This is a genomic window from Clostridium chromiireducens, from assembly GCF_003575225.1.
GTDB lineage: Bacteria > Bacillota > Clostridia > Clostridiales > Clostridiaceae > Clostridium > Clostridium chromiireducens.
In genome coordinates this window covers 1,159,100-1,274,442 of sequence record NZ_QXDJ01000002.1, presented here as the reverse complement: position 1 = coordinate 1,274,442, position 115,343 = coordinate 1,159,100, and the positions used below count along the sequence as shown (strand labels likewise).

The 115,343-nt window shown below is 30.2% G+C and carries 100 protein-coding genes, 2 pseudogenes and 1 riboswitch (2 of these 103 running past the window's edge); of the genes and pseudogenes, 22 read left to right on the top strand and 80 right to left on the bottom strand.

Going from position 1 to position 115,343, the window contains the following annotated elements:
* The 5 genes from D2A34_RS11135 to D2A34_RS11115 all read right to left on the bottom strand — a co-directional run.
* A protein-coding gene (locus D2A34_RS11135; RefSeq protein ID WP_119366625.1) for a PAS domain-containing hybrid sensor histidine kinase/response regulator crosses the window boundary here: on the bottom strand, positions 1 to 785 show its beginning. Its footprint begins 1,189 nt before the window's first position; the window shows 785 of its 1,974 coding nt (coding positions 1–785); its start codon is at positions 783 to 785; its stop codon lies beyond the left edge, outside the window.
* A gap of 355 nt (positions 786 to 1,140) precedes the next feature.
* On the bottom strand, positions 1,141 to 2,229 hold the full coding sequence (locus D2A34_RS11130) for a phospholipase D-like domain-containing protein (protein ID WP_119366624.1): 1,089 nt from the start codon (positions 2,227 to 2,229) through the stop codon (positions 1,141 to 1,143).
* Positions 2,230 to 2,407: 178 nt separating this feature from the next.
* Positions 2,408 to 2,815, bottom strand: a complete 408-nt coding sequence (locus tag D2A34_RS11125) for a bacteriohemerythrin (protein ID WP_079438995.1) — start codon at positions 2,813 to 2,815, stop codon at positions 2,408 to 2,410.
* A gap of 308 nt (positions 2,816 to 3,123) precedes the next feature.
* A complete protein-coding gene (locus tag D2A34_RS11120; RefSeq protein WP_079439021.1) occupies positions 3,124 to 3,351 on the bottom strand; it encodes a hypothetical protein in 228 nt (75 codons plus the stop codon).
* Positions 3,352 to 3,861: 510 nt separating this feature from the next.
* On the bottom strand, positions 3,862 to 4,227 hold the full coding sequence (locus tag D2A34_RS11115; protein ID WP_079438994.1) for an arsenate reductase family protein: 366 nt from the start codon (positions 4,225 to 4,227) through the stop codon (positions 3,862 to 3,864).
* 291 nt (positions 4,228 to 4,518) lie between these two features.
* Here D2A34_RS11115 and D2A34_RS11110 point away from each other — a divergent pair, with 291 nt between their 5' ends.
* The 3 genes from D2A34_RS11110 to D2A34_RS11100 all read left to right on the top strand — a co-directional run bounded on the left by D2A34_RS11110 (position 4,519) and on the right by D2A34_RS11100 (position 7,817).
* Entirely contained in the window at positions 4,519 to 5,559 is a 1,041-nt protein-coding gene (locus D2A34_RS11110; RefSeq protein WP_079438993.1) for a galactose ABC transporter substrate-binding protein, read from the top strand.
* Between the two features lie 380 nt (positions 5,560 to 5,939).
* On the top strand, positions 5,940 to 6,764 hold the full coding sequence (gene larE, locus D2A34_RS11105) for an ATP-dependent sacrificial sulfur transferase LarE (RefSeq protein WP_119366623.1): 825 nt from the start codon (positions 5,940 to 5,942) through the stop codon (positions 6,762 to 6,764).
* Between the two features lie 129 nt (positions 6,765 to 6,893).
* On the top strand, positions 6,894 to 7,817 hold the full coding sequence (locus D2A34_RS11100; protein ID WP_079438991.1) for an AEC family transporter: 924 nt from the start codon (positions 6,894 to 6,896) through the stop codon (positions 7,815 to 7,817).
* Positions 7,818 to 7,903: 86 nt separating this feature from the next.
* Here D2A34_RS11100 and D2A34_RS11095 read toward each other — a convergent pair whose 3' ends face one another.
* The 6 genes and pseudogenes from D2A34_RS11095 to D2A34_RS11070 form a co-directional block, all read right to left on the bottom strand.
* Positions 7,904 to 8,908 carry a BMP family protein gene (locus D2A34_RS11095; protein ID WP_119366622.1) on the bottom strand — a complete coding sequence of 335 codons (1,005 nt, stop codon included), beginning with the start codon at positions 8,906 to 8,908 and terminating at the stop codon, positions 7,904 to 7,906.
* Positions 8,909 to 8,987: 79 nt separating this feature from the next.
* Positions 8,988 to 9,929 carry an ABC transporter permease gene (locus D2A34_RS11090; RefSeq protein WP_079438989.1) on the bottom strand — a complete coding sequence of 314 codons (942 nt, stop codon included), beginning with the start codon at positions 9,927 to 9,929 and terminating at the stop codon, positions 8,988 to 8,990.
* Positions 9,929 to 10,954, bottom strand: a pseudogene (locus D2A34_RS11085) (ABC transporter permease). Before D2A34_RS11085 ends, D2A34_RS11090 begins: the two are co-directional and overlap by 1 nt.
* Before the next feature lie 44 nt (positions 10,955 to 10,998).
* Positions 10,999 to 12,534, bottom strand: coding sequence for an ABC transporter ATP-binding protein (locus tag D2A34_RS11080; RefSeq protein WP_243128319.1), 1,536 nt, complete (start codon positions 12,532 to 12,534; stop codon positions 10,999 to 11,001).
* Between the two features lie 299 nt (positions 12,535 to 12,833).
* A complete protein-coding gene (locus D2A34_RS11075; RefSeq protein WP_079438987.1) occupies positions 12,834 to 13,856 on the bottom strand; it encodes a 5'-3' exonuclease in 1,023 nt (340 codons plus the stop codon).
* 152 nt (positions 13,857 to 14,008) lie between these two features.
* Positions 14,009 to 14,230 (bottom strand): hypothetical protein, encoded by a 222-nt coding sequence (locus D2A34_RS11070; RefSeq protein ID WP_079438986.1) that lies wholly within the window; start codon positions 14,228 to 14,230, stop codon positions 14,009 to 14,011.
* A 160-nt stretch (positions 14,231 to 14,390) separates the two neighbouring features.
* Here D2A34_RS11070 and D2A34_RS11065 point away from each other — a divergent pair, with 160 nt between their 5' ends.
* Entirely contained in the window at positions 14,391 to 14,759 is a 369-nt protein-coding gene (locus D2A34_RS11065) for an HsmA family protein (RefSeq protein ID WP_079438985.1), read from the top strand.
* 59 nt (positions 14,760 to 14,818) lie between these two features.
* On the opposite strand, the gene D2A34_RS11060 is transcribed toward D2A34_RS11065, so the two are convergent.
* From D2A34_RS11060 to D2A34_RS11040, 5 genes are all read right to left on the bottom strand, one after another.
* Positions 14,819 to 15,178, bottom strand: a complete 360-nt coding sequence (locus tag D2A34_RS11060) for a hypothetical protein (protein ID WP_119366621.1) — start codon at positions 15,176 to 15,178, stop codon at positions 14,819 to 14,821.
* 279 nt (positions 15,179 to 15,457) lie between these two features.
* The gene (locus D2A34_RS11055) at positions 15,458 to 15,664 is read right to left on the bottom strand and encodes an alpha/beta-type small acid-soluble spore protein (RefSeq protein ID WP_079438983.1); all 207 of its coding nucleotides are present in this window, start codon (positions 15,662 to 15,664) and stop codon (positions 15,458 to 15,460) included.
* A gap of 231 nt (positions 15,665 to 15,895) precedes the next feature.
* Positions 15,896 to 16,075, bottom strand: a complete 180-nt coding sequence (locus D2A34_RS11050) for a hypothetical protein (protein WP_079438982.1) — start codon at positions 16,073 to 16,075, stop codon at positions 15,896 to 15,898.
* 283 nt (positions 16,076 to 16,358) lie between these two features.
* Entirely contained in the window at positions 16,359 to 16,913 is a 555-nt protein-coding gene (locus tag D2A34_RS11045) for a GNAT family N-acetyltransferase (RefSeq protein ID WP_119366620.1), read from the bottom strand.
* A gap of 133 nt (positions 16,914 to 17,046) precedes the next feature.
* The gene (locus D2A34_RS11040; protein WP_079438980.1) at positions 17,047 to 17,700 is read right to left on the bottom strand and encodes an HAD family hydrolase; all 654 of its coding nucleotides are present in this window, start codon (positions 17,698 to 17,700) and stop codon (positions 17,047 to 17,049) included.
* 409 nt (positions 17,701 to 18,109) lie between these two features.
* Between D2A34_RS11040 and D2A34_RS11035 the strand changes: the two genes are divergently transcribed.
* Positions 18,110 to 18,697 (top strand): 3D domain-containing protein, encoded by a 588-nt coding sequence (locus D2A34_RS11035; protein WP_119366619.1) that lies wholly within the window; start codon positions 18,110 to 18,112, stop codon positions 18,695 to 18,697.
* Between the two features lie 100 nt (positions 18,698 to 18,797).
* Here D2A34_RS11035 and D2A34_RS11030 read toward each other — a convergent pair whose 3' ends face one another.
* The 9 genes from D2A34_RS11030 to D2A34_RS10990 all read right to left on the bottom strand — a co-directional run bounded on the left by D2A34_RS11030 (position 18,798) and on the right by D2A34_RS10990 (position 28,140).
* Positions 18,798 to 19,133, bottom strand: a complete 336-nt coding sequence (locus D2A34_RS11030; protein WP_119366618.1) for a YnfA family protein — start codon at positions 19,131 to 19,133, stop codon at positions 18,798 to 18,800.
* A gap of 95 nt (positions 19,134 to 19,228) precedes the next feature.
* Complete coding sequence (locus tag D2A34_RS11025; RefSeq protein WP_119366617.1) at positions 19,229 to 20,416, bottom strand: M20 metallopeptidase family protein; 1,188 nt, start codon at positions 20,414 to 20,416, stop codon at positions 19,229 to 19,231.
* Between the two features lie 557 nt (positions 20,417 to 20,973).
* Positions 20,974 to 21,957: a methyl-accepting chemotaxis protein gene (locus tag D2A34_RS11020; protein ID WP_079438976.1), complete on the bottom strand. Its 984-nt coding sequence runs from the start codon at positions 21,955 to 21,957 to the stop codon at positions 20,974 to 20,976.
* 15 nt (positions 21,958 to 21,972) lie between these two features.
* A complete protein-coding gene (locus D2A34_RS11015) occupies positions 21,973 to 23,073 on the bottom strand; it encodes an FIST signal transduction protein (RefSeq protein ID WP_079438975.1) in 1,101 nt (366 codons plus the stop codon).
* A 306-nt stretch (positions 23,074 to 23,379) separates the two neighbouring features.
* Positions 23,380 to 24,804, bottom strand: a complete 1,425-nt coding sequence (locus tag D2A34_RS11010; RefSeq protein ID WP_119366616.1) for an MFS transporter — start codon at positions 24,802 to 24,804, stop codon at positions 23,380 to 23,382.
* Positions 24,805 to 24,887: 83 nt separating this feature from the next.
* Positions 24,888 to 25,052 carry a 4Fe-4S binding protein gene (locus D2A34_RS11005; RefSeq protein WP_119366615.1) on the bottom strand — a complete coding sequence of 55 codons (165 nt, stop codon included), beginning with the start codon at positions 25,050 to 25,052 and terminating at the stop codon, positions 24,888 to 24,890.
* A gap of 38 nt (positions 25,053 to 25,090) precedes the next feature.
* Complete coding sequence (locus D2A34_RS11000) at positions 25,091 to 26,119, bottom strand: epoxyqueuosine reductase (protein ID WP_119366614.1); 1,029 nt, start codon at positions 26,117 to 26,119, stop codon at positions 25,091 to 25,093.
* 311 nt (positions 26,120 to 26,430) lie between these two features.
* The gene (locus D2A34_RS10995; protein WP_119366613.1) at positions 26,431 to 26,886 is read right to left on the bottom strand and encodes a MarR family winged helix-turn-helix transcriptional regulator; all 456 of its coding nucleotides are present in this window, start codon (positions 26,884 to 26,886) and stop codon (positions 26,431 to 26,433) included.
* Positions 26,887 to 27,060: 174 nt separating this feature from the next.
* Positions 27,061 to 28,140 carry an NADH:flavin oxidoreductase gene (locus tag D2A34_RS10990; protein WP_079438971.1) on the bottom strand — a complete coding sequence of 360 codons (1,080 nt, stop codon included), beginning with the start codon at positions 28,138 to 28,140 and terminating at the stop codon, positions 27,061 to 27,063.
* 646 nt (positions 28,141 to 28,786) lie between these two features.
* On the opposite strand from D2A34_RS10990, the gene D2A34_RS10985 reads away from it, so the two are divergent.
* The 4 genes from D2A34_RS10985 (at position 28,787) to D2A34_RS10970 (ending at position 36,897) form a co-directional block, all read left to right on the top strand.
* Positions 28,787 to 29,248, top strand: coding sequence for a response regulator (locus D2A34_RS10985; RefSeq protein ID WP_119366612.1), 462 nt, complete (start codon positions 28,787 to 28,789; stop codon positions 29,246 to 29,248).
* Positions 29,249 to 29,412: 164 nt separating this feature from the next.
* Entirely contained in the window at positions 29,413 to 30,348 is a 936-nt protein-coding gene (locus D2A34_RS10980) for a DUF2804 family protein (RefSeq protein WP_119366611.1), read from the top strand.
* A gap of 45 nt (positions 30,349 to 30,393) precedes the next feature.
* Positions 30,394 to 36,342, top strand: coding sequence for a protein kinase domain-containing protein (locus D2A34_RS10975; RefSeq protein WP_119366610.1), 5,949 nt, complete (start codon positions 30,394 to 30,396; stop codon positions 36,340 to 36,342).
* Positions 36,343 to 36,897, top strand: a complete 555-nt coding sequence (locus tag D2A34_RS10970) for a chemotaxis protein CheX (RefSeq protein ID WP_079438968.1) — start codon at positions 36,343 to 36,345, stop codon at positions 36,895 to 36,897.
* Positions 36,898 to 37,177: 280 nt separating this feature from the next.
* On the opposite strand, the gene D2A34_RS26675 is transcribed toward D2A34_RS10970, so the two are convergent.
* The 4 genes from D2A34_RS26675 to D2A34_RS10955 form a co-directional block, all read right to left on the bottom strand.
* A complete protein-coding gene (locus D2A34_RS26675; RefSeq protein ID WP_169896772.1) occupies positions 37,178 to 37,348 on the bottom strand; it encodes a hypothetical protein in 171 nt (56 codons plus the stop codon).
* Positions 37,349 to 37,647: 299 nt separating this feature from the next.
* On the bottom strand, positions 37,648 to 38,715 hold the full coding sequence (locus D2A34_RS10965; protein ID WP_119366609.1) for a galactose ABC transporter substrate-binding protein: 1,068 nt from the start codon (positions 38,713 to 38,715) through the stop codon (positions 37,648 to 37,650).
* 361 nt (positions 38,716 to 39,076) lie between these two features.
* Positions 39,077 to 40,639, bottom strand: a complete 1,563-nt coding sequence (locus tag D2A34_RS10960) for a hypothetical protein (protein WP_079438966.1) — start codon at positions 40,637 to 40,639, stop codon at positions 39,077 to 39,079.
* A 385-nt stretch (positions 40,640 to 41,024) separates the two neighbouring features.
* Complete coding sequence (locus D2A34_RS10955) at positions 41,025 to 42,479, bottom strand: MDR family MFS transporter (RefSeq protein ID WP_079438965.1); 1,455 nt, start codon at positions 42,477 to 42,479, stop codon at positions 41,025 to 41,027.
* Between the two features lie 134 nt (positions 42,480 to 42,613).
* Here D2A34_RS10955 and D2A34_RS10950 point away from each other — a divergent pair, with 134 nt between their 5' ends.
* A complete protein-coding gene (locus D2A34_RS10950) occupies positions 42,614 to 43,189 on the top strand; it encodes a PadR family transcriptional regulator (RefSeq protein ID WP_119366608.1) in 576 nt (191 codons plus the stop codon).
* A gap of 105 nt (positions 43,190 to 43,294) precedes the next feature.
* Here the strand turns inward: D2A34_RS10950 and D2A34_RS10945 are convergent, their stop codons facing one another.
* The 23 genes and pseudogenes from D2A34_RS10945 to D2A34_RS10840 form a co-directional block, all read right to left on the bottom strand.
* A complete protein-coding gene (locus D2A34_RS10945) occupies positions 43,295 to 44,335 on the bottom strand; it encodes an N-acetylmuramoyl-L-alanine amidase family protein (RefSeq protein ID WP_119366607.1) in 1,041 nt (346 codons plus the stop codon).
* A gap of 350 nt (positions 44,336 to 44,685) precedes the next feature.
* Positions 44,686 to 45,318 carry a plasmid pRiA4b ORF-3 family protein gene (locus tag D2A34_RS10940; protein ID WP_119366606.1) on the bottom strand — a complete coding sequence of 211 codons (633 nt, stop codon included), beginning with the start codon at positions 45,316 to 45,318 and terminating at the stop codon, positions 44,686 to 44,688.
* Positions 45,319 to 45,434: 116 nt separating this feature from the next.
* A pseudogene (locus D2A34_RS10935) lies at positions 45,435 to 45,671 on the bottom strand (nitrogenase component 1); the annotation flags it as partial.
* Positions 45,672 to 45,898: 227 nt separating this feature from the next.
* Positions 45,899 to 46,813: a cysteine synthase A gene (cysK, locus tag D2A34_RS10930; protein WP_079438961.1), complete on the bottom strand. Its 915-nt coding sequence runs from the start codon at positions 46,811 to 46,813 to the stop codon at positions 45,899 to 45,901.
* The gene (locus tag D2A34_RS10925) at positions 46,810 to 47,970 is read right to left on the bottom strand and encodes a trans-sulfuration enzyme family protein (protein ID WP_079438960.1); all 1,161 of its coding nucleotides are present in this window, start codon (positions 47,968 to 47,970) and stop codon (positions 46,810 to 46,812) included. Before D2A34_RS10925 ends, cysK begins: the two co-directional genes overlap by 4 nt.
* A gap of 232 nt (positions 47,971 to 48,202) precedes the next feature.
* Positions 48,203 to 49,075 carry a radical SAM protein gene (locus D2A34_RS10920; RefSeq protein ID WP_119366605.1) on the bottom strand — a complete coding sequence of 291 codons (873 nt, stop codon included), beginning with the start codon at positions 49,073 to 49,075 and terminating at the stop codon, positions 48,203 to 48,205.
* 135 nt (positions 49,076 to 49,210) lie between these two features.
* Positions 49,211 to 49,558, bottom strand: a complete 348-nt coding sequence (locus D2A34_RS10915) for a NifB/NifX family molybdenum-iron cluster-binding protein (protein WP_119366604.1) — start codon at positions 49,556 to 49,558, stop codon at positions 49,211 to 49,213.
* Between the two features lie 14 nt (positions 49,559 to 49,572).
* On the bottom strand, positions 49,573 to 50,418 hold the full coding sequence (locus D2A34_RS10910; protein ID WP_079439018.1) for a MetQ/NlpA family ABC transporter substrate-binding protein: 846 nt from the start codon (positions 50,416 to 50,418) through the stop codon (positions 49,573 to 49,575).
* Positions 50,419 to 50,662: 244 nt separating this feature from the next.
* On the bottom strand, positions 50,663 to 51,331 hold the full coding sequence (locus tag D2A34_RS10905; RefSeq protein ID WP_079438957.1) for a methionine ABC transporter permease: 669 nt from the start codon (positions 51,329 to 51,331) through the stop codon (positions 50,663 to 50,665).
* Positions 51,328 to 52,107, bottom strand: a complete 780-nt coding sequence (locus tag D2A34_RS10900) for a methionine ABC transporter ATP-binding protein (RefSeq protein ID WP_119366603.1) — start codon at positions 52,105 to 52,107, stop codon at positions 51,328 to 51,330. The genes D2A34_RS10905 and D2A34_RS10900 overlap by 4 nt, the downstream gene beginning before the upstream one ends.
* A 29-nt stretch (positions 52,108 to 52,136) precedes the next feature.
* Positions 52,137 to 52,970, bottom strand: a complete 834-nt coding sequence (nifH, locus tag D2A34_RS10895; RefSeq protein WP_079438955.1) for a nitrogenase iron protein — start codon at positions 52,968 to 52,970, stop codon at positions 52,137 to 52,139.
* A 270-nt stretch (positions 52,971 to 53,240) separates the two neighbouring features.
* The gene (locus D2A34_RS10890; RefSeq protein WP_119366602.1) at positions 53,241 to 54,539 is read right to left on the bottom strand and encodes an O-acetylhomoserine aminocarboxypropyltransferase/cysteine synthase family protein; all 1,299 of its coding nucleotides are present in this window, start codon (positions 54,537 to 54,539) and stop codon (positions 53,241 to 53,243) included.
* Between the two features lie 201 nt (positions 54,540 to 54,740).
* Entirely contained in the window at positions 54,741 to 56,069 is a 1,329-nt protein-coding gene (locus D2A34_RS10885) for a nitrogenase component 1 (protein WP_119366601.1), read from the bottom strand.
* Positions 56,053 to 57,534: a nitrogenase component 1 gene (locus D2A34_RS10880; RefSeq protein WP_079438952.1), complete on the bottom strand. Its 1,482-nt coding sequence runs from the start codon at positions 57,532 to 57,534 to the stop codon at positions 56,053 to 56,055. The genes D2A34_RS10885 and D2A34_RS10880 overlap by 17 nt, the downstream gene beginning before the upstream one ends.
* A gap of 428 nt (positions 57,535 to 57,962) precedes the next feature.
* Positions 57,963 to 58,115: a YezD family protein gene (locus tag D2A34_RS10875; RefSeq protein WP_079438951.1), complete on the bottom strand. Its 153-nt coding sequence runs from the start codon at positions 58,113 to 58,115 to the stop codon at positions 57,963 to 57,965.
* 302 nt (positions 58,116 to 58,417) lie between these two features.
* Positions 58,418 to 58,573 carry a hypothetical protein gene (locus D2A34_RS26670; RefSeq protein ID WP_160359402.1) on the bottom strand — a complete coding sequence of 52 codons (156 nt, stop codon included), beginning with the start codon at positions 58,571 to 58,573 and terminating at the stop codon, positions 58,418 to 58,420.
* A gap of 60 nt (positions 58,574 to 58,633) precedes the next feature.
* Complete coding sequence (locus D2A34_RS10870) at positions 58,634 to 59,692, bottom strand: sulfite exporter TauE/SafE family protein (RefSeq protein ID WP_119366600.1); 1,059 nt, start codon at positions 59,690 to 59,692, stop codon at positions 58,634 to 58,636.
* 26 nt (positions 59,693 to 59,718) lie between these two features.
* A complete protein-coding gene (locus D2A34_RS10865) occupies positions 59,719 to 62,013 on the bottom strand; it encodes a heavy metal translocating P-type ATPase (RefSeq protein ID WP_243128318.1) in 2,295 nt (764 codons plus the stop codon).
* A 12-nt stretch (positions 62,014 to 62,025) separates the two neighbouring features.
* Positions 62,026 to 62,826, bottom strand: a complete 801-nt coding sequence (locus D2A34_RS10860) for an ABC transporter ATP-binding protein (protein WP_079442364.1) — start codon at positions 62,824 to 62,826, stop codon at positions 62,026 to 62,028.
* The gene (locus D2A34_RS10855; protein ID WP_119366598.1) at positions 62,823 to 63,881 is read right to left on the bottom strand and encodes an ABC transporter permease; all 1,059 of its coding nucleotides are present in this window, start codon (positions 63,879 to 63,881) and stop codon (positions 62,823 to 62,825) included. Before D2A34_RS10855 ends, D2A34_RS10860 begins: the two co-directional genes overlap by 4 nt.
* A 20-nt stretch (positions 63,882 to 63,901) precedes the next feature.
* Entirely contained in the window at positions 63,902 to 64,900 is a 999-nt protein-coding gene (locus D2A34_RS10850; RefSeq protein ID WP_119366597.1) for an ABC transporter substrate-binding protein, read from the bottom strand.
* 774 nt (positions 64,901 to 65,674) lie between these two features.
* Positions 65,675 to 66,613, bottom strand: a complete 939-nt coding sequence (locus D2A34_RS10845) for a TIGR03943 family putative permease subunit (protein WP_079441477.1) — start codon at positions 66,611 to 66,613, stop codon at positions 65,675 to 65,677.
* Between the two features lie 92 nt (positions 66,614 to 66,705).
* A complete protein-coding gene (locus tag D2A34_RS10840; RefSeq protein ID WP_119366596.1) occupies positions 66,706 to 67,809 on the bottom strand; it encodes a CobW family GTP-binding protein in 1,104 nt (367 codons plus the stop codon).
* Positions 67,810 to 68,014: 205 nt separating this feature from the next.
* Here D2A34_RS10840 and D2A34_RS10835 point away from each other — a divergent pair, with 205 nt between their 5' ends.
* On the top strand, positions 68,015 to 68,980 hold the full coding sequence (locus D2A34_RS10835) for a YbgA family protein (RefSeq protein ID WP_119366595.1): 966 nt from the start codon (positions 68,015 to 68,017) through the stop codon (positions 68,978 to 68,980).
* A gap of 229 nt (positions 68,981 to 69,209) precedes the next feature.
* Entirely contained in the window at positions 69,210 to 71,390 is a 2,181-nt protein-coding gene (gene glgX, locus D2A34_RS10830) for a glycogen debranching protein GlgX (protein WP_119366594.1), read from the top strand.
* Positions 71,391 to 71,469: 79 nt separating this feature from the next.
* Here the strand turns inward: glgX and msrB are convergent, their stop codons facing one another.
* Both msrB and D2A34_RS10820 read right to left on the bottom strand, forming a co-directional pair.
* The gene (msrB, locus tag D2A34_RS10825; RefSeq protein ID WP_119366593.1) at positions 71,470 to 71,919 is read right to left on the bottom strand and encodes a peptide-methionine (R)-S-oxide reductase MsrB; all 450 of its coding nucleotides are present in this window, start codon (positions 71,917 to 71,919) and stop codon (positions 71,470 to 71,472) included.
* Positions 71,920 to 72,255: 336 nt separating this feature from the next.
* A complete protein-coding gene (locus D2A34_RS10820; RefSeq protein WP_079441472.1) occupies positions 72,256 to 75,222 on the bottom strand; it encodes a bifunctional diguanylate cyclase/phosphodiesterase in 2,967 nt (988 codons plus the stop codon).
* A 414-nt stretch (positions 75,223 to 75,636) separates the two neighbouring features.
* Between D2A34_RS10820 and D2A34_RS10815 the strand changes: the two genes are divergently transcribed.
* Both D2A34_RS10815 and D2A34_RS10810 read left to right on the top strand, forming a co-directional pair.
* Positions 75,637 to 76,017 (top strand): NusG domain II-containing protein, encoded by a 381-nt coding sequence (locus tag D2A34_RS10815; protein ID WP_079441471.1) that lies wholly within the window; start codon positions 75,637 to 75,639, stop codon positions 76,015 to 76,017.
* 1 nt (position 76,018) lies between these two features.
* Positions 76,019 to 76,555 carry a Gx transporter family protein gene (locus D2A34_RS10810; RefSeq protein ID WP_079441470.1) on the top strand — a complete coding sequence of 179 codons (537 nt, stop codon included), beginning with the start codon at positions 76,019 to 76,021 and terminating at the stop codon, positions 76,553 to 76,555.
* Positions 76,556 to 76,893: 338 nt separating this feature from the next.
* Here D2A34_RS10810 and D2A34_RS10805 read toward each other — a convergent pair whose 3' ends face one another.
* The 8 genes from D2A34_RS10805 to D2A34_RS10770 form a co-directional block, all read right to left on the bottom strand.
* The gene (locus D2A34_RS10805) at positions 76,894 to 77,973 is read right to left on the bottom strand and encodes an FAD:protein FMN transferase (protein ID WP_119366592.1); all 1,080 of its coding nucleotides are present in this window, start codon (positions 77,971 to 77,973) and stop codon (positions 76,894 to 76,896) included.
* 14 nt (positions 77,974 to 77,987) lie between these two features.
* The gene (rnfB, locus tag D2A34_RS10800) at positions 77,988 to 78,836 is read right to left on the bottom strand and encodes an RnfABCDGE type electron transport complex subunit B (RefSeq protein WP_079441469.1); all 849 of its coding nucleotides are present in this window, start codon (positions 78,834 to 78,836) and stop codon (positions 77,988 to 77,990) included.
* A gap of 18 nt (positions 78,837 to 78,854) precedes the next feature.
* Entirely contained in the window at positions 78,855 to 79,430 is a 576-nt protein-coding gene (locus tag D2A34_RS10795; RefSeq protein ID WP_079441468.1) for an electron transport complex protein RnfA, read from the bottom strand.
* The gene (gene rsxE / locus D2A34_RS10790; RefSeq protein ID WP_079441467.1) at positions 79,430 to 80,053 is read right to left on the bottom strand and encodes an electron transport complex subunit RsxE; all 624 of its coding nucleotides are present in this window, start codon (positions 80,051 to 80,053) and stop codon (positions 79,430 to 79,432) included. The genes D2A34_RS10795 and rsxE overlap by 1 nt, the downstream gene beginning before the upstream one ends.
* A gap of 1 nt (position 80,054) precedes the next feature.
* Positions 80,055 to 80,618 (bottom strand): RnfABCDGE type electron transport complex subunit G, encoded by a 564-nt coding sequence (locus D2A34_RS10785; RefSeq protein ID WP_079441466.1) that lies wholly within the window; start codon positions 80,616 to 80,618, stop codon positions 80,055 to 80,057.
* Positions 80,619 to 80,622: 4 nt separating this feature from the next.
* Positions 80,623 to 81,579 carry an RnfABCDGE type electron transport complex subunit D gene (locus D2A34_RS10780; protein WP_079441478.1) on the bottom strand — a complete coding sequence of 319 codons (957 nt, stop codon included), beginning with the start codon at positions 81,577 to 81,579 and terminating at the stop codon, positions 80,623 to 80,625.
* Positions 81,580 to 81,839: 260 nt separating this feature from the next.
* The gene (gene rsxC, locus D2A34_RS10775; protein ID WP_079441465.1) at positions 81,840 to 83,159 is read right to left on the bottom strand and encodes an electron transport complex subunit RsxC; all 1,320 of its coding nucleotides are present in this window, start codon (positions 83,157 to 83,159) and stop codon (positions 81,840 to 81,842) included.
* A 106-nt stretch (positions 83,160 to 83,265) separates the two neighbouring features.
* Entirely contained in the window at positions 83,266 to 83,679 is a 414-nt protein-coding gene (locus tag D2A34_RS10770; RefSeq protein WP_079441464.1) for a SoxR reducing system RseC family protein, read from the bottom strand.
* A gap of 258 nt (positions 83,680 to 83,937) precedes the next feature.
* Between D2A34_RS10770 and D2A34_RS10765 the strand changes: the two genes are divergently transcribed.
* Together D2A34_RS10765 and D2A34_RS10760 are read left to right on the top strand one after the other, a co-directional pair.
* Positions 83,938 to 85,107 (top strand): aminotransferase class I/II-fold pyridoxal phosphate-dependent enzyme, encoded by a 1,170-nt coding sequence (locus tag D2A34_RS10765; protein WP_079441463.1) that lies wholly within the window; start codon positions 83,938 to 83,940, stop codon positions 85,105 to 85,107.
* Between the two features lie 191 nt (positions 85,108 to 85,298).
* Entirely contained in the window at positions 85,299 to 85,577 is a 279-nt protein-coding gene (locus tag D2A34_RS10760) for a GNAT family N-acetyltransferase (RefSeq protein WP_079441462.1), read from the top strand.
* Between the two features lie 338 nt (positions 85,578 to 85,915).
* Here D2A34_RS10760 and D2A34_RS10755 read toward each other — a convergent pair whose 3' ends face one another.
* The 3 genes from D2A34_RS10755 to D2A34_RS10745 form a co-directional block, all read right to left on the bottom strand.
* Positions 85,916 to 87,292 (bottom strand): MATE family efflux transporter, encoded by a 1,377-nt coding sequence (locus D2A34_RS10755; protein WP_079441461.1) that lies wholly within the window; start codon positions 87,290 to 87,292, stop codon positions 85,916 to 85,918.
* A gap of 223 nt (positions 87,293 to 87,515) precedes the next feature.
* Positions 87,516 to 88,511 carry an ornithine carbamoyltransferase gene (gene argF, locus D2A34_RS10750; protein WP_079441460.1) on the bottom strand — a complete coding sequence of 332 codons (996 nt, stop codon included), beginning with the start codon at positions 88,509 to 88,511 and terminating at the stop codon, positions 87,516 to 87,518.
* A 380-nt stretch (positions 88,512 to 88,891) separates the two neighbouring features.
* The gene (locus D2A34_RS10745) at positions 88,892 to 89,926 is read right to left on the bottom strand and encodes a hypothetical protein (RefSeq protein ID WP_119366591.1); all 1,035 of its coding nucleotides are present in this window, start codon (positions 89,924 to 89,926) and stop codon (positions 88,892 to 88,894) included.
* A 260-nt stretch (positions 89,927 to 90,186) separates the two neighbouring features.
* Between D2A34_RS10745 and D2A34_RS10740 the strand changes: the two genes are divergently transcribed.
* Together D2A34_RS10740 and D2A34_RS10735 are read left to right on the top strand one after the other, a co-directional pair.
* Positions 90,187 to 91,341: a YibE/F family protein gene (locus tag D2A34_RS10740; protein WP_079441458.1), complete on the top strand. Its 1,155-nt coding sequence runs from the start codon at positions 90,187 to 90,189 to the stop codon at positions 91,339 to 91,341.
* Positions 91,338 to 92,132 carry a YibE/F family protein gene (locus D2A34_RS10735; protein WP_079441457.1) on the top strand — a complete coding sequence of 265 codons (795 nt, stop codon included), beginning with the start codon at positions 91,338 to 91,340 and terminating at the stop codon, positions 92,130 to 92,132. The genes D2A34_RS10740 and D2A34_RS10735 overlap by 4 nt, the downstream gene beginning before the upstream one ends.
* Positions 92,133 to 92,201: 69 nt before the next feature.
* On the opposite strand, the gene D2A34_RS10730 is transcribed toward D2A34_RS10735, so the two are convergent.
* The 3 genes from D2A34_RS10730 to D2A34_RS10720 all read right to left on the bottom strand — a co-directional run bounded on the left by D2A34_RS10730 (position 92,202) and on the right by D2A34_RS10720 (position 95,017).
* Positions 92,202 to 92,735, bottom strand: a complete 534-nt coding sequence (locus D2A34_RS10730; protein WP_079441456.1) for a 2'-5' RNA ligase family protein — start codon at positions 92,733 to 92,735, stop codon at positions 92,202 to 92,204.
* 517 nt (positions 92,736 to 93,252) lie between these two features.
* Entirely contained in the window at positions 93,253 to 93,819 is a 567-nt protein-coding gene (locus D2A34_RS10725) for an NUDIX hydrolase (protein ID WP_119366590.1), read from the bottom strand.
* A 223-nt stretch (positions 93,820 to 94,042) separates the two neighbouring features.
* Complete coding sequence (locus D2A34_RS10720) at positions 94,043 to 95,017, bottom strand: cytochrome b5 domain-containing protein (protein ID WP_079442480.1); 975 nt, start codon at positions 95,015 to 95,017, stop codon at positions 94,043 to 94,045.
* A gap of 299 nt (positions 95,018 to 95,316) precedes the next feature.
* Between D2A34_RS10720 and D2A34_RS10715 the strand changes: the two genes are divergently transcribed.
* Positions 95,317 to 96,345 (top strand): 3-deoxy-7-phosphoheptulonate synthase, encoded by a 1,029-nt coding sequence (locus tag D2A34_RS10715; protein ID WP_079442397.1) that lies wholly within the window; start codon positions 95,317 to 95,319, stop codon positions 96,343 to 96,345.
* Between the two features lie 106 nt (positions 96,346 to 96,451).
* Positions 96,452 to 97,240: a histidinol-phosphatase HisJ family protein gene (locus tag D2A34_RS10710; protein ID WP_079442398.1), complete on the top strand. Its 789-nt coding sequence runs from the start codon at positions 96,452 to 96,454 to the stop codon at positions 97,238 to 97,240.
* A gap of 522 nt (positions 97,241 to 97,762) precedes the next feature.
* Here the strand turns inward: D2A34_RS10710 and D2A34_RS10705 are convergent.
* From D2A34_RS10705 to D2A34_RS10695, 3 genes are all read right to left on the bottom strand, one after another.
* Entirely contained in the window at positions 97,763 to 98,050 is a 288-nt protein-coding gene (locus tag D2A34_RS10705) for a DUF503 domain-containing protein (protein WP_079442399.1), read from the bottom strand.
* Positions 98,051 to 98,155: 105 nt separating this feature from the next.
* Positions 98,156 to 99,058 (bottom strand): 3'-5' exoribonuclease YhaM family protein, encoded by a 903-nt coding sequence (locus D2A34_RS10700; protein WP_079442400.1) that lies wholly within the window; start codon positions 99,056 to 99,058, stop codon positions 98,156 to 98,158.
* 156 nt (positions 99,059 to 99,214) lie between these two features.
* Positions 99,215 to 100,210, bottom strand: a complete 996-nt coding sequence (locus tag D2A34_RS10695; protein WP_079442401.1) for a C40 family peptidase — start codon at positions 100,208 to 100,210, stop codon at positions 99,215 to 99,217.
* Between the two features lie 654 nt (positions 100,211 to 100,864).
* Here D2A34_RS10695 and D2A34_RS10690 point away from each other — a divergent pair.
* Positions 100,865 to 101,113 (top strand): hypothetical protein, encoded by a 249-nt coding sequence (locus tag D2A34_RS10690; protein ID WP_079439667.1) that lies wholly within the window; start codon positions 100,865 to 100,867, stop codon positions 101,111 to 101,113.
* A gap of 208 nt (positions 101,114 to 101,321) precedes the next feature.
* Here the strand turns inward: D2A34_RS10690 and D2A34_RS10685 are convergent, their stop codons facing one another.
* From D2A34_RS10685 to D2A34_RS10675, 3 genes are all read right to left on the bottom strand, one after another.
* Positions 101,322 to 102,413 carry a ribose-phosphate pyrophosphokinase gene (locus D2A34_RS10685; RefSeq protein WP_079439668.1) on the bottom strand — a complete coding sequence of 364 codons (1,092 nt, stop codon included), beginning with the start codon at positions 102,411 to 102,413 and terminating at the stop codon, positions 101,322 to 101,324.
* A 290-nt stretch (positions 102,414 to 102,703) separates the two neighbouring features.
* Positions 102,704 to 103,408 carry an ABC transporter ATP-binding protein gene (locus tag D2A34_RS10680; RefSeq protein ID WP_079439669.1) on the bottom strand — a complete coding sequence of 235 codons (705 nt, stop codon included), beginning with the start codon at positions 103,406 to 103,408 and terminating at the stop codon, positions 102,704 to 102,706.
* Positions 103,409 to 103,568: 160 nt separating this feature from the next.
* Complete coding sequence (locus D2A34_RS10675; protein ID WP_079439670.1) at positions 103,569 to 105,326, bottom strand: helicase-related protein; 1,758 nt, start codon at positions 105,324 to 105,326, stop codon at positions 103,569 to 103,571.
* A gap of 251 nt (positions 105,327 to 105,577) precedes the next feature.
* On the opposite strand from D2A34_RS10675, the gene D2A34_RS10670 reads away from it, so the two are divergent.
* Positions 105,578 to 105,853, top strand: a complete 276-nt coding sequence (locus D2A34_RS10670; protein WP_079439671.1) for a hypothetical protein — start codon at positions 105,578 to 105,580, stop codon at positions 105,851 to 105,853.
* Between the two features lie 289 nt (positions 105,854 to 106,142).
* Here D2A34_RS10670 and pepT read toward each other — a convergent pair whose 3' ends face one another.
* From pepT to D2A34_RS10640, 6 genes are all read right to left on the bottom strand, one after another.
* Positions 106,143 to 107,360 carry a peptidase T gene (pepT, locus tag D2A34_RS10665; RefSeq protein WP_079439672.1) on the bottom strand — a complete coding sequence of 406 codons (1,218 nt, stop codon included), beginning with the start codon at positions 107,358 to 107,360 and terminating at the stop codon, positions 106,143 to 106,145.
* Positions 107,361 to 107,801: 441 nt separating this feature from the next.
* Positions 107,802 to 108,374: a xanthine phosphoribosyltransferase gene (locus D2A34_RS10660; RefSeq protein ID WP_079439673.1), complete on the bottom strand. Its 573-nt coding sequence runs from the start codon at positions 108,372 to 108,374 to the stop codon at positions 107,802 to 107,804.
* The gene (locus D2A34_RS10655) at positions 108,374 to 109,726 is read right to left on the bottom strand and encodes a uracil-xanthine permease family protein (RefSeq protein WP_079439674.1); all 1,353 of its coding nucleotides are present in this window, start codon (positions 109,724 to 109,726) and stop codon (positions 108,374 to 108,376) included. The genes D2A34_RS10660 and D2A34_RS10655 overlap by 1 nt, the downstream gene beginning before the upstream one ends.
* 150 nt (positions 109,727 to 109,876) lie before the next feature.
* Positions 109,877 to 109,978, bottom strand: a riboswitch (purine riboswitch).
* 268 nt (positions 109,979 to 110,246) lie between these two features.
* Positions 110,247 to 111,986: a DUF342 domain-containing protein gene (locus tag D2A34_RS10650; protein WP_079439675.1), complete on the bottom strand. Its 1,740-nt coding sequence runs from the start codon at positions 111,984 to 111,986 to the stop codon at positions 110,247 to 110,249.
* Positions 111,987 to 112,018: 32 nt separating this feature from the next.
* The gene (locus D2A34_RS10645; protein ID WP_079439676.1) at positions 112,019 to 114,988 is read right to left on the bottom strand and encodes an EAL domain-containing protein; all 2,970 of its coding nucleotides are present in this window, start codon (positions 114,986 to 114,988) and stop codon (positions 112,019 to 112,021) included.
* A gap of 58 nt (positions 114,989 to 115,046) precedes the next feature.
* Positions 115,047 to 115,343, bottom strand: the final stretch of a protein-coding gene (locus D2A34_RS10640) for an extracellular solute-binding protein (RefSeq protein WP_242966014.1). The gene runs 1,203 nt beyond the window's last position; 297 of the gene's 1,500 nt are visible here — the last part of the coding sequence; its start codon lies off the right edge, out of view; its stop codon occupies positions 115,047 to 115,049.

The following is a 115,343-nucleotide window of genomic DNA, read 5'->3' as shown; positions in this document are numbered from 1 at the left end:
AGTTTCTTCTCTATTAATTTTCTATCAGTAATATCTCTATATATCGCAGTTACTCCTGAAAAAGCCCCATTTTCATCATAAATCGGTGACGCTGAAATCGAAAGATTTACTATAGTACCATCCTTAGCAAATCTTACAGTTTCATAATCCTTAACTATTTTACCTTGAGAAAGCATGTCTATTAATTTTCGTGATTCTTCTAATATCTCTTCTGAAAGTAATTCACTCATATTTTTTCCTATAACTTCTTCCTTTTTGAAGCCAAATGTGGTTTCTGCACCCTTACTCCAATAAGAAATATCCATATCTTTATTAAAAATGATAAATGGATCATCAATTATATCTAAAGATATTGAAAATATTCTTGCATCTTTATATACCTTCTCCATATCAGAAATATCTCTTATAATACTCACTACCATATCTTTAGATTTCTTATTGCTATATATAGATCTTACTTCAACTGGAAACTTAGATCCATCTTTTCTGTAGTGGTATGTTTTAAATCTTATTCCTCTATCTAATGCTTTATTTAATTGCTTTTGAGTAAATTCCCTGGTATCTTCATTTCTGAGAGTAAAGACATCTAAATTAGTTAATTCATCAAATGAATATCCATATATTTCAATCGCTTTCTTATTTCCATAAAGAATCCTGCCATCTTTATCAACCACAAGAATAATATCTAATGTATTTTCAATAAGTTCCTTGCTTCTTGAAAACATCTTACTATCTCTAAGAAATATATTATTATATGACAGATCTTCTAATATTGATCTACTCATACTTTACACCATCCTTTTATTGTTTATTTTTCTAGTATACCATCTATTGTACTATTAAGAAAATAATGTCCATATAATTAAATTATTGTAAATATAACACAAAAAGTTAATAAAATTAAATTCAAAGCAAAAGAAACTTTAAATAATAAACAATTACAAAAAAAAAGTGCTATTAACACTTTCTTTTTAGGCACATGAAAATAAATAACAAGTCCAAAGTTGCCATGATTATTTTTCATCAGGCAAGGAGGTAAATTGCCCTCATAGCGGGCCTATTAGGTCAATTTGGTGACGAAGGATGATGGAAAATAGGCTGGCAAATGGACTTGTTATTTTTTTGAATGTGCCTTAACAATTAGAAATTAAAATACCTGCTCCTTAAATCTTTTATTACTTCGGTGTTTGTGCTAAACGTTGCTCCTTCGTCTCTAGTATCCTTTGAATCGCTATCATATTCTCCTGAAAAAGATAATAAATTAAAACTTGTTTCTATATAATAGCTTTCATCACAGATTAAAAGCTTATTATGAGAATTAACTTTTCTTATCTTAAATCTATTCCCATAATGTTTAAATTTTTCTTCTAATTTTTTAGCTATTCTATCACTATTTTTATTCTTATTACTATTTTCTCTTTTAAAGTGATACGATGAACTATTCTCCCCTATGCCATAGATAATTTTGATAGCTCCTCCTCTTGTAAGTAAACCTTCCATCATCTCTATTAAATTTTCATTAACAACATAATTATTCATCCAAGGGCTTGCAATATTCAGCTCATGCTTTGCATCTGAAAAAGCTTTAATAAAATGATCTCTGATTTCCCTATTCTGTAAATGATATTCTTCATACTTACTAGCAATTTCATTTAATGTTCCCAATATTTCTTTATTCAAAGGCTCTATATTTTTTATTATATACTTTTCATCCTCATAACATATATATAAATCACATATTTTTTCAACACTAAATTTATGTATTTCATATGTTTTTTCAATAGTTATTTCGTCTTTATCTAATTTATCTATAATTGCTTCTATCTCGGCAAGACTTTCCTTGTCAAAAAATATTAATCCATTTATAGCTTTTATATCAATGTGTATATTTTTATATTCAAAAAATCTTTGGTATAAACTATTCTTTTTGCAATTAATAACTGAGTTTAGATCATTAGATGTTATTAAGCAATAATCCATATCCTTTATTTCATCATCATATTTTAATAACTCAGTTTCATATCTTTCAAGTTCAAGTTTTTTAGCCTTAAATTCTTCAAATTGCTTTTTTGCTGATTCTAAATTAAGATCTTCTTTATTTTCCGATTTTACATTTTTTATTCTATGTTTAATTATATTTTTAATTCCAGATAATTTTTCACTCAAAAAAGTTCTTGAAAATTTATTATTTTCTTTATTTCCTTCGGAGTATAGTAAATTATTCTTCATATAAATTCACCTCATTTGTTTACTATTCTGGATTTTGTTTTTTTATTTACCCTAATTTTACATACTCCAATTACATACGTCAATCAATATTTTAGCAATGTTAAAGGGCTGAAAGTTAAACTTATATATATAACTTTCAGCTCAAATATAATTAATATTTCTTATTAAATTTTCTTGTTTATTTAGTATTTTTCATTAGAAAGTTACCTAATTCTTTATCAGAACTCATAATATGATCTTTGCACCATTTAACCATCTTTTGTTGTGTATTTATTACAAATAATGATGATACTCCAGTACTTTCAAAAGTTCTTCTCAATTCTTTCAGCTCATTTTTAAATTCTTCATGTTGTTTATGTTGTATATTCAATTTGGGATAATTATTCTTCCTTTGAATTTCCTCTTCATCAGTAAAATGTTTAACCACATATTCCTCAAGAAAATCTAAAGTTGTAATTACTTCTCCTTTACCTTTTCCTTCCTTCATAGCTTCTAATAATTTATTCAATCGATAAAATAATTCTTTATGCTGTTCATCAATATTATTATTCCCTACTGCGAATGTATTGTTCCAATTTAATATCATAATGTCCCCTCCTTCATCGATAAAACTAGTATCTAGTATTTATTTCTTTTTTTAATTTGCTATTATTAATAATTTGTACTTTACAGCCTTACAAAATAAATACTGACAATAGATTCCCAATTGATGCATTAATACTAATTATAACTTTCTCTAATATTTTTACGAACTTTTAAGTTTTTTCTAAATATTCTGAAAATATATGCCAAAAAAATTATAAGTATATCTAATTATAAGCTGGACACATACTTTTTATAATACTTAGAATATCGTTTACTTTTAAATTCGATTTATATAAATAACAGATATAATTAATCTACAAAAACATATTCTTTAACAATATCTTCTGGTAATTCTTTATAATCAAATGGAGTTATATCATCTATATGAAAATTAGTTAACTCCTTTACTTTTATTAATACCCTGTCCATTTTACATAGAAAATCTTCTTTTTCATCCGCTTTAATAACAAAACTATTAAATGGTATATCATATTTTTCAACAAATTCTAAATTTAAATTAACAATCCAACTTTTCATATATATCATCCTTCCACCTATAATTTAAGCTGTTTCGTGTAATATTTAAATCTTATATAATAAGCTAACTAAATTTAATACTACAAAAATCACCTTTCATTATAATAATTATTTTTATACAGTAAGTAATTCTACATTTTTTCACCAAATCCTTTATTTTTTTCACTTTTTATTCACTTTATATATTTTTTTACTACATTTCCAAATTAAAATGCAGTCATATTATGACTGCATCTTAAACTTGAGAGAGTTAAGGTAATGGGGTTCATTGAATGTTCTGTATTTTGAATAATTTTATCTTTTGTTCATAACTGTATGTCCTATGCGATTTTTAACTTCTTTTGTATACTCATATAATAACATAATATTACAAAATAATCTATACTTATTAATAATAATTATCCTGTATTTTTTCGACATTTATATAAATAAGAGCCTATTCTCCATAAGCTCTTATAAAAATGAAATTTAATTTTTATAGCCTTTTAATAAAAAACTCCCCGAACTATTTTAACGTTTTAGAAGCGCTTCATTCCATAAACTTTCATCTCTAAATCCTACAAGAACAGAATTTTCTCCTACTACAATTGGTCGTTTAACTAACATTCCATTTGTTGAAAGAAGTTTTAATTGATCTTCTTCAGAAAGTTCCTTAAGCTTTTGGCTTAAATTCATTTCCTTATACAAAGTTCCACTCGTGTTGAAAAATTTCTTAATTGGGAGCCCACTCTTTTTTATCCATTCTTGAAGCTCTTCCATGGTTGGATTATTATCCGCTATATGTCTATCCTCATAATCAACTTTATTCTCATCTAACCATTTTTTTGCACGCCTGCAAGTTGTGCACTTTGGGTATTCTACAAATAAGTAACTCATCACTTTTCCTCCATCTCTTACTAATACTAAATTTCAAATAAATATTTAACTAATTATATTCTATTTTTTTTAACAATTCTATACATTTTTTAATTATTTATTCCTTCTCGCGTACTCATATTTCCATATCTTTTCTTGAGGAATTAATGTAAATTTAAAATAATATCTAGAATCCTTTTCAGCTAATATACTAATATAATTACCAAATGATTTATTAAATAAAATTCAACTTAAAAGTTAAACTAAATATTAATAAAAAATATATTTATTAAATATGCTTGGAGGATTTAAATGAAAATATTAAATAAATTATTACTATTATTAACGGTATTCATATTATTTTTTCGTAACATTGAAAACACATCATATGCTTATAATTTCTCAATTCAGAAGCCAATACGAGCTGCTGTATTTTTAGATAATTTTAATGATTTATTTATCTCAGCTGCAAAAGAAAGCTTAGAAAATATTCAAAAAGAAAATCAAAATTCAATCGAATTTACTTTTTTTGATTCAAAAGGAAACCAAGTTACTGAGAATGAAAATATTGATATTGCACTTAATGAGAGCTTCGATCTTTTTGTTGTTAATCCAATCACTACTAAAGTTGAAGAAATTGAAAATACACTAAATAAAATTATGAAATCTAATATTCCGTTAATTATCTATCTCCCTGCTGTTTCATCTATTATGAACGTTATTCGACCTTATCAAAGAGCTGTTATTATAACTGGAGATGTTGAACAAGGTGGTATTTTAGAAGGAAAAGTTTTAGCAGATGCATGGAATTCTAACAGAGAAATTATGGACAAAAACAGTGATAATGTGATGCAATATGTGATGCTTCAAGGAAAGTCAAATAATATATCTACCATTGCCAAAACTAAATACTCTATACGGGCACTTAATGAAGATGAAATTAAAACGCAAGAACTTTTATCAACTGTTTGCAATTGGAGTAAAGACTGTGCGAAAACTACAATAGAATCTTCATTTCTAGCTCTTGGTAATAAAATAGAAGCAATAATATCTAATAATGATGATATGGCCATAGGAGCAATTGAAGCACTCCAAAAATATGGTTTTAATAAAGGCGGTAATTCAAAATTTATTCCAGTTGTAGGCATTGGTGCTTCATTAAAAGCTAAAGAACTAGTTGATAAGGGCTTTATGACCGGTCTTATAGTTGAGGATCTGCAAACTCAGGCAAAAGCTATTTATGAGGTTGGAATGAATCTAGTTTATGGTAAAAATCCTATTAGCGGCACAAACTTTAAATTTGATGAAACAGGAATTACAATAAAAATACCTTATTACAAATATACAAAATAATAATATATTGAATTAGTATATAGTATGAACTTAATTTTTTAGAACATATAAAATTTAAGAATTCTATTTCGCGATTATAAATTTGTTAAAAGAGTAATATCCATGACTATTTAAATAAATGGTTAATATATAATAGACATTTATTTTATTAAAATCCATTACTTGACATAAAATAATACATATTATATGCTATTATCATAGTATACCCGTAGGAATATTCGTTTTGTCATTTCAAAATATCACTTCTCATAAACACTAATATTGAAAAAATAATTGTGCTTTTTACCTAGAAAACCAAGTAAATATATATGTAAAGTCTAATAGTATTTCGATATTTATTTACTATTATTAATATTTAAAATAAAATAGGAGGAATGAATATGTTACTTAAAGAAAAATATAAATTACTTAAGGATATTATTAAGAAAAGAGAAAGTGCTGCTATAGCTTTTTCCGGAGGTGTAGATAGTACTTTTCTTTTAAAAGTGGCAAAAGAAGTTTTAGGTGATAATGTAATTGCTGTTACAGCAACCTCTTCAACTTATCCAAAAAGAGAATTAAATGAAGCAATAAAATATGCTAAGGATGTTAATGCTAAACATCTTGTAATTTCCTCTGAAGAATTAGAGATTGAAGGCTTTGCTATGAATCCAAAGAATAGATGTTATTATTGTAAAAAAGAACTCTTTACAAAAATAAATAATCTCGCATTGGAAAATGGAGTTAGATATGTGTTCGATGGTTCAAACCTTGATGATACTGGAGATTACAGACCTGGTATGGTGGCCGCCAAGGAGCTTAATGTTATAAGTCCACTTAAAGAAGCTGGATTAACTAAAAATGATATACGCGAATTATCTAAGGAACTTGGACTCCCGACTTGGGATAAGCCTTCGTTTGCTTGTTTATCTTCTAGGTTTCCTTATGGTAACAAAATTACTTTACCAAAACTAACTATGGTCGATAAAGCTGAACAGTTTCTATTGGATTTAGGTATAACTCAAGTTAGAGTAAGGCATCATGGAGAAATTGCAAGAATTGAGGTAGCCCCAACTGAAAGAGAGAAATTTTATAATCAAAAATTTATGGATCGTATAGGTAACGAATTTAAAAAACTAGGTTTCACATATGTTACTTTAGACTTACTTGGATATAGAACTGGAAGCATGAATGAAACTCTATCCGAAGAGGACAAACTATTGTAAAAGTTTATCTATCTATACTAACCATTATAACTGTATACCTCTACTATTCTAATTTCCAGTATAACTCTTGCACAATATTTTAAACTTATGAATAATATGAATAATACGTAATTAGGAGGTATCATAATAATGGAAATACCAACTATTATGAATAGTATTATTTCTTTGTTCTTAATAATTTTAGTGGGCGTATATGGAAGTAAAAAGGGAATTATAAATAGTAAGGTAACCAAAAGCTTAACAGATATACTATTAGATATTACACTTCCCTGCATGATTATTTCATCCTTTAGCTTTCAATATGATCCTGGTGTTAAAATTAATATTCTTAAGACCTTTTACTATAGCTTTTCAGCATATGCTATAATTGGAATTTCGTCCTTTATGTTAATGTTTCCAGTAAAAAATGAAAAAAGGATTATATTACACTTTGCAAATATATTTACTAATACTGGTTACATCGGTTTTCCTGTACTAAATGCAGTATATGGGCCTGAGGCTGTTATGTATGGTTCAATTTTCAATATCTTTTTCACGATTCTTCTTTGGACCTATGGAGTTATGATATTTAAAGGAAATATAGAGAAAATGAATCTAGCAAAGGAAATGTTAAAAGCACTTAAAAATCCCTCACTTATTGCTGTTTACATTGGAGTATTCATAATGATCTTCGATCTAAAACTGCCAGAGGTAATTTCAGCAAGTGCTAATTCTATCGGTAACATGACAGGACCTTTATCCATGATAATAGTTGGTGCACTGTCTTATAAAATAAAATTAAAGGAATATTTACGAGACTGGACCCTATACTATGGCCTAACTGCTAAACTAATCATAATCCCAATAATTTTATATTTCATATCCCAATTAATAAATGACAGAACTATAGTTTCAAATTCTGTTATCATTCTTGCTTCAATGCCTGCTGCAGCAATGACTTCCATATTTGCAGACAGCTTTAACATAAAGAGAGAATATGCATCTGTATTTGTAGTTGCTACTACTTTATTTTCTATATTTACCTTGCCTGTACTTTTGAAAATAATCATGTAAAGTATCCTAATCATGAAACAAAAAGTATATATAAAAGAGAATTCACCTAAGCGAATTCTCTTTCTGCAATAATACTTAATTTCAATTTATTTCTTAACGAATGTACCTGCTTTAATTTTATCTACTATTTCTAAATATTTAGCTTGAACATCTTTTGGTACTTTATCACTAAATGACCCAACACTTAAACACCCATTTTCAATATTTCCATAAATAGTTTTCTTACCAAACTTACCATTTACAATATCATCCATACATAATTTTATCATTGTAGCATTATCTGTTAATACACTAGAAATAACCACTCCTGATTTATCATCTTTTGCTAGATCACTTGGTTGACCGATATCAAACGTATTTGGATGACCAGCTAATGCTTGACGCGCACCTGAGTCAACTGCACTTGCATCACCAAACATTACATCTACATTGTTTGTTGTTACCATAGAATTTGCGATTTCCATTCCCTTTGCAGTATCACTAAATGAACCAGCATAAGCTGCTGAAACTTTGATGTTAGGATTAACAACTTTTGCTGCCGCTTCATAACTTGCAAGTTTTGCTTTAGTAGTATCTAATTCCATACCACCAATAAAACCAATATTGTTTGTTTTACTCATAAGCCCTGCAAGAGCACCTGCCATTTGCCCTATTTGATCGGCATCTGGTAAAAGAGATACTATGTTGTCTGTTTCAATTGTACCATTTAATAATGCAAAGTGCACATCAGGATAATCTTTTGCTACTTCTTTTACTGCATCCGAGTATTGATTACCAGGTGCAAAAATTAAGTCATATCCCAAATCTGCATAAGATCTTATACTTTGAGCAAAATCTGCTGTTTTAAGACCATCAGTATATTGAGTTTCAAACCCCTTTTCTTTTGCAGCTGCTACCATAGCATTGTAACATGCTGCACCCCATCCACCATCTGAAATTGTTGAATCTGCAATCATAGCAACTTTATAAGTTTTCTTTTTTGCATCATTTGATTCCTTAGCTGATGTATCAGCAGTTTTCGAGGCACCACACCCAGTTAATAATGCAACTAATGTGCACATTGCTAAAAATAATGATAATAATTTTTTCATATTTGTCCCCTCCATTTGTTTATTGATTACTTTTTATCTATATTATTGTAGGTAAAACCCATAATTTAGACATCTCATATTAACGTTCTTCTCTGAAATATGGTTTTCCATTTGCTTTTGGACCTGCTTTTTTGATTCCAAAGAATGCTAAAGCAAATAATGTACATAAATATGGAATCATTGCCAGAAGCTGATAAGGTGTCCCCGAACTAGCTATCTGCATACGTAACTGAAGAGCATCGGCAAATCCGAATAATAATGCAGCAAGCAGCACTCCACCTGGCATCCATCTTCCAAAGATTACTGCAGATAATGCTATAAATCCTCTCCCTGAAACTACCCCATCTGAATATGTGTTAATGTAGCATGTTGTAAGGTATGCGCCTCCAATACCTGCCAAAGCTCCACATATGATGCATGCAATATATTTCTGTCTAATTACATGGATTCCTAAGGACTCTGCCGCTTTAGGAAATTCACCAACAGCTTTAAAATTTAATCCTGCTTTTGTCTTATTTAAAAATATTGCAGTTATAGGAACCATTAAGTATGTAAAATAAACTATCGGTGTATGATTAAAGAATACTTTCCCTAGTATTGGTATACTTGATAATAAAGGAATAGTTAATGGATCCATCAATGCACCTTGTATTAATGTCGAATTAACACCAAAATAAATTTTATAAATAAATGACGCTATTGCAGGTGCAAATATATTAATTGCCATACCATATACTATCTGTTCTGCACAAAGATGGATTACACAAAAAGCATAAATCATATTCACAACTACGCCTCCAACTGCTCCTGCTAAAATTCCAAGGTAAGGATTCCCAGTGGTATAACCTACTAAAAATCCAATCAAAGCGCCGAAGGCCATTATGCCATCAAGACCAATATTTACAAGTCCAGCACGTTCTGAATAAAGTTCAGCAAGTGCAACTATAAGAATAGGTGTTGCCATACGAACTGTTGATAAAAGCAATTCCTGAATAAATCCTACATTAAATATATAACCCATTATCCTTCCACCACCTTTGCTTGTTTCTTTGATGTTATATTAATAAAAAATTGTTTAACCCTAGGAAGGTTAACAAGTGCACTTCCTGCTACTGCAAAAACAATAACTAATGCTTGAATAATGTCTATTACCGATGTTGGCATTCCTGTCCCTACCTGCATTGTATTTGCTCCAGTACGCAGTACTGCAAAAAGATATGCTACGAGAACAGTTCCTATTGGGTTTAGCTGACCAATAAGGGCTATTGCTACACCATCAAAACCATATCCAGTTCCAAAACCAGCCATTAAACGATATTGAACACCGTGAAGTTCAACGCTTCCACCAAGTCCAGCTATCGCTCCTGAAACAATAAATGCTAAAAGCATGTACCTTTTAACTGAAAAGCCATTGTACATTTAAGCTGTGTCATTTAAACCTACTGCACGAAGTTTAAATCCTTTTGACGTATAAAATAGGAAGTAATATATTATAATAGCTAAAACTATGGCTATTATAAACCCTGCATGGACATTTGATCCCTCAAATATTCGTCCTAATTTCAAATTATCATCAACTGCTTGTGTTTGTGGAACACTACCTTCTCTTAATGGCCCAGAATAAAGATATCCCATAAAAAGTATTGCTACATAATTAAGCATAATGCTTACTATCATTTCATTTAGACCTCTTGTGATCCTTAAGATTCCTGGAATAGCTCCCCATATTCCACCTACTATGATTCCAAGTATCAAGCTTAATATTATAAGTGGAACTCCTGATATTCCTTTTACAGTTATTGAAACCCATATACTAGTTACAGCTCCCATAACAAACTGGCCTTCTGCTCCTAAGTTAAAAACTCCACATCTATATGCAAAGGTTGCTGCAAGACCTGTGAAAATTAATGGAGTAGCTTTAACTAACGTCTTTCCAATGTTTGCAGAATTCCCAAGGGCTCCTTTAAATAAATAAGTAAATGCTTCACTAGGATTTCCTCCAATACCAGCAATCAATATTGCACCAACTATAAAAGCAAATATCATGGCTATAATTGGTATTAAGATTTTTATTAAAATATTCTTTAATTTCATACTAATGCTTCCTCCAAGCTCTCTTTAGTTCTTCCAGCTATAGCAAGTGAAATTTCATTAATCAGAGGATTTTCACCTGAAAATGTGCCTACAATCTTTCCTTCAAACATTACTATAATTCTATCTGACAATTTTAATACTTCATCAAAATCAGCACTTATAAGTAATACCCCACAGCCTTTATCTCTAGAATCTATCATCTTATCATGAACATACCTTGTAGCACCTATATCAAGTCCTCTTGTAGGGTGAACTGCTACTAATAAATCCGGATTTTCTTCCATTTCTCGTGCAAGGATAACCTTTTGCTGATTTCCACCTGAAAGATTTCTTGTTTCTTGTTCTACTGAGTCACATCTGATGTCATATTTCTCTTTCATTTTATTTGCATACTCAGTTATTGCTTTCTTCTTTAAAAATAATCCCTTACCTAAGGAGAATTGTGCTTTTTCAGTGGCTTTAAGGACAATATTTTCCTTTATACTCATATTTCCTACTAGGCCCATCTTATTTCTATCTTCAGGCACATGGGAAACATTTGAGTTAATAAAATTCTCTGGTAAGAATTTTGAAATCTTCTTTGACTTCAAAAAAACTTGTCCATTATCTGGTGAAATAACTCCTGTTATCAGTTGAGCCAACTGAGATTGACCATTCCCATCAACGCCTGCAATACCAACTATTTCTCCTTTACCAACAGTGAGTGAGATATCGCATAACCCATTATGTTTTGATTTCTTATTATAATCTACATGTTCTATAGCGATAACATCTTCTGTTGTTTTTTTAACTTTTTTATATTCGCTTTGAACCAATTCTCGTCCTATCATAAGACTTGCAAGTTCTTCTGAATTTGTTTTGCTTTTATCCAAAGTTTTGATTGTCTGACCCGCTCTAAGAATAGTAATTCTATCACTAATTTCTAGAACTTCTCTCATCTTATGAGATATAAAAATGACAGATTTCCTTTCACTTGTAAGTTTTCTGATAATTTTAAATAGTCCGTCAACTTCTATGTCTGTTAAAGCTGCTGTAGGTTCATCTAAAACCAAAAGCTCTGCTCCTCTATATAAAGCCTTAAGTATTTCTACTCTCTGCTGCTCACCTACTGAAATTTCAGTTATTTGTTTATCTAGCTCTACATTCAATTCATATTTTTCAGCTAATTCCATAATTTCTTTCTTAATAGTATCTTTTTTAATAAAAATAGATTTGTCTTTTGTAGTTCCTAAAATTATGTTTTCAAAGACTGTCATAGCCTCAATAAGCATAAAATGTTGATGAACCATTCCAATTCCCATATTAACTGCCTTTGCAGGAGAATCTATTTTCACTTTATTTCCGTGAAGATATAAATTTCCTTTAGTTGGCTGGTATAGGCCAACAAGAATATTCATGAGTGTGCTCTTTCCTGCGCCATTTTCACCTAAAAGAGTATGAACCTCACCTTCATTTACTATTAAATTGATGTCCTTATTTGCAAAGACATCACCGAACCTCTTCGTTATATTTTCCATCCTAAGAAATTCCACTCTATTGCCCCCCAATTTAATACTTTATTAAAATAAAAAAAGCCTTACTCCATAAATTATGGAATAAGACGCCCTTGTCTAATTTAAACTGTATTAATTTTTTTTACTCTCACTAAACTATATTGACATTATATCTTGCCAATCTTTTCTTGTCAATCTTTTTTATGACCAAACTTATTTATACGATAATTTGTACTTTATAAACTATTTAATTCAGAATATATTTAACAAAACCCAGAAAAATCTTTAACCGAGAGTAGTTTAATGGAAAATCCGCTCTTTTAAGTCAAATGAGCTTATTATTTTAATAAGCTCTGAAATCCCAATTCCTCGAATGTACTTTTCATAACATCTTCATTTATTTCAAGATTCAATTCATCTGCAATAACACATTCGAGTTCCTCAATATCACATTTTATAGTCGCTAGCTTTTTAGAAAGAAAAGCAGCTTTTTTTCCTACTAGTTTTGTATCCGATTCTTCAATTAATCTTGATAAAGGTGAACGAGAAATTCCTAGTTCTTTAAATGTTTCTTTAATTTCTTTTTCAGAGGAATTTTCAATAAAATCATATATTCCTTCCACTGTCTCAAATTCTTGAAGCAATGGAATAACTGATTTTTCGCCTACTCCACTTATTCCCGGAATATTATCCGAAGGATCCCCCTCAATTGCTTTTCTATCTATTATTTGAATTGGATCTACACCATAGAAGTGTTTTACATAATACGGCGTATATTCAAATATACCGCTAGGTATATTTAACTGTTTATTATCTACTCCTAGCTGACTATACATATCAGAACATTTTGAAGTTATGAGCCAAACCCTTATGTTATCATCAGCAAGCTGCAGACAATCCTGATCTTTTGTCCAAATAGTAACTCTCATATCCTTTTGAAATTTCTTTGATAATGTACCGATTATATCATCAGCTTCATATTCATCAAATAAAAACTGTGCTATTCCCATGTCTTTTAAAACTTTCTGAGCTAAAGCAAACTGGTTGCCAAGCTCACTTCTAAATTCTTTTCTATGTCCTTTGTAGTCGGGAAATAATTCTTTTCTAAATGTAAATTCCTTAGTACGATCCCAAGCCACAACCATATGGGTAGGCCTTTGATTCCTAATTACTTTAAGCATTGCTGCCATCATTGTAAAAACACCATTTGTAAATTCCCCTTGAGGAGACTGGCGTATTTTATTTAAATATTTATCCTTTTCTTCATCAGTTTTAGCAAATTTATATTCCTTTGGAAGATTCCCAAAGAAACAGCAAGATAAAAGGGATGACCCATCTATCAAAAGTAAATGTTTATTCATAATAACGCTCCTCATTTTTCTTAAGCTATAGATAACCAAAGTATAGCTTAAAGTTATAGACAAATCAACTGATATTAGGCGCATGAAAAAATCCTCGATAATAAATTACTTATCAAGGATTTTAACGATACTATAGAATTTCAATTTATTTGCTACTTTTGAAAATCACCATACTTAGCCGCGTTCTTCCACGTCTTATGATGCAAAGAATTATGTTTCCCGTCTGTCTTAATATTTCTTGCTTCTTCTCTAATCATTGCTCTCGCAATAATTCTAAACTTTTTAAAATCTTCTTCTGTTACATCCTGACCAAGTAAATTTTTTGTTATTAAGTCGCTAGTTTTTTTATTAACAGCTCTATCAAATCTATTCATTTTATCTGCTCCTATACTTAATTTTAAATTATAAGAATATTATTAACTTTATAACTATAATTTATCCTTAAATAGTTTAGAATATTAAGTATAGAACTAAGTAACAATATTATTATGGTAGTTTAATTATTAAAATTCATATACATTTGGAGGTATTTATATGTTAGTTTATGCAATTGTATCTATTACATCAGCTCTAATATTTTACACAGTAGGTGTGTGGAGCGAAAAAGTGCAAGGCGGATTAAAAAGATGGCACTTATTTATATTCTATCTAGGATTAATATTTGATACTTTAGGTACAACATTAATGGGCAAAATCGCTAAAGGTGGTTTTGAATTTAATTTTCATGGTATAACAGGCTTACTAGCAATAATTCTTATGCTCTTTCATGCACTTTGGGCTACTATTGTTTTAATTAAGAATGATAAAAAAGCAAAATTAAATTTTCATAAATTTAGTATTCTGGTTTGGACTATTTGGTTAATTCCTTTTATTTCAGGTGCAATCCTAGGAATGTCCCAATAATAGAGTTTAATTCAATGTTTCTTTTATCATAATTAATGCATTTTTCTGTTTTCACAAGATCAATGTGAACTAGATTTTTCTTCAATAGGTATTCTCTTGTATGCCTCACCATTTACGTAAATAGTTACTGTATCATGGCCTGAATCTTGTATCTCTTCACCAATGAAAAACGGTATTAATGTCTGTATGCAAAATAAATCTTCATATCCAGGTTTACGGCCTATTTCAATAAAAAGTTCCGCAGAACCTGGATCTCTCACATAGGTTCTAGTGCCCGGATATTTATCAACTACCTTTGCTTCATCGCATGGTGTAGGAAGTTCACCAATTATAAGTACATATATTATTCCGTCTTTTCTATATGCTAGCGCCTCATCTAGTGATCTCATCATTCGATAATATGACTGACTTCTAAACATTCTTTACTCTCCTAAATTTATTAATAATTCATATTATGAGTGTGAAATTCAATAGTTACTTAAAATGGTTAGAACAGCATAAATAAACCTGTTGAAGCAACTTTAAATTATTGTACTTGGAGGGGTTCAATTGAACTTAACTTGCTTCAACAGGTTTATATTATATAAAAATGCCATATATAATTAATTATTTTGTATATAGGACATTTTATACATAATTAATTATAAATGTGAATGCACTAAGAATTTTCTTAGTGCATTCTTATTAGTTATTTATTTTTATAATCCTTGTTCGTAACTTTCTATCATTCTTTTTACCATTTCTCCACCAACGCTACCATTTTGTCTTGAAGATAGGTTTCCTTTGTCAATACTTTGATAGTCTGAGAATCCAATTTCTGAAGCTACTTCAGTTTTTAATCTGGTTAACCCTTGTTTTGCTTCTGGTACTAAAACTCTGTTTGTTCCACTATTACTTGATGCCATTTGAATCTACCTCCTCAATTTTATTTTGCTTGGCAGTAATATATTAACCACTATACAAAAATATAATCTATTAAATTATTAGTAAAAATAGCATTGATAGCTTGCATTAGTTAACTTTAGCAAATCTTCCTTTCATAGAAGAGTTTTTTGAATTTTGTAGATTGATAATATATCTTAGCTAAGCAAAATTACAATTAGCTTAGTTTTTTCAATAATATATTCCTTTTATAATTAATCTATTTTTTTCTTTATGAATTCATTTAAAACCTCACTAAATTTCTCATCAAGTTGCTTATTTTTATAAATAGATTCCTTATATTTGCTAACTCCTTTAAGCATTACAGCTATAACTATGAACAACAAAAAAAAATTAATGCATGTCAAAATAATTCCGTTATAATCAAATCCCATATTGTCCTCCACGATTTAATCATATTAATCCTATAATATTTCTCAACTAATATAAATGTATATGATAATTATTTGATTATATTCATAAATCGAGAAATATTTCCGGAGTAGGTATTACCAAAAATAAAATATCATATAATAGAAATGTACCCTTAATAATAATTATCTCTCTTCAACACTGCCCCTTTTGTGGGGCTTTTTTTTAAATAATATGCTTTCCCTTATAACTCAAACTTTATTACTGAATAGTTTTCAAATCTAGTAAATGAATTAATAATTAATTTTACCTACTCTCAAAACTTACAAAATAATCATCATATGTCATAACTTTTCTATTGACTGACTCATATCCCATTTTACTTAAAGCTGCAATTCGTTCAATATTTTCCGGAATAGCCTTTATAAGAATAACCTTAACATCAAAGGCTTTGTAGAAATATTCATTAACAATTTCTAATATCTCACCTATAATTTGTTGACGTTCGTAATCACTTTGTAAGTCAATTCTTAATATACCATAGTGATTAAATTCGTCATCTGCAATTCTATGAAACATTTCAATTGTGCCAATTTTTTCTTTTGTATTATTTAGAATCACTGTCCATCTTACAAAATACTTGTTTTCATAAGAAAAATTCCAGAAATCAATTGCTTTTTTCATTCTTTCAAGAGTTTTGTAGTTAAAATTATCTCCATGACAGTTATCAGAATTAAAAAATGGGACAGCTTTTTCATCGGAATAACATTTTAATAATTCCTCTGCATCTTCCATTGTTGTTTGTCTTAATGTAATAAGATCCTTTGTATATATAGGACATTCTTCATAAATATCTTTCATTAATATACCCCTTCGAAAAATTTCATTGATATATTCCCTGTAATTTTATTATATTTTTCATAAAAAAGATGCGTCATTAAATAGCCCCTCCTGAATTAATAATAGGGTTTAATAAATATTATTTCGCACATTTCTAACAAGCAATTATTTCCAACAATTCTTGTGGTCTATCTATTATATGATCTGCACCTTTCGCCTCTAATATTTCTCTATCTCTAAATCCCCATGTTACACCTACACACAAAACTCCAGAATTTTTAGCAGTTTTAACATCAACTTCTGAATCCCCTACATATATAGCTTTATCTGCAGTAGATTTCAATTCATCTAAAGCTTTAAATACTGTATCAGGAGATGGTTTTTTAGATACACCTTCTGATTCTCCAATTGCTACTTTTATATATTTTTCAAAATAAACCTTGTTAAGTTCCTTAACTGCATTATCAAATTTATTTGATACTATTGCGATTTTATAATTTTCTTCTGATAGTTGTCCCAAAAGTTCCATAATTCCTTCATATGTATCAGTCTTATTTTGCATATTAATAGAATAGTGACTCCGAAAATCTTCAAGGCATTTTTCATACTTGGGATTATTAATTCCATCTGGTATTGAAAGCTCCATTAAACGTGCAACCCCATTACCCACAAAGCTCCTAATCTCTTCAACTTTTCTACATGGAAATCCATACATTCTTAATGCAGCATTAACGCTATCAGCTAGATCCTCAAGTGTATTAAGCAAAGTTCCATCTAAATCAAATATAATAGTATCATACTTTTTCATCCCTAATACCTCCCCTTAAACTATATTAATTTTCTTATCTTTTAATCAAATACAAATTTAACTCTATTATCATTCTTCCATATCTTTCTTAATTCATCAATACAATTATTTGTATGGCTAAATTTAATTTAATTATAACATATTTTGTAAGCCCATCTCATAAAATTCTTTTCTAATATTTTTCAATTCAGCCACTGTATCCTTTATCTTTATATGTTTACAACATATCTATTAGTTTTAGCGAGAACTAATGAATTAATCTTATGTATTTCAATATAGTTTAATTTAAGCACATCTTATGCGGAATAATTTTGCCAAAGTTATTTGTTAATATTTTACATATATGCTATAATCTATAAACATAATCCATTATGTTACTTATATAGTACTGATAAAGGGGAGTGGACAAATGCTAAGAGTAAAGATGCTAATGTGCTCATTAAGTTTTATAATCTTATTTAATACATACAGCATGAGTACGATAACACCATTTAACGCTTTAGCAACAGATGTTGTAGATGAAAAAAATATAAAACCGCTGAATAACGATGAAATTCAAGAAAATGAAAGCCCACTTAAAAATCTGCAAACTGAAAAAATGGAGCTGAGTAAATTAATAACTCAAAAAGAGAGTGAGAATGAAATAAATAAGAAACCAGAGGAAGCGGAAAAAAACGAACCTGAATGGAAGGAATTTATACTAACTTTCTATACCTCACTTAACTCGGAAAATAGCAGTGCTGGGCCTGTTACTTGTCAGAACAAACCGCTGACACATGGAGGCGTTGCTAATAACGTAATTCCTCAGAACACTAATATCTATTTGGAAGGTTATGGACAAGTTACTGTTAATGATAGAGGTTCTGATAAATATTTTGGTGTAGATAACAGGTTGGATGTATTTATCGAAAGAGAACCTGGCGAAAGTGATAGACAGTACTACCAAAGAGTAAACAGCTATGGAGTACAAAAAGTTAACGGTTATATAGTTAAATAATCTCTGAAGTTTTAATATTGAACACTAAAAATACCGCAAATTCAATTTTGAATAATACGGCATTTTATATAATTCTGTTATTTGATTTGGCTTCACCTTTTTAACTTCTAGGGGCATACATTATTATAAGAACTCCGATTAATGCTATAAATCCACCGATTAGGTCAAATTTATCAGGTGTTATATTATCAATTTTCCATCCCCATAAAATTGATAGAACAATAAATATTCCTCCATAAGCCGCATATACCTTCCCAAAGTTTGCACTTGAAGGTTGAAGCGTTGGAATTATTCCATATAAAATCAATATGACTCCACCAACAATTCCATACCAAAAACTCTTCCCATCACGTATCCATATCCATATAAGATATCCACCTCCAATTTCAAACACTCCCGCCAGTATGAAATAAAACAATGATTTTATAATCTCCATATGGATCTCCTTTGTATAAATGTATTTTGCTTAATACTTATAATCTATTAATTATAAAGCGATTATATCATAACAATAGTTCTGTGACTTTGAAATTAACCTTCTAAATAATCCAATGCAGCTTGTAGCATTACAGCAGCGCCTCTATATAATACCGAATCATCCATCATATATTTAGAATTATGAGCTGGATATACAACTCCATCTTCAAAAGCAGCTGGATTATATAATCTGAAATAACATCCTGGAATCTTTTCGAAGAAAAATCCTGCATCTTCTGCACCCATATTATAATCACTTAAAATATGAACATGATCTTCTCCTAAAATTTTTCTTGATGATTTTAATAACATATCTACCATATTGTTATCATTAATAACAGCTGGACATCCTCCATAAAAGTCTAGTTCGAAATCTGCTCTCATTATTTTTGTTAAACCCGCTACGATTTCCTCTATTCTCTGTAATACAAATTTTCTTATTTCATTATCTGAATTTCTAACAGTTCCTTTTATTTCAACTATATCTGGGATAATATTGTTTGAATTTCTTCCACCTTGAATACTTCCAAAACTTATAACTGTAGGTATAGTTTGATTTACTTCTCTAGTTAAGATATATTGGATATTATTAATAAGTAAGGTTGCTACGGAAATAGGATCAATGCAAAAATTCGGCGTTGATGCATGACCACCTTTGCCTATAATTTTTATATTAATCGGATCTTCTGCTGCAGACATACTTCCGTATCTGACTAGTATATCTCCATTTTTATATTCATCAAGCTTGCTATCAACATGCAATGCTAACATTGCATCCACTTTTGGATTTTCTAGAACCCCATCTTCAATCATGGCCAATGCTCCACCTGGGCCTATCTCCTCACTTGGTTGAAAAACTAATTTCACCTTCCCATTTAATTTTTCTTCATTCTCCTTTAGTATTTTAGCTACCCCAAGAAGTATTGCTGTATGACCATCATGACCACAAGCATGCATATTATCATTTTCTGATTTAAATTCTAAATTTGTTTCTTCCTTAATAGCTAATGCATCCATATCTGCTCTTATTGCGATTATCTTTCCTTCTTTCTTTCCAAGTACAGCACTTATTCCAGAATGATTTTCATATGTAGTATACTCTATATTAAATTCTTCAAGTTTCCCTTTTACATATTCAAAGGTTTTAGGTAAAATCATACCTATTTCAGGCACCTTATGTAGATCTCTTCTCCATTTTACTATTTCATCACTGAGTGCATGAGCTTGTGCAAGTATATCCATACTTTTTATCCCTCCAAAAACTTTAATTTATATTTATTTTACTGCTAGTGAAAAACTTAGCTAAGTACTGAGCATAAAATTTAATCAACATTCTCAAACGCTTATATTTCCTATAAATATTTATATATTTTACTATTTTTATAGTTATATATAAATACTTTTTCATATATAACTATAAAAATATTTTCACAGAAGATTCTTTGTAGTTCCTTAGGATATAAGTAAATTAAACAAAATTAAAATAGATTATATAAAAAATACTGTTACCATCCACGGAGGAGTTAACAATACTACACTTTATAATTTCATTTCTTAGAAAGGGTACCCATTCCCTGGAGGGGCATGCACAGCGGTAGATGTCAGCGGATATGTTTCAGATGAAGGCTGGGGGTATTCTTCTAGATATTTAGGACTTGGCTGCCATAGCTAATGTAATTAATTTATACTATAGAGAATTTAGTTAATCTATTGGATGATATATCTTAAGACTAGTTACTTTGTGATAGAGTAACTAGTCTTTTATTAACTTAATTTCCGCTTTACTGAATAAAGACATATTATTTTTTACTTAGTGAATCAGCCAATAAGTTTTCAATCTGATTTAAGAAGTTAATAATATCACAAATAATAATTGATCTTGAACTCATTCTTAGATTTAATTTATCTAACTTGTTACCAAAGGAAGTAACAAGTTCAGCTACAGAACCTACTCCTGTTGCTGCTTCATTAATTTCAGAGCTTGATCGTTCAATTCCTGTAATTATATGTTTAGTAAAGTCTTTTACTTCATCTGTACAATCAGTTACTTGTTTAAAATCTTTCTTAACATTTTGTGCATATTCAAAATTTTCATTAATTGCCGCCTTAGAATTTCTGATTTCTTCTCTTAATGAATCTATACTTTCATATAATTCACTTACACTTTTATCAATTCCACTTACTAATTCGGTTGTTGACGATGATAATTTTCTTATTTCGTCTGCAACTACAGCAAATCCTCTACCAGCCTCTCCTGCTCTGGCTGCTTCAATTGATGCATTTAGTGCCAAAAGATTCGTACTGCTTGCTATGTCAGTTATACTTTTTGACATATCTTGAATACTTCTCGAATTATTTTCCAACGTATGGAATGATTGAGTAATTAAATCAAGCTGATTGCATGTCCCATTTATTTTATCTGCTAATGATTCCATCTTATCATCTGCTTGTTTAACAGCTACTTCAGAACGATTAATAACCCCATCAATCTTATTAGCATATTGGCTAAAATCATTAAAATTTGAATCTATGTTATTAATCATATCTTGTATATTGTTTATCTTTAGATATGTATTGTTAATATCGTCAATAGATTGAGTTACTTTAACCTCCTCATCCATAAACTCTCCAAATTTTTTTTCTATATGTAAAACTCCAAAGTTGATATACTTATCATAATCAACAGCTTGTTCTGTTTCTACTATTTTGCCTTGCTCTACTTTTAAATTTACTTGTCCATCTGAATTAACATCTTTATTTTTCCTTAATTTAAACCACTTCATATCTTTTTACCTCATCTATTCAAATACAGCAAGAACCATAGTTTGATTAAAATGCTGTTCATTAAGCTGTTCTCCGTAACCTGCAAATCCAATATAATTACCTAGGGCATTGCTCATTTTTTTAGCAAATTCATTTAAATACCCATCATTTTCAAAAAGCATAGATCTTGCTAAACAATTTATCATAATGGCTAACGATGGATTTGGTACATCTTTTTTTACTTTTTCTATTGTTTCACTAATTACATTCTTGTAATCATCAGGTTCTAAAAGCACCATTTTTGAATTATTATAAACTCTTGCATGATATGACATTCCATTTCCCTCAGTGACCATTTGATTTGCAGTAATATACATATCGCTTCCAATAATTCTTCCGAGAGGATAACTATCTAAATATTTAGGAAGATTTTCAAGCGTTGTATTTAAAGCTTCAGCCGTTACTTTTGCAGCTGGCTTATTATCATATTCATATACTATACGATTTCTTACGTCAACTTTTGTTGCAGTAAAATAATGTTTAGTCGGCTTATAGATATTTTCTCTATATAACTTAATTTTGCCATTCAAATTTTTTATTATTACAAAAGCACATGCATTTTCATATATTGTACCATTAAAAGAAATTATTGTTCTTTCAGCTTTACCCTGATCCCCTGCAGAACCTCCAAATAATGGAATATTCTTTTCTGATAGTACGGAATTCAATGTAGATAAAACTAATTCTTCGCAGCTAATCAAAGCTGTAGATATTTCAAAACACACTGTATTAGTTATATTATTAAATTTATCAATACAGTTATTTACCCTATCAATATATTTTAGTGGGTATTTATCTACCTCTTCTAAAACATCCGCATAGCATTCAATTCCATCTTCGATTCCCATTACAAGCAACGTATCTTTAAAAGCTCCATCCCTGCAAAATCCTGCAAATGTTGTTGAACCAAGAATGATACTGTTTTCAAATTTATCCCTTATTTTTATTGTGTAAGTTTCAAAATTCTTGACATCAGAAAAAAATAATATTAACTTAGGGGATTTAAGTCCAGCTGTAGCCTCTGATACTGCATCACTTAAATCTCTTTTTGAACTTTTGCCCACTTTATAATTCATACTTATCACCTTCTACAATATAATATATGTTTTTGCATATATTTAACGTTTTCTATTTTTTATTTAATCACTCGACAACTTTATAAATCTGGTATTCGAAGTTAATTGTAGTTAATATTACATTAAAAGTCAATTAAAAATAAATTCATTTTAAGTTAAATTAATATTGCGTAAAAATTTTTGTGGAAAAATCTAATTAGTTCAATTGCTATCAATACAATATGAGACTTAAATACCTCTGAAAACTCCCTAAAAAAAAGAGCAGATTCTCTTGTAGCACATGCTAAAAAATCTGCTCACTTTTATCTATTTCTGAAACTTTTTATTTTTTAATCTTATGGCCGTTACTATAACTCCAATAAAACATATAACTGCTGCACTTATATAAACATATTTCATTCCAAACATAAAAACATCATTTCTGCCTTCTACATAACCAAATACCTTCTCTCCCATTTTCACACTCATGAAAGAATATAAAAGCATTGTCGCCATTGCGACTCCAGATGATTGTCCTAAATTTCTAACAAAAGCATTTATACTTCCAGCAATACCCAATTTATCACTAGGAGCTGAAGACATTACTAAAGAATTATTAGGCGGTAAAAATAATCCATTTCCTACAGCTATAAAAATTATATAGACAATTAATTCTTGAATAGTTGATGTTTCGCTTAAGGTAGCCATTAGACTCATTCCAATTCCTATTAGTATTAATCCTAAAAATGTTAAAAATTCTGAACCTATTTTATCTGATAGATAACCACTAAAAGGTGATATTATTGTTATCATTATAGGAGATATCATCATAATTATTCCCGCAAAGCTGGGAGTCATTTTCAAAACATTTTCAAGATAAAAAGGTTGGACAATATTATTACTATTTATTGATGCATAGCATATGAACGTACATAGTATACCTACTGAAAAAAGAGAGTTTTTAAACAAAGATAGATCTAAAAGTGGGTATTTTAATTTCCTTTCTTTACGTACAAAAATAATAAATAAAATGATTGTTGCAATAAAGCAAGCGATAACCTTATTATTTTCATATCCAACGGTTTGTCCAGCTATAAGAGCGTAAAACAATAATACAACACTTAACCCCAAAATTATTGCTCCAGTAAAATCAATATCTTCATCCACTTCATTTATCTTACGTGGCAATACTTTAAATCCGATTACTACTGCAATTATCCCAACCGGAATATTTATTAGAAATATATAATGCCAGCTTAAATAAGAAATTATAACTCCCCCAAGTGGCGGTCCAATCATTGTACCAAGAGCCAAAAAGGTTCCCGAAATACCGAGGGCTCTTCCCCTCTCATTCGGTGGAAAAACTTGAGTTATTATCCCTTGATTATTTGCCATAGCTGCCGAAGCTCCTATTGCTTGAATTATTCTAAATAACACTAAGTAAGTAAAATTTTCCGATAAAGCACATAATAATGAGCCTAAAGTAAATACTAATAATCCAAAATTAAATACTATAGATTTTCCCTTTATATCTCCTAATCTTCCAAACAATAAGATTGTGCTGACTATTGTTATAAGATAACAAATTACTATTAACTGAATTGAAGACATATTTACACAAAATATATTAACCATTACCGGAAGTGCTACATTTACTATAGTACTATCAAGGGTCCCCATAAACGGAAGTAACACTACAACGGCTAATATTATCCATCTGTTTTTATATACACCTTTATTGCACTTTTCCATTATAAAAAATCACATCCCCCACTTGCTATGTTTAATTATTTCATATGTTTATATTATTAAATAATTCACCATAAGTTTACTGATTATCTAATCGGATTTTTAAATTCACAAGGCACTTTTGTCTGACACAAGCTGCACTGTGAAACACCAAATTCATTGTGCGCATCTACTTTCACCTTATCATGCCCATTTTCAGAAATAGCATTTACAGGACATCTTTTGATGCAAGCTCCGCAAGATACCTCCATATTTTATTGGATAAATGCTTCTTTTCCTAAAACCTCTTTTATATATTTAATTTACTAATTGCCCACTCAGCCATTTCCCTAACTTTTTCATGACTATCTTTACAAGCTTCATAAATGCTTTCTTTATATTGTTCTTTGTAATTATTCACCATTGCATTTATAGTATTAACTTTCCATTTCCAAACATCTTGTTTTGGTATGTACCAAAACTTTGGCTGCATTACATTTTCTAAAAAGTCATAATCCATTTTAATTATTTTTTCTAATGATATTTGCTGACTTAACTCCGCTAAATTAGGAAATTCTTCTGTTTCACTCCAGCGCTTTATATTCATAGGACAAACATCTTGACACACATCACATCCATAGACCCAATCCCCAACTTCTTCTCTATATTTTTCATTAGGCATGTCTCTTCCCGTAAATGTAGTTATGCAGGATACACATGCAATCGGGCTCATAGTGTATGGCTGTGATAATGAAGCTGAAGGGCAAGCTTTAGTGCATAAATTACATTTATCAGAACAAGGTCTTAAATTTGGTGTTTCAATTAACTCTAATTCCTCATCAATTAACCAGGCCTCTAAGTATAACCATGAACCATTTTCAGTATAGAAGAAATTATTTCTACGAACCATTCCAAGTCCTGCTTTCATTGCTGCCCAACGTAACGCAGTCAAACCAAATTTTCGTTCAGTTTCTGCTCTAAGTCCAAGTTCTTGCATGTACTTTTCAAATTTCAAGCTATCTTGAAAATCTTTTGAATTTTCATCAGTTCTACTATCAACTAAATAATACTTTGCAATTACTCCCTTTAGATGCTCTGGAATATCATATTTCCCATACCTTCTTATGCAAATAACAATAGATTTTGCCCATGGGAATGTCTCTTGCGCATTTACAAAACGGTATTGACTCTGATAAAAACCTTTAGCCTCTGGTGTTCTCTCTATTCGTTCTTCAAGTTTTTCCTTATATCCATATATATCTGACATTTTAATAATTCCGCATTTCTCATATCCCAACTCTAGTGCTGCATTTTTTATTTGTAATGCTAGTGTATTCATTTGTTTAACAACCCTTTCCTATATTATTAATTTTTATTTTTTTGATTTATAACTAAACCGCTATTAACAACTGATTTATCTATTTTATTTACATAGTTGTTTTAATACATATGTTCGTAATATTGCTTAATAAACATGTATATACATGTTTATTTTTATAAAAGCCTTAATTCTTTGATAAATTTGAATTCAAGAGACACATATACTAATTATTCTATACTTAAGTTATTAATTTCACATTATGAAAGACATTTATGAATTGCAAGTTAGAATTTAATTAAAGTTTCTACTAGCCATAAATAGGCTATAGATTATGGTGTAGAAACTTTATTAATAAATTTTTGTATTTGCGCTAGTGTTTTTAAAAATTCTTCAAGTTTTTCTGTTCCAATTTCTTGCTCAATCAAGGTTTGCACTTCATTCCATTTTGGCATTGCTTCATTAAGCTTCTGCAATCCGGTATCACTTATAGAGATACATTTCCTTCTTGAATCATTATCGTCTGTTCTAACAAGTACATATCCTTTTTTTCTAAGTATTTCAATGTTTCGTGTTACAGTAGTTTGATCCATTAATAATATCTCTGCTAACTCAGTTATAGTAACGCTCTTACGAGACGCTATATCTGATAATAACGAAAACTGGGCTGCTGGTATTCCAACAGTTTGAAAAATTTGATCAAAATATTGAGTAGTGATTCTTGTTGTCATACGCAGATTTCTACAAACACAACTTTTTACATTTTCAATTTTTTTTAAATCAGACATAAATGATATACCTCCGTCAAAATCTCTGAATAAACATATAGTAATCTATCGCAATTCTTATTGTCAAGGCTATTACAAATTACTCACAATAATCTAATTCTCTGTAAAACAAGTGATATCTTAATTACATGATCTTTATAATATATGCACTATAAAATCATCCTTATATCTATATCATCTTTTATTAAAAATACATATAGTTTTACCAAATCCTGAACACTTGCCACAAGATATACATTTTGCTGGTTCTATTTCTCCCTCATACCAACGATTTATAAGATTGCTTTCACATATAAGCGGTCTGCTTAGTGCATAATAATCAATTGAATTTTCGTTTAAAGTCTTTGTTAATGCCGTAAAATCACGAATTCCACCAACAGAAATAATTGGAATTCTCACTTGAGCTTTTATCTTTTCAGCATAAGTGATATAATAAGGATCTTCACCCTTTGCTATTTTTCTAGAATAGCTTTCATTTGGACGTGATGACAAGCTGCCCCCACTAATTTCTATAGCGTCTATTCCTAATTCTTCAAGTTTTCTACATACATATTTACATTCCTCAAAAGTCATGCCTTGTTCCATAAAATCTTCACTATTGATTTTAATTAATATAGGATATTCATCTCCAACTATATCACGCATTCTTTGATAAGTTTCTAAAATCATTCTAGCTCTATTCTCAATATCTCCACCGTATTCATCAGTTCTCGTATTATAATAAGGTGTTAAAAATTTACTAAGCAAATATCCATGTGCCGCATGTATTTGAATACCATCAAATCCAGCCTTTTTAGCTCTAAGTGCTGCATCTGCAAAAGCTTTCTGTACATAATTAATTTCTTCTAAAGTCATTTCTTGTGGAGTATTTTTATATCCTAAATCTATCTCATTACCTGGCCCCCACATGATTTTTTCTTCATTTTTAATAGTCTGCGTACCAGCTGCTCCAGCCTGAAGAATAATATTTGTATTATATTTGTGAGCTACTCCAATAATTCTTTTATACTCATCAATAAATGAATCGTCATAAATCCCCATTTGACCTGGAATAAATTCTTCTAAATCAGTTACAGCTGTTATGCCTGTAATTATAGTACCAACACCTCCTTTAGCTAAATTCTCATATACTTTAAATAATTCCTCTGTAACATGCCCTTTTTCATCTGCCATGCCTTCATAAGTAGCGGATCGAAAAAATCTGTTTTTTAATTTAAGCGTTCCAAATTGTGTTCCATCAAATAATGATTTCATAAATATCAACTCCCATTTTTTATGTATATACATATAATATATTGAAAATTTTTATTTGAAACAAAAAAGATACTTCAATAAATTTTATATGTATATGCATATATTATCATATTCAATTTTTATTTGTCAATCCAGTCGGTGAATTAGATTCGCAATTATTATATTTCCTCGCAATCTATATGATCATCAATATTAATTGAAAAATTATCACTTAAAAGTACTTCTAAAGCAACTATATTAAAAGACTTTGTAAACACTTTATAAGAATAATAAGTTATATCTAGAAATCATGCTTTTCTTTCTTCATCTTAACATCCCCCGATTACAATCCATATTTAAACCTTATTCATATCATAAAGCACAAGTAACTAATAAGCATATTTGATGTACTTAAATAATATGAGTTACCTAGTATAATAAAAAAGTTTTCTGTTCTCCGTAATTCTTTATATTAATCATGGTTTATAAATTATTTTTGATTAAAATTCTTAAGAAATAATTACCTATAAAGTAATTAATTTAATTGACATGAATACTTATCCAACTGTAAAATTACTTGTAAGTATATCTATAATAATGTATATATTGGTAGAATTAAGTAGAACTCTGGAAATAAGTTTCTAATACTTAGAAAGGTTTGATTACATTGAATAAATTAAAAATAATGGTAGTTGATGATTCTTTAATTATGATTTCCAATCTAACCCATACACTGACAGAAATGGGACATGAGGTGGTTGGTACTGCTAGGTCCGGAAGTGAAGCAGTTTCTAAATCTAAAAAATTAAATCCTGATATTATAACAATGGATATAACTATGGGTGATATTAATGGAATCGAAGCCGTAGAAAAAATTATGAAGACGGATCCCGATATGATAATAATAATGATTACTTCTCATGGACAAGAGAAAATGGTCATAGATGCTGTAAGTGTTGGCGCAAAAGGATATTTATTAAAACCAATAAAATATGATAATCTAAATAAAGTAATTACAGATGTATATAAAAAATACGGAAAAACACAAGAAGAAAAGATACAGGAAGAAAAAATACAAGACATCAAGATACAAAGTCGTAATCCAGATTTAGATCTACGATTAGATTAGCTAAATTTAATAATATTTATAAATCTTATCTTGCTTTTTACATATTTATAATTTGGAGGAAGTGCTTTTTTTAGCAGCTCTCCTCTTTTATTATTCAAATTTAAAATTATAGCTATTCAAATTTTCTTCTACTTATCTGAATTATTTACTAAAGGAGTGGAGTTATGAATTTAGAAGAAAAGAAAGTCCTTTTATCAAGATGGGATATCATAAGGCAATGGAAAGATAAAGAATGGTGGTACAGTGGCTTTTATGATACGAAAAATGACATATATTTTAATTTCTTCTTTGTTAGAGTTAATTTCATAGACCAGTTTACTCTCACCTTATTTGAGGTTAAGGAACAAAAAATATATGAATTTTCTAAAAAGCTTTTTCTCGATAAAGAACAGAAGAAAAATAAATTATGTTTAAATTATCATTCAAAGAATATATCTATTGAATATAATGGCGATGAAATAGAGGGATGGACTTTTAAGTTCAAGAATAATACCTTTGATATAGATCTTTATTTAAAACCCACTATTCCATACTTTACTAAGTTTGAAAATCAATACGTATATAAATACGGTTTAATGCATTATTTTAATAATTTAACAAACGGACTTATTAAAATATCTAATAAAACTTATAAAATTGAAAATGCGCTATGCTATTACGACCATTGCTTCGGGACCATTCCTTCAGAATCAGCATGGCATTGGATTGCCGTACAAAACAAAGATGTCTCTTTAGCTTCTCTTGTTAATTATGGCCCATATGCACAAAAATATTCTGAAATTTACTTTAAGAAAAATGATAGAAATTGGAAGCTTAATGAGTGGATTAGACTTAACCAAGATGTATCCTTTGAGCATTATGAATTAGATGATAAGCTCATGAACACTTGGAAGATTACCTCAACTGATATAGACGTTATTGTTACACCTATCATGTATATATTGGATAGAACTAAAGTCCCAAAACCACTTCCTTTTCTTGATAATATAAAACATTATGAATTCTTCATAAAACTCTCTGGTAATGTTAGAATTGACGGGCAATGGATTGAAATTAAAGACTTATACGGTATTATGGAACAACATAATGGAAAATGGTAACTTTTCAGATAGATAAATTAACAATATTTTATGGAGGTATAATTCATGCCTGAGATTTCAAAATATATTATAACTGAAAAAATATATAATAACGATAAAACTCTTGTGTATCGAGGTAGACGCAAAAAAGATAACCTTCCGGTAATCATAAAACAAGTAAACGATGAAACTTCAGACTTTACACATATTTTTAGTATAAGACATGAATATGAAATAAACCAGAAGATTAATAGTGACTCTATTGTTAGGATATATGAAATAATAGAAAAAGAAGGTTCTCCTTTTTTAGTTATGGAAGATTTCGGCGGGGAATCTCTTAAATCAATACTAAGGAGTAAAAAATTCACAATCAATGAATTCCTAAATATATCTCTTAAAATTGTTCAAGCCTTATGCGACATTCATAACTCTAATATTGTGCATAACGACCTTAACCCAGGTAATATAATTATAAATACTCAAACTGGGGTTGTTAAAGTTACTGATTTTGGAATGTCTTCTATATTAGAAGTTGATAATAGGAGCATAGGAAATTTTGAACATGTTCGCGGAACCATACCATATATATCCCCTGAACAAACCGGCCGAATGAATCGTCCCATTGATTATAGGACAGATTTCTACTCTCTTGGAATAACTCTATATGAATTATTGATAGGTCATTTACCTTTTACATCCAATGATGAATTAGAATTAATTTACTGCCATTTAGCTAAGGAGCCTATTTCTCCATTTAAAGCACTAAGTAGAATTCCTAAAATTATATCAGACATAATTATGAAACTTATGGAAAAGATGGCTGAAAACAGATATCAAAGTGCTGAAGAATTAAAAAATGACCTAAAAAAATGTTTAAATGACTTTGAGAATAATGGTCAAATTAATAGTTTTGTTTTAGGGAAAAATGATATTTCCAATAGATTTATAGTATCTCAAAAACTATATGGACGCGAGTTAGAGATAAAAAAACTTGTGAACACCTTAGAATGTTCCGACTCAAATTCCCCGAAACTTATTACAGTATCTGGATATTCAGGAGTTGGTAAATCATCACTTGTTAATGAATTACGAAAATTTATTGTAAATCAAAATGGCTTTTATGCAGTTGGAAAATTCGATCAATTAAAACATTCCCTTTCTTATTCAGCATTAATACAAGCATTTGAGGAAGTTATTAAACAAATTCTTTCCAGCAGCAAATCTGAATTAGAGTATTGGAAGAATCTTTTTCTTAAAAATATAGGTTCAAACAGCAAAATTATAATAGATATTATACCATCTTTTGAATTAATTGTCGGGAATCATCCTAATGTTCCTAGCCTTAATCCAACTGAAGCTTCTAATAGATTTAACTTTGTATTTCAAACTTTTGTGAGGATTTGCTGCTCTAAGGAACATCCACTCACTATTTTTCTAGATGATATTCAATGGTGTGATTTAGCCTCTCTAAAACTAATTGAGAAACTGCTCCTTGACAGCGAATTAAAAAACCTAACCCTGTTATTGAGTTATAGAGATAATGAAGTATTTGGAGCTCATCCTTTAGTGTTATTTCTTGATAATCTTGGAAAATCAAATGTTGAGCTTATTAAAGTAAAGTTAAAGAATCTAGAATTACCTCATGTTTGCAATTTGCTAAAAGATACTTTACATATTGATTCAGATGAAATTATTCCACTGGGGGAATTGTGCTTAAATAAGACTGAGGGGAACCCATTTTTTCTAAATCAGTTTTTACAGGTCCTCCATAAGGAAAATTTAATTTCCTTTGATTCTATCACTAGACTTTGGATCTGGGATCTCAAATTGATAACTAATGCTGATATTACAGATAATGTTGTTCATTTTATGATACGTAAAATAAGTAAGCTCAATCCAGAAGTAAAAGAGCTGCTGACTCTAGCTTCTTGTATAGGAAACAGCTTTGATATTAGGACACTTTCCATCATTGCTGAGAAGCCTAAAGAAAAAATATATAATTTATTAAATGAAGCCTTATTAGACGGATTAATTGCACTTCAAGATAATAAGAATAATATACAATGGCACTTTATACATGATAGAATTCAACAGGCAGCCTATAATTTTGTAGAAAGTACCAATAAAAAAGAACTCCATCTAAAACTCGGACGACTACTGCTTTCGAATTCCGATGAGCATTATCTTAATGAGAAATTGTTTGAGATTTTAGATCATTACAACCAAGGAGTAGATTTAATAAATACTTTAGGAGAGAGAATACAAATAGCCGAATTAGAATTAGCAGCAGGAATAAAATCTAAAAATTCTATAGCTTATGATTTTGCAGCTAACTATTTGAAGTGTGGAATTTCTTTACTAGACGATAATAGTTGGATTGATCAATATGATTTAACACTAAATCTCCATATTGAAGCTGCTGAAGCCTTTTATTTAAGTGGCAATTTTGAAAGCATGATGAGCATAATTCCAATTGTTGAGGTAAATGTGAAAACCGCATTAGATAAAGTTAGCATACACAGGATTTTAATGCAGGCTTATGCTGCCCAAGGGAATATTCCTAAAGCAATTGATACTGGTATAAATTGCTTTAAATTGCTGGGATTCAATTTTAATAGAAATCCTAGTAAAGTGGAGATAATCACAAAGCTACTTCAAGCGCGACTTTACTTGAAATCAAAAACCTTAGAATCAATTCCTGATTCTCCTGTAATTAAAGATAAAACTCTTTTATCAGTATTATCAATTATTTCTTCAGTAGGATTTATGTACTACAGAGCAGATCCTTTGCTTCTATCTTATATAGTTTCTGAAGCAGTATTAATCCTGATAAAATCTGGTAATTCTCCTGAGGCACCCTTTTTATATGGGGCTTATGGATTGATTCTTTGTTCTATTGGTGACATTGATACTGGTTATTCACTTAGCAAACTAGCTTTGCGTCTACTTGATATTTTAGATGCGAAGGAGCAGAAATCGAAAGTTTACTTTATGAACAATGCCTTTATATCTCATTGGAAGGAACCTCTAAAAGATCTTCTTCCTCTATTTAAAGAAGGGTATGAAGCTGGTCTTGAAGTTGGTGATTTAGAGTTTGCATCTTGTAACGGATTTTACTACTGCAATAAAGCTTTCTATGCTGGTAAAAGTTTAGCAGTACTAGAAACAGAAATGCCTTATTTTATTGAGAGTATAAAAAGTTTTAATCAAGACCTTCAGCTTTATCTTACTCAAATGATGTGTCAGCTTGTTTATAACCTTAGAGGAAAAAATGAAAATCCTACACTTCTTATTGGAGATGTATATGACGAGGCTAAAATGCTTCCACTACATATAAAAACTGCCGATACCACATCAGTATGTTCTGTTTATATGATAAAATTAATTTTATGCTATTTATTTGACGATCACGAAGCAGCAGCATTAAATGCGGAACTTACTAAGAAATATATTGACAGCTTAAAATCGACAGTTGCTGTTCCAACATTCTATTTCTATGCGTCACTTAATGCACTTGAAAGATGCAAAGAATTGCCTTCCATAGAACAAAAGTCGGCTTTAAGGGCAGTAATATCAAATCAGCACAAGATGAAAAAATGGGCAAAACATGCTCCTATGAACTTTTTAAATAAATATTATCTTGTAGAAGCCGAAAAAAATAGAATCCAAAAGAAAGTTACAAAAGCTATTGATTACTATAATAAGGCAATTGAATTTTCAAATAAGAATAATTTAATACAAGATGAAGCTCTTTCAAATGAACTTAAAGCAAAACTATTTATTGAAAAAGGAGATCTTAAGCTTGGCAGGTTCTACATTGAGGAAGCACACTACCTATATATGCGATGGGGTGCAAACGCAAAAGCAAAACAACTAAAAAAGAAATATAGGAATATATTCTTTACAGATTCCGAAGCAAACAGATTAAATTATATGAATAAACTTTATTTTGATTCTACTTCAAGTTCTAGTGATAAAACAATTTCTATGGATGCTGCAACTATTATTAAAGCTACTCAGGCTATTTCAGGTGAAATTATTCTTGAAGATTTATTAAAAAAGCTTACTTATATCTTAGTCGAAAACGCTGGAGCTCAAAAGGCAGTTTACTTAATAAACGAAAATAATAAATATTTTATTAAGGCTATTGGTTTAGCTGAGACAAATAAAATAGAGGTTTTACAAGGATGTCCAATTGATGATTATGAATATATTCCTAAAAGTTTAGTGAATTATGTCATCAATTCTGCAGAAACAGTTATTTTAGACAGAATTTCTCTAGATGAAAAATTTATAAACGATCCCTATATTTTAGAATATAATCCGAAATCTATCTTATGTATGCCCATATTAATAAAAGGAGACGTTAGTGGCTTAATTTACTTAGAAAATAATCTTATAGATGGAGCTTTTAGTAAAGATAGAATTGAAATATTAAAAATAATTTCTTCACAAATCGCAATTTCTATGGAAAATGCACATATTTATAAAAACTTAGAAAACTTAAATAACACTCTTGAAAGAAAAGTTGAAGAAAGAACTTTGGAACTTAATGAATCTATGAATAAAGTATACTCTCTTTTAGATAATTCAGGGGAAGGCTTTCTAATTTTTGACGATAATTTTATCATAGATTCGGAATACAGCAGTGAGTGCTTAAATATTTTCTCAAGAGATATTTCTGGCCTTAATGTTTTGAATCTTTTATTCTCTGATAGTATTGATGCAGTCACTACTTTTTCAATGAGTATCAAAATGATAATAGAGACTGATGATGAATTTAGAAAAGAAATGTTACTTTCATTACTCCCCTCTAATATTTATATTAATAAAAGATATATTAAAATGAAATGTAAGATACTTAGCAAATTAAAATTCATGCTTATTCTTACGGATATTACTCATGAAAAAGAACTTGAAGAAATGGTTAAAGATGAGCAGAAAAGACTTAAACTCGTTGTTGCAGGCTTCACTAATAAAAATGATATCTCTGAATTAGTTGATTCCTTTATATTTTTTATAGAAAGCGGCTATAACGAAATTTTAGAAATGAATTTAAGTCCTCATGAAAAATTATCTGAAATCTATCGCACAATTCATACTTACAAAGGTTCATTTTCGCAATTTAACTTTATAAGCTTACCTAAAGAGCTTCATAAAATTGAAAGTAAATTGTCTGAGCTAAAGAAAGAAGATTCTACTTTTGAAAATATAATAATGAGTATTTTTGAGAGTAGTTGTTGTTATTCCGCATTTAAAAGCGATATAAAAATTATTACTGACGTACTTGGAGAGCATTTTTTTGCTGAGGAAACTAAAATATTTATAGATGAAGCTTTAGCTATAAAGCTAGAAAAGATAGCTAAACTTGTAGGCCAAAACTCAATGTATAAAGAGAACAAATCACTTTTAGAGGCTATTGAAATCATGAGAACTATTAGATTCAAAAATATTAAAGAAATGCTTATTCCTTATATTGATTATACATATAAACTTGCACAAAGCTTAGATAAAAAGCTCTGCACATTAAATATTAATGGCGATGACATTAAAGTAAATCCAAACATATTTTCTCCTTTTATTAAAAGCTTAATCCATGTTTTTAGAAACGCTGTCGATCATGGCATAGAAACTCCTGACGAAAGGCTAGAAAATGGAAAAAACGAACTAGGTAATATTAGATGTACTGTACAAGATCATAATTCTTGCATCTCATTGATTATCGAAGATGATGGAATAGGTATCGATACTCAAAGAATTAAAGAAAAAGCCATTGATAAAAACTTAGTTTCAAATGTTCAGGCTACTTCCCTAACCCGTGAACAATTGATAACTTTAATATTTTCGGATAATTTCTCAACTAGAGATTCAATTAATGAGTTATCAGGCAGAGGTTATGGCTTAAGTGCTGTTAAAACGGAAATCGAAAAGCTTGGAGGATCAATAAACGTAGAGACATCTTTAGGTCACGGCACCAAATTCACCTTCACCTTTTTTAATAAGGAGGAATCTTAAATGTCTCATGCAAAAAAAAACACTAAAAGTTGCATTATAAGAACTGACGTAGATATAAATGAATTTTTGCTTGCTGTGGTTAGACGAACTATTTCTGTTTTAGATCAAGTTACCAAAATTAGTGTAATTCAAATGGATTTTGAATTTTTAGAGAGGGATAATACTTCTCTTACCGGATTAACTTCAATTATCTGCATTGAAGATTGCAGAAAGTTAGTCGTAGGTTTTAATTATGATAATTCACTTATAAAAGAGATATTTAGACGCTATACCAAAAGTATGGATATCAAAGAGGAAGAAACTGAATTATATATTAAAGAAACTGCGTCTGATTTAATAAATATTACCGTTGGAAATGTTCTTTCAGAATTTGGAAAACGTGATATAGCAGTTAAAATTTCAATACCTCTTATAATTCAAGAGACAGAATTGCTCAATAATTTTAGTGAAATAAATGACCGTATTGTAAAAATCGAAACGGAATTTGGTCAAATGCGAGTTTTCTGTATTTTATCTGGTAATACATTTATAAATAAAATTTTAGATTTTAAGTAGTTTGGTACATTTTTATATAGATTTTCTCGCTTCGTTCATATCTAAAGTAAACTTTGAATCAACAATTTATTTAATATAAAGCTTTCTCTATTTTATTAAGCGAAACTTTATATTTGATTGATTTCCCTTTAACTTTACAAATATCTTAAGTTAAAATAAAGATACAAAATGGACTTGGCGGTAACTTCGGTTGCTGCCTTTTTTATTACATAATTACATTTTTATTATATTAATTCAAGAAATAGTAACCGATAACTTTAGCATTACAACTTCTTAAAAACTATTTTGCTTGCAGAAACTTTTCATAGTTTTCTATTTTATCTTCTCTATTAGTTTTCTTTATCCAACAGTTATACTCCAGAATAATCTTTTCAATTGTTTCTAAGTTTAACTTATTGTCCTTTTTTCTTTTCATTTCTACGTACAGATTTATTTTAATTATATTTCCCATTTCTTCTCACCTTTTTTCAAAATATGATATTACTGCTTTTTCATGATCTTAATGCTGAAATAATATACGAATGCCTTTGTAAACATTATCATCTTTTCAATAGTTTAATTATAGACAAAATCTTAATTCTTAATACATATAAACTATTGCAATATCATGCATTTTTTCGACTTAGATTTCATGCTTAAGTTAATTTTTTATAAAATTGCTCATATTAAAAGGATGTTCATTTCAACTATGGAACTGAACATCTTTTCAAAATTCAACACATATTTTTTCTATTACTACTGAATTAAAATTCAACATACACATTGATAAAAAGGAAGATAAATAATCCTTCCACTTTCATCACATCTATATCTAGGACATTCATAACGTGTATTTCCACTTAATAGTTGCATTCCAATGTCATATATAGTTTCCGCCATAATATCTGGACTTTGAACAATAGTCGCTGCCATAAATCCTTTTTTGATAAAATCTTGAGCTTTCAGTATCGCATCTACTCCGACAACAGGAATTGTCTTTGTTTTATCACCCTTGTTATAACCAAATTTTTGCAACGTTTCAATAGCCCCTAATGCCATTGCATCGTTATTTGAGACAATAACTTCTATTTTATTGGAATATTGAGTAAACAATGCCACCATAGTATCTTTGGCAGTATCCTCCTCCCAATTGCATACCTTTGTCGCAATATTCTCTACTTTAATTCCTGCATCTTCTATTGCCATAATCGAATATTTTGTTCTATCAATTGTTTCCATGTTATCAGGATCACCTTGAAACATAACATATTGCATTATATTATCTTTATTTTTATCAATAGTATCCTTATTTTTATTCCACATATCCACTAAAATTTTCCCCTGTAATCTTCCACCTTGTTCTGAGTCCGTAAATATGTAATAAGCTTTGTCGTAAGATTCAATCACACTTGAACTTATTTTAATTGGTCTTCTATTAACAAAAATAACTGGAATATTTTTTTCCTTAACTTTATTAATTATTTCTTTGGGATCATGCTTCAATTCCACTAAACTTAACACAAGAAGGTCTGTATTCCCACTTTCCAACAGCATATCAATAGTATGATTTTGCACAGCTTGTTCGTTTTTACTGTCATAAAAATTAAAACTAACAATATCACTATTCTTACTCTGTATATTCTCAAAACTTTGTTTTACTAAAGAAACAAAGGGATCATCGAATCTATAAAATACCACAGATACCCTTATCGGTTTTCCATTACTATTCCAGCCTGTATTTGACTTTAAGGCGAAACAGCTTGGAACGGCACCTATGAATACTTCAATTGTTATGATTGCAACTACAATAAGTATTATCATATTTTTAATTGATTTCATCGCCAATCCTCCCTGAAAAATTTTCAAATTTTATACTACAGGAATATATTGCGCTTTCTAAATAAAATTATGCCTAATATTTAATGACATATTATTAATTACTTTGTAACTAATAATATGGGTTTATCTTCATGTTGATACCGTAAACTTACTATCGCATAATATCACTAAAACGTTATTGATATTAAAGCTAAAATACATAGTAAAAATTTTGTTTTACTCATAAAAACAGAACCCTTTATACCTATTAATTAGTCTAAAGGGTTCTAAAATAATGTATCTTAATTTACAAGTTTCACTAGTATTAATAAAGGTGATTCTTCATTCACATTATCTTATATTAAAATACTTAAAATTTAATCTAAAACTTAGTAGTAATTATAGCTATATGTACTTTTTTCTCTTGGTCATTTGTTACTTTGTATTGTATTTCAACTTGAAATTTGTCTGGGAAAATTGCATCCATATACTGATATTCTTCTTTTTTATCTGTAGTACTTTCCACTGTCCCCATACTTAAAGCCATAGGATCTTTTATAGTATGAAGTTCATATAAACATTCTTCAATATGAAGTAAATCTTTTCTATTAAAATTCACAACATTATTTAATCTTTTAAATTCAAAGGTAAAATTATCAAAATAGTTAGACCATCTTTCGAAGATTTCGCTCCTTTTTATGTCTTCTCTTTTAATTACTTCCGTCTTCTTTATATCGTATTCTTTTATTAAGTCATCTACTATCCCTTTTAGCTGCTGAAATTCGCTAGCTGTTTCTGTTATTAATTTTTCTTTACTTGTTATTAATTTAGTGTTATCTTCAATTAATTCTTTTTTATATGCAACCTCAATATTAGTATCAGAAATTTTATTGTTAATATCAATAGCACTAAATTTTATCTTTTTGTATTCTTCCATTAATAAATCTAGTTCTTCTAAAACTACTTTTTCCATTTTTAATTTTATATCCTCTAGTGCATCTTCATGAGCTTTCTTGGCCGGTTCTAATTTAGCACTCATTTTTTCTAAATCTATTATTTCACCTTCAGCTTGACTCTTGCCTTTAATCGCATTATTTAGTATGCGATTTTCTTTTTGGAGATTCTTCTCAATGGAATTAATTTTATCCTTACATAAATCTATTTTGCTCTTTAACTCTAACAATTCCTCTTGAGATTTTTTTAACTCTTCATCTCCTCGCACTATTTCAACATCCTTATCAATATCTATATAGCTTGGGAGTATCTCTTCCTTTGGCGTAAATCTACCACCATAAGCCTTTACACATAGCCATATAAGTCTTGAAAAATGCAACCTATCCAGTTTTTTCCAAACATTCAATAAAGTCAGATTTTCAACATCTACAGATTGGGCAAATTCTTTCCTTTGCTTTTCATCCATGTTATTTATTATTTCTTCTATATCCTCAGTTGTCTCTTGAAGATCTACAAACGGTTGTTCATTTATATATTCTTTAGCTTTCCCATTAATTTTATCATTGTATTTTGAATATATTATATCAGCTTTTTGACTAGGCGTTGAATCATTATACATTTTATATAATTTAGCTGCTTCTTCAATTACTTCTATTGATATCTCATCCTCTGTTGGATTTTTCATATCACTTTTAGATTTTTCTAAAATAATATTTAACAATCGTTCATCTAATTCTTCCCTAGTTAAACTACTAAGCTCTTCTTTCCTCTCATCTATTAAAGTCCATATATCTTTTACCTCTGGTTCTTCGATTATTGTATTTCTGCCAATTTTACTGCCAATAAAATTTATTATACTTATTGTCTTTTTCTTAGCCTTTTGTATAATTGGCTTTGATACATTACTAATATTCATATTTTCAAGTAATGCAATTTGTTGAATTATATCCTTATCTGAAATCTTTTTAAGTCCATCAAAAATGTTAGGCATGTCTATCTCCTTCGCTCTAATTACTCTATGCAAAAATAATTACTTCTAATTGCTTTACCTTTTCTTTAACTATTTATTTTTCTCTATTATTTTACTTATAATCTTATTATATCCTATTTCTATAATTCAATAAACACTAAAATATTCTAATAAAATACATTATAGTTACTATTTAGCATAAAAATAAGAGCCTATACTATATAAGCTCTTATAAAAATTTTATTATTTTCTTGATTATAACATAAATTTGATTAAATTTGTGCCATTACATTTTAATTATGATCAAATAATTTACAAAAGCTAATGGTACTATAAAAGTATTAAATCTAAACTTATATTTCTTTTATATTAAATTCAAAAAACTCTGTTATGCTCTTTTTTGTAACTAATTTGCTAACGATGTCATCTCATCAGATCTAATTTCCTTGGTAATTGCATTCCTTTTTAACATAAAGCTAAGTGGTAATCCAACTAATATGATGATTGTAGATATTAAAAATACATCATTAATTCCCATTGTATACGCTTTTTCTTGAATCAAACTGTAAGTTATATCACTGTTATTAAGTGCTATTGTATGTAACTGAATACGTGAAATAAGTATTGAACTAAATATACCTATAGCCAAGGAACTTGATACTTGACGCAACCAATTATTAATTGAAGAAGCATGTCCTGATAATGTTCTTGGAATAATCGACATTCCTGAATTTGTTATTGGCATAGTAGAAAAGGAAATTCCAACATACCTAATTGTCATCCAAAATATTATGTATGAATGTGGAATGTCCGGTGATAAATTTGACATCTTCCATGATCCTATAGCCATAAGCGAAATTCCAAGTGCTATTAAAATTCTTGGATCAATACGATTATATAAAGTCCCTACTATTGGCATCATAAGTGCCATAGCTAATGATGGTGGAAGTAAAATAAGCCCTGTATCTAAAGCAGATAGATGCTGTGAATTTTGCAAAAATAATGGCATTAATAAAGTTCCTGCATACAAACCAATAGTCACTATACTTACTGCGATTACACTTATAGTATATTTAGTAAATTTAAATACTCTTATATTTAATGCTGGAGAGCTTATCTTAATTTCCCTAAAAACAAATACTGTCAGAGAAGCAATCCCAAGTAAAATTAAAGAAATTGTTTTAAAAGATATCCATCCCCATATAGAACCTTCACTAAATGCTATCAAAATTGATAAACTTAGAATAATAACTGTACTAAATCCTATAAAATCAAATGAATTAACTTTCGATAAATTATATTGTGGTATAAAGCGAGCTACTAAAATAATAGCTATAATTCCAATAGGTATATTTACTAAAAAAATTGATTTCCAGCTATAATATTGAACTAACCATCCACTTAAAGTTGGGCCAAGTGCGGGGGCAAGCATTGATGCCATACTCCATAGACTTATAGCAAAAGCATGTTTTTTTCTTGAAATAACTTGATAGATAATAGTCATTGTTGTTGGTATAATTAATCCACTAAATAAACCTTGCACAACCCGAAATGCAACAAGCATAACTATATTAAAGGATAGAGCACATAATATTGCTGCGAAAGTAAATCCAATAAGTGCAAATAAATATAATTTTTTATAACTAAATTTTTCACCCAAATACCCAGCTAAAGGACACGCTACCCCTGTAGCAAGCATAAATCCAGTTAATATCCATTTTACAGAATCTAAATCTGTATTGAAACTTTGTATAAATATAGGTAAGGCAATATTAATTGCACTCATATTAAAAGTACCTAAAAATACTCCTAAAAATATTGCGAACATTACCGACCAAAAAGGTCCCTTTTCTTCTTGCATAACTTTCTTAACTCCTCCTCAATTTCCGTTTCGTAATTTATATCAATTGCCTATATGTCAATTTGGACATATAATATAAATATATTACTACTACAAAATTGATATGTCAATTTGGACATATAAGGAGAGATATTATGAATACGTTATCTTATGGCCTTTTGGGCTTTTTAGCAAATCAGTCAATGTCAGGTTATGACTTAACATCAAAAATGAATTTATTCTGGCATACTAGGCATAGCCATATATATCCATTACTAGCAAAACTAGAAGAAGATGGATATGTAGAATTTAGATTAGTGCAGCAATCTGGTAAACCTGACAAAAAAATTTACACACCAACAAATAAAGGGCTTGAAGCCACCAAAAAGTGGCTTGAAGAAATTACATCAGAACCAGTTACAAAAGATGAAATGCTGCTCAAGACATACTGTTTACATATACTAGATAAAGAGAAAGCCATGCAAATAATCAAAGCTCGAGAAGAAATGTACTCTAATAAGTTTTTAACTTATAAACAAAAGATTGAAGACCTTAAAAAAGAAAGTGGAAAAGAGCTTCTCTCCACTGACTCAGGTTATTTCGGAAGGTTTGTAATACTTAACAAAATTTTAGGTGATTCAAAATGGGGAATGGAATGGTGTCAATGGGTTTATAGCTTATATTCCAACGGTAATATATCTAATATTTTTGAGGAAAATCCATTTAAATAAATTGAATCATTTGAAAATAAAATATAAAACAGGTGATCTAAATTAATCTTCAATTAGATTGCCTGTTTTTTCAACCGTAATTCAAGATAAAAACTAAAGACCATTTTATTCTGTTACAACTACATCATATGAAGTTGTTGCTCCATTAATATATAAAGTAATTGTTACCTTTCCAGGTTTTAATCCAGCAAGTTGCGGAGTAACATGTCTAAAATATCCATCTTCCCTACTTATATCAACTGCTGAGTAAGCAATACTACTATCAGTGCTGCTTGATATTATAATCAAATTAGGAAAAGATGACTTTTCGGTATCCTCACTGCTTACATCAATTGCTCCTAAATTAATATATTGCCCAACTTTACAATTCAGTGTTCTTCCTTCAACCGTTGCTTTAGATTGAATATCATTTATCTGGCTTCCTTTCTCACTATCCTCTGAATAAGTATCTGTAATACTCATCATATTGCTATCATCCAGTTTTACTCCAAAATTATCTGTAGTTGATTTAGTTGTTATTGCTCCTGCAACCCATAATTTATATTGAGGATTAGTGATTCCTTTTATAAACTTGCCATCATCTCCAAAAAGATATTTTTTCCCATCTAATGCAGTATACTCGCCTTTTTGCATTACTCCATTTTTATCAAATTCATATATATCCCCGTCAATGTTCCATGCGCCGTGTACATAATAGTCTTCTGTTATTTTAAAATAAGTATTTCCATCTTCATTAACCCAGCTAAAATCAGGAGCTGATTCAAATTTTTCTTGTGAAGGAGGCTTACTTTCACCTTCCGTATTTGTCACTGTACTTCCACTATATATTGAATTATTTATCCATCTTCCATTATTATCAAATTCATAGGTTTTGTTACCTATAGCTAATTTTCCTATAGCCATTGCCCCACTATCTTGCAGATAATACCACCAAGCTTTGTCTAACACCCATCCTTTCTGCATATACCCATCATTCCCAAAATAATACCATGATCCATTTATCTGTTTCCATCCATATGAATAAGAACTTCCATCAGTATATTTCCATCCAGAATTATCACGTTTCCATTCTGCTGATACTCCCATTGGAAGGCTTATAGTCATAGATAATACAATAAGTAGACCACAAACTAATTTTTTGACCATATTCTATTACTCCTTTTATTCTTACTTCTTATAGCTTGTATTATAATTTTATAGATCCTAAATATCCTATAATTATTGTTTATAACTCTATAAAGTGTTATATCTCCTTTTACAAATTACCCCTTATCCTTTATAGTTTTCATGTATTTCGTAATTATGTAAAAATATATTAATAATAATAACATATAAAATTATGTTTGTATGTATTCTGTTAATTCTATTTTCATCATGATTGTGATCTTTTATTTACTAAATTTGTCTAAAAATCAAAAATTACATTTTATAAATGCTATTTAATTAAAAATACTTCTGAAATTTATTTTCAGAAGTATTTTAAGTACAATTCTATCCTATAATTTTTTTAATGAAATTATCTTTGTTAATAGTTTGTTAGTTGTATCAATATTAAATGTGTCCTTATATACTTGATTTTCTACCCATTCTTTTAAATCTGAATATTTTGGATGGTTCTTATCTTTTATTATTTCCTGAAATTCAATATATCCAACTATTCCTCCAACATCTTCAGGCGGGCATGCTCCTTCACCTTCAATACATAATGGATGGCTGTTCTCATAGTTTTCTAAGATTTCCTCTACAAGGATATTATGTTTCCAATAGTCTCCAAAATCATATATATATCTAATATTTCTTTCCTTCGCAAAATATTTATCTATCTTAACTTTATGACTAAATTTAGGTTCAATTTTCAGCATATCAGCAATAAAACCATGAGGATCATTTTTTTCAGTTAATTTTCTTCTAGAATAAAATTCATATTCAGCAATGGCTTCATCATCGCAAGTAATTCTTAGTTTTTCCTCTTTTAATTCAAAGTCATACATGTGTTGATCTTTCCATCCCATTGATATTTGAATTATCTCATGTAATTTTTTGAAAGTAATTTCTTCTGGAACTATTATTCTTCTCCAAATCACTGGTTCACTATCTTCTAGCGTAATTTTAATTTTATAAGCCTTCATAAGTATCATCCTTTTTTCGTTTTACTATGATACATATTTTTTGCATTTTTTTATTTTTTATGATTAATATTTTAACTGCCACTGTTTCCTAAGTATAAAATTGCTATTATAGAAATCTATGCACTTGCACTAATTGCGGTAGTATAGATCTTCTCTAACAAATTAAGAGCTCCTTTATATCCAACATAAGTTCTTGCTAATACAACTTCATAAGATGCCGGAAAACCTACTTCAATGATAGCTCCCTTTAGTTACTTGGCTATATCTCTTTCCCATGTAGTTCCAAAAATAATAGGCGGTTTATGTCCGAAGTCTGTTTGTTTCAATAATTGTCCTATAGGATATCCAGATTTATTTTTTTGTGCCATTTATTCAATACCTCCTAAAATTTTATTTCATAAAGTGATAAAACTGAGTTCCTTATATACTAATGTATAAATTAAGAAACCCAGTCTCTAGTTTTCTAGTCAACTTTGTTAATAAAATTATCATAATCAAGTTTTATCCCATTCAAAATGTAAATTTAAGATCTTATCCTTATATATCTTGTTCCCATATCTCATCAATTCAGTTTTATTACTTAATCATCAAATAATGTTGTACTTAGATATCTATCTCCTCTATCAGGAAAAACAACAACTATATTTCCACTATCTATTTCCTCAGATAATTTTAATGCTGCCGCAAGTATTGCTCCAGATGATGATCCTACTATTAAGCCTTCTTTTTTAGCTAGTAACTTTACAGTCTTAAAAGCTTCATCATCATTAACCTTTATAACTTTATCAACTAAAGATATATCCATTGTTTTAGGAACAAAATCATTTCCTATCCCCTCTATTTTATAACTCTTATGCTCTCCACCTACCATAGTTGAACCTTCTGGATCTGCTAACACTCCCTTGATATTTTCATCCTTTTCCTTTAGATATTTAACAATTCCTGTAAAAGTCCCTCCACTTCCTGCTCCTGCAACAAAATAATTTATATTACCCTCTAAAGCTTTATATATTTCAGGACCTGTTGTTTCATAATGGGCTAAAGGATTATCTGCATTTTCAAATTGACCTAAACTTACACTACTAGGAATCTCTTTTAACAATTCATTTGCTTTATTTATTGCACCAAGCATTCCATCTTCATCTGGAGTATTAATAATATTTGCTCCCAATGCTTTCATTAGCTTTTGCTTTTCTATTGAAAATTTTGTTGGCACTACGAAAATAATATTATAACCTCTGTTAATTGCAGCAAGTGCTATCCCAAGGCCAGTATTCCCTGCTGTTGCGTCAATTATTGTATTTCCCTTTTTTAGGATTCCTTTTTTTTCAGCACCTTCAATCATTGCTACACCAATCCTATCTTTCACACTTCCTCCTGGATTGAAGCACTCTAGCTTAGCAAATATATTAACATTTTCATTCACACTGATATGCGTAAGTCTTATTAATGGTGTATTTCCTATAAGTTCTTTTACATCACTTACGTAATTCATACTAAACTCTCCTTAAATGCATTGTTTAAGTCCTGAATTAGGTCATCAATATTTTCTATTCCTACTGATAACCTTACTAAATTATCAACAATTCCAACCTCCTGCCTTATTTTATATGGAATTGCAGCATGAGTCATGCTAGCTGGATGGCATATTAAGGATTCTACTCCACCTAGGCTTTCTCCTAGGGTTATCAGCCTTAATGAACTTAAAAACTTTTTGTAATCAATTTTTTCATTTATAACAAAAGATAATACTCCACCAAACCCTGATGCTTGTTTCTTATGAATTTCATATCCTTTTGAATCCTTTATTCCTGGATAATAAATTTTTTCAACATATTCACTTTCTGACAAAACTTGTGCTATCTTTTCTGCATTTTCATTGTGTCTATCTAATCTAACACCTAAAGTTTTTATTCCTTGAAGCAATATAAATGAATCAAATGGCCCAAGTACTCCACCAGTTGAATTTTGAATAAAATGCAACTTGTCCCAAAGCTCCTCATTATTTACAGCTATTAATCCAGCCACCACATTACTATGACCGCCTAAATATTTAGTAGCACTATGAACAACAATGTCGGCGCCAAACTCTAAAGGTCTTTGCAAATATGGTGACATAAATGTGTTATCAACAACAGTAAGAACACCATATTCCTTTGCAAGTTTACTGACCTCTTTGATATCAGTAATATCCATAAGTGGATTTGTTGGCGTTTCAATAAAAACGGCCTTAATACTTGAGTTATCCTTACCACTTTCTAGAATTCTTTTCACATCATTTAATCTAGAAAAATCAACTATCTCATATTGAAGATTAAAATTCTTAAATACTTTATCAATTACTCTAAAGGTACCTCCATAAAGATTACTTGGAATTACTACCTTATCACCACTATGAAATAAAGATAAAACTGCTGTAATAGCAGCCATTCCGCTGCTAAATGCAAGTCCACCACTTCCACTTTCCAACAAAGCAATAGTTTTTTCTAATGCCTCTCTTGTTGGATTTCCTGTTCTTGAATATTCATATCCTTTAGTTTTACCTAATTCCTCTTGCTTATATGTGGAAGTTTGATATATAGGAACATTTACTGATCCTGTTGTTTCATCTCCATCAATAGCTCCATGAACTAATAATGATTCTATTTTCATTTTTCTTTCCTCCTTAAAGTTACACTAGTGCAAAGTATTCTACACCATCATTTATTTTATATATATCAAAGTTTTTCTATAATTATAAATATTAATTACTATATATTACTCATATTATTCTTATTTGTTTACTGTGTTTTAGGATAAACAAAATATTATTATTTCTTCTCTCAACGTAGTCCTTTTTTATGGACATTTATCATTTTTCCATTTAATCCCAGCAACCAATTCTTTAGCCATGGGAGAAAGTTTCAACCACTTCTTTATCATATAACTGACCATGTATATCTTGATTTTTTCCTGGTACTCCGCAAGCATCGGCTCTGCAATGTTTGCAATGTCTAAATACATCAAGATATTCACCTGCTTCTCCTCTGCACTTATCAAGCATTATGCATGATGGTGCCTCAAGATGAGAAAGTTCATTTTGCGGTATTAAAGGAATTATATTTAATATTGATGCTCCTAGCTCTTTAGTTACTTTTGCTATTTCCTTGATATGTTTATCATTGACACCTGGAATTAGCACACTATTTATTTTAACTATAACTCCTAATTCGCTGATTTTTTTAATACCTCTAAGTTGTGCGTCAATTAATATCTTTGCACCTTCTTCTCCTTCTAGTCTTTTACCATCTCCATCAATTACAAATGAGCATATATCTTTTTGAATCTTTGGATCAATTGCATTAACAGTAACAGTTATTGTCTCAACTCCAGCTTCAACAATCTTTTCAGCCTTTTCTGCTAATCTTAGCCCATTGGTACTTAAGCAGTTAATAAGATGCGGGAACTCCTTCTTTACTAGTCTAAAGGTTTCAAGAGCGTGATCAGTGGCAAGCGTATCTCCTGGACCTGCAATTCCAACAACACTTATTTCAGGGCATAAAGTTAATGCTTTTTTAACTGTTTCTACTGCTTCCTCTGGAGTAAGTAATAATGAACTTACTCCTGGGCGCACCTCTGATTTATTGAATCCCCTTCTACAAAACTTACATTGTATGTTACATGAAGGACTCACTGGTAAGTGTATCCTCCCATATTTAAAATGTGCTTCCCCACCTAAACATGGATGAGTCTTCGCAAGGTGATCAAAATTCCCCATATAATTCACTTCCTTTACATTAACTTTGAGCAAAACTAACTTGCTATACAAAGTTTAATTAATTTGTATTCTAATTCTATTAAATTATTTAACTATTATATGACCATTTGTGTTATACTTCTAACCCCATCATTCTTAATATAAATCTAAAATATTAACTTTTGAATTTAAAACTTTTTTTAGTATATCCTCTATAAAATAAGGAGCTTCAATTCCTTTTATTCCTTTAGCCTCAACCTCAGCTAAAGCCCCTTGTCCAATTCTTGCAACAAAAACTGCCTTACAATCTGATATTAATTCAATAGATTGACTTAAAGCATCTTCAGTATGCTGAAATTCTTGACATGACGGTTCATTAAATCGTGTTCCAACATACTTATAGTCTTTATCATCTACTTCAACAATTAGAAATTGTTTTGTTCTTCCAAAATGTTGATTTACAACTTTTCCATCACTGCTAGCAAATGCTATTTTATATAACATACTTTTCTCCCCTTTTAGAATGCTGGAACTACAGCTGTACCATATTTTTCTTTAATAAAGTTTTTAACATCATCAGTTGTTAGCGCAGATATAAGTGCTTTGATTTCTTTTCTATCTTTATCTCCTTTTCTAACTGTAATTATATTCGCATAAGGAGAATCTCCACTTTCTCTAATAATAGCTGTATTCGGATCAATTTTAGCATCTAAAATAATATTAGTATTTATAACTGCTCCAGCTAAATCCCCAAGAGATCTTGGTAATTGGGCTGCATCTGCTTCTACAAATTCAAGATGTTTAGGATTTTCTGCTATATCATTTGGAGTCGCAGAATAATTTACTAATCCGCTTTTTAACTTAATAAGGCCATTTTTTTCAAGAAGAACCAACGCTCTATATTCATTTGAAGGATTATTAGGTATACCTATCTTGTCCCCATCTTTTAAATCATTTATAGATTTTATTTTATTTGAATATAATCCTATAGGCTCAACATGAATTTTTCCTGCAACTTCAAAATTATATCCCTTTTCTTTTGATATTGATTCTAAATAAGGAACATGTTGAAAGTAGTTTGCATCAATTTGTTTTTCATCCAGTGCTGGATTTAACTGACCTTCATCATCAAGAGTTACTATTTCCAAGTTAATACCTTGTTCCTTTAATTTCGGTTTAATATGCTCTAATATCTCGGCATGTGGTGATAATGCTGCACCTACTTTTAGAGTCACTTCACTCTTTTCAGTTGTAGCTGGTGCACTTGTAGCCTTGCTTGTATCCTCTTTACTAGCTGAGCAGCCAGCAAATACTCCAATTAAAAGTAATCCACTTGTAATTATTGATAATAATTTTTTCTTCATTTTAATTCCCTCCATATTCATTTATCTTGATATACCCTCCCAATTCCCTTAAAACCCGCATGTTTCCTATAAATTGTTATATTGTTTACTTTTTTTCTTTTTAAGTTGTTAAGAAGTTTTATTTAAAAATTTATTTATTCTTTAAAAGTTTTATTGAAACCTTTTTAAAAAGTTTTCTTTAAAACAATGTTTAAATAAACATTTATAACAAAATTCAATATATCACATATTAAATCAACTTAATTTATTCGAACTTAAATCTCTTCCTATTAATTGATCTTGCAATAAAATCTCCAATAAGTTGGATCGATTGTACAATGACTACTAAAATAACTACAGTTCCTATGAGTACATCTGTACGAAATCTTTGGTAACCAAATCTTATAGCTAAACTTCCAAGCCCCCCTGCACCAATTGCGCCAGCTATAGCTGTAAAGCCTATTATTCCTATTATTGCTATAGTTATTCCTCTTACAATTGAGGGAAGGGCTTCTGGAAGAAGCACTTTTTTTATTATCTCAAGAGGAGCCGCTCCCATTGATTCTGCCGCCTCTATCTTCCCAAACTCAACTTCCTTTAAGCTATTTTCAATTATTCTTGCAAGAAATGGTGCTGAACCTATCGAAATAGAAATTATAGCTGCATTTGCACCTAATGTTGTTCCAACTATTAGTTTTGCAAGTGGTAATAAAATAATTACGAGTATCATTTCCGGCATTGACCTTATTACATTAATTATAAAGCCAACTATTTTATTTACTTTAAGTAAAGGAAATATGCCTCCTTTATCACTAACAACTAATAAAACTCCAATGGGTACACCAAGTAAAAAAGCTATTATTGATGAAATAAACACCATATATAAAGTTTCTTTTGTCCCAGTTAAAAGCAGTCCTATTAAATCATTACTCATATTCCTTCACCTCCTGAATAATTTCTATTTCTTTGAAATCCATTTGTAATGTTAATAAAATTCTTTAAAGTATCACTTTGGGGATTTAAAAATAAATTTTCTGTACTTCCATTTTCAACAATATGTCCATCTTCTAAAACCACCATATTATTTGTACAATATCTTAGAACATCTAATTCATGGGTTATTATTACTATTGTTAGATTTAATCTCTTGTTTATATTTTTTAAAAGTTCTAAAATAGAAAAAGTTGTTTGGGGATCTAAAGCAGAAGTTGCTTCATCGCTTAATAATACATCTGGATTGTTAGCTAATGCTCTTGCAATACCTACTCTCTGCTTTTGCCCCCCACTTAACTGCAATGGATATGAATCTCGTTTTTCTGATAGTTCTACTAAATCTAATATCTCTTCAACCCTGCTTTTTATCTTTTCTTTTTTATACCCTGATATTTCTAATGGGAAAGCAATGTTCTCATAAACAGTTCTTGAATCAAATAAATTAAATTGTTGAAATATCATTCCTATTTTCTTTCTAGCATTTCTTAGTTCTTTTCGATTTAACTTAGTTATTTCATTTTCTCCAATAATTATGTTCCCTGAATCAGGTTTTTCTAGTCCATTTAAACATCTAATTAATGTAGATTTTCCTGCACCACTAAAACCTATTATTCCAAAAACATCACCGTTTTCAACACTTAAATTTATATTCTTTAATACTTCTACCTTTCCAGTTGGAGTATTAAATGTCTTGCTTACATTCATAACAGATATCATAAAATTGCCTCCCCATTATTTCCCTTAATCTAATCCATCAAACCATATTCTATTAGAATTTCTTCTAACCTTTCTTGAGTCATTGGATTTGGAATTACAAACAATTCATTTTCTTCAATCTTCTTTGCTAATTCTCTATATTCATCAGCTTGCCCATCTTCAGGATCAAATTCTATTACAGTCTTCTTTCTTATCTCAGCTCTTTGAACTACGTTATTTCTTGGAACAAAGTGAATTAATTGAGTTCCAAGTTCTCTTGCGAAAGCAGTTAAAAGATCAAGCTCTCTATCAACATTTCTGCTGTTACATATTATTCCACCTAATCTTACTCCACCTTTTAATGCATATTTTTGAATTCCCTTTGATATATTGTTTGCTGCATATAATGCCATCATTTCTCCACTTGCAACTATATAGATTTCTTTTGCCTTACCTTCTCTTATAGGCATTGCAAAGCCTCCACAAACAACATCACCAAGGACATCATAAAATACATAATCTAACTCTTCGGTATATGCCCCTAATCTTTCAAGCATTCCAATAGACGTTATTATACCTCTTCCGGCACAGCCAACACCTGGTTCTGGTCCACCAGATTCAACACATTTTATTCCTTTAAATCCATCTTTCATTATAGATTCTAATTCAATATCTTCTCCTTCTTCTCTCAAAGTATCTAAAACAGTCTTTTGTGCTAGTCCCCCCAATAATAATCTTGTAGAATCTGCTTTAGGATCACAACCAACAACCATTATATTTTTTCCAAGTTCAGCAAGTCCTGCTGTTAAATTTTGTGTAGTTGTTGATTTTCCGATTCCTCCCTTTCCATAAATCGCTACTTGTCTTAAGATTTTTTCTGCCATTTTTATATTCTCCTTTTTTATATAATTAAGTGAAACTTGATTCAGGTGGATTTTAATCTCCATCTGGATCTTAGTTGAACTTATACCCTCAAGAGGTACCCCGTCCAGGAGCGTGCAGCCGCTATCTCCCACTCAAAGAGGGGAGTGTTATGGATGCTAGCTATCGGATAAAACTTTAATATTGAACATATGAAACTATACTCATCAATTAAATTTCATTGATTTTAAAAATCATTTTGCTTTTCATATGCCTAAAGCTTTTAACTAGATTTACTTAAATGCCTCTCTAAATGCTTGCTTTAAATCATTTATCAAATCATCAGAATCCTCAAGTCCTATTGAAAGTCTTATTGTTTCTTCTGATATCTTTGCTAACTTTAACTGCTCCTCGGTTAACTCACCATGTGTTGTTTTTGCAACATTTATAATTAAAGATCTAGCATCCCCTACGTTAGCTTGATAGCTGAATAATTTTACCGAATTTATTAGTTTGTTAATTTGTTCAGGAGTTCCATTAAATCCAAATGTAAATGTCGACCCTGCTCCTTTAGAAAAATATTTATCTGCTAAAGATTTATAAGAACTTGTTTCGATAGTTGGATAGCTTATCCAACTTACTCCTTCTTCAGTCTTTAAATAATCTATTATTTTTTGTGTATTGCTAACCTGTTTTTGGACTCTTTCTGATAATGTTTCTAGACCTAGTAATATTAAGTAAGCATCAAAAGGACTTAGAACCGCTCCAAAATACGTTAAATAATCTAATCTTACTTTTCCTGCAAATGCACTTTCTTTAAATGCATCAATATAGCTTCTTTCATTACCATTCAGATCTTTCAAAGTAAAATATGGTTCTGAGAACTGAGGAAATTTTCCATTTGCCCAATTGAACTTACCGCTATCGACAATTACTCCAGCAATAACATTTCCATGTCCACTTAAAGCTTTCGTAGCAGAATAAATTACAATATCTACTCCATGTTTAATTGGATTAAATAGATATGGAGTCGCAAAAGTATTATCAACAATTAATGGAATATTATTTTCATGAGCAACCTTTGCTATTTCTTTTATATCAGATAAAATTGCATTTGGATTACTAATAGTTTCTATGAATATTGCTTTTGTATCTTCCTTTATAGCTTTTTTAAACTCCTCAGCTCCACCATCATTATCGATACTGTCAATTTGAATTCCAAACCTTGGGTATAGCTTTTTTAAAGCATCAACTGTTCCACCATATAATTGATGAGTTGTTAAGATTCTTCCTCCACCTTCAGCTACTGCTAATAATGCGTAAGTTATAGCTGCCATTCCTGATGCAACTGCTACGGCTGCAACTCCACCATCTAAAATAGCTATTCTATTTTCCAATACACTTACTGTTGGATTACTTAATCTGCTGTAAATATAACCCTCCTCAGAAAGACTAGCTAATCTTTCAAACCTTTCTGCTTCCCCTACTTCAAATGATGCAGTTGCATATATTGGCACTGAAACTGAATAATTGTGATCCTTTGGAGTATATCCTCCCCTAACTTTAATTGTGTCAAAATTATAATTTCCCATCTAACATCCCTCCACTTTTCTCTCTATTACTTTTTATTTAACATACAGTATTCTTATAAAAATGCTCATATTTAAAACCTCTAAAATTCTCTAATACTCTTTAATTTCTAGCACCTAATAAATTATGATTCTGCGTGGACCATCTATTTATCTATAAATATTTATATAGGTATATATTTAAATATTTTAATATATAAATTCCTATCTATAGGTGTTTAATACTCTATCATATATATCTTCAATTGCTCTAAGCCCACCATTATATCCAGCATAACCACAATTTAATACAAGTCTATAAGTTACTGGTACACTAGTGATAAGCAAATCTGCATTTAATTTTGTCGCTAAATCTCTATCCCAGCCACTTCCAAGTATTAAAGCCCTGCCTTCTTGAAAATCTTTTTCTTTTTCCTTTTCTATTTCCAATTGAACTGCTCCAGCATCTACATTAAATTCAACTTCTGCTGACCTATATTCAGATATATTCTCAAATTCTTTTATTATAGATTCTTTATATTGTTCGGGTGTATCATCAATAATAAATTGTTTACCAGGAAGTATTCCGAGTTCATTCAATAGAAATTTAGAAAAGCCTAAGGAATATGATGAATCCAAAATACTGTAGAATTTTCTAGGTAATCCATATCTAAACTCAAGCATAAAGTCCGCAGTTTTTTCTATATGAAAATAAAATTTTTCTTCCTCTTTCTTAATAAAGTTCTCAACTTTAGTTTTATCCAAATGCCCAAATTCACTAACTTGTCTCAAAAACTTCGATGTCGCAATTGCTCCTATTGGCAAGTATGGAAAATGTACATATGGTGTTTTATATTTATTTTTTAAATGTTCTGCGATATTTAAGCCTACCCATGAGCTTGCAATTATATTAAACTCTGCATTAGGTATTGTCTTCCATTCCTCAATACCATTAGATTCATTTCCAAAAAGTATATTTACATCTAGGCCAATACCTTCAAGAACCCTTTTTATTTCTTCTAAATTTCCACTCCAATATGGATCTTGGTAAGGTACTGTTGCAAATACATTTACAAGTCCCTTTTTTACACCATTGTTGTTTTTAAATTTATCTACATACTGATCAATTATTGCATTAACAACTTCACTATGGCTTACATAGTTGTTGCTTTTAAATCCACCTGTCTCTACATATACAATAGGTTTGTCTTTTTCTTGATATTTTGATGTAACGCTTCCTACATCATCTCCAACAATATCTGATGTGCAGCCAGTAAGCACCACATACAAATCAGCATCTATTACTTGGAAGGCTCCATTAATAACATCTTTAAGCTTTCGTTCCCCGCCAAATACCACATCAGCTTCTGTTGCATTAGTACATGGAATTGTATTTCCTCCAGCATAGCCTTCACCTTGTCCTATTAAAGAACTGATTTTATTGCTGCATCCTGGTCCAGAATGTAGTATAGGAACTCCTCGTTTTATAGCTATTACTGTTTGCTGTGCTCCTAAAGCACAGGAAAATCTAGGTTGTTCAATAATTTTCGACACTAGTATTACCTCCTAAGAAAGTAAATGGATCTTGATCTAGCCACCATTTTGTATATGGCATTGTGCTATGCTTAGCCAAGTTACTCACAAATTCTTTATTATCAATTGTTTCTACTATTCTTGATGCATAATTTAAAACTCCTTGATATCCAAATCCAAACTGTTCATCTCCAATTAACAACGTTGGTATACCAAGTTTGGCTCCCCACATAGTCATTCCACCATGTCTTGCAATCATTAAGTCTGGTCTAACTCTATTTAAGATATTTACAAGTTCATAAGCTTGTTTATTACAAACATTATAGTGTTTAATATCTCCATAAATATTTACAGCTTGTGCCAAAGCATCTGAATCCTTATTTTTATTATCATATAAAGGATCATGATGAAATATTGCGGCTCCTTGAACATTTAACCCAAGCTCTCTAAGCATTGCTATTATTGCATGGCCATGAGCAGCTCCCGCTGTTACATATGCGGTCTTTCCTTTTAGTTTCTCTCTATATTCTTCAAGCTTCGGGAGGACTCTTTCATGTTCTTCTTTTATAATTTTTTCAATTTCTTCTTCCCTATCTAATACTTTCCCTATATCTCTCATCCATATGTCAGTTCCTTCTATCCCATATGCTGGTGGAGCCTTTATTTCCTTTACTCCATATTCTTGCTCTAAAGCTGCTCCTAAGTAAGTACTTAGTGAAGAACACACATGAATTGTTGCTGTTGCTTCTGAAATATATTCAAGTTCTGCAACTGTTGAAAATGGTACAATGTATTGTGCCTCATAACCTAACCTACTTAAAAATTCATCAAAAATGTGACTTCCCCAAAAGTTAGCAACATTAACCTTATTAGTCTTCTTTCTTGGAGGCTTTACTAATTTTCTTAAAATAGAATGATAAGCAGCATCAAATCCTGTTGTCCAAATCTTTGATCTAAAGCCTTCACAAGAACAAGATATAACTGGTATTCCTAGTTCCTTTGATAGCCCCTCGGTTATTGCATCAACATCTTCACCTATGATTCCAGATGCACAAGATGTTGTAACAAAGATTGCATTAGGTTTTGTCCTTTTATAAGCTTCTCTTACGGTATCCTCTAATTTCTTAGCAGCACCGAAAACAGTATCTTTTTCTTCAATGCAGGTACTAAAATATCTTCCTATTGTAGCTGGAAGATCTCTTTTCATCTGTTCAACTCTATAGGTAAAATTAAAACCGAAGAAATCTCCTGCACATCCCACTGGCGCATGATTTACAACCACAGCGTCTCTTATCATTGCTAACTGACAAAACGCATGTCCTGCATTACACCCCATGCATTGGGAAAATTTTCTTGAACTATCTTTTAACTTTCCTGCATGTGCACATGTTACAAGTTCCTTTGCTGAACCATTAAATCCAGTTATAGAGCCCAATCTAGTTTCCCTTATAGTTACAGAAGACTCTTTCAAATTGATTGTTCCCATAATCGTAATTTTCCTCCTTTAAATCATTGTTTAAGCAGAATCTTTAGGCACAAAAGAAAAGAGGACATACTTCTATATCTAGAAGTACATCCTCTGGTTTTCCAGTCAGATTTACTTTTACCTGATGTCTAGCCACTGTAAAACTCCATTTCTTTGAGTAGGAGATAACAGTGATACAACTCTAGGTAAGTTCAACTAAATTCAGTTGAAGTTTACCCTCAAGGGGCACCTCGAAAACTCCACTTGAAAAGTTTCACTTTATACTATGCTATAAATTTTCCTCTTATTCATATAAGTTTACTGTGTTTTGTTATAATATATTCCCTTTATTGTCATTTGTCAACAACTTTTTCAATAAAATATTAATTATTAACTTATCGCTAATAAATTTCTTTTTTTCAATCGAAAACCTGAGCCAAAATGCGCTTTTACTTCATTCTTATTTTCTCATTCTTATCAACTTGTATAATTACTCCATCCTGTATTATCAGCGTTACAGATCCATACTTTATTTTTTCAATCATCTTTAGTATTTCTTCTAGTTTTTTATTTTCTAAAATTACTTTACTGTTAATAGCCATACTATCTCCCCCAACATTTAATTATAATTTTTTTTTGAATTATAAATAATCTCCCTCAAAAATTACTATATAATTTTCTTACTATAGATAAAAAGTGCCCCTGTTATAAAAACAGAGGCAGAAAAATTCCGCGGTCCCACTCTGATTATTATGCAAAATTTCACATAACATCTCTTTGTGCTATATCAGGCACTCCTGCTAAGCCTACTGTCATGTGTATGTAATAAAATAACTGCTCTTTGATTCTCTGTTGTTTTATTTCATATACCTGTGTTCACCTTAGTGCTCCAGGATGCATTCTATTAAGTTCCATTTAAAATTCCTTTCAGCCATTTTAAGAATTCCTCTCTGAAAACTTTCCTTAATATACTTCTTCCCTTCATTGCTTTAACATCATATAATATTTTTCTTATTATTCCTATTGAATTAGTATGATTTATATTGCTATTATATTCCATACAAATATATTTAGTCAATAGTATTTTAATAAATTTTATATTATAGTATTATTTTTGTATCTATTTTATACTATCAACTATTATTATTTTACTTTTTATCATGCCCATTCCACATGTATATGCTATTTCACCTTTCTCGGTCGGTAGAAATTCAATGGTATTTTCTCCCTCTATAAGCTTACTATCAATATTGAGTTTGGGAATAACAATTTCATTATTACACTCATTTAAATTATCCTTTACTACCTTTATAGTCCATTTTACTGGTATATTTTTTTGAATACGTATCTCTGGAAATGAATCTTTTTCAAGTTCCATAATTACATTTTGGCTATCTCCATTTATTAATGATGTATAAACCTTATTTGAACTTTTTGTTTCCATTTTCATCTCTACAGCATCAACTCCAAACAATGAAAGACCTCTATTTATTAATGAAAATCCTAAAATAAATACTAATGCAGCTCCAATTTTAGCAAGTTTAGCCGTATACCTTCTCCCTATATATGAATTTATAGCTCCAAAGATTAATAATACAGGAAGTGTACCTAATCCAAATAAGAACATGACTAAAGCTCCACTTATTATATTTTGGGTTCCTACTGAATATAATTGTACGATTTGGAGAGGTGCACATGGCATTATTCCACTAATCATCCCTAAAAATATCGCATCATATTTTCTTCCATGCCCAACTTTTCTTATGATTTTTAAAGAAGGATTCACATTAAATTTTCTTAAAAATTTTAAGAACCCCAACTGATTCATAGCTGTAGCTATCATGAATATTCCACCTATTATAGGAATAATACCTTTAAGCATACCAGTAAATCCAAATATGCTCCCAATGCCTCCAGCAACTCCTCCGATTAATGTATATGATATTATTCTTAAGGAATTATATAATAAATATCCTCTTAATTTTTTCTTATCATCTGCTTCACTACCTAATACTTGAGATATTGTAAATCCTCCACACATGGCAATGCAGTGAAAAGAGCTCAATAATCCAAATATAAATATCATTCCATAGCTTGTACTTGTATTTAACTCTGGCAAATATTTAAGTAATAAAATATTTTCAAAAAAATTTATTACTTCACTTACCCACTCACTCATATGTAATCCTCCTATCTAATTACAGGCTATTTATTTTTTAAACACTTCTTTAAGATTAATGAATTTAAAAGAACAGATAAAGAACTAGCAGACATCGTAACTGCTGCAATTGCTGGAGTTAAATGCCCTGTAGCTGCAAAAGGAATAGCTATTATGTTATAAATAAAAGCAAAAAATAAATTCCCAATAATTTTTTTTCGTATCTTTTTTGCTTTATTAATTACGCTTGGAATCGCAATTAAATTGTTCTTTAATATAATTACATCTCCTATTTCTATAGCTACATCTGTCCCATTTCCCATGGCGATATTGACATCTGCTATTGATAATGCAATCGCATCATTTATCCCATCACCTACCATGGCCACAATTTTCCCTTCGTTCTTTAATTTCTTAATTACTTCTCCTTTTTCATCTGGAAGCACTTCTGAAATAACATTAGCAATACCTACTTTATCTCCAATTTCTTTAGATGACTGCTTATTGTCCCCGCTTAGCATAACTATATCTATCCCTTTATTTTTTAGTTCTATGATTGCTTCCTTAGAACCTTCCTTTATAGTATCAGTTATAAATAATGCACATTTACAATCATTATTTATTGCCGCTACAATTACCGTTTTACTATAATCATAGCCTTTATTTTTCATCAGATTAATTAGCTGATTATCTATATAGATTCCTTGCTCCTTAGCAAATTTTTCAGTTCCAATAATTATTTCATTGCCTTTGTAAGAAGCAATTACTCCACGTCCAGGATTTGCCTTGAAGTTATTTGGATCTTCTAATTCCATTGAAATATCATTTTTGATTTTCTCGTATATAGCTTTACCTATTAAATGCTCTGATTTCTTTTCAGCAATAGCAATAAGTTTAAGAATTTTTTCTTTTTCCTTCGCACTATTATTGCCTACGAATATTATTTCATCAATAGTTAGATCACCAGTTGTAATAGTTCCAGTTTTATCAAATACTATTGTGTTTAATTTGCATATTTTTTCTATAATAGCGCTATTTTTTATTAATATCCCTTCCTCTGCAAGACTTCCCATCCCAGTTATGATGGCAGTTGGAGTTGCAAGACCCAGAGCACATGGACATGATACTACCAAAACAGCTACAGCATACATTATAGCTTTTGATAAAAAATATGAACTTCCATTTAAAATAATAAAATACCAAATTATAAATGTAGCTATTGAAATTAATATAATTAAAGGAACAAAAATACTGCATACTTTATCCACCAACATTTGAATTGGAGCTTTGCTATTTTGCGCTTCTTCTACTATCTTTAATATTTCCCCGAATTTTGTTTCACTTCCAACCCTTGTTGCTTCAAACTTAAAGGTTCCATACATGTTTAATGTAGAACCTACAACTTCATCTCCAATACTTTTTTCTACTAATCTACTTTCACCTGTAATCATTGATTCATCTACTGAAGAATTTCCATCGCATATTATGCCATCTACAGGTATTTTTTCTCCTGGCTTTACTATAATTTTATCCTTCTGCTTAACTTCTTCTATTGGAATATCTTTTTCTAATCCATCCTTTTCAATCCTGGCGGTTTTAGCTTGAAGTTTAATTAGAGATTTTATCTCTCTTGAAGTTCTTCCTTTTGTTATTTCCTCCAAATATTTTCCAAATAGAACAAGAGTTATAACAACCATAGAAGATTCATAAAAAACATTTTTCATTCCTGACGCATTTATTGCTCCAAATAATGAAACATATAAACTATACAAGTACGTTACAGTTGTACCTATTACTATAAGTACATCCATATTAAAAATTTTAGACTTTAACGCAAAATAGGCTTTCTTATAAAATCTTGAACCTATTATAAATTGAACTGGTGTTGCTAATAAAAGCTGCAATTTCCAATCATGAAGAAATAGCGTTTTGTATCTTAAATTATCTACTAACTTACCAAAACTAGATTTACTTAAAATATCAAACGATATGCAACAATCACTGGCTCCATTAAGTATCATCATTACTATCATTGGGCTTGTTAAAATAAATGATATTATCACCAAATTTCTTAACCTAGTAACCTCACTTCTTTTGTTGCTGCTTTGTATAATTTTTTCATCAAGATCATATAAGTAGTACCCGCTTTTTTTAAGTTTATCTTTTATCTTCGAAAGAGAAATTTTTTCATTATCATATTCAATATTTACTTTTTCATTAGCATAACCTGCTTGAATATTTATAACTCCGTCTAACTGTTTAATTGCATTTTCTATTATTATTGTACATAATGTACATGTCATTCCCTCTATTCTCATAGTAGTTTTTTCAATCAAAGGCATCACCTCATAAAACTATAAGTAATATTCTAAATCTTTAGACTTACTTACTAAATTTAGTTTTTCTAATATTTTTTTACGTAAAACAAGAAATTCATCACTTGTCCTATTTCTTGGTCTTCTTAATTTCACATTAATTATCTCTTCTATTTTTCCTGGTCTAGGAGACATTATTATAATACGATCACTTAAATACACTGCTTCATCCACATCATGCGTAACTAAAATCATTGTAGTTTCTCTTTCTTTCCACAATTCTAAGAGCTTATCTTGAAGCGTAAACCTTGTAAATGAATCTAAAGCTCCTAGTGGTTCATCTAATAATAAAACTTTAGGACTGTTAATAAGGGCTCTAACTAGTGAAGCTCTTTGCGCCATTCCACCTGATATTTGATGTGGATATGACTTTTCAAATCCTTTAAGCCCAGCAATCTCTATATAGTGCGCGACCTCTTCTTTGTGTTCTTTATATATCTTTCTTGCCCTAAGACCTGCCGATATATTGTCTTCGATATTAGCCCAAGGAAATAGATTCGCTTGCTGGAAGACATATCCCCGTTCATGATTGGTTCCTTCAATTTTTTCGCCATCCAAAAACAGTTCACCTTCTTGAGCCTCATCTAACCCAGCAATAAGCCTCATAAGAGTTGTTTTTCCACATCCTGAAGGTCCTATGAAAGATATGAACTCTCCAGGTTGTATTTCAATGTTTATATTTTTTAGAGCTTCAACCTCATTTCCATTAGCATCGATATAAGTCCTATAAACATTTTTTACACTAATTGAGCCAAACTGTTTGCTATCTTCTTCTATCATTTTAACAACCCCTTTTGCCATGATAATACTCTGTCTCTAATTTTAAAAATAATTGCCATAACTACTGAAAAAACTATTGCCATTATTATTATTGAGGCATAAACTTTTGCATAATTAGACCACCCTTTTGCCCAGTTTATATACCATCCTAGTCCAGCCTTTGCACCAATCATCTCGGAAACCACTAAGGTTGCAAATGAGATTCCTGTAGCTGTATAAATTCCTGTAAAAATTGATGGCATTGCACCTGGAATCGCAACTTTAAACACTAAAAACTCTTCCTTAGCACCTAAAGTTCTTGCTGCTTCAAAGTATGATTTCGGTAAATTTTCGATTCCTGATGACGTCATAAATGCAACTGGAAACCATACGCAGATAACAATTAAGAATATTTGTGCATAAAAACTTGAAGGAAATATAAACATTACAATAGGAATCCATGCAGTCGCTGGTACGACCCCAATTATCTTTATTATTGGAAATATCCAATAATGCCATTGCCTATACCATCCTATTAATACTCCAGTTGTTATTCCTAAAATTGTTCCAATAGTGAAACCTATAACTAAAAGTCTCATTGAATGACCTGTGCTTAATACTAGCGTTCCATAATCCTCAACTATAACTTGAAGTATTTGAGCAAAGCTTGGAAAGAAAGGCAGAGGCAATGCATTTGATTTCGTTGTTAATAGATCCCATATTATTAGTACTAAACCTAATCCGGAATATAGCTGTGCATTATGATTTACTTTAGCTTTAATTTTAGAATTGAATAGCGCTATTACATTTATAACTATAAAATAAGCTATTAAAATCGTTAAAAAAAATCTGTATGGATCTAAAATTACACTTTGTTTTAATGGGATTATAAAACTAACAAGAAGTGCTAAGGCAAAGATTAAGATATTAATAATCCTCCACAATGTTGAGCTTGGCTTCCAGTATAGAGCATCAAATGGTTTTGACTTCACTTTAACCTTTCTTTCATTTCTTCTAAAATCAATAATATTAGTTGTATTTTCAGCTTTTATAATATTTGCTTCTTGTAAATTCATATACACAACTCCTATCAAATTTATTTGTTCAAAATATCATAATAAGTATCGTTAGCAAATTGTGTGGGATCTGTGTTATCTTTTAAGAATCCTGTCTTATCCAGCTTCTTTACAAAATAACTAATATCGTCCTTTGCACTATCTGTTGTATACTCAAAATCATAAGATTTAATTAACTCTGTTACGAGTTTATGATTATCTGATGCTATATATTTTTTATCAATTTCTATCTTAGCAGCTTCTTCAGGATGTTCTTTTATCCACGCATCTGCCTTTTGATATGCTCTTGCAATAGCTTTAACCTTTTCTGGATTCTCTTTAATTTGATTTTCACCTGCATATAAGAAACAACAGCTTTTTCCTGCAAAAAGAGGATCAGTTGAAATATCAGTAAGCACCTTATATCCATTATTTTCGACAGCAAGTGTTCCAAATGGATCCCAGGCAGCAAAGGCATCTACTTCACCTTTACTAACAGCCTCATTTAATTGATCTAAAGGGTATGGTTTCCACGTTACTTCAGTTTGTGGATTTATTCCTGCATTAGCTAGGACAATTGTTGCAACTGACATAGGTGTACCTCCAATTTCATCAACACCTATATTCTTGCCTTTAAGATCTGCTGCAGTCTTAATCGGTGAATTTGGTGGTAATACAATTTTTATACATCCTTTATGTAATCCACCAATAATTTTTAAATTCATACCTTGTTGTATTGATGGAAACCACTGAAAATCTCCATTGGTTACAACAAATTCTCCAGTTGCAAGCCCAGTTTTATTTTCATCTAAAGTCCCACTAACAAGTTCAACATCTAAACCTTCTTCTTTAAAAAATCCCTTTTCGAAGGCAATATAAGATGGAGCTCCACAAACTGCTCCACTAAGAGCTTGTATTTTCAATTTTCCATACTTATATTCTGCATTTACTGATTGTGCAGTATTTTTTTGACAGCCTGTAATTGAAGAAGCAATTGCAAATACTAATGTTAGTGGTATTAACCTCTTTAAATTTTTCATATTATTTTTCTCCCCTCACTTAATACATAATTTATTTGTAAACTTTTCTTATAAATTCAAATTCAGCTTATATATAAGTTCCTAAATAAAACTTATATATAAGCCTAAAAACAATCTTCTAGCATCCTTGGATGCATATTATTTTTACTGAGTATCTAGGCATGGTATCACCTCCTTTAAGAAATCTAATATAAAACTATTTATTTTAGAGAAATTATGTTTTATGAACTTAAAAAATTCTTTCTATAAAAAGCAAAAGAGAATATATTCTTTTTAAAATATATCCTCTGGTTTTCCAGTCAGATTAATAGTATTCTTCAACTAAATAAATAATAAATCAATTTATCTCTTAATCCATATATAATTCCACTTATGATATATTTCAATACTTTCACTCCTCCATATAAAATATTTACCTCTTTACATTAATTACCCTGTTACTTTTAACGACGATAAAAGTATCGTCGTTAATATTTATTTAAGTAAACTTCTCATAAATTTTTTATATTCTTATACAAAGAAAGAGGATATACTTCTACGTTTAGAAGTATATCCTCTAGTTTTCCAGTCAGATTTACTAAATATAACAACAATCTATATCCGTTAATTCTTATAGAATTACTTTGCTTTGTTATAATATATTATTTTTATTCCTTTTTGTCAATAACTTTTATAAAAATTATAATTGAAAATTTATCATTAGATTCTTATTCTATAAACTATTATTATTCCATAAAACTAGGATTTTTATTTTAAACAGCATAAATTTACTCCTTAGAAATAAACCAATTCCTCTTCTAGTTTATTTATAGTTTTAAAATTACTTACATTTATATAAGGAATTTCCCTTTGTTCATTTTGTATAAATTTCCTATGAAGTGTACCTTCTATTTCAATCCATTCTTTTCCATCAAAATCAATAGGTTGTGCAGTTTGACACAAAAACCCTAGGAAAGTAATATCATCTTCACAACATGTCATGGCATTTCTTCCAAACGCAAAAATACCTTTAGGGTACTTAGGATTTATATAAGCAACTCCTCTTGTTTTTATCTTTTTGCCTTCATATTTCTCTGGAAATTCTGTCGCATCTAAATACCATACACCAAAATCATAATCTTCAAACTCAATGACATCAGCATTAATATCAAAAGGTAGTTCTAATGGTCTATCATCAATCTCGCCATTTTCTAATTCAAAAATTATACTTACATGTGCATTAATTGCTTTTACGCCATTTCTAAATTTCAATTTATCTGTCACTTCATTGCATCTATTAAAAACAATTAGATTAGAATTCTTGAATTGCTCTATTAATAGAGATTTCATATTATTCATATAACTATCAAAAGTAGATGCATCTATAGGTGTTATAATTTGAGCAATCTCCCAACCCTTCGGCAATCCTAATTTTTCAATGATATCAAATTCCCACATTCCATTATATTCTATTAAAACTTTAGTCGGCTTATTTTCCTTATTAATTTTATCTAATAATGAATATGTCAATTCTTCTTTGTCGCTTATACTCACTAACTTAACATGATTTCTATTTATAAATTCTTTTTCATATTCCTCTATTCCACTTTCGCAAACAATTAAAGTAATCCTTTCTCCTTCAATAAATTCTGGATCATTAAATATTTCTTTAACAAAAGTAGTCTTACCACCTTCTAAAAAACCAGTGATCAGAAAAACTGGGATATCTGTCATCAATCATTCCTTCTTTCTTCTAATTCTCTTAAGCACCATGCAAATAGGTATTTAATTCCCCAATGATGCTTATTATTACTTTCAATTTCTATCTATATGTGAAATAACTCTCCTATTTCATCTTTATTTAGATTTGTTCCTATAACACATATTCTTCCTGTATAATCTGGCAATCCTTCACGCACTTCATATTCTCCCGGAACCAAATCGAAGTTAATCCATCCACCTTCTACGCATGGAATTATACCTTTTGCACGTAATATAACACCATAATCCGAAGAATCTGCTAACGATTTTAATATATTTGTTATCTCATCTTTTGAAAACTTTTTTGGAGTCTCCATTCCCCAACTTGTAAATACTTCATCTGCATGATGATGCTCATGTCCACAATCGCATTCATTGCCGTGATGATGATGATTCCCGCAGTTGCATTCCTCCTTGCTATGTTCTTCATGATTATGATGTTTGCAACTACAATTTTCATCGTGCTGATGATCACTTTTATTATGCTCATTGCAAGTGCATCCATCATGGTGATGGTGTTTATGTTCACTATATTCCGCGGTTATATTTAACAGCTCTTTCTCAAGAGAATTTTCTCTTTCCATTGCAGAAATAATTTGTTCAGCCTTTATTTCATTCCAATTTGTAGTTATTATAGTTGCACTATCGTTATGTTCTCTGATTTCATTTATACATACCTCCAGTTTTTCCTCTGAAAGTTTTTGAGTTCGACTTAATATAATTGTGTTTGCATTTTCAATTTGATTATTAAAGAACTCTCCAAAGTTTGTCATATACATTTTGCATTTAATTGCATCAACTACTGCTGTAAAACTATTTAGCTTGATATTTGCATCATCTTTTATATCTTCTACTGCTTTAATTACATCAGATAATTTACCTACTCCTGATGGTTCAATTATTATACGGTCTGGTGAATATTTATTTAATGCTTCTTTTAGGGCAATTCCAAAATCACCAACTAAAGAACAGCAAATACATCCTGAATTCATTTCAGTAATTTCAATTCCTGAGTTATTTAAAAAACCTCCATCAATTCCTATTTCGCCAAATTCATTTTCAATTATCATAATTTTCTCATTTCCAAAAGCCTTTTCTTCTATTAATTTTTTAATTAACGTAGTCTTTCCTGCTCCTAGAAAACCTGATATTATATCTACTTTAGTCATAAAAAAATCCTTTCTATAAATAATAATTAATTAGTACACCTGGAAATTATAACTTAAAAACCAATTATATATTTAATTTTAATCCTAACTCCAAAACAAAACGCTGTCAATAAATGATATATAATAACTTTTTATAAATCAATAATGAATTTCTTTTTAGGTATATGATAATATTATAAATAAGTTAAGTAAAGGAGTGTTTTACATGTGTAATTTCACTAAACCGAATGTTTTTTTTAGCAGATGCTTGGGATTCGATAGTTGTCGATATAATGGTCAAATGATAACAGATGAATTTGTTGAACATTTAAAACCATATGTAAACATTATTAACATTTGTCCAGAAATGTCATTAGGACTTAAAGTTCCAAGAGATACCCTTAGAGTTGCATTATTAAATGATGACTTGAGACTATATCAACCAAAGACAGAAAAAGATTTTACTAAAGAAATGAGTGAATTTGCAGACTCATATTTAAACTCTCTAAAGGATATTGATGGATTTCTTTTAAAAGGCGGTTCCCCTTCCTGTGGCCATAAAAATGTTAAAGTATATAATGGAACCTCTAAAGTTACAGGCAGTACTAGGGGATCAGGATTGTTTGGCAATAAAATCAAAGAAATATTTCCCTATACCCCCACAGAAGATGAGGGAAGATTACATAACTATAGAATCCGTGATAATTTTCTCGCGAGGATTTTTATGAATGCAGATTTTAGAAAAGTAAAAGCATCTAACTCTCTAAATGAATTAATACATTTTCATACTAAAAATAAATTTCTACTCATGGCAAATAGCCAAAAATATACAAAGATTCTTGGCAGGATTATAACTAATAAAGAAGGATTAATCATTAAAGATATTTTAAATGAATATGAAAAAAACTTGAACCTTGTATTCGAGAAACTTCCTAGGCATACAAATAATATAAATGTTTTGATGCATGCTATGGGTCACTTTTCTAAAGATATAACTAAAAAAGAAATAGACCTACTACTTGATTCTTTTGAAAAATACAGGATTGGAAGGCTCACAATAAGTACACCACTGCTTCTTGTAAAATCATATATAGTAAGATTTAATATTGATTATCTTTTAGAGCAAACTTATTTCAATCCCTATCCAGAAGATTTAATTATATTAGAAGATTCAGAAAAAGTTAAAATATGAAAATAATAAAGGCAGCTTTTATAAAGTTTGTCTTTATTATTTTTCCTTACTTACATCTCCAGCATATTCCTTGATTATCTAGTGTTCCACTAAAATTTTTTCAATTATAATAAACAATTTTAAGAATTTAAATATATTGATAATATATCCTTCTTAATACTGATTCAAGTAAAAGATTACGCACGTGTTATTAAAATCAGATGAGAAATAAGAGAAAGGATGATGTATAATGGATACTTCGAAATTTCCGCTGAAAAATAGTACTAAATTGGATGCTGATACATTGAAAACACTCTTAAATTCTGATGAATTTTCAAAAATAATAGAAAAAAATCTAGTTCCAATGGATGAAGTTGATGGATTTAAAATTCGTCCAGGATTCTATCTCGAAAATGGTGCAGTAGTTATTCCAGGAGGTGTTAGTTTTACTGTTCATTCGCAGAATGCGACTTCATGTAAATTGCTGCTATTTAGGCCAGGCAATTGCGATCCTTATGCTATCATACCATTTCCAAAAAATTATAGGATAGGTAATGTATACTCAATGATTGTATTGGGATTAAACATCGAGGAATTTGAATATGCTTTTAGTATAGAAGGGCCCTATGCACCGGAAAAGGGACTAATTTTTGATAGTTCTCAATATTTACTCGATCCATATTCAAAAGCAATTACTGGCCAAAGCGTGTGGGGATCTAAGACAGTATGTGGTTATCAATATAAATCGAGAGTTGTTGCAAACGATTTTGACTGGGGAAACAGCAAACAATTATCAATTCCTATGGAAGATCTTATTATTTATGAATTGCATGTTCGTGGTTTTACTAAGCATAAATCGTCTAACGTAAATTATCCCGGTACTTTTGCTGGCTTAGAAGAAAAAATTCCGTATTTAAATGAACTTGGAGTTAACGCCGTTGAGCTTATGCCAATATTTGAATTTGATGAAATGTTAAATTCACGATATATAAACGGAAAAAGATTATATGATTATTGGGGATATAATCCTGTATGTTTTTTTGCTCCAAACGCCAGCTATACTTCTAAATCTGAAAATAATAGAGAGGGAGAAGAACTGAAATCATTAATAAAAAAATTCCATGAAAATCGAATAGAAGTAATTCTTGATGTTGTATTTAATCATACAGCTGAAGGAGATGAAAATGGACCGTATATCTCTTTCAAAGGATTTGATAATAATCTGTACTATATGCTTACTCCTGAAGGCAAATATTATAACTTTAGTGGCTGTGGAAATACCCTAAATTGTAATCATCCTGTTGTGCAAAGGCTTATATTAGACTGCCTACGTTATTGGGTTACTGAATATCGAATAGATGGTTTTAGATTCGACTTAGCTTCGATCCTTGGTCGTAATGAAGATGGTTCCCCAATGAATAATCCTCCTTTATTGCAAAACCTAGCCTTTGATCCAATTCTTGCAAAGACGAAATTAATAGCTGAGGCTTGGGATGCAGGAGGATTATATCAAGTTGGAAGTTTTCCTTCTTGGAAAAGATGGTCAGAATGGAACGGGAAATACAGGGACGATATTCGTAGATTTTTAAAAGGTGATTCTGGGCTTGCTGGTTCCGTTACTGAAAGAATTTCTGGTTCTCATGATTTATACGATCCTAATAGCAGAGGTACAAATGCTTCTGTAAATTTTATCACCTGTCATGATGGATTCACCTTATATGACTTATATTCCTATAACCATAAACATAATGAAGAAAATGGATGGAACAATACTGATGGAGAAAATAATAATAGCAGCTGGAACTGTGGAGCTGAAGGCGAGACTGCTGACGAAAATGTATTAAATCTAAGGAAGAAATTAATAAAAAATGCATGTGCTGTTCTCTTAGCAAGCCAAGGCACTCCAATGCTTTTAGCAGGAGATGAATTTGGAAATACACAGTTTGGAAATAACAACCCATATTGCCAAGACAATGAAATTTCATGGCTTAATTGGAGCTTATTAGATAAGAATATAGAACTATTTACGTTCTTTAAGAATATGATAAATTTTCGAAAATCCCATCCTGTACTTCGAAGTAGAATCGAAACCGCTAAATGTGGCTTACCTCATGTTAGTAAACATGGTACTGAACCTTGGTATTTAGATTCCTCAAATGAAACGAGAGTTGTTGGAGTAATGTTTGCAGGATGGAATAAAGCTACAACCGCCGATGACATTATATATATTGCTATAAATTCATACTGGAAAAAGATAACTATGAGGTTACCTGATTTACCTATAAATTTAGAGTGGAGAATTGCGGTAAATACTGCTATGCCCTCTGGAGAAGACTTTATACATTCAGTAAATGAAATGCTTAGAGTAGGCAATAACATTGAACTCGATTCAAGATCTGTGGTAATTTTAATTGGTACACTTAAAGTATAATTTTTAATTTCTTTAGTTTAGTGGATGTCATTTAAATATGATTCTTAATAACCCAAAACTGACATCCACCTTAAATTGTTTATTTCAACAAATCCAAATACTCTTCATATCCTTCATCCTTCATTTTATCCATTGAAATAAATTTAAGTGACGCTGAGTTAATACAATACCTTAAACCACCCATTTCTTCTGGCCCATCAGTAAATACGTGTCCTAAATGTGCATCACCTGTCTTACTTCTTACTTCTGTTCTTACCATACCATGATTTGTATCCATTTTCTCTTTAATTAATGACCTATCAATTGGTTTAGAAAAAGCAGGCCAACCACAGCCCGAATTGAATTTATCCGAAGATAAAAATAAAGGTTCTCCAGTTGTAATATCTATATAAATTCCTTTTTCATAAAAATTATTAAATTCATTATGAAAAGGTGATTCCGTTGCATTTTCTTGTGTAACTTTATATTGAACCTCCGTTAACGCTTCTTTAAGTTCTTCTTTAGATTTTTTCATATATCTTTTAGTCATAGCATTCACTCCCTTATAAAAATTCAAACTCAAAACTAAATTTTAATCTCCTTTGAATAAAAATCTTATATCTTGCTCTTCCCTGCTTTGTTTTAAATATTTCACTAATAATATTTTATCACTTCTCTAGTAATTCTACCCATTTAAAAATATTTATATAAGTTATAAATATTTAACATATCCTAGCTCTGTATAAGAATTCGTCATTTACTAAATTCAAAACTCCTTTGAAACAAAAAGACCAGTTACTTGCTTAGGATTATGTAACTGATCACTTCGGTTTTAAACACAGTATTAATTTAGTTATTTTTTCACCTCCTATACAAATAAACTCTCTTATAAATTAATATTTCTACTTTTTTCAAGCAGTTTTTCAATTTCATTCTCTGGAAGTGGCTTACTAAAGTAATATCCTTGGATATAATCGCATTTCCTCTCTTTAAGAATTAAAAGCTGCTCTTTCGTTTCTACACCTTCTGCTACAACTTTAAGGTCTAAGCTATGAGCCATTTGAATAATATTCTTCATAATAGATTCTTCTTTTCTACTTGAAGTAATATTATCAATAAATGATTTATCAATTTTCAATGTATTTATTGGCATTTTCCTTAGATAACTTAATGAAGAATACCCGGTACCGAAGTCATCAAGTGCAATTCTAATACCCATCTCCATCAATTTTCTTAGTATATTTATACTAGTATCAAGTGATTCCATAAGCACTGTTTCTGTAATTTCAAGCTCCACAAGACTTGGATTAATTCCCGTACTCTCTACTATTTCTTTAACATTCTCTAAGAAAAATGGCTGCTGTAAATCAACTGAAGAGATATTAATACTTATACTTTTAAAGTTATATCCTGAATTAAGCCATTTAACACTTTGTTTGCAAGATTCATTTAGAATCCATTGTCCTAATTGAGTTATAAAACCACATTCTTCGGCTATTGGAATAAACTCTAAAGGAGATATAAAACCTAATTCCTTACTATTTAATCTTATTAAAGCCTCAAACCCAAATATCTCGTTACTTTGCGTGTCATACTGTGGTTGATAATTAATACTTAACTCATTATTCTCAATTGATGATCTTAATATTCTTTCAATAGTTGTTTTTCTTTCAAGCTTCAAGTACATTTCTGGATCATATAAAGCATATCGATTCTTCCCCAAGTCTTTCGCTTTATACATTGCCGAATCTGCATTTCTTAAAATAGTATTTGTATCTGATCCATCTTTTGGATACAATGCTATACCAATGCTTGCAGTAATATACATTTGCTTATTATCAATATTAAAACTTTCTTTAAATAAAGATAGTATTTTTTTCGCATATGATTTAACTTCTGATTCTTCAATAGACGATTTCAAAAGAATAAATTCATCTCCACCCAGCCTACAAATAATATCTTCTTCTCCTATCCCTAGACTCTTAAATTGTTTTGCTAAGTATATAAGAAGCTTATCTCCATAATCATGACCTATTGTATCATTTATATTTTTAAAATTATCTAAATCTATGAAGAATACTGCTCCTTGTCCATTTTCATCCTTTGACAATTCTAATTGTTCATTCAACTTATTTAGAAATAAAGTTCTATTTGGAAGCTCGGTCAAGGAATCATAGAAAGCCATAAATTTTATTTTATCTTCTGATTCCTTTCTATTTGAAATATCTCTAATAGAACCCGCAACCTTTATAATCTTACCTTCGTTATTACTTATAGCCTTACCACTAGATAGAATCCATACATAATTCCCATCACTTGTTTTCACCCTATATTCTGAATTATATACTTTATTTGGATCCTTAATGTGACTATGGAATTCTTCTATAGCTCTTTCAATATCATCTGGATGAATTAACTCCCTAGCTATTTCGCGTAAATTGCGGATTTTACTTAGGTTATACCCAATAATGTCCACTAATTTATCAGAAGCAAAAAATTCTCCTGTCTCAATATCCCATTGCCAGATTGAATCATTAGCACATTCTAAAGCAAGCTTATACCTTTCTTCACTACTTTTTAAAGCTTCTTCACTGCTCTGCAGCTCTTCATATTGAGTTCTAAGTTCTTCTTCTGTTGCCAAAAGTTCTTCGTATACAGATGACAATTCTTCATAACTTGAACTCAATTTAGTAATCATTAAATTAAAAGAACTTCCTAGTTCACCAAATTCATCGTTAGTATGTATATTTGCTTTAACAGAAAGATCACCATTACCAGCTGCTTGCATTAAAGGTTTTAACTCTTTAATTGGCTTAGTTAATTTCTCCGTTACAATAAAGGTTAGAATAATAATGAATATTAATGCGAAGAAACTTATCAATGCAATAATATAAGCAACATTATTAGCTCTATCTAAAAGCTCACTTTTTCTATTAACTGATGCCATCTTCCATCCCGTATCTGGAGATGTATATACATTAACTATAACAGGAACTCCATTAATAACAGTTTCAAAATTACCACTTTCTACATCAATAAATTTTTTATAGTTGTCAAAAGAATAATTTGATGTTGCATCCTCTTTTGTAACCTCATATCCTAATTGATTTAACTGTAAAATATTCTTAAAATTCAAATTAGAATCCGGGTGTGCGAGCATTGTACCATCCTTTAAATAAAGAAATATATACCCTGTATCTCCAACCTTAATATCCTTTATCATCTGTGATAATTTGTCAAGGCTTACATCGATCCCCACTACCCCTAATATATCCCCTGATGCACTTCTTACTGTTGTAGATGCACTTACAATTACATTGTGACTAGTATCAATTGCAGAAATATATGGTTCTGATAACTTTACCTCATCTGGATTATTTAAAGCTAAAGAATACCACGGTCTTAGCCTCGGGTCAAATGTACTTGTCCCTAAACCATCTGGCCACTGAATATATCCACCCCATTTAGTCCCAATATACGCGTATGTAGTTTCCGAATGATTCATTCCATAATTCTCAAAATAACTATATAAAGTGCTTTCAATCCCCGGAATTTGCTTAGAATATTTTTTATGTATTTCAATATCAGGTATATTAAACAGAGCTGATATTGATTGGTCAGCTTTTTTCATATCCTCTGTAGAGGCTAAAACTTTAGCATTTTCTTTTATTGATTTAATCATATTTGATAAATTATTATCTATTTGCCTCATCTGAGCTAAAGTATTTTTAGACAACTCGTCCTTTAAGGAACTATATATGTACTTATAAGATATTAGTGCTATTGGAATGGAAGTAATTAATATTATTGCTAAAAAGTATAAAAATAATTTCATTTTAAAAGTAAGTTTCAAATCTATCCCCCCTAACCACTCGATTGGAATACTATACAAAGAAATGTTAATATACAAAATTTGAGGCCATTAATTCTAATTTTATCATCCATTACACAACCTTTCAATGTTTTTAATCCTCCTTATATATAACGCTACACGTATATGGAATCTAAAAGTGCGATCATATAAATATAACTTTATACATGCACACGAGTTCATAAATTTTACTTTTATTTTGATACTAGAACTAGTAAAAATGCAAATATCAGTACAATGATAAGAAATAACCATAAAAAACTATATAAATATAAAAATAAAGTGATTTTATAGCATTTGACTATTGTTTTAATCCGAATAGTATTATACAATATTATCCATAAATACACTTGAAATATTTTACATATAAAATTTAAGGTTAAAGAAGGAACTAGTATGTTTAAAAAATGGGATATTATAACAATAATTTTTTTAGTATGTTTATCCTTTATTCCTGAAATTGTTTTTGGAGTAGTGATTAATAGACATTATAATGGAATTTGTGCTGAAATAACTGTCGATGGAAAAATATCTAAAACAATAGCTCTATCAGAACATAGAGGCGATGAACAAATAGACATCAAAACTCCATACGGTCATAATACTGTCGAAATCAAAGATAAATCTATTAAAATAGTAGATGCTGATTGCAAAGATAAAATTTGTATGCATTCTGACTTTATATCTGAACCTGGTCAGATTATCGTTTGCCTTCCACATAAACTTATGATTGAAATAAAAAGTACTGATGTTGTTTCCGATAGTTTGAGGTGCTAAAATGAATAAAACATTTCGCATAGTTCTTATTGGCATTTTTGTATCTCAAGCTCTAGCACTCTATACTATAGAAAGCATGATTCCAGTACCTTTTATTGCACCTGGCGCAAAACTTGGTTTAACAAATCTTATTACCGTTATAGCGCTATATATACTAGAAAATAAGCGGGATGTATTCCTAATTATTATATTACGGCTTTTATTATCGACTATATTTACTGGGAACCTTTCTACCCTCATGTATGGTGCTGCCGGTGCAATTCTTAGTTATTATGCTATGATACTTGTTAAGACAGTCGGTAAGGATAAAATAAGTATAATAGGAGTCAGTGCTTCTGGGGCCTTCTTTCATAATTTAGGACAATTAATAATAGGCTCCATTATAGTTCAAAATATATGGGTAATGCTTTACTTACCTATATTATCTATAGCAGGTATTGGTACTGGTATTTTTATTGGACTAACTTCAAATTTTATAGTTAGGCATATTTCTAGGCTACGTTATTTCGATGATATAGATAATCGGCATGTAACTTGAACTTATGAGATAAACCATCGAAAGTAGACACATTGTTGCACCCACAGGGCATAATAATTTCGCAGAAAGTGCTAAATTGCAGGTTGCATCACTAACGCTTGCTCACAATTTCACTGTGACAAGCATTAGTGGAACAACCTACAATTTAGCACTTTTAACAGTTCATTTTCAAATTGTTTATCTATATATATCTAAATTATATATTTGACTTAAAATAAGAATAACTATTCATACTTGTTAGCTTTGAGTGTATCACTTTTCTAGAAACCAAAACACAATATGTTACTTATTTCGGTAAGTTACACATAAGACTAGTTTTAGTTTGGATATCTGTAATCTCAATTTACAAATTTGAAATCACCTTTTAAATTCTCAATCCTATCTTTAAATCCATCGGAAGTATAAACTTTATAATCAGAAGTAGTAATTTCGCATGAAACTCCTGTTATGCTATTTATTAACTCTATTCCTTTTTCTGGACCTAACGCAAATACTGTTGTCGTAAGGATATCCGCTAACATACCATTATCTTCAACATCACCATTTATTACTATTGTATCGCTGATTGCACCATTGTCTACTGGATAACCAGTATTAGGATTCAAAATATGATGATATCTTTTATTATCTTTAATAAAATACCTTTCATAGTCTCCTGATGTTGATAATGATTCATTAGATAACTTTATTACTCCCATATACTCATTAGAATCATTACTTCTAGGATTTTTAATTCCAACAGACCATTTATTATTATCTTTATTTTTTCCAAATGCATAGATAGAGCTTGAACCTAGATTTATAAGACCATTATTAATATCATATTTCTTATATATCTTTAAAACTTCATCAGCTGCGAACCCTTTGGCAACTCCACCTAAGTCTACGGCCATTCCTTTTTCCTTAAGCATTATGCTGCCTTCAGCCTCGTTTACATCTATTTTATCATACCCAACTAGGGGTAATTTATCCTTTATTTCTTCAACTTTAGGTAACTTTTCATTATCAGTGCCTATACCCCATAAATTTATTAATGGACCTAAAGTGATATCAAATGCACCATTGCTTAGCTTAGAGTATTTTATTGATGTCTGTATCATTTTCATTATTTCAGGATGAACCTGTACATAATCCTTTCCTGATGCACTATTTATTTTGTAAATATCACTTGTTTCTATAGTTGTACTTGCCATTTCTTCTATTTCTTTCAATCTTTTAAAACTTTCTTCAACTGCTTCCTTTGATTTATCACCACTTGCACTTAGTGTAACTGCAGTATCCATTACAATACTGCTTTTTTCAAAATATTTATTTCTAATATTTGTACATGATATAAGATTTAGAACACTTAAAATGCAAAGTATTAATGTAAATTTAAATATATTCTTTTTCCTAAATGTGCATATCTTCTTCTTCATAGGCTGCTCCTATCCTAAATTGTAACTTTTATATTACTCGAATTTTTAACGCTTAATCCTCTAGCAAATTGAATTGCGCCTGTTGGACATTTTATAATACAGGTAGCTTCATTACATTTTTCAATACAAATCTTTGTATCTACTACTGCTAGATTATTTTTAACCTCAATAGCCTTATGGCTGCAATTCTTTGCACAAATACCACACCCTATACAGGCAGTACTACAAACTTTCCTTGCAATGGCTCCTTTATCTTTAGAATTACAACTAACCTCTATTGGCGAATCTACTGATACCATTTCAATTACATTTTTAGGGCACGCTGTTTCACATGTTCCACAACCAGTACACTTTTTTGCATCGACTACTGGAAGACCTTCATCACTCAACTTTAAAGCTCCAAAAGGGCAGCTATTTACACATGTACCGAATCCAATGCATCCATGCTTACATCCTTTAGGACCACCTTGAAGTAAATTTGCAGCTTTGCAATCCTTTATCCCTTTATATCTATAACTTTGAACTGCTTTATCACTTGATCCCTTGCATTTAATGTGTGCTATTCTTGGTTCAACTTTTTCAGCCACTTTTCCTGTAATCTCTGCAACAGCTTTTGCGACTTCATCCTTGCCCGGTACGCACAAATTTGGTGGAACATCCTTATTAGATACTACTGCTTCAGCATATGCTGCACATCCTGCATAACCACATGCTCCACATTGACCCTTAGGTAAAATATCTTCTACTTCATGAATTAGCGGATTTACTTCCATTGAAAATTTTTTATTTGCAAATGCAAGAATAAATCCAAAAATTGTTCCGATTCCTCCTAGCACTAATAAAACCATAACTATAGTAAACATACTTTTTATTCATCTCCTTTATATCATTCCTGAAAAGCCCAAGAATGCCAGTGCTAGCATACCCGCTAATACAAAAGCAATACCAGTTCCCTCTAAAGGCTTTGGCACATCAGCATAAACCAATTTTTCTCTTAAACTTGCCATGAGAATTAAAGCTAATGCAAATCCCATACCAGATCCTATTGAAAAAATTATACTTTTAACAAATGAATAATTTGATTCAACGCTTAATAGTGGAACTGATAATACTATACAGTTTGTTGCTATTAATAGAAGGTAAATTCCCCACATACTATATAACGTAGGTGCTTGCTTTTTTATAATTAATTCTAATAATTGTACAAAACTTGCTATGAGTATAACAAAAACAATTGTTGTTAAGAAAGTTAAATGAAATGGTAATAGTACAAAATTATATACTACCCAAGCTAGCATTGAACTGAGAGTTATAACTGATGTAACTGCCATCCCCATTCCTATTGAGGCATTCAAACTTTTAGAAACTCCAAAAAATATGCATAATCCTACGAACTTTGTTAAAACAAAATTATTTACTAATAATGCACCCATAAATAGTGTTAAATATTCACCCATTATGCTTCACTTCCTTCTACTTTTTTCTCTTCGTTGTGCGCATTATGAAGTTTAATTGCTCCTATCATATAACCAATTAATATAAATGCGCCAGCCGGTAAAATCATAATTAAAGGTGCATTATACCATGGTCCTAATATTTTATAACCAAGTATTGATCCATTTCCAAAAAATTCTCTAATTACAGATATTGATAGCATTGCTAGAGTAAAGCCGCATCCCATACCAAATCCATCTAAAAAAGATGGAAAAACTTTATTCTTAGATGCAAATACCTCTGCTCTTGCGAGTATTATTGCAAATACAACTACTAAGTCTAAATAAATCCCCAGCGCACTATATAAGGCTGGAGAAATTGCCTGTAATAAAAGTTCCACAACTGTAACTATTGTTGCAATAAAAGTAATGTAAACTGGTACTCTAACCTTCGGATTTACAAATTTTCTAGTAAGTGATACCACGACATTATTACTTGTAATAACAAATGTTACGCATAGGCCCATTGTTAGTCCGTTAATTACTGATGATGTAACAGCTAATGCTGGACAGAGACTCAAACATAGCATGAATATCGGATTCTCATCATATAAACCTTTGCTAAAAATTTTCCATTTTTCTCTCATATTATTTACCTCCTGCAAACTCTGTCACTTCATGTACAGCATTTTTAACAGCTAGTGTTACAGCTTTAGATGAAATAGTAGCTCCCGTCATGGCTTGTATATCATCTTTATCAGAAGCGTCTTTGGTTACAGTCAAATTAGCTTCCTTTTTTCCTTTAAACTGACTTCTAAAAGGTTCCTTTGATGCATTATCTCCAAGACCAGGTGTCTCGTTATGAGCTAATATCTTATAATCAATTACCTCTCCAGCTTGAGTAACGGCTACAAGCATTTTAATTTCTCCACCATACCCTCTACTTTCACCTGGAACCACATAAGCAATCACTTTACCACCCTTTTCAGCTGTAAACCAATCCGCCTTATCTGGTACTGCCTTAAAATTATCGGCATCACTAACCAATGCTCTCATTGATTCTTGTTTAGCAACTTCTCTTTTTTCAGCAGCAATTGGAGCTGTGACATAATATACTAGTCCTATTATTAATCCAGAAGCTAAGCAAGTTATTATTAAATTTACCGCTATCTGAAAGATAGAGTATTCCTTCTTTATATGTGCATTTTCCATTTCATTACCCCCTTGCTCCAAATTCCTTCGGCTTTACAAAACGATCTATTAATGGCGTTACAGCATTCATTAATAAAATTGAGTAGCAAACACCTTCTGGATATCCACCCTTTAACCTGATTAGAGAAGTTATTAGTCCTGCACCTACTGCAAAAATCACCTGTCCTTTTATTGTGATTGGTATAGTTACCATATCAGTCGCCATAAAGAAAGCACCTAAAACAAGCCCTCCAGCCATCATATTAAATAAAGGATCACCTGTAAAAAGCCCTTCGACACCAAAAATCCAAGTAATTATTCCTACTGTTCCTATCATTAATACAGGAACCTGCCAATTAATATATCCTTTATACAAAAGGTATACTCCACCAATGATAAGCAATAAAGTTGAAGTTTCTCCAATACATCCATTTCTTGTCCCTAGTAGCATAGCCTTGTACATCTCAGTGCTACTTCCGAAGGTTTCAATTAATTTCCCATATCCTTGTTGTTTCAATATATTTAATGGTGTTGCACTACTAACAACATCTATAGATGTTGTCATTTTTGTCCAACTAGTCATAGCAACTGGCCAAGATACCATTAATGCTGCTCTTCCGATATGCGCCGGATTAAAAATATTAAATCCAAGTCCTCCCATAGAATGTTTTGCTATTACAATAGCTACAAATGAACCAGCTATCATCATATAAGGCGGTAAACTAGGTGAAACTGACATAGCTAATAAAAGTCCAGTCAAAAATGCACTCCCGTCAAAAGCTGTAATTTTCTTTTTACGGTACTTTTGAACTAGATATTCAAATGCAACAGCCGAAGCTGCTCCAACTACCATATTAATTAAAGCGGGAAACCCAAAATAAAATATTGAGAAAATCGCCGCCGGAGCAAGAGCTAAATTAACATTCCACATTATTTTTGAAATTGATTCATTACATCTGATATGAGGTGATGCTGACACCATCAGCTCACTTTCTTTTAACTCAGCTTCTTTAACCTTAATTTCATTCTCATATTTTTTATCAACCTTGGCTTTCGCCGCTTTATCTTTGTCTGCATTTTTTTCAACAGACTTATTATCCTGTGCCTTATTTTCACTCGAAACAGCTTGTAACTTGCTATTATTTTGTATTCCACTTTTTTCTTCTTTGCTTACTTGATCGTTACTTTCTTGTGTATCAATTTCCTTTGCCTTAAATTCCGAACTCATTTTATCCCTTCTCCCTATTTACTAACTGGCTGTGCTTGATTTTGCGCTTTTAGGTATTTCACATATTGCACAATATTACGCTTTGCAGGGCACGTATAAGTGCAGCTTCCACATTCTATACAATTAAATAAACTATACTCTTCCTTAGCTTCTTTAAACTTTTGTCGTTCCCCTAATATGCTAAGCATGCTTGGAATAAGACCCATAGGACAGGCATTAACACATCTTCCACACCTTATACATGCAGACTCCTCACCAGAATTCACCGCTTCTGGGCTTAATGCAACTATCCCTGATACCCCTTTAATTATGGGAACATCTAGTGAAAATTGAGCAATTCCCATCATTGGTCCACCCATAATTATCTTTTCAGGTGTTTTGCTGAACCCATTACAATAATCTATTACATCTCTAAACTTTGTTCCTATTCGCAGCAATAAGTTTTTAGGTTCCTTAATAGCATCTCCAGAAACTGTAGTAACTCTTTCAATTAGTGGAATCCCATTAACTACTGCATCACAAATCGCTATCGTCGTACCAACATTTTGCACTACTGCACCTACATCCATAGGTAGTCCACCAACTGGCACTTCTCTATTGGTAAGTACTTTTATCAACATTTTTTCAGCACCTTGAGGATATTTTGTTGGTAAAGACACCACTTCCACATTTGACCCTTTAAATGCCTCTTTCATAACTCTTACTGCCTCTGGTTTATTGTCTTCTACCCCAACAAATCCTTTTTTAACATTAAGTACTTTCATGACGATTTCCACTCCAGTAACTATTCGTTCAGTGTACTCAAGCATCATTCTATAATCTGCTGTTAAAAACGGTTCACATTCTGCCGCATTAAGAATAAACACATCTATTTTCTTATCTTTACTCGGACTTAGTTTAACGTGTGTTGGAAATGTTGCCCCTCCAAGGCCTACTATTCCAGCTTCCTTAATAATATTTTTAATCTCTTCTCCATCTAGCTTTTTCCATTCACGATGTAATGGAACTCCTTCAATCCACTCATCTAATCCGTCATTTTCAATTACAACTGCTAAACATTTAGCCCTAGAAGCATGTGGCAGTTCTGAAACCTCAATGACCTTGCCCGAAATTGATGAATGTATAGGACTATGCATAAAGGCATCACTTTTAGCTATAACTTGTCCTTTTTTAACTAAATCACCAACTTTGACTATTGGTACACAAGGAGCTCCAATATGTTGACTTACCGGTATAATTACCTTTTTAGGTAATGGTGGAATTTCTATTGCTTTACCAAAAGTATAATTTTTGCTGTCTTTAGGATGAATCCCTCCAAGAAAACTTTTTAACATTACAATCGCCTCACAAACCTATTTAAAATAAAATATTTGAATGAGTAAAACATAATAATCGCTATTAGTAAAATTATGTTATGAAAAATCCATATACTACAATTTATCACTTCAGAATTTGAATAATTTGTGGCTTTGATTTACCCTTTTCTTCAGTATCTCTATCAAGTTTTTTTACTAGTAGAACAGCTAATAAAGCAGCCGCTATACCACCTATTAATTGACATATTGATATGCTGACTCCAAGATATTTTCCCAGACCTCCTCCTATCATTGCTCCAACGAATAAAGCAATTAATGGTAAAATAAAAACAATAAATGCAGCCCACAACATATTAGTTTCTTTTACTTCAAAAATTACACGCTGCCCAGGTTTAGCTCCAATTTTGTTACTTGCCGTTATAATAATACTCTCACTCCCTGGACATGCACCACAATTTTTACAATCACTGTGCCTCCCCACTCTTACCTTCGCAACATTATCAATCACCTCAACTACTAATCCCTGTTCTGTTTTCATACTTATCAAACTCCTTAAAAGTGATTTAATCTACTTAAATTTATATCACACTTGCATGTAATATACTACATTAATTGTAATTACATGGTAATAAATTTATTATAAACCTTTATTTTTCTATTTTAAAGTAATTAATGTATGAAAATTTTTTTAAATTCATTTAATTGTAATTTACCCCCCAGTATATATACTCCATAATTTTCTAGTGCTATAATATTAAAGTAAAAATATTATTAAAAAACTTGGGGGACTTTATAAATGAATATAGAATTTTCTAATAACCTAAAATATTTTCAAACTGGAATTTTTAACATACTTGATGAAAAAAAATCCGAACTTATTGCTAGTGGCAGAAAAGTATTCAATCTTTCTGTTGGGACTCCTGATTTCAAACCTGATCAGCATATTATTGATGCCTTAATTACATCAGCTCAAAATCCTGATAACTGGAAATATTCTCTGGGGGATTTACCGGAATTGTTAGAGGCTATTTGTACATATTATAATAAAAGATTTAATGTTGAAATAAATGTAGATGAGGTTATGTCTATTTACGGATCTCAAGAAGGCTTAACGCATATTGGGCTTACATTATGTAACCAAGGGGATGTTGTTCTAGTCCCAAATCCAGGATATCCAATATTTGAAATTGGTCCTTATCTTTCTGGAGCCGAGATTGCTTATTATTCACTTTTTCCAGAAAATAATTATCTTCCAGACTTAAATTCAATACCTGAAGATATATTACACAGAGCTAAATTTATGGTAGTTTCGTATCCTTTAAACCCAGTATGCGAATGTGCTACACCAGAATTTTATGCTGAATTAATAACTTTTGCTAAGAAAAATAATATTATTATAATCCATGATAATGCTTATTCTGACATTGTTTATGACGGAAAAATTGGAGGCTCATTTTTATCCTATGATGGAGCCAAAGATGTGGGTGTAGAATTTTATTCTTTATCTAAATCCTTTAATATAACAGGATCTAGAATTTCCTTCGTTATAGGAAATTCTGATATTATAAAGCATTTTAAAATGCTTCGTTCACAAATCGATTATGGTATTTTCTTACCTATTCAATATGCTGCAATAGCTGCACTAACCGGATCTCAAGATAGTGTTTTAAAGCACTGTGAAGAATACGAAAAAAGAAGAAATGCTCTATGCAGAGGTCTTACAAATATCGGCTGGAATGTGCCTGATAGCAAAGGAACAATGTTTGTTTGGGCTTCCATCCCATCTAAATATACTAATTCATACGAATTTTGCATGGAACTTATGGAAAAAACCGGTGTAATATGCACTCCTGGTAGTGCATTTGGTACTCTTGGTGAAGGTTATGTACGATTTGCTTTAGTTTTACCTGTCTCGGAAATAACTGATGCAGTTAATAGAATAAAAGAAAGTAACATTTTATTATAATACTGAGCTTATAATTAACTTACTATAAATTCAAATCACCCTTCAGTATGTAACTATCTATATACACATCGCTACTAAACTGACATCTTATTAATAAAATACGAAATACATTTTTTTTAGATATTATGGGAATTATTTAATTACAAGATGTAATTTTCGCTAAAAAATTTACTTAATTAGGAGTGATAGTTTTGATTAACTTAAAAGAAGGTAACCATAAGTTTTATTTAGGTGATAATGAAGACAATATGAAAGCAGAAGTAACATATATTGATAGCGGAGATAATACAATTATACTTAATCATACCTTTGTTTCACCGGAATTAAGAGGACAGAATATCGGTGCTCAATTAGTAAAAAGGGTTGTAGATTTTGCCAGAGAAAATGACAAAAAAATAATTCCTCAATGCTGGTTTGCAGAAGACGAATTTGTTGCTCACAAAGAATATGAAGACGTATGGTCTAAATAATTACACTTTTAAAGTTATTGTGAAGAACCTGAAATATAAAAATACTTGCAGTAACAGGTTATTTAAAGTTTACTGCTAAATAACCGAAAGTGAATATATGTGAAGCAGGCATTGAAAAATAAGCTTCTGGTATATCTTAATAGGAAGTTGCTCCATTTACTGCTTGTCATGCGCTTGCCGCAGGAGCATGCAGTAATGGGCACAACTTTCCCATTTATATATACCCAGCGAAATTTTTCACAGTCCTGCGGAACATATATGTATTCTCTTTCGTTTGTTCATCGCTTCACTTTAAGTCCTTCACAATACCTTTACATTTAGCACTAATATTGATACTTCTAACATTGTGCTTCTGCCACAATGTTCTTATCGTTGTCTTTTAATTTTCTTATTCTTATATAATATGTGATCATTAATATCACTTCTGCTCCTAACCATGCAGCTACTTCTGCAAAGTAAATTCCTGTTTCACCTATTAATAAAGGCAGGAATAAGGCTACTGATATACGCATACAAAGTTCAACTATTCCCGAAACCATTGGTATTATAGTATCTCCCATGCCTTGAAGCGCATTTCTATAAATATGAAGCATATATAGAATAAATAACATACTGCTCATTACCATTAAATACTTATATGCTATATCTGTAACCTGTTTAACTTCTTGGGGGTTACCTGATATAAACATTAAAGCAAAGTAACGTCCAAATAAAAATAATATTGCCGAAAGTATTACTGATGTACCAACAGCCATTTTTAGTGCTGAATTCATCCCTATACGAATACGGTCGTATTTTTTAGCTCCTAAGTTTTGCCCTGTAAAAGTAGCCATGGAGTATCCTAGAGCTACCGCTACTAACTCTAGGATTCCATAAAGCTTGTTTGTTGCCGTAAATCCAGCAACGAACATGAACCCAAAGCCGTTTACAACATATTGTACAACAAGACCTCCGAACCCTATAATTCCATTTTGAAAAGATATAGGTGCTCCTAAAAAAGTCAATTTCCGTATCATATACATGTCAATATTAAAATCCTCTAAAGTAAGTTTGAGTATTGATAACTTTCTAACATTATTTATGCAATATATAAACGAGAATATTTGTGCAATTACAGTAGCTATTGCAGGGCCTATGATTCCTAGCTTAAATACCAAAACAAAAATCATATCTAAAACAACATTAATAATAGATGCGGTTATCATTGCCATAAGTGGTGTGCGGCTGTCACCTAAAGCCCTGAGTATTGCAGAGCAAGTATTGTAAGCCAAAATTGCAGGTATCCCACAAAATGCGACCCACAAAAAAGAAAGTGAGTCATTAATAATATTCTCTGGAGTGTTTAATAATACTAACACCGGCCTTGCAGCAAGCAATGAAATTATTGTCATTAAAACACCAAGAATAGTCACTAGTATTGTTGACATTGTAACTGTCTTACGTAGCTTTTCCATATTATTTTCTCCAAAGTATTGTGAAATTAGTATAGAAAAACCCTGAGTAAATCCAATAATTATATCTATGACCATCCAATTAAGCCAAGCTCCTGCACCTACAGCAGCTAAAGCTTCCACTCCTAAAAACTTCCCTATAACTATTGTATCTACAATAGTATATAGCTGTTGAAATATGTTCCCAAATATTAACGGTAACGCAAACATAAAAATAAGCCTTAAAGGCTTCCCTACTGTCATATCTTTTATTTTACTACTCAATGTATCTCATCCCCTTTATGTCCCTATATTATAATGTTAATGCTTTCGCTATTTATTATCTCATATTTTTACTTACAAAACATGCTTCTAATTTTTTTGTGAGTTTTGCTAATTGAAATCACTACTAAAAATATAAGACTCTCTATATAACTTATTAAATACGAATTATCATATCTAATTTATTATACAGAAAGCCTCACATTTTAAGTATAACTAATGATTTCTATGCACCAATAGTTGCCATCATTATTGCTTTGATTGAATGCATGCGATTTTCAGCCTCATCAAATACTACCGATTGTTTTCCTTCAAAAACTTCATCTGAAACTTCTAAAGCAGTTAATCCAAATTTTTCTCCTACTTCTTTTCCTACCTTTGTTTTTAAATCGTGATAAGCAGGTAAACAATGCATGAAAATCGCATCTTCATTTGCATTTTCCATAACATCTTTATTTACTTGATATGGAAGTAACATTTTTAATCTACTTTCCCATACTTCATCTGGTTCTCCCATAGACACCCAAACATCAGTGTAAATAACATCTGCATTTTTAGTCCCTGCTTTTACATCTTCTGTTAATGTAATAGTAGAACCACTTTCTTTAGCGATTTCTCTGCAAGTTTCTACTAATTCCTCAGCTGGAAACAATTCTTTTGGGGCACATGCTGTAAAGTTTAATCCCATTTTCGCACAAGCCACCATTAATGAATTTCCCATGTTATTTCTTGCATCGCCCATGTACACAAAGTTAACACCTTTTAATCTTCCAAGCTTTTCTTCTATAGTTAAAAGATCAGCTATCATTTGAGTAGGATGGAATTCATCAGTTAACCCATTCCAAACTGGAACACCTGCATACTTTGCTAATTCTTCTACTATTTCTTGGCTAAATCCTCTATATTCGATTCCATCATACATTCTTCCCAGAACTCTTGCAGTATCAGCAATGCTTTCCTTCTTGCCCATTTGGGATCCTGCTGAATCTAAGTATGTAACTCCCATTCCCAAGTCTCTTCCGGCTACTTCAAATGAACATCTTGTTCTTGTAGATGTCTTTTCAAAAAGTAAAACTATGTTTTTACCTCTTAATTTATCATGTAAAATTCCAGTTCTTTTTAAAGTTTTTAATTCCTTTGATAAGTCTATTAGGTATCTAATTTCATCTGGTGTGAAATCTAATAATTTCAAAAAGCTTCTTCCTCTTAAATTAACTGCCATAATTACTCTCCTCTTATTTATGTTATTTTAATAAAATAATATCTTGAATATACAAAGTAGATTCGCCATCTCCCATAACTCTTTCATACTAGCAACCATCTCTTTTGCATAATTATACACCATGTAGTATTATTATACAACATTTTATTCTCATTCACCTATCACATAGTCACCTCTATTAGAATAGCATAATTTTATAAATTAGAAACTTTTTATCTGATTTAATTGAATTATAAACGGATGCAACTTTCTGTTTAATCCTCCTCTGTGATCAAACAGAAGATTATTTTCTAAATATCTCACTAAAAAAAGACTAGCTACTTTTGCGTATGTAACTAATCTTTTATCTAAATTACTAAACTCTAATTACATAGAATAATTTATTTTGAAGGAGTTAGAGCTGCTAATACAGCTGTTTCTTGATCTGTAGATATAGTTCCTTCTGTAACTAAATTATCAAGTTTAGATTTTAATATATCTTTATGTTCTGTAGTTTTTTGATTTTTATCTTTATTACCTATTTGTGGTTTTAATGCTGCTTCTATTGCTGATTTCTTTTCTGAAGTTAATGTTCCAGCTGTTACCAAGTTGTCTAAAACTGTTTTAAAACCACCTTTTGCACTTGAAAGACCTGTCTCTATTGCTGTTTGTTCATCAGCTGTTATTGTTCCAGCTGTCACTAATTCTGTAAGTTTATTCTTAAAGAAATCTTTATGTTCCCCGCCTTTAAATTCACCTTGTGGTTTTAATGCTGTTTCTATAGCTTTTTCCTTATCCGAAGTTATTGTTCCGGCTGCTACTAAGCTGTCTAAAACTGTTTTAAAATCACCTTTTGCACTTGAAAGACCTGCCTCTATTGCTGTTTGTTCATCAGCTGTTATTGTTCCAGCTGTCACTAATTCAGTAAGTTTATTCTTAAAGAAATCTTTATGTTCCCCGCCTTTAAATCCACCTTGTGGCTTTAATGCTGTTTCTATAGCTTTTTCTTTATCCGAAGTTATTGTTCCGGCTGTTACCAAGTTGTCTAAAACTGTTTTAAAACCACCTTTTGCACTTGAAAGACCTGTCTCTATTGCTGTTTGCTCATCAGCTGTTATTGTTCCAGCCGTCACTAATTCAGCAAGTTTATTCTTTAATAAATCTTTATGATCTCCTCTTTTATCTCCGTCCTTAAATCCACCTTGTGGTGTTAATACGGCTTTTATCGCTGTTTCTTGATCTGAAGTTATAGTTCCTGCCGTAACTAAAGCATCTAGTTTAGTTTGAAATCCATTATTTCTGCCTTGATGCTGAACCTTAGTTGTGTTAGTGCTACTAGTTGAATCTGCCGCAAATACACCTGTACTTGCCCCTATCATCATACTTGCTAGAATAACTCCTGTAATAACCTTGCTCTTAATATTCTTAGCCTTCATTGACATTACTTCCTTCCTATTACCTCTTTATTTGAAATTTTCATTTCTTAAATTTTTATTTGTCTTAATTATACGAAAGTAATATTACAGTTCTGTCACAGAATTTAGTCAATAATGTTACAAACTATATAAATTCCATTTTTCTATTAATTGATATATACGTTGATTATATATATTTAGAAGAGTATAATTTTTTAGATAATAAATTTAAGTTTTGTAATACTAGAAAAACATGTTACATAGAATGAGGAGCCTAACGTATGTATAAATATTTCTTAAATAAGTGCATTGAAAAAATTCAGAATGATAAAACTCGTACCATAATAATTATATTTTTAATAGTAATTACATCTTCACTTAGCTTATACTTTATTTCTAATAATGAAATTTTATACTCAAAACCAATTGCTAGAATTATTTCAGTAAATGATGAAGAATCTAAAAAAGAGGATTCTAACGGAAAGACCGAGAGAATAAAATCACAAAAAATACAAGCTGTTATTCTTAATGGTATTTATAAGGGTAAAACCGTGGAACTCAATAATATATCTTCCTTTTCACAAGCTAACGATTTGGATTTAAAAGTAAATGATGAAGTATTTATATCAATTACAGATAATGCTAATTCACAAATAAACTCTGCTAAAATTCTTGAATTTAAAAGAGATACGTATGTCATATATATATTAAACATATTTATTGTTTTAATTATACTAATAGGACGTTTTAAAGGTTTTAAATCTCTAGTTAGTGTTGTTGTAAATATACTAATTCTTTTAGCCGTAATCAAACTATTTACTCAAGGTTTTGACTTGTTATTTCTATCTATAATTGCCAGCATACTTTTTGTCACGCTCTCTATTCTTATAGTATCCGGACTGAATAAAAAAACTGTTTCTGCTATTGCTGGTACTTTAATTGGTACTCTTCTTTCTGTCTTAATAGCCGGAATAGTTATAAAATTAAATAATTGGAGCGGAATTCATTTTGAGGAAATGGAGTTTCTAACCCATCCTCCAGAAAAAATATTTTTTATTGAATTAATAATAGGTACTTTAGGAGGAATAATGGATATTGCTATCTCAATTTCATCAGCCATCGAGGAATTATACGATAAAAATCCAAATATTCAAAGAAAAGCAGTTATAAACTCTGCACGAGAGATTGGACAAGATATCATGGGTACTATGGCAAATACTTTGGTATTCGCTTATCTAAGCGGAAGTATTCCAACCATACTACTGCTTTTAAGGAATGGTATTCCTATTACATATATAATTAATTTTAATCTCTCTTTAGAATTCATGAGAGCACTCATTGGAAGTATTGGCATAGTTTTAAGTATCCCTATTACCATCTTCACATCAATAATAATTCTTAAAAAACAAATGATTGGAGAAATTGTGAAATCATGAATATTATACTAATACTATTAATTATTTTACTAATTCTAATGGCGGTTATTGGAGGTTCACGTGGAGTAAAGTCTTTCTTTACTTTAATTTTAAACTTCTTCACTTTATTTTTTATGCTTATTTTGATTGGTGCTAAAATTGATCCAATTAAAATTACCTTTATAGGGGCTATTTTAATTAGTTTTTTTAGTCTATTTTTTATTAACGGATTTAACAGAAAAACCCTTTCTTCTCTATTATCAGTTGTAGTGGTTATATTTTTAGTTATGTTTATAACCTATGATATGGGAATAAATTCAAATATTCAAGGATTTAGCAATGAGCAAACAGAAACAGTTGCATATCTTTCTTTATATGTGCAATTGAATTTTTCTAAAATAGTTATTTGTGAAATATTAATTGGATTATTAGGCGCAATCATCGATGTATCTATCTCTATTTCTTCATCAATGAATGAGCTTTATAAAAATGATTCTGAAATCACTAAAAACAACTTGTTTAAATCGGGTATGAGTATTGGCAAAGACATATTAGGTACTATGACTAATACACTTTTATTTGCATATATAAGCAGCTTTATGACCCTGATAATGTATTTTAATGAACTCAACTATTCTCTTTCAACTATTTTTAATGAAAAAGTATTTTGTGCTGAAATATTTCAAGTATTAAGCTGCGGAATTGGTATAATTCTCATAATACCTATCACTTCGTACATTACTTCAGAAATTTTCTTTTTTAAAAAATTATTTAAGAAAGATACATCTAAGATTCAAAAAACATATCAATAATCCAATAAATTAAAGATCTATTCCATATCTTCCTTTTATAAACAAGATATGAAATAGATCTTTTCACTTCTAAGCATCTTTTAATCTAAATTCCTTATATAATTTCCAAGTCCCTTCCTTCCAATTATAAACTGTAATATTGTCAAAGGAGCACTGAAAATTACAAGAATAAAGTTGAATATGTTCCCATACCTTATTATAAATTGGCCTTAAATTTTTTGAAGCTAAAGTTACATGAAAGATTTTATTCTTCCCATCTTTTTTATCAAATTCTATATAAGAAACTTCTCTCATTTTATCAATTAGCTTATCATGAATATTTTTTGCTTGCTTAGACATATTAACCCTCATATATATTACTCTATCATCAAAATAATCATAACCGTCTATTGTAAATTCTTCTGCCACTTCCTTTTCACAAAATTCCTCAAGAACCTTCTCCAATTCTGTTATTTCTCCTTCATATTCAAAAGGAGCTTTTATAGTAACATGAGCAGGCAATTTAGATGATTTTGCCTTAAATTTCTCAAAAAGTTCTTTCCTTAAATTATTATTAAAATCACCTGCTATGCCCTTAACTACGCAAACTATTACATATCTCATAAATTATTCTCCTTATGTTTATATTAGCCTTTTATTTTTATAATTCATCGTTCTTCTTTATGTCACTCTATGTTAATTATCCTTCATTTTTTTAGTATTATGCAATCATAGTTATCTAATTATTATTTATCAATCTAGCGCAAAAATACTGTATCATTTATTTCATAGTTAAGAATCTAAATAATACAGTATCTATCTTTAATTTTTTAAAGCAATTGGATTATCCTAAGTCATTTTAAACAGCTTTATAAATAATATTTATTGCAGAATATACATGCAACATTTTTAAAATTAATTTCACCTGAATTTAACTTTAGTATATCTTAACTGCTTCTTTTTTCTTTTGTATAGTATAATATATTCTCATAATATATAATTGTTCCTTAACATAAAATTATTTATATTAAAAATTCTGTGAATTGTCTTGCGCAAGAAAACACTAAAGCTATTTAATATATATGTTCTCATATTATTAACCTTTGTATAAATTATCCTAATCAAAGCTGAATAATTCCAATTAAATAAATAGTTGATTCTTAAGTTTAAACACTATCTTTTCATAAACCACTTTCATATGCGGTTCACTAGAATACAAATCTATTTCGTTTATAGGTATCCACTTTACACCACTATTTTCATCTGGCTTTACTGTGAGTATTTCATTTTCATCGGCCTGAAACAAAAATGCTACTGAAGCATGCAAATGTGCAGAAATATATTTTCCTCTTTTTACATGTCCGAACACTGGCAATATATCTATTGAAACAATTTCTTTGGTAATTGGGATTATATTTTTTATTCCTGTTTCCTCTCTAGCTTCATTGCTTGCAACAAGCAACAAATCTTCTTCTCCATCAGCATGACCCCCAGTCCATGCCCATGAGTTATATATATTATGATGAATCATCAGCACCTTATCCTTAGCCTTATTTACTATGAAAGCAGAACTCGTCATGTGAATAATTTCATTATCCCTGAATAACATATCATTCAATATTTTTGAATATTTTATTATTACTTCTTTATCACTCTTTTCTTGATTGTCGCAAGGAGTATAGTCTTTTATCATATCAATCCAACTCATATTTTTCACCTCCTTATTAAGCATCAGTATAATATTAATTATAACTAAATTTAAGTAGATTCGTAATATATAAATTTCTTAAATACTTTTTAATTATTTTATTATCCTTCACTTAATTTCTATATGTTCCTCCACACTAGCCTAATATATCAAATTATTTTTTTCATGACACAAAAGGATATGATAAATTACTTCATATCCTTCTAAACTTTTTATTATTAATTTAATCAAAATATAATCTGTCCCTATTACCGCTTTCTCTTTTTCTAGTTGTGCCTGCTGTACCTATGCCACCTGTTGTTCCAGTGCCAGTTCCTCCGGTTCCAAAGCCTCCGCCTGTTCCGGCTCCTGTACCCATTCCAGTTCCTCCAGTTCCAAAGCCTCCGCCTGTTCCGGCTCCTGTACCCATTCCAGTTCCTCCGGTTCCAAGGCCTCCGCCTGTTCCGGCTCCTGTACCCATTCCAGTTCCTCCAGTTCCAAAGCCTCCGCCTGTTCCGGCTCCTGTACCCATTCCAGTTCCTCCGGTTCCAAAGCCTCCGCCTGTTCCGGCTCCTGCACCTATTCCTGTTCCTCCGGTTCCAAGGCCCCCGCCTGTTCCTGTAGTTCCTGTACCCATGCTAGCACCGCCTTTGAGTAACTTAGACGCACCAGTACTTTGCCATTCTTGAACTTGATTTATAGCTTCCTGAGGTGTTCGCCCAAGACCTACAAGCACACCTAACAAAATAATTTTCTGATATATAGATTGAGGACTCATACCTTGATTTGGTTCTCTTAATCCATAAGTAACTAATGGCGTTATATATCTAATCCAATCATCTGGAGTAAATTTTGATGTATCCTGATTCTGCCTAAAACACCTATTCATAGACATATTAGAGTTATCATTCATATTATCTAAATCATCATCTGCAAATACACTAACCTCCGGAGTGTTGGAAAAAATATCCTTCATTCCGTGAAAGCTGCTAAATTCATCTGATAGGTCTCGTCCAGTATTAAGCCCATAATGTGTTCCTGATTCCAAACTAGGTTCATTACTCACATCATAAACTATCCCCTCCATAGCAACATACGCCGGATTTCCATTTTTCCAATCATACTGTTCTAATTCGTCTAATATAAATTCTTTTTGCTTTCTATAATAATTATCACCAGTTAATTCGTTGATAGTTTTAAAATCAAAATAAATAGACATATTTACCTCTCAAATATTTATACCTATAAAATGTATGCTTCTATATGTAAAAATGTTCCTATAAATTTAAATTATTTTTTTCTTTATGATTACATTATTGAAACTTCTATTTTTTATTTCAAATCAAAACTTGACTAAAATTTTTAATAATTATATATTAATATAGATATACTAAATTTGAATTATATCTATATGTTATATACTATTTCTTGTATAGAACAATATACTTACTTAAAGAGTATATAACATAAGTTTTTTCATTTTTAAATATTATATTTTCATATAGGGGGGCTTTATAAATGAGTTTTATTACAGTTAGAAAAATACCATCTCCAGAGGAAATTAAAGAACTTACTCCTCTATCAGCTAATCTTCAAAAGATTAAAGCTGAAAGAGATGCTGAAATCAAAGAAATATTTGCCGGGAATAAGGAGAAATTTGTTGTTATTATAGGACCTTGTTCAGCAGATGATGAAAACTCAGTTTGCGATTATGTTAACAGACTTGCAAAAGTAAATGAAAAGGTTAAGGATAAATTATTTATCGTACCAAGAATTTACACAAATAAACCAAGAACTACTGGTGAAGGATACAAAGGAATGTTCCATCAACCAGATCCTGAAAAATCACCTAACATCCTAGAAGGATTAATTTCTATCAGAAAAATGTTTATTAGAGCTATTGAAGAGTCAGGTCTTACTCCTGCTGATGAAATGCTTTATCCTTCTAATTATATGTATTGTGATGATTTATTAACTTATGTGGCCGTTGGAGCAAGGAGTGTTGAGAATCAACAACATAGACTTACAGCTAGTGGAATTGAGGTTCCAGTTGGTATGAAAAATCCAACAAGTGGGGATATATCTGTAATGTTTAACTCTATCCAAGCAGCACATGCAAAACATAACTTCTTATATAGACATAACGAAGTAAATACAACTGGTAATCCATATGCACATGCAATTATGCGTGGTTCTGTTAATAAACACGGAAACAATATTCCTAACTATCACTATGAAGATTTAATGAGAGTTGCAGAATTATATGCTGAATCAGATTTCCCATATCCATCAGTAATTGTTGATGCGAATCACGCTAACTCTATGAAGAAGTTTGCGGAGCAGCCTCGTATAGTAAACGAAATACTTTATAGTAGAAATTATAATAGTGACCTAAAAAAATTAGTTAAGGGTGTTATGATTGAAAGCTACATAGAAGAAGGATGCCAAAAAATTGATGATCGTATTTATGGAAAATCAATTACAGATCCTTGCCTAGGTTGGGAAGCTACTGAACGATTACTTTATTATATTGCTGAACAAGTATAATTAAAAATGTTAAATTAAATAAAATGCAAGTCAGCTTGATAGTAATTAACATGCTGACTTGTAATTTTTTTATTATAATTAATTCTGATGGAGATGATAAATTTTAATGAGATATTTAAGCGACTACCACCTACATTCAAACTTTTCTTTTGATTCAAAACAAAAAATTGAAGAAATCATAATTAAAGCCATTTCTATGAATATAAGAGAAATATGCTTAACAGAACACATAAGTTTTGATCCTGGTGATAAAAGCTACGATTTCTTTAGTTTTAGACATTATGAAAGTGAGCTATTTAGGCTTTCACAGAAGTATTATAAGGATATTAATATTAAAACTGGATTAGAGATTGGAGAATACCACCTTTATAAAGGTGATTATGATAAATATTTCAAAGAGAACAAATTAGATTTTGTAATAGGTTCTATACATAACCTTAACGGACAAGGACTAAGAGTAAATATTCTAGAGCATGGTGCTAAATATGCCTATGACACTTACTTTAAGGAAGTTTTAAATTTTGTGGAAGTTGGCGATTATGATGTATTAGGTCACCTTGACATTATTCAACGTTATGCATTTAAGGAGCACGGAGTTTATAATTTTCAAGATTATAAAGACAATATATATGATATCCTAAAAATAATAATCCGTAGTGGTAAAGGGATTGAAGTTAATACTTCTGGTCTAAATGATAATCTACTTTTCCCAAAGTTAGAAATACTTCAGATGTATAAAGACTTAAACGGTGAAATATTAACTGTGGGCTCTGATGCACATACAACTAATAGAGTCGGCGAAAAAATAAATTATATATATGACCTTTTAAAAGATATAGGATTTAAATACATATTCACTTACACTAACAGACAAACAAAAGGAAATCCTTTGTAAGTAAACAATCAAAATAAATATAGATAAACAACATATAGCTTAGAAGTATACCTATAACTCGCCGAAAGAGAAGGTGCTTTATTACTCGGTTGCTAGAAAAAAAGCACCTTCTCTTTCTAGTTGAGATATATTACCAAGAATAAGCAAAATTCATAGTTTTTATATCTATGTAGATAAATAACATATAATTTAGATTTATGCGATAAACTAACCGAATTTATATATTTAGTTTTGAAATATATCCAACTAGAAATGAGTAGCATACTTTTGTGGAATGTTTCATAAGGAATCTTTATGGTAGTGATTCTTAGAATAAAAGTTGTTCCAAATATGCTAGTTCGAAGCTTGCCTTTGATGCTAGCATTTTGGGCACAACTTTTGTTCTTAGAATCACCCATAAAAATTCCTTAGAAACTGGAACAAAAGTATGCTATTCATTTCGTTGATTATATTACATAAGTCTAAGTTACATATTGTTTATCTATAGAAAGTTTTCATATAGATAATTGCTTTCTTACATAACTATCTTCTTATATCTTCTTTTTGAATATCTATTATTTCTGCATCGGTATTGGATTCTATGAAATTAATAATATTCTCCATTGTTGAATCGCTTTGGGCCGAGTTCGCACATAAGCCTACAATTCCTATAACTATTTTTTTATGTATATCTTGTTCTTCTGCTTCTACCACCGATATATTGAATTTATTTTTCAGCTTTTGAACAATACTTTTCACAATCATTCTTTTTTCTTTTAGTGAATGTACCCATGATGCTCTTAGGGTAATTTCCATATATAAAATATTCATATATTCCTCACATTCTATGTTTATCCCAATTAAGTATATAATGAGTTCATACTCTATATATAGTTGAGCATATTTTTAGTTATGCAAAGCTATATTATATACTAATTAGAGATACAATTTAGTTTCAACTCTTCTATCATATTCTGACCAAGTTCCTGATTGTGTAACATTTTTTATTTGAGATATCTTATTCATGGTCGCATCTATTGAATCAGCGTAATTTAATATAAAGGCCTCTTCCATTCTCATCTCTCTTGGAGAACCATATTCAAGTTTTCCATGGTGTTGAACAACGCATCCTTTTATTCTCATAATAAAATCCTCACTATAAATCTCTGGTTTACTCATAACAGCCTTATCTATCATCTCAACGCCTATAACAATATGTCCCTCCATTTCGCCTCTGAGAGTATACTTAAAAGGCCCATCAAAATATAATTCATGTATTTTACCTATATCATGAAGCTTTGCAGCTAAAATAGCTATTTCTGTTCTTCTGCAATTATATTTTGCACATAGCATTTCAGTTACCTGCATAACACTTAATGTATGTTCTGCTAGCCCTCCAATATAATTGTGATGCATAGAAACACCGCCTATGCCTTTTTTAAATCTTTCTAGAAACTTTTCATCATTAAAGAAATAGTCATTTAAATTTTGTGCTTCTTCTGACAATATATATTTTTTTGTATAATCTTCGATATCGTTCATAATATCTTCTATAGGTCTGCTTACTGTCGGCAAATAATCAGAAGCATTGTAATTAGAAACAAATTCATAATCTTTCACATCTAGATTGTTATCTTTTATTCCTTCAATTTCCAACACTCTGCCCTCAATAATATCGTCTTTTTTATTTGGCAAGTTAGCTTTTATTTCTCCACTTCTATCAGCTAATATGCATACGACTTTAGAAGAATCTCTAAATAGTATTCTCATCACCATTAAAGATAACTTCATTCTTTCTCCACTTTTCATATCACTTAAGAAATTCTCTTTTGTACTCATTTCTTCCTCCCATTTAAACATAATTTCTAAGATATAGTATATGTAAAAATAATTTTTATACTTATTCTCCGTTATGTTTATATTAGGAAAATTTCTTTATTCGAAAAAATAATTTTAATTTAAGTATTATAATAATATATTTTTAACATTATAAACTTAATCTAAGACTCTTCCAGCATATTTCATACTCGATTTTGAAAGTCGAGAAATCTTTACGACATCCCCACTGTGTGATGCCTGAATATACATATCATTTCCGATGTACATTCCCACATGTGTTGCTTCAGAAGGCTTATTGAATACTAGATCTCCCGGATTAATCTCTGACATATTAATTGTTGTCGCAAACTTCTGTTGTTCTTCAGATATCCTAGGTAAATCTATTCCTTGTGCTTTAAATACATATTGCATAAAACCAGAACAATCAAAACCGTCCGGTGACTCTCCTCCCCATAAATATGGTACTTTCAAATATTTTTCAGCATCTTCAATTAATTTCTTTGTGCTATCACTAATATCCGACGGTAAGGCTACTGGAACAGTTATATCTGTACTACCAGATAATAATTCTCCGTTTTCCTCCATAAATTTTAGAATCCCTTGCTTTTGTTCTTCTAAATCCTTAATTTTATTTTCTACTTCGCCTCTATTTTGCTCTAGATTTTTATACTGAGCATCAATCTTATCATTTATATCCAAAAACTTTTTCCTTGATTCTTTTGCTTCTATAATTAGTTTTTTATCACTTGTACATATTTGATTTATTAAGGATAATTTTTGTACTGCATCTAAAATATTGCCCGAAGAAAATAATGCATCTATATATTGAAAAGATGTAATTTCAAGACCTCCATTTAGCTGAATTCCATTTAATCTTTCAGCTAGTTGATTATCTCTTTCTTCAACCTTTTCTTGTGCTATTTTTAATAACTCTGTATTATCTTTTATCTCATTTTCTCTTTCCTTAATCTGCTCTTTTAATTTATCAAGGTTGTCCATATTGTTTTCAATCTTATTATCACATTCCTCTATTTTTTGCACCGCTTGTTCAAGTGACAATATATCAGGGTCCGCATGTACTTGCGAATTAGCACTTGTTACTGTTGTAAAAAATAGTAAAGTTGCTACTATAAAACTACACTTACTTTTCATTTTATCCTCCTTTAGTCACTTAATATTCTTAGTACTCAAATCCATACCACTTAAAATTTAGTAGTTAAATATGTTTCTTTTAATTTATCCGTTCTTAATTTCACAGAAATTTTATTAAACCTTTTTAAAATTATATATATTATAAAAGAATATTCTTTATGCCTAAAAATAATGTATATACCCAAACTAGTATTGATTTTTTAATAAACGATACTTAATATTATAATATATGATTAAGTGGTATTTATTAACATTCTATTACGATTTTTTATTTATCGAAATAGAGGATACTCTCCGTAAACAAATCTTTTTCACAACATAATTGTTACATTTTTATACTTTCTAATCATTAAAATATTCACCATATCTTTAATAAGTATTTAATTAGATTATTGATCCTTTACGATTTTTATAAATAAATTAAATTCAAAAAATTCTGTAAATTTTATCAATTATATGTTATTTCTATTTCTTTATTATCACAAATACAATATTAAATTTATTTTTATTAATATCATTAAATATATTAACGCTTTTTTGATAAATGGTAATTTTTGTTGAGGTGTAAAACACAAGGAAATGCTTTATATTATAGATATAGTAATTACATTATATAAAAATTAAAGTAAGTTGTTTAAAATGGAGGGGATTATTATGAATTCTAAAATTATGGATAAATCTAATATAAAATTATCAACTTATACTGATGATAAAAGTATTGCCAATAATAAAATTTTAAACAATATAACCAAATCGTTACACTTTATATTCGCTACACTAATTAGTGATAAAAAAGAATATAATTATGATAGAAATGCATTTGATTCAAAATATCATTCTTATAATGATATAACTGATACTACTGAACTTAAATTAATAGCCTCAAGAAGAACTTTTTCATGATACTTGACTTATTTAGGTAAATATCATTTTTTAAAACTATAAATAACATTTAAAAATATTTTTTAACCTAACACTGAAAATGAGCTATAAAGTTTCTAATAGTAGTTAGCTACGTTTGAAACTTAAATAGCTCATTTCTTTCACAAAAATAAATATTTATCTATTAAATCATATACATACTTTTTGCATTATTCTCAGTAAGATTGTATTACTTATTTAATAAACTATGTATTATTCTGGTAGCATCCATATATTTAGCAATTGATCTACCGTGATTTAATCTGTTTATAATTCTAGCTGAAAGTTGTGACAGGTCGACACCTATAAACCATGGTTCATTTAATAAACTTTCTGGTATATATGTCAAGTTTGTAGAATATATTCTAGATATTAATCCATCTTCATATGCCTTTCCAAACTTTTCAAGACCTTCAGTAAAGAAAGCAAAGGTAGATGCTACATATACATTTCTAGCGTTTCTTTTCTTTAATTCCTTTGCAATATCAAGAACAGATTCACCAGAAGCGATCATGTCATCAACAATTAAAACATCTTTACCTGAAACTTCTCTTCCTACATATTCATGTTGAACAATTGGGTTTTTTCCATTAACAATTGTAGAATGATCTCTTCTCTTATAGAATAAACCAACATCAACCCCTAAAACACTTGAATAGTAAATAGCTCTATCCATAGCACCAGTATCAGGACTTATTACAAGTAATTTATCCTTATCTAACTCTAATGATTTTTCATTTGATACAATAGCTTTTACAATGTCATAAGTTGGATATATATTTTCGAAAGACAATAAAGGAATTGCATTTTGAATGTTAGGATCGTGAACATCAAAAGTTATAATTTCATCAACACCTAATCTTTCTAGTTCTTGAAGCGCTAATGCACAATCTAGAGATTCTCTTCCTTTACGTCTATGTTGTCTTGATTCATATAAAAGAGGCATTATTACAGTTATCCTTGCTGCTTTTCCTCTTATTGCTGCAACAGTTCTTTTTATATCTTGAAAATGTTCATCTGGCCCTTTATGGTTTTCAATCCCGAACATTTTGTACGTGCAGCTATAATTTCCAACATCACATAAAATGTAAATATCCTTTGCTCTAACAGTTTCAGAAATTTTAATTTTTCCTTCGCCATTAGAAAATCTAATTTCTTCAACTGGTATTAAGAATGATTCAGTACAATTTCTGTTGTTTTGGATATACTTGTTAATAGCATCGCCTAATTCTTTGCAACTTTCTAATGCTATAATTCCAAGTTCATGATTTAATTCACTCATTTGCGTTCCCCTTTTTTCTAATATTTTCTAGTATAGTGCTTATTGTTATAAAAAAACTCAAACAATTTAAGTATACCCTAAAATTACACATATATAAATATATTATTACAAATTTCATTAAAAATTTATCTTTGTGATATACTAATTCTGCACTTTTATTTGCATTTATACATAATTTAGTATCTGCATACTGAAACATACAAATTAAAAGATGTTACATTTAGTAAGTTATAGCTTTAAATATAACATCTTTTTATTATTAATATTAATTTGCTTATTAAGTTGCTACTTCATTCTTCTTGAATAATTATTTTTTCACCTATTATTCTTCCATCATGTATGGTTATTATTCTCTCAGTTTCATCAGCAAGTTCCTTATTATGAGTTACTAATATTATAGTCTTTCCCTGCTCCTCATGAATCTTGTGAAATATATCCATAATCCTTCTACCTGTTTGAGAATCAAGCGCCCCAGTTGGTTCATCTGCTAAAATGATACTAGGGTCATTTGCAAGAGCACGTGCAATTGCAACTCTTTGCTTTTGCCCTCCAGATAATTCATTTGGAAGATGATTTAATCGATCTCCCATACCAACTATATCTAAAAGTTCCTGAGCTTTATTAATTCTCGTTTTTCTTTCAACTCCATAATATAGCATTGGCAGTTCAACATTCTTTAATGAGTTTGTTCTTGCTATTAAATTTGAAGTTTGAAATACAAATCCTATTTTTTTATTTCTTATTTCCGCTAAATTGTTATCACTTACCTCGCTGATATCAAGTCCATCTAAGTTATATTTACCTGAAGTTTGCCTATCAAGAACTCCTATGATATTCATTAATGTACTCTTTCCAGATCCTGATGCACCAATAATTGATATAAATTCGCCTTCTTTAACAATAAGATTGATATTCCTGAGGATATCTAGCTGATTAGCTTTTCCAACAAAAAAACTCTTAGTAATATTATTCATCTCAATTATATTATTACCCAATTAACTTTCCTCCATTTATAATCAAAGAAATAATCTCACTATATTCTATGATTATTAGAGTAAATTTCGAACTTTTTATTTTTTAATAAAAATAGTAAGTGACTCTAATTAAAATATTTTACTTTTTAATTTAGAACCACTTACTATTTATGAAAATATGTTAAATACTTAAAAGTATTTCATTTATTTCTTCACTAACTTTCAATCTTTCATCATAAACCCATTGCACATCTAATTTTAAGTTAAATATTTTAGAGAATGAATAATACATATTTATCTTTTGATAGTATATTTCTAAGTCATCTAAACCACCTCTAAAACATTGAGGTTTAAATAATTCATCCTGCTTATTAACAAATAACTCATCCACATAATTTAAGAAAGTATCCATTAATTCATCACTAGAAACATCAAATGGAACTTTTAATAAATCCCATTGTATTTCCTCATTAAGTTTATATTGTTTTAACCTATCTAAAATCAATATATACTCACTAACATCCATCTTAGTATAATAGTCCAACTTTTCTTCTCTTGTACTCCAAAGGGCTAACTTCTCACTTAAAGGTAAACTTCTGATTCTCAATATTACCTCTGATGGTCCTATAACGGCCTGGTTTATTATTTTATCTTCTGTTTCTAATTTTGACTTAATTATCTCTGCATTTCCGGCAATGCTTGCAACATAACCTACGTCATAAATTCCTAGTCTTCCCGCACGTCCTGCAACCTGCTTTATTTCCTGTGAGGTAAGTTCACGTACCTCTTCTCCATCAAATTTTCTTATACTCATAAATATAATTCTTCTGATAGGCAAATTAACTCCCATTCCAATAGCATCAGTTGTTACAAGAATTTTTGTCTCTTTATTTACAAATTGCTCATATTGCATTTTTCTAACTTCTGGAGGCAAATCCCCATATATTATACTCGCTTTAATATTTCTAGCAGAATATTCTTCTGCAATTTCTAATACCCTCTTCTTAGAGAATACTACAATTGCATCTCCTTCTTGAACATCGTTATAACTAAAGTTTTTAAATTCAACTTCTAATGGTATTGATCTCTTATACTCCTTTATTTCATACGCATCTTTGCAGTCATTTATCATTGTCTCTAATATGAATCTTGCATTTGCTGCACCACATATATGAATCTCATCGCATTGTAGTCCAAGAACAGCTTTACTCCATGCCATTCCACGAAAAGGATCACTAATCATTTGAATTTCATCTATTACTGCAATATCATAGTGCTCTTTCAAATTAGCCTTTTCAATAGTGCATGATGTATGAGTAGCGCCTACATTAATGATTTCTTCTTCACCAGTTTGAAGGTTGCAAATTACACCTTCTTTATTTAACTTTTCAAAATTCTCTAAGGCAAGGATTCTAAGCGGCGATAAATATACACCTTTTTTTGCATTTTTCAAACGTTCCAAAGCATTATATGTCTTCCCTGTATTAGTATCACCTAAGTGAATGTAGAATTTTCTTTTCATACTTCTAGCCGCAAAATATTCATCTTTTGGATTCTTAGGGAAGTTTTCTTCAAATTCCTTTGCAATTAAGCTAGGTATATGCTGTTTTACAAGTATAGTCATTAATCCTTGATTTAAATAACTATTATAGTTTCCACGTAAGACCTCATAGAAATCAAAGTCGGTATTATTCCTTTTATTATAGGTGTCAAGTAATCTCTTTGATACATTCTCTAATAATTCTTCATATCTTTCATATACTTCTTTAAAACCTTTTAAACTTTGACTTTCTAATTCTTTCAGCTGCTTTAATTTTTTTCTTATTGAGCTTTCATGTTCTATAAGTGCTCCAGGCTTTGAATGTTCTACGATTTCTTCTATTTGGTTTATTTGACTTTTATATTTCTTAAAGTCTCTTTGTGCTGCATTATTCTTCATCTATACCACTCCATATACATAACTTCTATTAAAAACTATAAAATAATAATTCCATCGCAATTTATAATACAACTATGATTAAGTTCATCTATTATTTTATATAGTTACATGAAAATTATACCATACTCATGCAGTTCTAATATAAAATACTTCGTATTTATTATGTAATATTATTTAAATTTCACTCATATACTTAACCATAAGCTGCTTACTTGCTTATCTAAATAACTATAATTAAGGCGGTGTATTTAATGGAAGTGATGTACGTAAAATATATTAAAGACAAAAGATATTCTATTATAAAAGAAGGCACGGATATTGTAATAGATAATTCAGAAATAATACCATTTAATTCTATGGAAAAAGAAAAAGCAATTGAGTATGATGCTACTAATTCTAAAATAAAAGAATTTGATTCTAATTGTAGTTTCGATAACAACATTAATGATGAAATTACTAATTTTTTCTTTAATGCAATACATAAAAATTATTTGTCAGCTAGGAAAAAATCATCTAAGAAACTGTAAAATAATTTTTATTTATAAGATATCTTTAATCTATAAGTTATAGGATTCCTCAATGATAATCGAACTTATGTGCATACTCACCGAAAATGAATAAACCACTTCCTAGTATATTAATATATAAATCCTTCTAAACCCTGATGATTCCTATAACTTTTTATATTTTTATCTTTTTAAATTGTTAAAAAAATAAAAATATAAATATATAACTTTATAAAAGGTAAAAAGTTATATATAAAAAAAGTTTTGCTTTTTTATATATAACTTCTTATTTACTATTTTATCGTATTTATTAGCGTGCATACCTCTTCAAGATTTCCACTATTATATTTGTACAAATATCCATTCCTTCAACTGATATATGTTCAAATTCCCCGTGATATGCAAATCCACCAGTTCCAAGATTAGGGCAAGGCAATCCCATGTAACTTAGAGTTGCTCCATCAGTACCTCCACGTATTGGTTCTATAACAGGAGTGACATTTAGAACTTTCATAGCATCTATTGCGTTATCTATTAGATGCATGCAAGGCTTAATATTTTCAAGCATGTTTTTATATTGATCCTTTAATGTAACTTCTACTGTTCCCTCACCATATTTTTCATTTAGCAATTTTTCGATTAATTGCATCGTTGATTTTCTGTTTTCAAACTTATCACTATTATGGTCTCTTAATATATATTTCATAGATGCATGCTCAGTATTAGCTTTTAAACTGTCTAAGTAATAAAACCCTTCATATCCTTCTGTATATTCTGGTCTTTCACACGATGGCAACATAGAATTAAATTCTATAGCTACATTCGCAGCATTAATCATAGTATTTTTTGCAGAACCCGGATGAACTGATACACCTTTAATTTCTACTTCTGCAGCTGCAGCATTAAAGTTCTCATAAGAAATCTCACCCTCAATTCCACCATCAATAGTGTAAGCAAAATCTGCTCCAAAATTTTTAACATCAAATAAGTGAGCCCCAAGCCCCACTTCTTCATCAGGAGTAAATCCTACACATATTTTCCCATGAGGAATATTTTCTTTTATAATTATTTCACAAGCTGTTAATATCTCAGCAATACCTGCTTTATCATCAGCACCTAATAATGAAGTTCCATCGGTTGTAATTAATGTTCTTCCCTTTAAATCTTTCAAGTGTGGAAATCTATCTGGAGATAAAACACTATTATTTCCTTTTAATATAACTTCCCCACCATCATAATTTTCAATTATTTGTGGTTTTACATTTTCTCCATTTGCCGCTGGTGCAGTATCCATATGTGCTATAAGCCCTATACTTGGCTTACTTTCATATCCTTTTGTCGCTGGTATAGTTCCATAAACATAACAGTTTTCATCAACTTTACAATTTTCAAATCTAAGACTCTTCATTTCCTCTACTAAGATATGCGCTAAGTCAAATTGCCTTATGGTTGTTGGATGAGTATCAGAATTTTCATCTGATGTTGTGTATACTTTCACATACTTTAATAGACGTTCATAAGCTTTCATATTTTCTGTCTCCTTTTATTTACATATAAATTTCCATAGTAACCTTTTACTTAATGGAAAACAATTATATAACCATTTTACTTATTATCATTCCAGAAATCAACAATAGCTTGAACTTTAGATTAATTTAGATTTTTTATATAATCAAAAACATATACCTCAGTACCCTAGATTTGAGTGCATATCAAAACAAAGAAATTATATAGATGTTTGTAACCGCAAGGGCATTAAATTAAATATGCATATAAAAATAAGCTGATTAGGTTCTTAATGGCTGGTTGTTCCACTTACTGCTTGTCACAACGAAGTTGGGAGCATGCAGTAATGGTGCAACCAGCTATTTAGAACCTTTCAGCTTGTTTTCATAGCCCTATGGAATAAACATGTATTCAATTTCGGTGAGTATACACATAAGTTAGATTATCACTGCGGAACCCTATATTATTTTATAAATTCAATTTCACCTTTTGATAATTTAGCAATTCTTGCTAAAGAATAAACATCATAGCCTTTATCCTTCAACATTTCTGCTCCCTTTTGGAAAGATTTTTCAATAACTATACCTATCCCAGCTACACTTGCTCCTGCTTCTTCTATTAAACGTGCTGCTCCAAGTGCTGCTTCACCGTTAGCTAAAAAGTCATCTATAACTAATATATTATCATTCTTGTCTATATATTTCTTAGATAATGTTAATTCATAATCTGAGTTTTTAGTAAATGAATGTACTCTTGTTTGATATACATCACCATTTAAAGTTTTTGAACTTTGCTTTTTTAAAGTTACCATAGGCAAATTCATTTGCATTGCAGTCATTACAGCTGGTGCTATTCCTGAACTTTCAATTGTAAATATTTTTGTAACTTTATGTTTTTCAAAATAGTTTTTAAAATATGTGCCCATTTCATACATCAATTCTGCATCAACTTGGTGATTTAAAAATGAATCAACCTTTAATACTGTCTCCGATAGTGCTTGTCCTTCTTCTAATATACGTTTATGTAAATTCTCCATTATTCTACTCCAATCTTTTCTTCTTTTAAAATTAAATTTAATATTAATGCAGCAATAGTACCGGTTGAAATACCTGATGAAAATATCATTTTAAGTCCTTCAGGTAATTGGCCTATAAAATCTGGACGGAATGTAATTCCAACACCAAGTCCAATTGCTGTTGCTATTATTAACAAATTACGATTATTTAATTCAACTTTGCTTAAAGTTTTGATTCCTGATGCTGCAACTGTTCCAAACATTACTATTCCAACTCCACCTAAAACAGGTTGAGGCATTATGTTTATTAATGCAGCAAATTTTGGTAAGAATCCCAATATAACTAATATTATTCCTGCCATCATGGCAACATATTTACTTGCTACTTTTGTTAAAGGAATTAATCCTACATTTTGACTAAAGCATGTATTTGGAAAAGTTCCAATAAATCCTGCAAGCATACTTCCAATTCCATCAGATAGTACTCCAGCTCCTATTCTCTTATCATCCATTTCAGCTTTTGAAACTTCTCCAATGGCTTTTAAACAACCTACCGTTCCAATTGTAGCAACAAAATAAGCTGGAATAAACGGAAGCACTAATTTCAAATCAAAATTTACTCCAAAAGCAAATATCTTCGGAAATGATATAAATTCCGCTGAATTCACTGAAGAAAAATCAACCATTCCAAGTGGAATACAAATAATATATCCAACTGCCATTCCAATTAATATTGAAGCACTACTTACTAAGCCTTTTCCATATCTGTTTAAAAGTAATGTAATAATCATTACAACCATTGCAATTGAGATATTAAGTAAATTACCATATGAAGGTGAACCAACTCCACCTGCAGCCCAATCCATTGATACTGGCAATAAAGTTAACCCTATTAATGTTATTACTGTACCTGTAACTAATGGTGGGAACAACTTCATTACTGGTCTTATTACAAAACTTAAAAATATACCTACTAGCGATCCTAGTATTGTTCCACCTAGAATACCTGGTAAGCCATAAATGCTTCCAATAGCAATAGAAGGTGCTACAAACGTAAAATCTGTCCCCATTATACAAGCTACTCTTGCTCCAACAGGTCCTATCCCTCTTGACTGAATAAATGTCGCTATACCAGCTGATAGTATTGTTGCGCTCATAAGCGCTGTTGATGTAAATGCATCAAATCCCAATGCACTTGAAATAACTAATGGAACGACAATAATTCCACCAAAAGCAGCAAATATATGTTGAAGCCCAAGTAAAATTTGTGTTGATAGACTCGGCTTGTCATCAATGCCATAAAGGAGTTCATCTGTTTCTTTTTCTTTAAACTCCACATTCTCAGTTAAAATTTCTTTGCTAGTTAATTGCATCTTCGTTCATTCTCCCTATGTAAAATTTAATCATACATGGACACGTAAATTATTCATCTATATTCTTGAAAAGTTTTCAAAAAAATACAACACCTCAACGAAATAATGAGGTGTTGTATTTTTATGTAAATATATAAGTAAATAATACTTAACACTAAAACACTACCTCGTAGTCTGCTAATTTACGGATAGCAGGTAGAGACTTTCCAACCATAGTATCGGAAATATACGAGTCTTCTGTATGAACTATTTATTAATTATATCACGCTTCTAATTTTTAGACAAATAATTACTAATTATTTTTATTATTCTTTAATTTTTATCACAAAATTCTCAAAACAAACTGTGTGATGCTATACTAGCACTTTCTTCTTTCTCCTTGTTTTTCTCATGCGGTTTACGTAAATCCTGCCATATCATGCTACAAATCAGTAGAATTATACTTATCTCTTTTTCGCCTTTAATCTTACTGTATGTTACTTATTTCGACGAGTTATATGTTGTTTATCTATATAGAGTTTTACAATGCTGATTTACCAATTTCTATACGTCTAGTTTTCTCGTTAAAATATACATTAATATTTTTATAGTCTTCTTCTAAAACCATTTTAGTTTTTCCAAAGCAAAATATTGTATTGCTATACGCTAAAGCTGCCGTTATCTTCCCCCACTGTGGTACAATGAGCGTTGTAGATATAGAAGCCTTACTTCCAACTACTCCTGCACTAATATTTTCACCTGCACTTAAGACTCCGCCTCTTGCAACTGAATCAGATCTTGTAAATATTATGTCTCTCATTGCAGTTAACTTTGAGGTATATTCACCCTTACCACCTATTATTATATTTCCAGTAGATTTTATCTCACATTCCTGGCAGTATCCAATACGTATATCTAATGGAACAACTATGCTTTTATCGAAATAGTCTATTTCATTATCTAATATATTAAGCAAAGTACGCAAATCATTTAAAGATTTCATTTCTATGATTTTAAATCCCAACACTTTATCTTTAAGATAATCTACAAGTTTACTCCTCTTAGTCTTATTTTTAATATTTAATGTTACTATGTTCAACGCAACCTTTTGGAAATCTCCAAAACTTTTTTCAATTAAAGTCCTGATAAAATCACTGCTTTTGAAATTTGAACCGCCTATGTTTAAACCGTTAATATGTTCAATCATTTTAGTAATTATATCTTTAAACTCTGCCAATACATCTACATATTCTTTTTTTCTAATATCAATTTGACCAGATAAAATTTTAGAATTCATTGCATTTCCTAAAATAGTTATTTCTCCACCCGTAACTACATTTGCAGTATTAACATTTTGACTTACATCGAGTGAGCCTCCTGCACTAACAAACATGTTATCATCTACGCTATCATAAACCTCAATATCCCCGTAAAATTTAATATTGCAGGTTTCCATATTTACAGATTCAACAGAATATATTGGGTTTACGCTAACATTCCTATTTGCTATATGTGCTTTTCCATCTATTAGTGCAATTATGCTATTCCCCTCAATTTTACAGCCCTTGGTAGCATCAATTGGCAGACTTCTCATATACTCTCTTTTTATTGTCTGTCCTAAAACGTTCATTCCATCTTCACCATGAACTTCCGGAATTATTTCAGCAATCTTATCCCCTGAATTAACATTGGAAATCCTAAATAAGTTTTTATAGTCAACTTTTTCATCAGAATCCGGTTCTGGAAAATACATTTGAGTTGGAGTAAAAAATAATTTTATTTCACTCGGCTTATCATTAATTGGCATTTTCCCCTCTGCAACTAATACTTTTTTTGCAGTTCCTTCTAAAGCTGACTTCAATCCTTCCTCTTTAATCCCATAAACCACACCATTCTCTTTTAAAACCCTTTTTATTTCATCAGCAGTAAAATGTTTTGGTTCCTTTTCAAAAGATATTTCAGCAGAAACGGCTAAGTCTAAGAATACATCCCTATCCTTAATTTTATATTCTACTTCTGACGTATATTTAACAATTATATACGCCTTCATTTTATCTTCTGAAATAATAACTTCTACTTCCCTGCTAGATGAAGTTTTTTCACAAGTATAAGTTATCTTATCTTTTGAAGTAACCTCATATGCTTTAAAGCGTTCACATGGAACATCATTAATAACTAAATTAATATACTTACGAGCTTTTATGGTTATAACCTCATTATTAAGTCCATCACTTACTATTATCTGACCATTTACAACCTTCGCGCCCACTTCTCTTTCCATAACTTTCCCCCAAAATCTTAAACAGTATTAAGCTATTTAAATTTTTTATTTATCTCTAATATTTTATTAACTAAATCATCATTTATCTCAGGTGGAATAAACTCTGGTTTACTAAAATAATATCCTTGTAAATAATCTACCCCTAATTCTATTAATTTTTCTAATTCCTCTTTTGTTTCAACACCTTCTGCAACTATTTTAATTCCTCTTTGTTTTGCGTACGTAACAAGGTTTTTAGATATCTGTTGTCTATCTATATCTTTATCTATCCCTCTTACAATACCCATATCTATTTTTACAAAGTCTGGCGTAATCGCGAGTAATACGGCTTCATTATTATACCCTGAACCAAAGTCATCAATAGCAATCTTCGCGTTCCATTTCTCAATAGATTTTCTCTTTTTAGAAATGAACTCTCCATTAGAACGTTCATTTTCAAGCAGCTCAATAACTAATCTATCAAGATGCTCTCCATACAACGCCTCTAATTTTTCTGAATCTTCATTTGAAAGGGCATGATTGGGTATAGAATTAATAAAAAGTTTTGTATCTTTAAACCTTTCTATATTATTTGCAAAAGCCTCAAGAGCTTTAAAGAATGTTATTTTTTCTATCTCATATAATCTAAAATCTGCTGTTGCGAGTTTTATTATTTGAAGAGGATTTTTAAGTGATTCTAATTGTGAACGCATAAGTGCTTCGTATGCAAATATTTGTCCAGTCCTTGCATCAACAATTGGTTGAAATGCATATCTTATAAGCTCCTCATCAAGTAATTTATTTAAATCTTCTTGACTGCTAAAAAGGAATGAATCTTCCCCATAATCATCTTTGTTAAATTCACTTATGTTACCTTTTATAGTTCTTTTAATTTTGTACATTGCAAAATCAGAATATTTTTCTAAATCTTGAAAAGATACAGCATCATCTGGATACCAAGCTACTCCTGTTGATATTCTCACCTTTAATTCCCTATTATTAGGCAATTTAAGTGCTGACTTTTCAATATTTTCATGAACTTCCTTTATAATTCTCCTAATAGCATTTTTACTTTCATATCCATATAAAAATGTATAGAATTCATCACCTGATCTTCTTCCTATTATACCACCATACTCTTCAAATTTCTTCAATTGTAGTGAAGCTTTTCTTATATATTCATCACCATAATCATGACCATATGTATCATTTACATATTTTAGATTATCTAGATCCCACATAACAAATGCCCCAATATTTATATCTGCTTCTTCCAGCTTTTCTCTTACATTATTATAAAAGGCACGTCTATTCAATATATTTGTAAGTAAATCATAATCTCTCTCATACTCTATTTTCTGCTTTTCTAATACCTCTTGTGTAACATCACTTATTACTCCCAAAGTTCTATGCTTTTCTTCTAGTATTCTAAGTTTGACCCATTTTACTTGGGCATTTTTCTTCTCAATTTTATATACTTCATCTGCGTTGCCTTCTTTAGATTCAGTAATCTTATTTAATACTTCGTTAAAATATTGTATATCGATGGACGTATGAAATTCATCTGGTTTTCCAATTCCTATAACTTCAAAAAATGTTTCAGTACACAAAACTGTATTCTGGCCCTTTTTATATTCAAAGGCTCCTATAGGCATATTAAAAAGTTTTATTATCTGAGATAATTTAGAAGCTGAATCAGCTACATTTGTACTTAAAGTCATAATAGCTGATGATAATTCATCTATTTCCGATATATTAATTTTATTAAGTTTTAGTGGTCCCCTAGGATCACTCGTTTTCACATCCCTAGCTAGATTTCTTATAGGCCTTGTTATTCTTCTACCATTAATTACAACAACTATAATTCCTAATATACTTGATACAGTCAATGAAAAAGCTAACAAAGTTTTAAATCTATCAGTATAATACAGAAGATTATTTCTTTCTACAATACCAATGAGTGCCCATTTTTCATTTTCAAATGGCGTATTACTATTATATAGATTAATGTACTTTGTACACGCATATGCAACTTTATTAGTATCCTTCATTTTTATTTCATATATAGAATTATATACTTCTTTTGAATTTAATCGGGTTTCATTTCCTTCTGATAACATTTTGTTAATCATTGGTCCTGTATTTGTTACTCTATCAAAATTCATACTTTTATTATTATCTACCCCTAATATATATATACCTTGCCCACTCGAATCGATTTCCTCATAGTTAAGAAGCGAATTTAAATACTTCATAGAAATATCTATCCCAAGAACTCCATATGGTTTATTATCATTATCTACTAAAGGAATCGAGTAAGTCATTATTTTAATATCCTTCTCACTTAAGTAAAAAGGTTTACTCCAATAGCCCAAATCTTTATACGATAAATGATTATAATCACTTGCAGCATTTAAGGGCTTTAAAAAAAATTCTTTAGGCGAAACTACTGCTTTGCTACTTGAATCAAATATAAATTTATTATTCCACCAAGTATCTAGTGGAATCCCCAAATTTTGCGCAATAGATGCTGGGCCTCTTTCCATAAGCAAATCTGAGTTATCACTTGGATTTGAATTAGGATCCAGGTCTCTAAAATATAGCCCTCCTTTTTCGCCAGAATTATTATTAAGAATTATAAAAGCTCCTGTTACATAATTCTTCCTTAACATAAATATGACATCATTAGAAACATCATTTAGTAACTCTGTTGTTAATTGTCCATTATCACTTATATCCTTTACTGTAAGCCCTTTATTTTTCAATAATTGTGAAATTCGAGCATTAATTATGCTCTCCGATTCACTGAGATTACCCCAATGCTGTATCATCTCATTTTGCAAATAATTAGTTCTTGATTCTATTTTTTGACTTAATATATTAAATGAATTATCTCTAAGAATATCAATTATCCCGCTAAAAAAAATTGCACCTACAAATAAAACTACTTGTACAATCATTATAATTATCATAGGAATCAATAATTTTCTAATTATTGAATTTTTATTATTAGCCAAAACCATTATTTCCCCCACTCATTATAACTTATCTCCTTACATAACAATTATATATTGATAATACTTATACGACCGTTCGTACATTTTCAGTCAGCTCCTTAAACCACTTATCAAAATTTTCATCATTATCATATTTTTCAATAATCTCTTCTTTCGAGCTACCGCTATCTAATTGAGCCTTTATTTGTTTTCTATCAGACTTTGCTTTATCTACCATTGATTTTTCTAAAATATCTCTTGCCTTATTTGCTCCATTGAAAGCTTCATTAGAGTAAAATTCGAATTCTTTTTCTTGATTTATTGCAACAAAAATAGCTTGTCGGGATTTTTGTGGAATCTCCAAACTGTTATTTTCTTTAAT

What these genes read in the sequence shown, in the direction of transcription:
- D2A34_RS10905 (WP_079438957.1), bottom strand. Translation starts at nt 51,331, where the DNA reads ATGAGTAATGATTTAATAGGACTGCTTTTAACTGGGACAAAAGAAACT.
- rsxE (WP_079441467.1), bottom strand. Translation starts at nt 80,053, where the DNA reads ATGAGAGAAAAATGGAAAATTTTTAGCAAAGGTTTATATGATGAGAAT.
- D2A34_RS11110 (WP_079438993.1), top strand. Translation starts at nt 4,519, where the DNA reads ATGAAAATATTAAATAAATTATTACTATTATTAACGGTATTCATATTA.
- D2A34_RS10910 (WP_079439018.1), bottom strand. Translation starts at nt 50,418, where the DNA reads ATGAAGAAAAAATTATTATCAATAATTACAAGTGGATTACTTTTAATT.
- D2A34_RS10880 (WP_079438952.1), bottom strand. Translation starts at nt 57,534, where the DNA reads ATGGGAACAATCAATTTGAAAGAGTCTTCTGTAACTATAAGGGAAACT.
- D2A34_RS10730 (WP_079441456.1), bottom strand. Translation starts at nt 92,735, where the DNA reads ATGAGATATGTAATAGTTTGCGTAGTTAAGGGCATAGCAGGTGATTTT.
- D2A34_RS10815 (WP_079441471.1), top strand. Translation starts at nt 75,637, where the DNA reads ATGTTTAAAAAATGGGATATTATAACAATAATTTTTTTAGTATGTTTA.
- D2A34_RS11120 (WP_079439021.1), bottom strand. Translation starts at nt 3,351, where the DNA reads ATGAAAAGTTGGATTGTTAATTTAAATTTAGAATTTGTTGAAAAATAT.
- D2A34_RS11000 (WP_119366614.1), bottom strand. Translation starts at nt 26,119, where the DNA reads ATGAATACACTAGCATTACAAATAAAAAATGCAGCACTAGAGTTGGGA.
- D2A34_RS10725 (WP_119366590.1), bottom strand. Translation starts at nt 93,819, where the DNA reads ATGAGTTGGATTGATATGATAAAAGACTATACTCCTTGCGACAATCAA.
- D2A34_RS11055 (WP_079438983.1), bottom strand. Translation starts at nt 15,664, where the DNA reads ATGGCATCAAGTAATAGTGGAACAAACAGAGTTTTAGTACCAGAAGCA.
- D2A34_RS11040 (WP_079438980.1), bottom strand. Translation starts at nt 17,700, where the DNA reads ATGAAAAAGTATGATACTATTATATTTGATTTAGATGGAACTTTGCTT.
- D2A34_RS10840 (WP_119366596.1), bottom strand. Translation starts at nt 67,809, where the DNA reads ATGACTAAAGTAGATATAATATCAGGTTTTCTAGGAGCAGGAAAGACT.
- D2A34_RS10740 (WP_079441458.1), top strand. Translation starts at nt 90,187, where the DNA reads ATGTATAAATATTTCTTAAATAAGTGCATTGAAAAAATTCAGAATGAT.
- D2A34_RS10645 (WP_079439676.1), bottom strand. Translation starts at nt 114,988, where the DNA reads ATGGTTTTGGCTAATAATAAAAATTCAATAATTAGAAAATTATTGATT.
- D2A34_RS10705 (WP_079442399.1), bottom strand. Translation starts at nt 98,050, where the DNA reads ATGAATATTTTATATATGGAAATTACCCTAAGAGCATCATGGGTACAT.
- D2A34_RS10855 (WP_119366598.1), bottom strand. Translation starts at nt 63,881, where the DNA reads ATGAATTTACAAGAAGCAAATATTATAAAAGCTGAAAATACAACTAAT.
- D2A34_RS10660 (WP_079439673.1), bottom strand. Translation starts at nt 108,374, where the DNA reads ATGGAGAATTTACATAAACGTATATTAGAAGAAGGACAAGCACTATCG.
- rnfB (WP_079441469.1), bottom strand. Translation starts at nt 78,836, where the DNA reads ATGTTTACTATAGTTATGGTTTTATTAGTGCTAGGAGGAATCGGAACA.
- D2A34_RS10945 (WP_119366607.1), bottom strand. Translation starts at nt 44,335, where the DNA reads ATGGTCAAAAAATTAGTTTGTGGTCTACTTATTGTATTATCTATGACT.
- D2A34_RS10715 (WP_079442397.1), top strand. Translation starts at nt 95,317, where the DNA reads ATGAGTTTTATTACAGTTAGAAAAATACCATCTCCAGAGGAAATTAAA.
- D2A34_RS10745 (WP_119366591.1), bottom strand. Translation starts at nt 89,926, where the DNA reads ATGAAGGCTAAGAATATTAAGAGCAAGGTTATTACAGGAGTTATTCTA.
- D2A34_RS10990 (WP_079438971.1), bottom strand. Translation starts at nt 28,140, where the DNA reads ATGAAATCATTATTTGATGGAACACAATTTGGAACGCTTAAATTAAAA.
- D2A34_RS10710 (WP_079442398.1), top strand. Translation starts at nt 96,452, where the DNA reads ATGAGATATTTAAGCGACTACCACCTACATTCAAACTTTTCTTTTGAT.
- D2A34_RS11070 (WP_079438986.1), bottom strand. Translation starts at nt 14,230, where the DNA reads ATGAATAGATTTGATAGAGCTGTTAATAAAAAAACTAGCGACTTAATA.
- D2A34_RS11005 (WP_119366615.1), bottom strand. Translation starts at nt 25,052, where the DNA reads ATGGAGGTATCTTGCGGAGCTTGCATCAAAAGATGTCCTGTAAATGCT.
- D2A34_RS10995 (WP_119366613.1), bottom strand. Translation starts at nt 26,886, where the DNA reads ATGTCTGATTTAAAAAAAATTGAAAATGTAAAAAGTTGTGTTTGTAGA.
- D2A34_RS10960 (WP_079438966.1), bottom strand. Translation starts at nt 40,639, where the DNA reads ATGCCTAACATTTTTGATGGACTTAAAAAGATTTCAGATAAGGATATA.
- D2A34_RS10835 (WP_119366595.1), top strand. Translation starts at nt 68,015, where the DNA reads ATGTGTAATTTCACTAAACCGAATGTTTTTTTTAGCAGATGCTTGGGA.
- D2A34_RS11100 (WP_079438991.1), top strand. Translation starts at nt 6,894, where the DNA reads ATGGAAATACCAACTATTATGAATAGTATTATTTCTTTGTTCTTAATA.
- rsxC (WP_079441465.1), bottom strand. Translation starts at nt 83,159, where the DNA reads ATGTTAAAAAGTTTTCTTGGAGGGATTCATCCTAAAGACAGCAAAAAT.
- D2A34_RS10720 (WP_079442480.1), bottom strand. Translation starts at nt 95,017, where the DNA reads ATGTCTATTTATTTTGATTTTAAAACTATCAACGAATTAACTGGTGAT.
- D2A34_RS11125 (WP_079438995.1), bottom strand. Translation starts at nt 2,815, where the DNA reads ATGATATTAAATTGGAACAATACATTCGCAGTAGGGAATAATAATATT.
- D2A34_RS10690 (WP_079439667.1), top strand. Translation starts at nt 100,865, where the DNA reads ATGAATTCTAAAATTATGGATAAATCTAATATAAAATTATCAACTTAT.
- D2A34_RS10955 (WP_079438965.1), bottom strand. Translation starts at nt 42,479, where the DNA reads ATGCAAGAAGAAAAGGGACCTTTTTGGTCGGTAATGTTCGCAATATTT.
- D2A34_RS10975 (WP_119366610.1), top strand. Translation starts at nt 30,394, where the DNA reads ATGCCTGAGATTTCAAAATATATTATAACTGAAAAAATATATAATAAC.
- D2A34_RS11115 (WP_079438994.1), bottom strand. Translation starts at nt 4,227, where the DNA reads ATGAGTTACTTATTTGTAGAATACCCAAAGTGCACAACTTGCAGGCGT.
- D2A34_RS10700 (WP_079442400.1), bottom strand. Translation starts at nt 99,058, where the DNA reads ATGAGTACAAAAGAGAATTTCTTAAGTGATATGAAAAGTGGAGAAAGA.
- D2A34_RS10685 (WP_079439668.1), bottom strand. Translation starts at nt 102,413, where the DNA reads ATGAGTGAATTAAATCATGAACTTGGAATTATAGCATTAGAAAGTTGC.
- D2A34_RS10675 (WP_079439670.1), bottom strand. Translation starts at nt 105,326, where the DNA reads ATGAAGAATAATGCAGCACAAAGAGACTTTAAGAAATATAAAAGTCAA.
- D2A34_RS10655 (WP_079439674.1), bottom strand. Translation starts at nt 109,726, where the DNA reads ATGCAATTAACTAGCAAAGAAATTTTAACTGAGAATGTGGAGTTTAAA.
- D2A34_RS10920 (WP_119366605.1), bottom strand. Translation starts at nt 49,075, where the DNA reads ATGGGGAATTTTGATCACCTTGCGAAGACTCATCCATGTTTAGGTGGG.
- D2A34_RS10980 (WP_119366611.1), top strand. Translation starts at nt 29,413, where the DNA reads ATGAATTTAGAAGAAAAGAAAGTCCTTTTATCAAGATGGGATATCATA.
- D2A34_RS10785 (WP_079441466.1), bottom strand. Translation starts at nt 80,618, where the DNA reads ATGGAAAATGCACATATAAAGAAGGAATACTCTATCTTTCAGATAGCG.
- D2A34_RS10650 (WP_079439675.1), bottom strand. Translation starts at nt 111,986, where the DNA reads ATGGAAAGAGAAGTGGGCGCGAAGGTTGTAAATGGTCAGATAATAGTA.
- D2A34_RS11130 (WP_119366624.1), bottom strand. Translation starts at nt 2,229, where the DNA reads ATGAAGAATAATTTACTATACTCCGAAGGAAATAAAGAAAATAATAAA.
- D2A34_RS10970 (WP_079438968.1), top strand. Translation starts at nt 36,343, where the DNA reads ATGTCTCATGCAAAAAAAAACACTAAAAGTTGCATTATAAGAACTGAC.
- D2A34_RS10670 (WP_079439671.1), top strand. Translation starts at nt 105,578, where the DNA reads ATGGAAGTGATGTACGTAAAATATATTAAAGACAAAAGATATTCTATT.
- D2A34_RS10875 (WP_079438951.1), bottom strand. Translation starts at nt 58,115, where the DNA reads ATGGCTATTAACAGTAAAGTAATTTTAGAAAATAAAAAACTAGAAGAA.
- D2A34_RS10805 (WP_119366592.1), bottom strand. Translation starts at nt 77,973, where the DNA reads ATGAAGAAGAAGATATGCACATTTAGGAAAAAGAATATATTTAAATTT.
- D2A34_RS11090 (WP_079438989.1), bottom strand. Translation starts at nt 9,929, where the DNA reads ATGGGTTATATATTTAATGTAGGATTTATTCAGGAATTGCTTTTATCA.
- D2A34_RS10795 (WP_079441468.1), bottom strand. Translation starts at nt 79,430, where the DNA reads ATGGGTGAATATTTAACACTATTTATGGGTGCATTATTAGTAAATAAT.
- pepT (WP_079439672.1), bottom strand. Translation starts at nt 107,360, where the DNA reads ATGAAAGCTTATGAACGTCTATTAAAGTATGTGAAAGTATACACAACA.
- D2A34_RS10915 (WP_119366604.1), bottom strand. Translation starts at nt 49,558, where the DNA reads ATGTTATATAAAATAGCATTTGCTAGCAGTGATGGAAAAGTTGTAAAT.
- D2A34_RS26670 (WP_160359402.1), bottom strand. Translation starts at nt 58,573, where the DNA reads ATGGAATATAATAGCAATATAAATCATACTAATTCAATAGGAATAATA.
- D2A34_RS10780 (WP_079441478.1), bottom strand. Translation starts at nt 81,579, where the DNA reads ATGGTGTCAGCATCACCTCATATCAGATGTAATGAATCAATTTCAAAA.
- D2A34_RS11095 (WP_119366622.1), bottom strand. Translation starts at nt 8,908, where the DNA reads ATGAAAAAATTATTATCATTATTTTTAGCAATGTGCACATTAGTTGCA.
- D2A34_RS10770 (WP_079441464.1), bottom strand. Translation starts at nt 83,679, where the DNA reads ATGAAAACAGAACAGGGATTAGTAGTTGAGGTGATTGATAATGTTGCG.
- D2A34_RS10695 (WP_079442401.1), bottom strand. Translation starts at nt 100,210, where the DNA reads ATGAAAAGTAAGTGTAGTTTTATAGTAGCAACTTTACTATTTTTTACA.
- D2A34_RS11010 (WP_119366616.1), bottom strand. Translation starts at nt 24,804, where the DNA reads ATGGAAAAGTGCAATAAAGGTGTATATAAAAACAGATGGATAATATTA.
- D2A34_RS10860 (WP_079442364.1), bottom strand. Translation starts at nt 62,826, where the DNA reads ATGATAGAAGAAGATAGCAAACAGTTTGGCTCAATTAGTGTAAAAAAT.
- D2A34_RS11030 (WP_119366618.1), bottom strand. Translation starts at nt 19,133, where the DNA reads ATGGAGATTATAAAATCATTGTTTTATTTCATACTGGCGGGAGTGTTT.
- D2A34_RS11015 (WP_079438975.1), bottom strand. Translation starts at nt 23,073, where the DNA reads ATGAATTATAAAGTGGGCAAAAGTTCAAAAAGAGATTTAAGTGATGCA.
- D2A34_RS10735 (WP_079441457.1), top strand. Translation starts at nt 91,338, where the DNA reads ATGAATATTATACTAATACTATTAATTATTTTACTAATTCTAATGGCG.
- D2A34_RS10850 (WP_119366597.1), bottom strand. Translation starts at nt 64,900, where the DNA reads ATGAAAAATTTAAAGAGGTTAATACCACTAACATTAGTATTTGCAATT.
- D2A34_RS10965 (WP_119366609.1), bottom strand. Translation starts at nt 38,715, where the DNA reads ATGAAATCAATTAAAAATATGATAATACTTATTGTAGTTGCAATCATA.
- glgX (WP_119366594.1), top strand. Translation starts at nt 69,210, where the DNA reads ATGGATACTTCGAAATTTCCGCTGAAAAATAGTACTAAATTGGATGCT.
- D2A34_RS10890 (WP_119366602.1), bottom strand. Translation starts at nt 54,539, where the DNA reads ATGGGAAATTATAATTTTGACACAATTAAAGTTAGGGGAGGATATACT.
- D2A34_RS26675 (WP_169896772.1), bottom strand. Translation starts at nt 37,348, where the DNA reads ATGGGAAATATAATTAAAATAAATCTGTACGTAGAAATGAAAAGAAAA.
- D2A34_RS11065 (WP_079438985.1), top strand. Translation starts at nt 14,391, where the DNA reads ATGTTAGTTTATGCAATTGTATCTATTACATCAGCTCTAATATTTTAC.
- D2A34_RS10900 (WP_119366603.1), bottom strand. Translation starts at nt 52,107, where the DNA reads ATGATATCTGTTATGAATGTAAGCAAGACATTTAATACTCCAACTGGA.
- D2A34_RS11045 (WP_119366620.1), bottom strand. Translation starts at nt 16,913, where the DNA reads ATGAAAGATATTTATGAAGAATGTCCTATATATACAAAGGATCTTATT.
- msrB (WP_119366593.1), bottom strand. Translation starts at nt 71,919, where the DNA reads ATGACTAAAAGATATATGAAAAAATCTAAAGAAGAACTTAAAGAAGCG.
- D2A34_RS10845 (WP_079441477.1), bottom strand. Translation starts at nt 66,613, where the DNA reads ATGACAGATATCCCAGTTTTTCTGATCACTGGTTTTTTAGAAGGTGGT.
- larE (WP_119366623.1), top strand. Translation starts at nt 5,940, where the DNA reads ATGTTACTTAAAGAAAAATATAAATTACTTAAGGATATTATTAAGAAA.
- D2A34_RS11060 (WP_119366621.1), bottom strand. Translation starts at nt 15,178, where the DNA reads ATGTTTAGAAGTCAGTCATATTATCGAATGATGAGATCACTAGATGAG.
- D2A34_RS10865 (WP_243128318.1), bottom strand. Translation starts at nt 62,013, where the DNA reads ATGCCTTTGATTGAAAAAACTACTATGAGAATAGAGGGAATGACATGT.
- D2A34_RS10925 (WP_079438960.1), bottom strand. Translation starts at nt 47,970, where the DNA reads ATGAAAATAGAATCATTATTAGTTCATGGAGCTATTGATGGAGATGAA.
- D2A34_RS10870 (WP_119366600.1), bottom strand. Translation starts at nt 59,692, where the DNA reads ATGAGTGAGTGGGTAAGTGAAGTAATAAATTTTTTTGAAAATATTTTA.
- D2A34_RS11035 (WP_119366619.1), top strand. Translation starts at nt 18,110, where the DNA reads ATGCTAAGAGTAAAGATGCTAATGTGCTCATTAAGTTTTATAATCTTA.
- D2A34_RS10940 (WP_119366606.1), bottom strand. Translation starts at nt 45,318, where the DNA reads ATGAAGGCTTATAAAATTAAAATTACGCTAGAAGATAGTGAACCAGTG.
- nifH (WP_079438955.1), bottom strand. Translation starts at nt 52,970, where the DNA reads ATGGCAGAAAAAATCTTAAGACAAGTAGCGATTTATGGAAAGGGAGGA.
- D2A34_RS10950 (WP_119366608.1), top strand. Translation starts at nt 42,614, where the DNA reads ATGAATACGTTATCTTATGGCCTTTTGGGCTTTTTAGCAAATCAGTCA.
- D2A34_RS11025 (WP_119366617.1), bottom strand. Translation starts at nt 20,416, where the DNA reads ATGGATATACTTGCACAAGCTCATGCACTCAGTGATGAAATAGTAAAA.
- D2A34_RS11075 (WP_079438987.1), bottom strand. Translation starts at nt 13,856, where the DNA reads ATGAATAAACATTTACTTTTGATAGATGGGTCATCCCTTTTATCTTGC.
- argF (WP_079441460.1), bottom strand. Translation starts at nt 88,511, where the DNA reads ATGGCAGTTAATTTAAGAGGAAGAAGCTTTTTGAAATTATTAGATTTC.
- D2A34_RS10810 (WP_079441470.1), top strand. Translation starts at nt 76,019, where the DNA reads ATGAATAAAACATTTCGCATAGTTCTTATTGGCATTTTTGTATCTCAA.
- cysK (WP_079438961.1), bottom strand. Translation starts at nt 46,813, where the DNA reads ATGAATTACGTAAGTGATGTAAAAGAACTTATAGGAAATACACCATTA.
- D2A34_RS11050 (WP_079438982.1), bottom strand. Translation starts at nt 16,075, where the DNA reads ATGGGATTTGATTATAACGGAATTATTTTGACATGCATTAATTTTTTT.
- D2A34_RS11020 (WP_079438976.1), bottom strand. Translation starts at nt 21,957, where the DNA reads ATGAAGTGGTTTAAATTAAGGAAAAATAAAGATGTTAATTCAGATGGA.
- D2A34_RS10765 (WP_079441463.1), top strand. Translation starts at nt 83,938, where the DNA reads ATGAATATAGAATTTTCTAATAACCTAAAATATTTTCAAACTGGAATT.